General features: G+C 38.9%; 115 protein-coding genes and 1 riboswitch (2 of these 116 running past the window's edge). Of the genes, 39 read left to right on the top strand and 76 right to left on the bottom strand.

Going from position 1 to position 115,343, the window contains the following annotated elements; genetic code table 11:
• The 3 genes from argC to QE382_RS22050 all read right to left on the bottom strand — a co-directional run.
• Positions 1-444: the beginning of an N-acetyl-gamma-glutamyl-phosphate reductase gene (gene argC / locus QE382_RS22040; protein WP_307187794.1), read on the bottom strand. The gene continues 570 nt to the left of window position 1, outside the view; the window shows 444 of its 1,014 coding nt (coding positions 1-444); its start codon is at positions 442-444; the stop codon falls past the left edge of the window.
• A gap of 105 nt (positions 445-549) precedes the next feature.
• Positions 550-1,734: an argininosuccinate synthase gene (gene argG, locus QE382_RS22045; protein WP_307187795.1), complete on the bottom strand. Its 1,185-nt coding sequence runs from the start codon at positions 1,732-1,734 to the stop codon at positions 550-552.
• A 181-nt stretch (positions 1,735-1,915) separates the two neighbouring features.
• Entirely contained in the window at positions 1,916-2,632 is a 717-nt protein-coding gene (locus QE382_RS22050) for a GNAT family N-acetyltransferase (RefSeq protein ID WP_209577775.1), read from the bottom strand.
• 575 nt (positions 2,633-3,207) lie between these two features.
• Between QE382_RS22050 and QE382_RS22055 the strand changes: the two genes are divergently transcribed.
• Positions 3,208-3,471 carry a hypothetical protein gene (locus QE382_RS22055; RefSeq protein ID WP_307187796.1) on the top strand — a complete coding sequence of 88 codons (264 nt, stop codon included), beginning with the start codon at positions 3,208-3,210 and terminating at the stop codon, positions 3,469-3,471.
• A gap of 24 nt (positions 3,472-3,495) precedes the next feature.
• Here the strand turns inward: QE382_RS22055 and QE382_RS22060 are convergent, their stop codons facing one another.
• Entirely contained in the window at positions 3,496-5,604 is a 2,109-nt protein-coding gene (locus QE382_RS22060; RefSeq protein ID WP_307187797.1) for a S9 family peptidase, read from the bottom strand.
• 323 nt (positions 5,605-5,927) lie between these two features.
• Between QE382_RS22060 and QE382_RS22065 the strand changes: the two genes are divergently transcribed.
• The 6 genes from QE382_RS22065 (at position 5,928) to QE382_RS22090 (ending at position 11,902) form a co-directional block, all read left to right on the top strand.
• The gene (locus QE382_RS22065; protein WP_307187798.1) at positions 5,928-7,553 is read left to right on the top strand and encodes a S8 family peptidase; all 1,626 of its coding nucleotides are present in this window, start codon (positions 5,928-5,930) and stop codon (positions 7,551-7,553) included.
• An 80-nt stretch (positions 7,554-7,633) separates the two neighbouring features.
• On the top strand, positions 7,634-7,825 hold the full coding sequence (locus tag QE382_RS22070) for a hypothetical protein (RefSeq protein WP_209577767.1): 192 nt from the start codon (positions 7,634-7,636) through the stop codon (positions 7,823-7,825).
• A gap of 165 nt (positions 7,826-7,990) precedes the next feature.
• Complete coding sequence (gene nth / locus QE382_RS22075) at positions 7,991-8,668, top strand: endonuclease III (RefSeq protein WP_307188051.1); 678 nt, start codon at positions 7,991-7,993, stop codon at positions 8,666-8,668.
• Positions 8,669-8,736: 68 nt separating this feature from the next.
• Positions 8,737-9,762, top strand: a complete 1,026-nt coding sequence (gene recA, locus QE382_RS22080; RefSeq protein ID WP_307187799.1) for a recombinase RecA — start codon at positions 8,737-8,739, stop codon at positions 9,760-9,762.
• A gap of 172 nt (positions 9,763-9,934) precedes the next feature.
• Complete coding sequence (locus QE382_RS22085; RefSeq protein WP_307187800.1) at positions 9,935-10,702, top strand: endonuclease/exonuclease/phosphatase family protein; 768 nt, start codon at positions 9,935-9,937, stop codon at positions 10,700-10,702.
• 18 nt (positions 10,703-10,720) lie between these two features.
• Entirely contained in the window at positions 10,721-11,902 is a 1,182-nt protein-coding gene (locus tag QE382_RS22090; RefSeq protein ID WP_307187801.1) for a metallophosphoesterase family protein, read from the top strand.
• Between the two features lie 57 nt (positions 11,903-11,959).
• Here QE382_RS22090 and pruA read toward each other — a convergent pair whose 3' ends face one another.
• The 6 genes from pruA to QE382_RS22120 form a co-directional block, all read right to left on the bottom strand.
• Positions 11,960-13,597, bottom strand: coding sequence for an L-glutamate gamma-semialdehyde dehydrogenase (pruA, locus tag QE382_RS22095; protein WP_307187802.1), 1,638 nt, complete (start codon positions 13,595-13,597; stop codon positions 11,960-11,962).
• A gap of 159 nt (positions 13,598-13,756) precedes the next feature.
• Entirely contained in the window at positions 13,757-14,410 is a 654-nt protein-coding gene (gene msrA / locus QE382_RS22100) for a peptide-methionine (S)-S-oxide reductase MsrA (RefSeq protein ID WP_293884678.1), read from the bottom strand.
• Positions 14,411-14,657: 247 nt separating this feature from the next.
• Positions 14,658-15,266, bottom strand: a complete 609-nt coding sequence (locus QE382_RS22105; protein ID WP_307187803.1) for a superoxide dismutase — start codon at positions 15,264-15,266, stop codon at positions 14,658-14,660.
• Positions 15,267-15,367: 101 nt separating this feature from the next.
• Entirely contained in the window at positions 15,368-15,835 is a 468-nt protein-coding gene (locus QE382_RS22110; protein WP_293884680.1) for a nucleoside deaminase, read from the bottom strand.
• A 9-nt stretch (positions 15,836-15,844) separates the two neighbouring features.
• A complete protein-coding gene (locus QE382_RS22115; RefSeq protein WP_307187804.1) occupies positions 15,845-16,186 on the bottom strand; it encodes a tRNA-binding protein in 342 nt (113 codons plus the stop codon).
• The gene (locus QE382_RS22120; RefSeq protein WP_307187805.1) at positions 16,183-16,392 is read right to left on the bottom strand and encodes a hypothetical protein; all 210 of its coding nucleotides are present in this window, start codon (positions 16,390-16,392) and stop codon (positions 16,183-16,185) included. Before QE382_RS22120 ends, QE382_RS22115 begins: the two co-directional genes overlap by 4 nt.
• An 87-nt stretch (positions 16,393-16,479) precedes the next feature.
• Here QE382_RS22120 and QE382_RS22125 point away from each other — a divergent pair, with 87 nt between their 5' ends.
• The 5 genes from QE382_RS22125 to QE382_RS22145 all read left to right on the top strand — a co-directional run bounded on the left by QE382_RS22125 (position 16,480) and on the right by QE382_RS22145 (position 24,718).
• Positions 16,480-17,076 carry a porin family protein gene (locus tag QE382_RS22125; RefSeq protein WP_294185934.1) on the top strand — a complete coding sequence of 199 codons (597 nt, stop codon included), beginning with the start codon at positions 16,480-16,482 and terminating at the stop codon, positions 17,074-17,076.
• 171 nt (positions 17,077-17,247) lie between these two features.
• Entirely contained in the window at positions 17,248-18,018 is a 771-nt protein-coding gene (locus QE382_RS22130) for a succinate dehydrogenase cytochrome b subunit (protein ID WP_209577750.1), read from the top strand.
• A gap of 57 nt (positions 18,019-18,075) precedes the next feature.
• On the top strand, positions 18,076-20,010 hold the full coding sequence (locus QE382_RS22135; RefSeq protein WP_307187806.1) for a fumarate reductase/succinate dehydrogenase flavoprotein subunit: 1,935 nt from the start codon (positions 18,076-18,078) through the stop codon (positions 20,008-20,010).
• Between the two features lie 14 nt (positions 20,011-20,024).
• A complete protein-coding gene (locus tag QE382_RS22140; protein ID WP_307187807.1) occupies positions 20,025-20,798 on the top strand; it encodes a succinate dehydrogenase/fumarate reductase iron-sulfur subunit in 774 nt (257 codons plus the stop codon).
• A gap of 164 nt (positions 20,799-20,962) precedes the next feature.
• Positions 20,963-24,718, top strand: coding sequence for an ATP-binding protein (locus QE382_RS22145; RefSeq protein WP_307187808.1), 3,756 nt, complete (start codon positions 20,963-20,965; stop codon positions 24,716-24,718).
• A 206-nt stretch (positions 24,719-24,924) separates the two neighbouring features.
• Here the strand turns inward: QE382_RS22145 and QE382_RS22150 are convergent, their stop codons facing one another.
• The 3 genes from QE382_RS22150 to QE382_RS22160 all read right to left on the bottom strand — a co-directional run bounded on the left by QE382_RS22150 (position 24,925) and on the right by QE382_RS22160 (position 27,888).
• The gene (locus QE382_RS22150) at positions 24,925-25,851 is read right to left on the bottom strand and encodes a DUF8428 domain-containing protein (protein WP_307187809.1); all 927 of its coding nucleotides are present in this window, start codon (positions 25,849-25,851) and stop codon (positions 24,925-24,927) included.
• A gap of 90 nt (positions 25,852-25,941) precedes the next feature.
• Positions 25,942-27,093, bottom strand: coding sequence for a GDP-mannose 4,6-dehydratase (gene gmd, locus QE382_RS22155; RefSeq protein ID WP_307187810.1), 1,152 nt, complete (start codon positions 27,091-27,093; stop codon positions 25,942-25,944).
• Between the two features lie 240 nt (positions 27,094-27,333).
• Positions 27,334-27,888: a lipocalin family protein gene (locus QE382_RS22160; RefSeq protein WP_294185947.1), complete on the bottom strand. Its 555-nt coding sequence runs from the start codon at positions 27,886-27,888 to the stop codon at positions 27,334-27,336.
• A 54-nt stretch (positions 27,889-27,942) separates the two neighbouring features.
• Between QE382_RS22160 and QE382_RS22165 the strand changes: the two genes are divergently transcribed.
• The 3 genes from QE382_RS22165 to QE382_RS22175 all read left to right on the top strand — a co-directional run bounded on the left by QE382_RS22165 (position 27,943) and on the right by QE382_RS22175 (position 29,987).
• Entirely contained in the window at positions 27,943-28,275 is a 333-nt protein-coding gene (locus tag QE382_RS22165; RefSeq protein WP_293884689.1) for a hypothetical protein, read from the top strand.
• Positions 28,276-28,363: 88 nt separating this feature from the next.
• Complete coding sequence (locus tag QE382_RS22170) at positions 28,364-29,278, top strand: lysylphosphatidylglycerol synthase transmembrane domain-containing protein (protein WP_307187811.1); 915 nt, start codon at positions 28,364-28,366, stop codon at positions 29,276-29,278.
• A 1-nt stretch (position 29,279) separates the two neighbouring features.
• The gene (locus tag QE382_RS22175; protein WP_307187812.1) at positions 29,280-29,987 is read left to right on the top strand and encodes an SDR family NAD(P)-dependent oxidoreductase; all 708 of its coding nucleotides are present in this window, start codon (positions 29,280-29,282) and stop codon (positions 29,985-29,987) included.
• 110 nt (positions 29,988-30,097) lie between these two features.
• Here the strand turns inward: QE382_RS22175 and QE382_RS22180 are convergent, their stop codons facing one another.
• Positions 30,098-31,471: an alpha/beta hydrolase family protein gene (locus QE382_RS22180; RefSeq protein ID WP_307187813.1), complete on the bottom strand. Its 1,374-nt coding sequence runs from the start codon at positions 31,469-31,471 to the stop codon at positions 30,098-30,100.
• A 256-nt stretch (positions 31,472-31,727) separates the two neighbouring features.
• Positions 31,728-32,006, bottom strand: a complete 279-nt coding sequence (locus tag QE382_RS22185; protein ID WP_307187814.1) for a DUF2089 family protein — start codon at positions 32,004-32,006, stop codon at positions 31,728-31,730.
• 123 nt (positions 32,007-32,129) lie between these two features.
• Between QE382_RS22185 and QE382_RS22190 the strand changes: the two genes are divergently transcribed.
• Entirely contained in the window at positions 32,130-32,864 is a 735-nt protein-coding gene (locus QE382_RS22190; RefSeq protein WP_209577729.1) for a lysophospholipid acyltransferase family protein, read from the top strand.
• Between the two features lie 6 nt (positions 32,865-32,870).
• On the opposite strand, the gene QE382_RS22195 is transcribed toward QE382_RS22190, so the two are convergent.
• A complete protein-coding gene (locus QE382_RS22195) occupies positions 32,871-34,001 on the bottom strand; it encodes a glycosyltransferase family 2 protein (protein ID WP_307187815.1) in 1,131 nt (376 codons plus the stop codon).
• A 14-nt stretch (positions 34,002-34,015) separates the two neighbouring features.
• Complete coding sequence (locus QE382_RS22200; protein WP_307187816.1) at positions 34,016-34,960, bottom strand: lysylphosphatidylglycerol synthase domain-containing protein; 945 nt, start codon at positions 34,958-34,960, stop codon at positions 34,016-34,018.
• A 100-nt stretch (positions 34,961-35,060) separates the two neighbouring features.
• Between QE382_RS22200 and ruvC the strand changes: the two genes are divergently transcribed.
• Entirely contained in the window at positions 35,061-35,627 is a 567-nt protein-coding gene (ruvC, locus tag QE382_RS22205; protein ID WP_307187817.1) for a crossover junction endodeoxyribonuclease RuvC, read from the top strand.
• Here the strand turns inward: ruvC and QE382_RS22210 are convergent, their stop codons facing one another.
• Positions 35,628-36,674, bottom strand: coding sequence for a hypothetical protein (locus tag QE382_RS22210; RefSeq protein ID WP_307187818.1), 1,047 nt, complete (start codon positions 36,672-36,674; stop codon positions 35,628-35,630). It lies immediately after the preceding gene.
• 385 nt (positions 36,675-37,059) lie between these two features.
• On the opposite strand from QE382_RS22210, the gene QE382_RS22215 reads away from it, so the two are divergent.
• A complete protein-coding gene (locus QE382_RS22215) occupies positions 37,060-37,533 on the top strand; it encodes an Lrp/AsnC ligand binding domain-containing protein (protein ID WP_046674894.1) in 474 nt (157 codons plus the stop codon).
• A 37-nt stretch (positions 37,534-37,570) separates the two neighbouring features.
• Here QE382_RS22215 and QE382_RS22220 read toward each other — a convergent pair whose 3' ends face one another.
• From QE382_RS22220 to rplC, 34 genes are all read right to left on the bottom strand, one after another.
• Positions 37,571-38,635, bottom strand: a complete 1,065-nt coding sequence (locus QE382_RS22220) for a M20 family metallo-hydrolase (protein WP_307187819.1) — start codon at positions 38,633-38,635, stop codon at positions 37,571-37,573.
• Entirely contained in the window at positions 38,625-39,431 is an 807-nt protein-coding gene (gene proC / locus QE382_RS22225; protein ID WP_293884701.1) for a pyrroline-5-carboxylate reductase, read from the bottom strand. Before proC ends, QE382_RS22220 begins: the two co-directional genes overlap by 11 nt.
• Positions 39,432-39,458: 27 nt before the next feature.
• Positions 39,459-40,256: an acetylglutamate kinase gene (gene argB, locus QE382_RS22230; RefSeq protein WP_209577723.1), complete on the bottom strand. Its 798-nt coding sequence runs from the start codon at positions 40,254-40,256 to the stop codon at positions 39,459-39,461.
• A 51-nt stretch (positions 40,257-40,307) separates the two neighbouring features.
• Positions 40,308-41,270, bottom strand: a complete 963-nt coding sequence (locus QE382_RS22235) for a Rossmann-fold NAD(P)-binding domain-containing protein (protein ID WP_307187820.1) — start codon at positions 41,268-41,270, stop codon at positions 40,308-40,310.
• 133 nt (positions 41,271-41,403) lie between these two features.
• On the bottom strand, positions 41,404-42,549 hold the full coding sequence (locus tag QE382_RS22240; protein ID WP_307187821.1) for an aspartate aminotransferase family protein: 1,146 nt from the start codon (positions 42,547-42,549) through the stop codon (positions 41,404-41,406).
• Between the two features lie 157 nt (positions 42,550-42,706).
• Positions 42,707-43,210, bottom strand: coding sequence for a 50S ribosomal protein L17 (rplQ, locus tag QE382_RS22245; protein ID WP_307187822.1), 504 nt, complete (start codon positions 43,208-43,210; stop codon positions 42,707-42,709).
• Positions 43,211-43,340: 130 nt separating this feature from the next.
• Entirely contained in the window at positions 43,341-44,333 is a 993-nt protein-coding gene (locus tag QE382_RS22250) for a DNA-directed RNA polymerase subunit alpha (protein ID WP_046674887.1), read from the bottom strand.
• A gap of 95 nt (positions 44,334-44,428) precedes the next feature.
• Positions 44,429-45,037: a 30S ribosomal protein S4 gene (gene rpsD / locus QE382_RS22255; protein WP_307187823.1), complete on the bottom strand. Its 609-nt coding sequence runs from the start codon at positions 45,035-45,037 to the stop codon at positions 44,429-44,431.
• A 60-nt stretch (positions 45,038-45,097) separates the two neighbouring features.
• Positions 45,098-45,487: a 30S ribosomal protein S11 gene (rpsK, locus tag QE382_RS22260; protein ID WP_046674885.1), complete on the bottom strand. Its 390-nt coding sequence runs from the start codon at positions 45,485-45,487 to the stop codon at positions 45,098-45,100.
• Positions 45,488-45,497: 10 nt separating this feature from the next.
• The gene (rpsM, locus tag QE382_RS22265; RefSeq protein ID WP_209577713.1) at positions 45,498-45,875 is read right to left on the bottom strand and encodes a 30S ribosomal protein S13; all 378 of its coding nucleotides are present in this window, start codon (positions 45,873-45,875) and stop codon (positions 45,498-45,500) included.
• A 30-nt stretch (positions 45,876-45,905) separates the two neighbouring features.
• Positions 45,906-46,022, bottom strand: a complete 117-nt coding sequence (ykgO, locus tag QE382_RS22270) for a type B 50S ribosomal protein L36 (protein WP_013665024.1) — start codon at positions 46,020-46,022, stop codon at positions 45,906-45,908.
• A gap of 45 nt (positions 46,023-46,067) precedes the next feature.
• On the bottom strand, positions 46,068-46,286 hold the full coding sequence (gene infA, locus QE382_RS22275; protein ID WP_002997456.1) for a translation initiation factor IF-1: 219 nt from the start codon (positions 46,284-46,286) through the stop codon (positions 46,068-46,070).
• Between the two features lie 74 nt (positions 46,287-46,360).
• On the bottom strand, positions 46,361-47,143 hold the full coding sequence (gene map, locus QE382_RS22280; RefSeq protein WP_209577710.1) for a type I methionyl aminopeptidase: 783 nt from the start codon (positions 47,141-47,143) through the stop codon (positions 46,361-46,363).
• Positions 47,144-47,152: 9 nt separating this feature from the next.
• Positions 47,153-48,490, bottom strand: coding sequence for a preprotein translocase subunit SecY (gene secY / locus QE382_RS22285; RefSeq protein WP_046674882.1), 1,338 nt, complete (start codon positions 48,488-48,490; stop codon positions 47,153-47,155).
• Positions 48,491-48,493: 3 nt separating this feature from the next.
• A complete protein-coding gene (gene rplO, locus QE382_RS22290) occupies positions 48,494-48,940 on the bottom strand; it encodes a 50S ribosomal protein L15 (protein ID WP_293952979.1) in 447 nt (148 codons plus the stop codon).
• A 119-nt stretch (positions 48,941-49,059) separates the two neighbouring features.
• On the bottom strand, positions 49,060-49,239 hold the full coding sequence (gene rpmD, locus QE382_RS22295; RefSeq protein WP_046674880.1) for a 50S ribosomal protein L30: 180 nt from the start codon (positions 49,237-49,239) through the stop codon (positions 49,060-49,062).
• A 5-nt stretch (positions 49,240-49,244) separates the two neighbouring features.
• Entirely contained in the window at positions 49,245-49,763 is a 519-nt protein-coding gene (gene rpsE, locus QE382_RS22300) for a 30S ribosomal protein S5 (RefSeq protein WP_209577706.1), read from the bottom strand.
• Positions 49,764-49,774: 11 nt separating this feature from the next.
• Positions 49,775-50,128: a 50S ribosomal protein L18 gene (gene rplR, locus QE382_RS22305; protein ID WP_209577704.1), complete on the bottom strand. Its 354-nt coding sequence runs from the start codon at positions 50,126-50,128 to the stop codon at positions 49,775-49,777.
• Between the two features lie 5 nt (positions 50,129-50,133).
• A complete protein-coding gene (rplF, locus tag QE382_RS22310) occupies positions 50,134-50,688 on the bottom strand; it encodes a 50S ribosomal protein L6 (RefSeq protein WP_070570404.1) in 555 nt (184 codons plus the stop codon).
• A 21-nt stretch (positions 50,689-50,709) separates the two neighbouring features.
• Positions 50,710-51,108 carry a 30S ribosomal protein S8 gene (rpsH, locus tag QE382_RS22315; RefSeq protein WP_046674876.1) on the bottom strand — a complete coding sequence of 133 codons (399 nt, stop codon included), beginning with the start codon at positions 51,106-51,108 and terminating at the stop codon, positions 50,710-50,712.
• A gap of 139 nt (positions 51,109-51,247) precedes the next feature.
• Positions 51,248-51,517, bottom strand: coding sequence for a 30S ribosomal protein S14 (gene rpsN, locus QE382_RS22320; RefSeq protein ID WP_209577701.1), 270 nt, complete (start codon positions 51,515-51,517; stop codon positions 51,248-51,250).
• Positions 51,510-52,079 (bottom strand): 50S ribosomal protein L5, encoded by a 570-nt coding sequence (rplE, locus tag QE382_RS22325; protein ID WP_046674875.1) that lies wholly within the window; start codon positions 52,077-52,079, stop codon positions 51,510-51,512. The genes rpsN and rplE overlap by 8 nt, the downstream gene beginning before the upstream one ends.
• Positions 52,079-52,423, bottom strand: coding sequence for a 50S ribosomal protein L24 (gene rplX / locus QE382_RS22330; RefSeq protein WP_070570406.1), 345 nt, complete (start codon positions 52,421-52,423; stop codon positions 52,079-52,081). Before rplX ends, rplE begins: the two co-directional genes overlap by 1 nt.
• Before the next feature lie 2 nt (positions 52,424-52,425).
• Entirely contained in the window at positions 52,426-52,794 is a 369-nt protein-coding gene (gene rplN, locus QE382_RS22335; protein ID WP_046674873.1) for a 50S ribosomal protein L14, read from the bottom strand.
• A 1-nt stretch (position 52,795) separates the two neighbouring features.
• Positions 52,796-53,050: a 30S ribosomal protein S17 gene (rpsQ, locus tag QE382_RS22340; protein WP_046674872.1), complete on the bottom strand. Its 255-nt coding sequence runs from the start codon at positions 53,048-53,050 to the stop codon at positions 52,796-52,798.
• A gap of 13 nt (positions 53,051-53,063) precedes the next feature.
• Positions 53,064-53,282, bottom strand: a complete 219-nt coding sequence (gene rpmC, locus QE382_RS22345) for a 50S ribosomal protein L29 (protein ID WP_153844935.1) — start codon at positions 53,280-53,282, stop codon at positions 53,064-53,066.
• 91 nt (positions 53,283-53,373) lie between these two features.
• Positions 53,374-53,796 carry a 50S ribosomal protein L16 gene (rplP, locus tag QE382_RS22350; protein ID WP_046674870.1) on the bottom strand — a complete coding sequence of 141 codons (423 nt, stop codon included), beginning with the start codon at positions 53,794-53,796 and terminating at the stop codon, positions 53,374-53,376.
• A 61-nt stretch (positions 53,797-53,857) separates the two neighbouring features.
• Positions 53,858-54,652 carry a 30S ribosomal protein S3 gene (gene rpsC, locus QE382_RS22355; protein WP_046674869.1) on the bottom strand — a complete coding sequence of 265 codons (795 nt, stop codon included), beginning with the start codon at positions 54,650-54,652 and terminating at the stop codon, positions 53,858-53,860.
• Positions 54,653-54,663: 11 nt separating this feature from the next.
• Positions 54,664-55,098 carry a 50S ribosomal protein L22 gene (rplV, locus tag QE382_RS22360; RefSeq protein ID WP_077438121.1) on the bottom strand — a complete coding sequence of 145 codons (435 nt, stop codon included), beginning with the start codon at positions 55,096-55,098 and terminating at the stop codon, positions 54,664-54,666.
• Positions 55,099-55,104: 6 nt separating this feature from the next.
• The gene (gene rpsS / locus QE382_RS22365) at positions 55,105-55,371 is read right to left on the bottom strand and encodes a 30S ribosomal protein S19 (RefSeq protein WP_002997495.1); all 267 of its coding nucleotides are present in this window, start codon (positions 55,369-55,371) and stop codon (positions 55,105-55,107) included.
• The gene (gene rplB, locus QE382_RS22370) at positions 55,371-56,198 is read right to left on the bottom strand and encodes a 50S ribosomal protein L2 (protein ID WP_293905562.1); all 828 of its coding nucleotides are present in this window, start codon (positions 56,196-56,198) and stop codon (positions 55,371-55,373) included. The genes rpsS and rplB overlap by 1 nt, the downstream gene beginning before the upstream one ends.
• Positions 56,199-56,204: 6 nt before the next feature.
• Positions 56,205-56,495, bottom strand: a complete 291-nt coding sequence (gene rplW, locus QE382_RS22375) for a 50S ribosomal protein L23 (RefSeq protein ID WP_046674866.1) — start codon at positions 56,493-56,495, stop codon at positions 56,205-56,207.
• 1 nt (position 56,496) lies between these two features.
• A complete protein-coding gene (rplD, locus tag QE382_RS22380) occupies positions 56,497-57,126 on the bottom strand; it encodes a 50S ribosomal protein L4 (protein WP_209577699.1) in 630 nt (209 codons plus the stop codon).
• Between the two features lie 5 nt (positions 57,127-57,131).
• Positions 57,132-57,749: a 50S ribosomal protein L3 gene (rplC, locus tag QE382_RS22385; RefSeq protein ID WP_046674864.1), complete on the bottom strand. Its 618-nt coding sequence runs from the start codon at positions 57,747-57,749 to the stop codon at positions 57,132-57,134.
• Positions 57,750-58,071: 322 nt separating this feature from the next.
• Between rplC and QE382_RS22390 the strand changes: the two genes are divergently transcribed.
• Positions 58,072-58,542, top strand: coding sequence for a DinB family protein (locus tag QE382_RS22390; protein ID WP_293887610.1), 471 nt, complete (start codon positions 58,072-58,074; stop codon positions 58,540-58,542).
• A 48-nt stretch (positions 58,543-58,590) separates the two neighbouring features.
• Here the strand turns inward: QE382_RS22390 and QE382_RS22395 are convergent, their stop codons facing one another.
• The 7 genes from QE382_RS22395 to QE382_RS22425 form a co-directional block, all read right to left on the bottom strand.
• Positions 58,591-59,601, bottom strand: a complete 1,011-nt coding sequence (locus QE382_RS22395; RefSeq protein ID WP_307187824.1) for a helix-turn-helix transcriptional regulator — start codon at positions 59,599-59,601, stop codon at positions 58,591-58,593.
• A gap of 220 nt (positions 59,602-59,821) precedes the next feature.
• On the bottom strand, positions 59,822-59,962 hold the full coding sequence (locus tag QE382_RS22400; RefSeq protein ID WP_307187825.1) for a hypothetical protein: 141 nt from the start codon (positions 59,960-59,962) through the stop codon (positions 59,822-59,824).
• A gap of 95 nt (positions 59,963-60,057) precedes the next feature.
• On the bottom strand, positions 60,058-60,441 hold the full coding sequence (locus QE382_RS22405; protein WP_307187826.1) for a hypothetical protein: 384 nt from the start codon (positions 60,439-60,441) through the stop codon (positions 60,058-60,060).
• Between the two features lie 254 nt (positions 60,442-60,695).
• A complete protein-coding gene (locus QE382_RS22410) occupies positions 60,696-61,970 on the bottom strand; it encodes a glycoside hydrolase family 88 protein (protein ID WP_307187827.1) in 1,275 nt (424 codons plus the stop codon).
• A gap of 43 nt (positions 61,971-62,013) precedes the next feature.
• A complete protein-coding gene (locus QE382_RS22415; protein WP_307187828.1) occupies positions 62,014-63,279 on the bottom strand; it encodes a DUF2264 domain-containing protein in 1,266 nt (421 codons plus the stop codon).
• Positions 63,280-63,399: 120 nt separating this feature from the next.
• Complete coding sequence (locus QE382_RS22420; RefSeq protein WP_307187829.1) at positions 63,400-65,088, bottom strand: RagB/SusD family nutrient uptake outer membrane protein; 1,689 nt, start codon at positions 65,086-65,088, stop codon at positions 63,400-63,402.
• Positions 65,089-65,101: 13 nt separating this feature from the next.
• Positions 65,102-68,227 (bottom strand): SusC/RagA family TonB-linked outer membrane protein, encoded by a 3,126-nt coding sequence (locus QE382_RS22425; RefSeq protein ID WP_307187830.1) that lies wholly within the window; start codon positions 68,225-68,227, stop codon positions 65,102-65,104.
• 136 nt (positions 68,228-68,363) lie between these two features.
• Between QE382_RS22425 and QE382_RS22430 the strand changes: the two genes are divergently transcribed.
• A complete protein-coding gene (locus QE382_RS22430) occupies positions 68,364-72,257 on the top strand; it encodes a hybrid sensor histidine kinase/response regulator transcription factor (protein ID WP_307187831.1) in 3,894 nt (1,297 codons plus the stop codon).
• Positions 72,258-72,356: 99 nt separating this feature from the next.
• On the opposite strand, the gene QE382_RS22435 is transcribed toward QE382_RS22430, so the two are convergent.
• A complete protein-coding gene (locus QE382_RS22435) occupies positions 72,357-73,604 on the bottom strand; it encodes a glycoside hydrolase family 88 protein (protein WP_307187832.1) in 1,248 nt (415 codons plus the stop codon).
• Between the two features lie 559 nt (positions 73,605-74,163).
• On the opposite strand from QE382_RS22435, the gene QE382_RS22440 reads away from it, so the two are divergent.
• The 3 genes from QE382_RS22440 to QE382_RS22450 all read left to right on the top strand — a co-directional run bounded on the left by QE382_RS22440 (position 74,164) and on the right by QE382_RS22450 (position 80,249).
• Positions 74,164-75,432: a Gfo/Idh/MocA family oxidoreductase gene (locus QE382_RS22440; RefSeq protein WP_307187833.1), complete on the top strand. Its 1,269-nt coding sequence runs from the start codon at positions 74,164-74,166 to the stop codon at positions 75,430-75,432.
• Between the two features lie 12 nt (positions 75,433-75,444).
• Entirely contained in the window at positions 75,445-78,846 is a 3,402-nt protein-coding gene (locus tag QE382_RS22445; RefSeq protein WP_307187834.1) for a DUF1080 domain-containing protein, read from the top strand.
• A 152-nt stretch (positions 78,847-78,998) separates the two neighbouring features.
• Positions 78,999-80,249, top strand: coding sequence for an ROK family transcriptional regulator (locus QE382_RS22450; protein WP_307187835.1), 1,251 nt, complete (start codon positions 78,999-79,001; stop codon positions 80,247-80,249).
• Here the strand turns inward: QE382_RS22450 and QE382_RS22455 are convergent.
• The 9 genes from QE382_RS22455 to QE382_RS22495 all read right to left on the bottom strand — a co-directional run bounded on the left by QE382_RS22455 (position 80,246) and on the right by QE382_RS22495 (position 88,862).
• A complete protein-coding gene (locus tag QE382_RS22455) occupies positions 80,246-80,605 on the bottom strand; it encodes a CoA-binding protein (protein WP_307187836.1) in 360 nt (119 codons plus the stop codon). The genes QE382_RS22450 and QE382_RS22455 overlap by 4 nt on opposite strands.
• Positions 80,606-80,647: 42 nt before the next feature.
• Positions 80,648-81,538, bottom strand: a complete 891-nt coding sequence (locus QE382_RS22460) for a serine hydrolase domain-containing protein (RefSeq protein ID WP_307187837.1) — start codon at positions 81,536-81,538, stop codon at positions 80,648-80,650.
• A complete protein-coding gene (locus QE382_RS22465) occupies positions 81,516-81,839 on the bottom strand; it encodes a hypothetical protein (RefSeq protein WP_307187838.1) in 324 nt (107 codons plus the stop codon). The genes QE382_RS22460 and QE382_RS22465 overlap by 23 nt, the downstream gene beginning before the upstream one ends.
• Positions 81,840-82,215: 376 nt before the next feature.
• A complete protein-coding gene (locus QE382_RS22470; protein WP_307187839.1) occupies positions 82,216-83,844 on the bottom strand; it encodes a dihydrolipoyl dehydrogenase family protein in 1,629 nt (542 codons plus the stop codon).
• Between the two features lie 29 nt (positions 83,845-83,873).
• A complete protein-coding gene (gene pdhA / locus QE382_RS22475; RefSeq protein WP_046674850.1) occupies positions 83,874-84,869 on the bottom strand; it encodes a pyruvate dehydrogenase (acetyl-transferring) E1 component subunit alpha in 996 nt (331 codons plus the stop codon).
• A gap of 243 nt (positions 84,870-85,112) precedes the next feature.
• Entirely contained in the window at positions 85,113-86,495 is a 1,383-nt protein-coding gene (gene hisS / locus QE382_RS22480) for a histidine--tRNA ligase (protein WP_307187840.1), read from the bottom strand.
• 24 nt (positions 86,496-86,519) lie between these two features.
• The gene (rnc, locus tag QE382_RS22485) at positions 86,520-87,260 is read right to left on the bottom strand and encodes a ribonuclease III (RefSeq protein WP_293887599.1); all 741 of its coding nucleotides are present in this window, start codon (positions 87,258-87,260) and stop codon (positions 86,520-86,522) included.
• An 84-nt stretch (positions 87,261-87,344) separates the two neighbouring features.
• On the bottom strand, positions 87,345-88,598 hold the full coding sequence (fabF, locus tag QE382_RS22490) for a beta-ketoacyl-ACP synthase II (RefSeq protein ID WP_209577662.1): 1,254 nt from the start codon (positions 88,596-88,598) through the stop codon (positions 87,345-87,347).
• Between the two features lie 27 nt (positions 88,599-88,625).
• Positions 88,626-88,862, bottom strand: a complete 237-nt coding sequence (locus QE382_RS22495; protein ID WP_028070665.1) for an acyl carrier protein — start codon at positions 88,860-88,862, stop codon at positions 88,626-88,628.
• 317 nt (positions 88,863-89,179) lie between these two features.
• Here QE382_RS22495 and QE382_RS22500 point away from each other — a divergent pair, with 317 nt between their 5' ends.
• On the top strand, positions 89,180-89,644 hold the full coding sequence (locus QE382_RS22500; RefSeq protein WP_307187841.1) for an IPExxxVDY family protein: 465 nt from the start codon (positions 89,180-89,182) through the stop codon (positions 89,642-89,644).
• A gap of 134 nt (positions 89,645-89,778) precedes the next feature.
• Positions 89,779-91,206 carry a pyruvate kinase gene (gene pyk, locus QE382_RS22505; protein WP_307187842.1) on the top strand — a complete coding sequence of 476 codons (1,428 nt, stop codon included), beginning with the start codon at positions 89,779-89,781 and terminating at the stop codon, positions 91,204-91,206.
• 44 nt (positions 91,207-91,250) lie between these two features.
• Here pyk and QE382_RS22510 read toward each other — a convergent pair whose 3' ends face one another.
• Positions 91,251-91,580, bottom strand: a complete 330-nt coding sequence (locus QE382_RS22510) for a hypothetical protein (RefSeq protein ID WP_307187843.1) — start codon at positions 91,578-91,580, stop codon at positions 91,251-91,253.
• 445 nt (positions 91,581-92,025) lie between these two features.
• Between QE382_RS22510 and QE382_RS22515 the strand changes: the two genes are divergently transcribed.
• From QE382_RS22515 to metE, 3 genes are all read left to right on the top strand, one after another.
• Entirely contained in the window at positions 92,026-93,858 is a 1,833-nt protein-coding gene (locus QE382_RS22515) for a sensor histidine kinase (RefSeq protein WP_307187844.1), read from the top strand.
• A gap of 101 nt (positions 93,859-93,959) precedes the next feature.
• Positions 93,960-94,649 carry a response regulator transcription factor gene (locus QE382_RS22520; protein ID WP_307187845.1) on the top strand — a complete coding sequence of 230 codons (690 nt, stop codon included), beginning with the start codon at positions 93,960-93,962 and terminating at the stop codon, positions 94,647-94,649.
• 183 nt (positions 94,650-94,832) lie between these two features.
• Positions 94,833-94,935: riboswitch (SAM riboswitch) on the top strand.
• Between the two features lie 77 nt (positions 94,936-95,012).
• Entirely contained in the window at positions 95,013-97,325 is a 2,313-nt protein-coding gene (gene metE, locus QE382_RS22525) for a 5-methyltetrahydropteroyltriglutamate--homocysteine S-methyltransferase (protein WP_370877888.1), read from the top strand.
• Positions 97,326-97,420: 95 nt separating this feature from the next.
• Here metE and QE382_RS22530 read toward each other — a convergent pair whose 3' ends face one another.
• Positions 97,421-97,951 carry a hypothetical protein gene (locus QE382_RS22530; protein ID WP_307187846.1) on the bottom strand — a complete coding sequence of 177 codons (531 nt, stop codon included), beginning with the start codon at positions 97,949-97,951 and terminating at the stop codon, positions 97,421-97,423.
• A gap of 420 nt (positions 97,952-98,371) precedes the next feature.
• On the opposite strand from QE382_RS22530, the gene QE382_RS22535 reads away from it, so the two are divergent.
• Entirely contained in the window at positions 98,372-98,743 is a 372-nt protein-coding gene (locus tag QE382_RS22535; protein WP_307187847.1) for a helix-turn-helix domain-containing protein, read from the top strand.
• A gap of 249 nt (positions 98,744-98,992) precedes the next feature.
• Here the strand turns inward: QE382_RS22535 and QE382_RS22540 are convergent, their stop codons facing one another.
• On the bottom strand, positions 98,993-99,358 hold the full coding sequence (locus QE382_RS22540; RefSeq protein ID WP_307187848.1) for a DUF2116 family Zn-ribbon domain-containing protein: 366 nt from the start codon (positions 99,356-99,358) through the stop codon (positions 98,993-98,995).
• 174 nt (positions 99,359-99,532) lie between these two features.
• Between QE382_RS22540 and QE382_RS22545 the strand changes: the two genes are divergently transcribed.
• Entirely contained in the window at positions 99,533-99,928 is a 396-nt protein-coding gene (locus tag QE382_RS22545) for a single-stranded DNA-binding protein (RefSeq protein ID WP_307187849.1), read from the top strand.
• Between the two features lie 111 nt (positions 99,929-100,039).
• Here QE382_RS22545 and QE382_RS22550 read toward each other — a convergent pair whose 3' ends face one another.
• A complete protein-coding gene (locus tag QE382_RS22550) occupies positions 100,040-100,699 on the bottom strand; it encodes a helix-turn-helix domain-containing protein (protein WP_307187850.1) in 660 nt (219 codons plus the stop codon).
• A 91-nt stretch (positions 100,700-100,790) separates the two neighbouring features.
• Between QE382_RS22550 and QE382_RS22555 the strand changes: the two genes are divergently transcribed.
• From QE382_RS22555 to QE382_RS22580, 6 genes are all read left to right on the top strand, one after another.
• Positions 100,791-101,180: a YbjN domain-containing protein gene (locus QE382_RS22555; RefSeq protein ID WP_209577641.1), complete on the top strand. Its 390-nt coding sequence runs from the start codon at positions 100,791-100,793 to the stop codon at positions 101,178-101,180.
• Between the two features lie 4 nt (positions 101,181-101,184).
• Complete coding sequence (locus QE382_RS22560) at positions 101,185-101,892, top strand: PspA/IM30 family protein (protein ID WP_307187851.1); 708 nt, start codon at positions 101,185-101,187, stop codon at positions 101,890-101,892.
• Entirely contained in the window at positions 101,879-102,073 is a 195-nt protein-coding gene (locus tag QE382_RS22565; protein ID WP_293882039.1) for a DUF4177 domain-containing protein, read from the top strand. Before QE382_RS22560 ends, QE382_RS22565 begins: the two co-directional genes overlap by 14 nt.
• Positions 102,074-102,085: 12 nt before the next feature.
• Positions 102,086-102,808, top strand: coding sequence for an OB-fold-containig protein (locus QE382_RS22570; protein WP_307187852.1), 723 nt, complete (start codon positions 102,086-102,088; stop codon positions 102,806-102,808).
• An 88-nt stretch (positions 102,809-102,896) separates the two neighbouring features.
• Positions 102,897-105,014 (top strand): flotillin family protein, encoded by a 2,118-nt coding sequence (locus tag QE382_RS22575; RefSeq protein WP_307187853.1) that lies wholly within the window; start codon positions 102,897-102,899, stop codon positions 105,012-105,014.
• Positions 105,015-105,117: 103 nt separating this feature from the next.
• A complete protein-coding gene (locus tag QE382_RS22580; protein WP_307187854.1) occupies positions 105,118-109,962 on the top strand; it encodes a DNA repair ATPase in 4,845 nt (1,614 codons plus the stop codon).
• Between the two features lie 253 nt (positions 109,963-110,215).
• Here QE382_RS22580 and QE382_RS22585 read toward each other — a convergent pair whose 3' ends face one another.
• Complete coding sequence (locus QE382_RS22585) at positions 110,216-111,181, bottom strand: hypothetical protein (RefSeq protein WP_307187855.1); 966 nt, start codon at positions 111,179-111,181, stop codon at positions 110,216-110,218.
• A 509-nt stretch (positions 111,182-111,690) separates the two neighbouring features.
• Between QE382_RS22585 and QE382_RS22590 the strand changes: the two genes are divergently transcribed.
• From QE382_RS22590 to QE382_RS22600, 3 genes are all read left to right on the top strand, one after another.
• A complete protein-coding gene (locus QE382_RS22590) occupies positions 111,691-111,897 on the top strand; it encodes a DUF2683 family protein (RefSeq protein ID WP_108636245.1) in 207 nt (68 codons plus the stop codon).
• Positions 111,888-112,160 carry a Txe/YoeB family addiction module toxin gene (locus QE382_RS22595; RefSeq protein WP_307187856.1) on the top strand — a complete coding sequence of 91 codons (273 nt, stop codon included), beginning with the start codon at positions 111,888-111,890 and terminating at the stop codon, positions 112,158-112,160. The genes QE382_RS22590 and QE382_RS22595 overlap by 10 nt, the downstream gene beginning before the upstream one ends.
• A gap of 287 nt (positions 112,161-112,447) precedes the next feature.
• Positions 112,448-112,543 carry a hypothetical protein gene (locus QE382_RS22600; RefSeq protein WP_307188054.1) on the top strand — a complete coding sequence of 32 codons (96 nt, stop codon included), beginning with the start codon at positions 112,448-112,450 and terminating at the stop codon, positions 112,541-112,543.
• Positions 112,544-112,768: 225 nt separating this feature from the next.
• On the opposite strand, the gene QE382_RS22605 is transcribed toward QE382_RS22600, so the two are convergent.
• Positions 112,769-114,475 (bottom strand): bifunctional alpha/beta hydrolase/class I SAM-dependent methyltransferase, encoded by a 1,707-nt coding sequence (locus tag QE382_RS22605; RefSeq protein WP_307187857.1) that lies wholly within the window; start codon positions 114,473-114,475, stop codon positions 112,769-112,771.
• A 107-nt stretch (positions 114,476-114,582) separates the two neighbouring features.
• Positions 114,583-115,343 carry the 3' portion of a phosphatase PAP2 family protein gene (locus tag QE382_RS22610; protein WP_307187858.1) on the bottom strand. 565 nt of this gene lie beyond the right edge of the window, so 761 of the gene's 1,326 nt are visible here — the last part of the coding sequence; its start codon lies off the right edge, out of view; it ends in the stop codon at positions 114,583-114,585.

Consider the following 115,343-nt stretch of genomic DNA (forward strand, 5'->3'; position numbering starts at 1 on the left):
AGCCAATGGCAATAAAGCCAGTTGTATATTTGTAGCAAAGCATCCTGGATTAGCAATATATTGAGCTGTTTTGATTGCTTCTTTGTTGAGTTCTGGAAGCCCGTATACAAATTGCTGTCCTTGATAAGCCGTATTCGCCCGGAGCCGGTAATCTTGTGAAAGATCGATCATCTTTACGGAAGCATCTATTTTATTTGCATCTAGGAATTTGCGTGCATCACCATGACCAACACATAAAAACAAGACATCAATATCGGAGTGAAAGTCCGCAGAGAAGGTCAATTCAGTATCACCAAATAAATCATTGTGAACATCATATAACTTATTTCCTGCATTGGAAGCACTATTGGCAAATACAATTTCCACCTCAGGATGATAAATCAACACACGTAATAACTCACCACCGGTATATCCTGCCGAACCAATTATTCCTACTTTTATCATTTTCTTGAATTTAGTATTTAGGTATGCATTATAAAATGTCGTGCAATGTATTTTTTCCAACAAAGTTTACCGTAGGAAAAAACACATTGCGTAAACAGAGGTTATTTACTTTTGATTGACTTTATGCCAAATAATCGTTTGATTTCCAAATATTTTGGAGAAACCTTTCACATCATCACCTGTATAGCCTTTGTTCATTTCACCGTAGCTACCAAATTTATTGGACATCAAATCATGCTCAGATTCGATACCAATAACGACAAAACGGTATGGATGAAGTTCAACGATCACGCGACCAGTCACAGTTTCTTGTGAGGATTGCAAAAATGCTTCAATATCGCGCATCACAGGATCGTGCATCTGTCCTTCGTGCATATAATTTCCGTAGAAGGCAGCGATTTGATCTTTCCAGGATAATTGCCATTTGGTTAAGGTATGCTTTTCCAGGGTGTGATGTGCCTTAATTAGAATCACTGAAGCTGCGGCTTCAAAACCTACACGTCCCTTGATACCGATGATTGTATCTCCGACATGAATATCACGACCGATACCATAAGGTTGAGCGATGGCCTGTAATTCTTGAATGACCTTAACAGAAGTCATTTTTTCACCATTTAAAGCAACTGGTTCACCCTTTTCAAAATCTATTGTAATTTGCTGTGGTTCTGAAGAAGTGACTGGAGTTGGCCAAGCCGATTCTGGCAAATATTGATTGGACGTCAATGTTTCTGCTCCACCAACAGAAGTACCCCAAAGGCCCTTATTGATCGAATATTTCGCTTTTTCAGCGGAATATTCAACTCCATGTTTGTTCAAATATTCTATTTCTGCTTCGCGGGACAATTGGAGATCGCGGATAGGCGTAATAATTTCAACCCCTGGGATTAACGTCTGGAAAATCATATCAAAACGCACCTGATCATTTCCTGCACCTGTAGATCCATGAGCAACACATTCAGCACCGATTTGCTTTGCATAATTTGCAATAGCAGTAGCCTGACATACGCGCTCTGCAGAAACTGACAATGGGTAAGTCGCATTCTTTAACACATTACCGAAGATCAAGTATTTAATAGTTTCGCGGTAATAGTCTGCTGTTTCGTCAATCGCCGTATGTGATTTTACACCTAATGCATAAGCACGTGCTTCAATATTCTTCAATTCTTCATCCGAAAAACCACCTGTATTTACAACGACCGAATGAACCTCTAAACCTAAATCTTGCGTAAGATAAATACAACAAAACGAAGTATCTAATCCTCCGCTGAATGCTAAAACTACTTTTTTCATTGAGATAAATTGTTTTTTTATTGTGGTGAAACTCTTCTAGCAACCTGCTCTAATTAAGCCTGAGGCGAACTGTTTCATCATTGTTCATTATTTATTTTCAATGGCTGCTAGGCCAGTTGACATACTATGTATGAAATTGCGGAAAACGATGTATGACATCAAATCGCTCCTATTAAACTTATCAAAATCCCTTTGCAACTTTGTTGTGCTTAGACAAATTGATAGACGCAAACTTGTTTGCTGATTTCCAGAACTTTGCCTGTATACGTTTTAACAACGATTGTTTTTGCGTAATTCTTTCCAAGCGTTCCTTCGCTTCATGCTTGCGCTGGATCTTCTCGCGCAATTCACGCTCTTTTTCTTCCGGATCCCAAAGCATGGCTGTGCACATGCAATTTTTACGGTCTTTACTCATCAGGATCTCGTAGTTGACACAACTCTGACAGCCTTTCCAGAATTCATCATCTGTAGTCAGTTCGGAATATGGAACCGGCTCATAACCTAATTCAGAATTGATTTTCATTACGGCGAATCCCGTTGTCAAGCCAAATATCTTTGCTTTGGGGTATTTTTCACGAGAAAGGTCAAAGACTCTTTTTTTAATTGCTTTGGCCAAACCTACTTTTCGGAATTCGGGATTGACAATCAGACCGGAGTTGGCAACATAGTCACCATGTCCCCATGTTTCTATATAACAAAAACCTGCCCATCGGCCATCTTTATGTAAAGCAATCACTGCTTTACCTTCATTCATTTTGTTGGCAACGTATTCTGGTTTACGACGCGCAATACCAGTGCCACGAGCCTTTGCAGACTCGAACATTTCGTCGCAAATAACCTCTGCATAATGTGCATGCTCAGGTTTAGCCGGGATAATTAAAAAATCTGATATAGTCATTGACTTACGACCCTAATAATAAAACAACAACTACCGCCGTGTTTTGTTGACTAAATAAATTAAAATAACGGATTCAAAACCATCGGACAATCATGGTCTTACTTGGAAAGATTCACTACCTCAAATCAAGCCCGAGGTAGTATGGGTCGTCGGAAGCGTAAAACAGGTATTTCTACGAAAATGAAAGCACAGAAGACCTTCTTCATAAACTTTTCAAAAGTTTGAGTACAAGAATAATCTTTCTTTTTGTGCTGTTTCATTTTTTATGATCTGTCAATTGTTTCTGACGATGCAAATGTATAAAAATATTTTTTTCTTTTCCACAATATTCTGATTGATTTTTTGCAAAAATTAAAAATTCAAAATCTCATGTAAAAACCATTATGTAAGCTTCATTTTCAAGCGATTAATCCACCACAATACGCACCTATACCGCACACATGGGCGATGTTAATTTGACAATAAAATACATAAAGGTTTAAGGCTTTATCAATTGAAATTGTTGTTTTCGCTATAGGTTCGTTATTTTTAGTCAAAAACGATACTTTTGTAAGGATCATTTAATGGAGAATAATATGTCACCGAGTTTAATTTTCTATATTATTTTTGCGGTACCTTACATTGTATTTATGTATTGGCTCGTTAAACAGGACAAGCATAAGTATGCCTGGGGAATAGCAATCATTACCGTCGTTGCCATATTGGCTATCTACGTGTCGCAGAAAGCCAGTAAAGTGGCCATGGACAATTATCAACAGCATCAGATCGATTCGAGAGAAATCGAACGGGAAGAGCGTTTACAAAAACAACAGGATAGTATTAATCATGCTCAACAATAAAAAAAGCGGTATTAACCGCTTTTTTTATTGTTCGTTTGCATAGTTTGGAATAATTCCTTCCAATTTTAAGAGAAAAGCATACTCCAATGCGATTTCCTTTAAATAGTCAAACCGACCAGAGGCTCCACCATGGCCATAATCCATATCTGCTTTCAATAGTAAAACCGCATCCCCAATTTTTGTTGCCCGCAGTTTGGCCACCCATTTAGCCGGTTCAAAATACTGCACCTGACTATCGTGTAGCCCGGTGGTAACAAGCAAATTTGGATACTCTTTCGGTTCAATATTCTCGTAAGGCGAATAGCTTTTCATATAAAAATAAGGCTCCTCCTCATTTGGATTACCCCATTCATCATATTCATTTGTCGTCAATGGTATAGTATCGTCCAGCATGGTATTCACAACATCCACAAAGGGAACCTGAGCTATAATGCCATGGTATTGCTCGGGTGCAATATTAGCAACTACCCCCATTAGCAGACCTCCAGCACTACCTCCTTGTGCATAGAGATGTTCCGGTGCACAATAATGCTGGTCAATCAAATATTGACCACAATCCACAAAATCATGAAAGGTATTCATCTTGTGCATCATTTTTCCAGCTTCATACCACTGACGCCCCATTTCTTCTCCACCTCTAATATGCGACAAGGCGTAGATAAATCCACGATCCAGTAAACTCAGTCTATTGCTCGAAAAAGTAGGATCCATCGAAGCTCCATAGGAGCCATAGGCATATTGCAATAAAGGAGCTGTGCCATCCCGTTTGGTTCCTTGTTTATAAACAATAGAGATGGGCACTTGAACACCATCTCTTGCTGTTGCAAAAACACGTTCGGTAATATATGCGGTTTGGTCATACCCTCCCAAAACCTCCTGTTGCTTCAATAATACTTTACGCTGTTCGGCCATATCATACTCGTAAACCGAGTTTGGCGTCACTAAAGAGGTATAACCATATCGCAGTTTCTGACTATTGTATTCCGCATTTATGGCAGGATATACCGTGTATGCAAGCTCTCCAAAATTCAAATAATGCTGTTGATGAGTGTTTAAATTATAAATCGCTAATTGAGTTAATCCATTTTTCCGTTCAGCAATTGCCAAGAAATCCTTAAATTCTTCGATATCGCTGATCAATACATCTGCTCGATGATCTATAAACATTTGCCAATATATACGCTCAGTGCGATCTAATGGACATTGCATGATTCGAAAATTAATCGCACCATCATTCGTTAGAATCAAAAACCGATCTTCCAATACAACAACCGAATAAAGAACATCGTGAATCCTAGGCTGAAAAACGCGAAATGCTGACTGCGGGAAATCCGCATTCAATAACCATATTTCTGAGGATAATGTTCCCTCCGAGTTGATAAAGATATATTTTCCATTTTTCGATTTACCAACTGTAATATAATTTGTGTTATCTTTTTCTTCATAAACAGCCACATCCGAAGCCGTATCACTTCCCAATGTATGCCGCATAATCTTTTCACTGAGTAACGTAATAGGGTTCTTTGCAGTATAAAAAAGGGTTAGGTTATCATTTCCCCAAATTGCCGCCCCCTCAGTATTCCTTATCTGATCGGGGAAAATTGCTCCAGTTTCCAGATCCTTCACATATATGGTATATTCTCTTCGGGAAACGGTATCTACACTAAAAGCGAGCAACCGATTATCCGGACTCACGGAAAATCCTTTTGCTGTGTAATACGCATGTCCCTGAGCAAGCTGGTCGACATCTAGCAATACTTGTTCTTCGGCATCGAGTGTCCCCTTTTTCCGACAGAATTTAAAATATTGTTTTCCCTCTTCTGTACGGCTATAGTAATAGTACCCATTTTTGTAATACGGCACCGACTCGTCTTTTTCTTTGATACGGGATTTAAGCTCATGAAATAGATCTTCCTGCAGGTCCGTAGTATCTTCGAGCATCAAGTTGGTATAAGAATTCTCTCTCTCCAGATAATCAATCACTTCTTGCGCTTTTTCTCCCTTTTTAAAGTAATCGATCATCCAGTAATAATCATCTTGAACAGTATCATTATGTACCTTTCTAATATGGGGATAAACAGCTGCTTTTGGGGCCATCACGTTAGGCCAATATATTTTTTTATGGTGTTGCATGCTCTTTTAATATGCTATATTGATGAACTCTTTTTAGGAAACGGCCTGTTCTACCGAAGTAAAACTGGATTTGTCCAGAAATAGGTTGAATTTAAGATATTTCTTGAACAGTTCGGTGTGAAGGAATAGATTATAATCACTTTTAATAAAAATTAACAGTTCAGAAGAGGCATTAGCATTATCTTTGCTATCCAACTACAGTCCAGCGTTGTTATACTTATATACGCAGGAAGAAAATTTAATATAAACAGAATAGCTTATTACGTGTCATAGCTTCATGGAAAAGAATGAGTGCAGACACTTTAATCAATACTTATTAGCATATGAATTTAAAGAAATCACTATATCTCATTACTTTAGGCGCTTTACCACTCTTTTCTTTTGGGCAGTCGGATACCATTCCAGCAAATTGGTTCAATTTGGATTATAAAACGGATGGGGTTATGGGAATCAGTACCGAAAAAACATATAAAACTTTGTTGAAAGGGAAAAAATCTATCCCAGTCATTGTTGCTGTACTGGATGGTGGGGTGGATATTCATCATGAAGATCTCAAAGATGTGCTGTGGATTAATACGAAAGATAGTCTCTCCAATGGTGAGGACAATGATAGCAATGGTTATATCAACGATAAATACGGCTGGAATTTTATTGGAAACGCTGATGGAAAGAATGTTCAGTTTGACAACTTGGAATTGACAAGGCTGCTTAAGGAATTGGATCAAAAATTTGCTAATATCACAGCTGCATCTGAGCTCAATGACGTAGGCCAAAAAGCCTTCGCCAACTATAGAAAGATGACTGCTGAATATAAAAATAAACTCGAAGAAGCGAAAATGGGACAGTTTTCATATGATGCGCTCAAACGCAACATAGATGCTGTTGTTCGTGAAATCGGCAAGAAACCCGAAGAGATCACGCAAGAAGATATAGACAATTTTAAAGCAACCTCGAGCACCCAACGAATTGCGCTTGGCTATGCAAAAGATGAAATACAAAATGGTGGTTTCGCTAAGTTTTTCAATGATATTACCGAAGGAGCTAAATATTTCAATAACCAGGTAGATTACCATTTAAATAAAACGTACAATTCCCGATCTATCGTTGGAGATGATTACGAAGATGCTTCGGAGCGGTATTATGGTAATGCTGATGTGAAAGGTCCAGACGCATTACATGGAAGCCATGTGGCGGGAATTATTGGCGCAAAACGTAATAACAATATTGGTATTAATGGAGTAGCAGACAATGTTAAGATACTCACCGTTAGACTTGTCCCCGATGGTGATGAACGCGATAAAGATGTGGCAAATGCGATTCGTTACGCAACAGACAACGGCGCAAAAGTAATTAATATGAGCTTCGGAAAGGGTTACGCCTATAATAAACAGACCGTAGATGATGCAATCAAATATGCTGAATCAAAAGATGTATTGATGATCCATGCTGCAGGTAATGACAGTGAAGATAACGATATTGAGCCTAATTTTCCGATGAAATATTATACTGATGCAAAAGGTGATACAACCGGTGTCGCCAATGCTTGGATCACAGTAGGTGCCACTAGCCTCCGCCTAGACAGCGAACTTCTCGCAGATTTCTCCAATTATGGCAAAAAAACTGTCGATGTATTTGCACCTGGTGTCCGCATCAATTCAACCATACCCGATTCGAAGTATAAAGAAGAACAGGGTACCAGTATGGCTGCTCCCGTTGTTGCTGGTTTAGCCGCAATGATCCGTTCTTATTATCCAACTTTGAGTGCTGTCGAAACCAAAAAGATTATTATGGAATCTGTAGAAAAGCCAGATCAGCTGGTAAAAGTGAAAGTTGGTGAAGGTGCAACAAAAACAGTTCGCTTAGCAGATATATCGGTCACTGGCGGTATTGCCAATGCCTACAATGCCATCATTAAAGCGGAGGAATATACCAACAGAAAGAAAAAATAAATATTTTCTCGTTTTTTATACCAAAACCATCTTTTGTCCGTTTAATTATTTAACTTACAGAGACAAAACACAACATGCTTATGGTAGAAAATTTTACCCAATCAGAAAACGAAGTTCAAAATTTGATCACCCAAAATGAAAAGGTAATGACAGACGAGGACATTGAAAATGAATTAAAACTTCAATTACCAAAAATGTTGCTTCATCCAAGCAAAAGATGTATTAAGAATATCCTCGCATATTCTAAACAACTGGAAAAAAGAAAAGCCTAATCGCGAGATTAGGCTTTTCTTTGTTAAACATACCTACCCAAGTATCATACGGTTGTAAACCAGCTACATTTTATTTTGCTCCTTGTAATTTAAAGATAAATTATTCCCCGTGTAATACGTTTCAAAATTTCTTTTTTGATGTAAATTTTGGCTAGTTTTGAAGCGATGTTAAAACAAGAACGATACAAGGCTTTCGTAGATTATTTCTCCAAAAATAGTCCTGATGCACAGACAGAACTCAATTATGGTAATGCATTTGAATTACTTGTTGCGGTTATTTTATCTGCCCAGTGCACAGATAAAAGAATCAATCAGGTCACGCCCAAATTGTTCGAGCGCTACCCCGATGCACATAGCTTGGCAGCTTCTAGCGTAGACGAAGTATTTAGCTATATACGATCGGTAAGCTATCCGAATAACAAAGCTAAACACCTAGTGGGCATGGCTAAAATGCTACTTGATCAGTTCGACAATAAGGTGCCGGAAAAAATTGAGGATCTTGTAAAACTTCCCGGCGTCGGTCGAAAAACTGCTAACGTCATTTCTTCTGTCGTCTACCATAATCCAGCTATGGCCGTAGATACCCATGTTTTTCGCGTAGCAAATCGTTTAGGCCTAACCTATCGCGCCACAACGCCGTTGGCCGTGGAAAAACAATTGGTAAAAAATTTGCCTAAAGATACCATTGCGATTGCGCATCACTGGTTAATCTTACATGGTCGATACATCTGTCTCGCCCGAAAACCGCGCTGTGAGAAATGCCCAATTACTTATATGTGTAAATATTTTGAAAAAAACCATCGTATCAAAAGTATTTCGGATGAGCCAGAAATAAAAAGCTAATTTTTTTAGTGAATAATACTTGGTTTATGATTTTTAATTTTTAATTTTGGGAAATATATACTAAAAATATGAGCAACACAGATAAACTAAAAGCGTTACAGCTGACGTTAGATAAATTAGAGAAGAACTTTGGAAAAGGTTCAATTATGAAATTAGGAGATACTGCTGTTGAGCCTATTGAGGCTATCTCTACAGGATCTCTTGGTTTGGATATCGCCTTAGGGATAGGTGGTGTACCAAAAGGCCGTATCATTGAAATCTATGGACCGGAATCTTCCGGTAAAACTACTTTAGCAACACACATTGTTGCCGAAGCACAGAAAAAAGGTGGTATTGCAGCTATCATCGATGCTGAACATGCTTTTGATAAATACTACGCTCAAAAATTAGGCGTAGATGTGGAGAACTTATTGATTTCTCAACCAGATAACGGCGAGCAAGGTTTAGAAATTGCGGATAATTTAATCCGTTCTGGAGCAATCGATGTTATTGTTATTGACTCTGTTGCAGCTTTGGTACCAAAAGGAGAAATTGAAGGTGAAATGGGTGACTCTAAGATGGGACTTCAAGCTCGTTTAATGTCCCAAGCTTTACGTAAACTGACGGGTACAATTTCAAAAACAAACTGCTGTTGTATTTTCATTAACCAGCTGCGTGAAAAAATTGGTGTAATGTTTGGGAACCCAGAAACGACAACTGGTGGTAATGCACTTAAATTCTATTCTTCTGTCCGTTTAGATATCCGTCGTACATCACAGATCAAAGATTCTGATGAAGTATCGGGTAACCGCGTAAAAGTAAAAATTGTAAAAAATAAAGTAGCCCCTCCATTCCGTATCGCAGAGTTTGATATCATTTTTGGTGAAGGTATCTCGAAGGTCGGTGAAATCATTGATTTGGGTGTTGAATACGGCATCATCAAAAAGGCAGGCTCTTGGTTTAGCTATGGTGACACGAAACTTGGGCAAGGCCGGGATGCTGTGAAATCCTTGTTATTCGACAACCCTGATTTAATGGATGAACTTGAGGGAAAAATCCGCGCCGAGGTAACAGGAGAAGATCCGATGCTTAACGTCGACGAAAACGAAGACTAGTTCCTGTAAAAATTAGTATAATGTAAGTAGCCATCCTGTTTAGGATGGCTATTTTTTTGCGAAAGTTCAAGAGTTTAGATGATTATTTTGTTACATGACTAAAGTTTTCAATTTGTACTCATGGATTTTATTATTTTTAGCAAGTCGAGCTAAAAACGCCTGACATCCAACAATGAATCGTAAACTAATTCTATTCCTTTTAATACTGCTAGGCACAGTATTTCATCTCCATGCACAAAAGATACGCATACTCTCATTTAACATCCACCATGGAAACCCACCCACTGAAAAAGAATCTATTATCAACCTTGATACAATTGCCAAAATTATTAAAAACTCAAAAGCCGACCTCGTAGGGCTTCAGGAAATCGATGTCAATCTCGGTAGATCATACTTTGAGAATCAAGCCAAAAAATTAGCCGAATTAACAGGTATGTACTATATATTTTCGAAAGGGATAGACCTGGATAACGGTGAATATGGCACCGCCATCTTGTCAAAAAATCCAATTGAACGTGTAGAAAGACACGTTCTACCTTCCCCTGTGAAAAGCGAAAAACGTAGTTTATCGGTGATCGAAGTCAGGATAAACAAAAGGAAAATCTTATTTGCAAATACACATCTTGACCTGAAAGACAAAAATAAAATCGAACAGGCAAAATTCATCACCGAGCGTTTCAAAAAGGAAAAGTTACCCACCATCCTAGTCGGTGATTTGAACTCCGAACCGAATGATCCAGCGATTATTGAACTTAGCAAAATATTCACAAAAAGCAGCATTGCTAACGGATTTACGTTTCCTCAAGATAAACCCACTACGGAAATCGACTATATCATGATCAATACAACATCTCCCGCAAAGTTCTCCAACCACCGTATTCTGGACGAACAATATGCAAGTGATCATCGGCCATTATATGTCGAGATAAACATTAAATAACCACTTGAAACCTTAAATATGAATTTTAACAGAAGAAAATTCTTAGAGTCTCTGGCTTTAGTTGGGATTACAATACCTACTATAAGCGTCGCGCAAGAAAAAAAAGCAAATGAGGCAGAAGGCGAATTCAATTTTGTCGTACCTGCCTATCTACAAAATCAAACAGAAACAGGCATCTGTGTTTTTACAATTTTGAACAAAAAAGCTTTTGCTTGGCTCGAGATACTCGACAATGGAGGAAATGTTCAAAGAAAGATCTACCAATCCGAAGATGGAATGATCAATGCCAATACTGACTTTTTTCATTTTACAATTGAAGACGCACCGCGTTCATTTCGTTATCGCATCAAAGCGAAGGAAGTGCAAAAATTCGATCCTTATAAAATCGTATACGGTAAAGAAATAGAAACCCCTATTTTCGAGGCCAAATTAGCCAAGAACAATCAAGAACAGATTCGCTGTCTTGTCTATAACGATGTACATGAGGAAAAAAGCAGTTATCGTGACCTTATTCCGCATCAAGATATTTCACCCTACGATTTTTTTATACTGAATGGTGATTCCTTTCATTATGTCACCAATCAGCAAGATATTACAGAGAAGCTATTAAAACCAATTGAGTTTTTTGCGACGAGTAAACCGTTCATTATGAACCGAGGGAACCACGAAACAAGAGGATCTTTCGCTCGCAATTTCAAACGGTATTTTGGTTATCCGTACAATAAATTTTATCAAGCTTTTAAAAGGGGTCCTATTTTCTGGATCATGCTGGACAGTGGCGAAGACAAGCCAGACAATCACGAGGTATATGCCGGAACAGTCGATTACGATAACTACAGAAAAGAACAGGCTAACTGGCTGGAGAAAGTACTGCTGTCCAAAGAAAAAAAGGCAGCCCAACATACGGTTGTGATCAGCCATATTCCAATTTTCCATTCGGATGACTGGCACGGCTCCTTGGATAACAGGGCATGTTTTCATCCCTTGTTTCAGAAATATAAAATTGATGCCATGATCTCTGGCCACACCCATCAATATGGCTACTATCCAGCAGATAAAGACCACAATTACCCTATTTTTATAGGTGGTGGTCCAAAGGCGGGGAAGAGAACAATCATTGATGTAACTGGCAACAACAAATCATTGGCTATACGGATGACCAGAGAAGACGGAACAGAATTGGGATTATTTACAAAATAGAAAAGGACGCTTCATTGCGCCCTTTTCTACTTTAACAAAGCTGTTATGATAGCTTCCTTATTCTCCCTTTTCCAAGAAAGGGTATCTATACTCTGTATCTGGATTAAATGTTTCTTTGATTGTACGAGGAGACACCCAACGAAGCAAATTGATCATTGATCCCGCTTTGTCATTTGTACCCGAGCCTCTAGCACCACCAAATGGTTGCTGACCTACGACAGCACCTGTACACTTATCATTGACGTAAAAGTTACCAGCGGCATGTCTCAATTTATCTGTCGCTAAATTAATAGCATAACGGTCTTGAGCAATAATTGAACCTGTCAGCGCATAAATTGAAGTCCTGTCAACGATATCTAATGTTTCTTCAAACTTAGCATCCTCATAAACATAGATGGTCAATACTGGTCCAAACAATTCTTCAACCATTGTTTCGTAATCAGGCTTTGCAGCTTCAATGATTGTTGGATGAATGAAATAGCCTTTAGATTTATCGTAAGTACCACCGACTACAATTTCTGCATCATTAGATTCTTTAGCTCTATCGATGTATTTTACCAATTTATCAAATGATTTCTCATCTATAACAGCATTGATAAAGTTTGTAAAATCCTCTGTTCCACCGATCGTAAATGACTTTACATCGTTCGTCATAGATTCTTTCAATGCTGGCCACAATGATTTAGGAATATAGGCGCGTGACGCTGCAGAACATTTTTGACCTTGGTATTCAAAGGCACCACGTACCAATGCCGTATTAGCAACTTTCAGATCTGCCGAAGGATGAACAACGATGAAATCCTTACCGCCTGTTTCACCTACGATACGTGGGTACGTTTTATAACGGTGGATATTGTTACCAATCGTTTTCCAGATATCCTGGAATACCCCTGTTGAACCTGTGAAGTGAATACCGGCAAAATCAGGATGTTGGAAAATCACATCACCTGCATCAGGACCAGAAACGTATACCAAGTTAATAACTCCATCGGGCAGTCCGGCTTCACGGAAGATTTTCATCAATACATTCGCAGAATAGATCTGTGTATTGGATGGTTTCCATACCACAACATTTCCCATCATAGCGACACATGAAGGTAAATTACCTGCAATAGCTGTAAAATTGAATGGCGTCAACGCAAATACGAAACCCTCCAAAGGACGTTGTTCCACACGATTCCAAACACCCTTTCCTGAAATAGGAGGTTGTTGCTTATAGATCTCAGTCATGTATTGCACATTAAAGCGCAAAAAGTCAGTGATCTCACATGCTGAGTCAATTTCTGCCTGATAGGGGTTTTTAGATTGGCCCAACATCGTTGCAGCATTCAGCTCATAACGGTATTTTCCTGAAATCAATTCTGCAGCTTTTAAGAATATCGCTGCACGATCTTCCCATGCAAGATTTTCCCAATCTTCTTTTGCGGCTAAAGCGGCATTTATTGCATCTGTTACGTGAGATTTATCACCTTGATTGTATTGACCTAAAATATGTTGATGGTCATGTGGAGGAGCTATTGTTACTTTTTTAGAAGTAGTGATTTCTTTACCGCCAATATACATTGGGATATCGATCTGTTTTGAACGTGCCTCATCAATTGCTGCTTTCAACAATTTGCGTTCTTTTGTTCCGACAGCGTAAGTATACACCGGTTCATTGGTAGGAACAGGAACTGTAAAAAATCCTTTAGACATATTACAAGTATTTATTATTCAATCAAAAACACTATTTATTAATCATGAAGTCTATCCAACCTATTATTTGGTATAAAAGAACATGATTTCAACTTATTGACTTGACACTAAATAGCGCTAATAGCGTAAAATTACCTTAAATATTATGAATACCCAAAGTTACTGTCCCTCTTTTACCACCTTGGAAAAGATACGTTTAAATTTTTCCAATTTCGGTTTAATGACCAATTGACAGTAAGGTTCCTTTCCATTTAAGCGGTAATAATCTTGATGATAGTCTTCTGCCGGATAAAATATCGTTGCCGGAACTACTTCGGTTACAATAGGTTTATTAAAAACCTTTTCTTTTTCCAAAGCCGAAAGATAATACCGGGTCTTGTCAAGCTGTTCTTTAGTATGCACAAATATAGCTGACCGATATTGCGTACCAACGTCGTTTCCTTGTCGATTAAGTTCAGTAGGATCGTGTGCTACAAAAAACGCCTCTAATAGCTTATCGTAACTGATCAGATTGGGATCAAAAATAATATGAGTTGCTTCGGCATGCCCGGTGCTCCCGCTACAAACTTGGGCATATGTCGGATTCTTGGTCCATCCTCCGGTATATCCTGACACAACATTTACAACACCTTTCAGTTCTTTAAATTGTGCTTCGGTACACCAAAAACAGCCCGCGGCAAATGTCGCTGTATCCAGCTTAGCCGCATTTTTTAATGGCAATTTAGAGAAGTCCTCTTGCTTGGTCTGCGGTTTCTGCCCCTGACAGGATGTAAAGGTAACAAGTGCCACAAAAATTATAAGAAAATTTTTCATATGCATAGTTGTCTATTTGTTTGTACACGCTAGATGTCGTACTAGTTTTATCAGCAATGCTGCACAAATCCAAATGATATGTAAAATAGACTCAGTTTACTGAAATAAATCTTCGCGATACCTTAGATACAAACAGCAAGTAGAGCGAACTGAAGATTCTTCATAGCCAATACCGCGGGAAACTTTCAGAAAAAAAGCGACAATAAATTGAATTGTCGCTTTTCTGATTTTATTATCAAATGAAGTTTTATTTTGATCCGGCATAGTTCTGCGCTACGGCATCCCAATTGATCACATTAAAAATTTCTTCCAGATACGCTGGACGCTTGTTTTGAAATTTCAAATAATAAGCGTGCTCCCAAACGTCAATACCTAGAATTGGTGTACCTTTCACTTCAGCAACATCCATCAATGGATTATCTTGATTTGGTGTAGAAGTTACCGCTAATTTTCCATCAGCATCAACGATTAACCAAGCCCAACCAGATCCAAAGCGAGTGGCACCAGCAGCTTGAAGTTGTTTTTTCAACTCATCAAATGAACCAAAAGTAGCATCGATTGCTTCAGCTAATTCACCCGTTGGAGCTCCGCCAGCGTTTGGACCCAGAACTTTCCAAAACAAAGAGTGGTTATAATGGCCACCGCCGTTGTTACGTACAGCTGCAGAATATTTACTTACATTTTTGATGATATCCAATAACGATAGATTCTCTGCGTCTGTGCCTGCGATTGCTTTATTTAAATTATCCACATAGGCCTGATGGTGTCTGTCATGGTGGATTTCCATTGTAGTCTTATCAATATGTGGTTCCAATGCGTCGGCTGCGTATGGTAACGCTTCTAATTCAAATGCCATATCTATTTTAATTTAAATGATTATTACTTTGTTTATATATACAAATATAACACAATATATAACGTTATGTTTTTATGCGTTACAATAAATTCAATATCTCACTACCGTTTTTGACGAAAAAATGATTTTACTAAATCAGCGCATTCTGCTTGCAAAACACCGTGTGAAATTACCGTTTTGGGATGCAATATTTTATCATGAAAATGTGAATAACCGCGCTTTTCGTCTTTTGCTCCATACACTATTTTCCCGATATGTGTCCAATAAGCTGCTCCAGCACACATAATACAAGGCTCTATGGTGACATATAAAGTACATTCATCCAGGTATTTACCACCAAGATAATTTGCAGCTGCTGTAAATGCCTGCATCTCTGCGTGAGCTGTCACATCATTCAATCGTTGTGTCAAATTATGCCCCCTCCCTATTACACGCCCGCGATGAACAATAACTGCTCCAATAGGCACTTCTCCCTCTTCATATGCCATCTTTGCTTCGTTCAATGCCATACGCATAAAAGATTCATCACTATCGATCAGTTGTGTTCCTTCAAAATCTAGAAATGTCATGACACAAACTTAGCTAAGTTTAGATCCATTTGGTAATTTTTTATCAACAGAAGTCAAAATAATATCCCCATTTTCATCTGGAAAACCGGTCACCAAGCATTCCGAAAAAAAATTAGCGATCTGTTTTTTGGGGAAATTCACGACTGCAACGACTTGTTTTCCGATCAGTTCTTCTTTGCTGTAGTGTACCGTAATCTGGGCACTGCTTTGCAGTATACCTATCTTATCACCAAAATCGAGTTTCAATTGATAGGCCGGTTTCTTCGCTTTTGGAAAATCCTGCGCATCCAAAATTGTTGCTACCCTTAAATCCACCTTCTCAAAATCGCTCCAGCTAATGGTATTACTCATAATCTATTGCTACTGATATCCTGAATCTCTTTACCTATTGTAAATAAAATATAGGAAGGCTTCCGCCGCAAACGCAAAGACAACCTAGTGATCAACTTATCTTCTTCTCCTGCTTGAAAAGCTAAATCTTCGTCACTTAAATGATTGTACTTGCGACGGAGTTTTTCTTTGGCTACTTGCCATTGTTCTTCGTTAATTTTCAGCATAACTAAGATTTAGGTATAAAATTTGTATATCTTTACTGAACTGTAAAAGTTTCTTTAAAGATACAATATATACATAAATAAAAGATTATGAAAAAGATTTTACCAGCATTACTTTTGATTTGTGGTAGCGTAGCAACGGCACAGGCGCAGCTTCTGCCTGGATTTGAGGTGGGTGTTAAGGGAGGGTTAAACTTCTCAAAGCTTAAAAGCGATGGCAAATATTTCAATTCTGACACGAAAGCTGGCTACCAAGCGGGCCTTTATGGCCGTGTTGGTGTATTAGGTTTCCATATTCAGCCTGAGGTTTATTTAACAGGTAAAAACACAAAAGTAACCAATCAAAATGGTGAATCTACAGATGTTAAGTTTACTACAGTAGATGTTCCCGTATTATTGGGTAAGCGTTTTGGTTTAGGGCCGATTGGCGCTCGAATCCAGACGGGTCCAATATTCTCATTTAAAGTAGACGACAAACAAGATAAGGTTTTTGATCAATTAAATCCCAACAACTATAAAAAGAGTGGTACCTCATGGGCATTTGGTGTAGGCGCTGATGTTTCCAGTTTGCGTGTAGATCTCCGTTATGAAATGGGTTTAAATAAAGTCAACAATGAGAGCCAGGCAAATCCAAAAATCAACATGTGGAGTATTGGCTTAGGCTATAGATTATTCAGTATTCTATAGCAGGTTAAGCTGCGTTTCTATACCGTTCGAAAGTCCGTTTTTATTCAAAACGGACTTTTTATTTCAATAAACTTTAGAACCGTTCTAAATTGTTGCTTTTTCTTGTCAAAATGGTATCATATTTAATAGCAAATAGTAGATTTGCCTAATTAAAATTAAATTACAAGGATAATGAGTAAATCAAAGCCAGTTTTCAGTTCTTCGATTGGGAAGAAGCTAATCATGAGCTTAACAGGAATCTTCCTATGTTTATTCCTAGTTGTTCACTTGGTTGGTAACTTGCAATTATTTAAAGATGATGCGGGTCTAGCGTTCAACAAGTACGCCTATTTTATGACTCACTTTACACCAATCAAAGTTGTTTCTTACTTATTGTATGCTTCGGTAATTGTTCACGTCATCTATGCTATTACATTGTCGATGAAAAACAAGGCCGCCCGTCCTATTGGTTATGCCAAATATGATGGCCAAGCAAACAGCAAGTGGAATTCACGCAACATGGGTATCTTAGGTACTGTCATTTTAGTATTCTTAGCGACACACATGTCTAATTTTTGGTGGAAGTTTCACAATGATGAAGTACCGTACATCGAATACCGTACTGATTTGGCAACTGGGCAAACCACAGCGAGAGAACTTCAAGCATCTGAATTCCATGACTACCAAGAAACGGTAGAAAACAATGTTCAAATCGTAAAGGCAAGAGATTTGTACAAGCAAGTTGACTTTGCTTTCAAAAATGTTGCATTGGTAGCTTTGTATGTGATTGCAATGGCAGCTTTGGCGTTCCACTTAATTCATGGTTTTCAATCTGCATTCCAAACTTTAGGTTTTAACCACAGAAGATATATTGGAATTGTCAGAGCAATCGGTGTTTGGGTATTTGGGGTATTAATTCCAATTGGCTTTGCAATAATGCCGTTGTTTTTCTTCTTTAAATAATTCAGAATCTTTTAAGATAAAGCTCCGGCTCTATCGATCAATATAAAATTAAGAGATATGTTAGATTCAAAAGTACCAGCGGGCCCATTAGCCCAAAAGTGGTCAAATCATAAATTTAATCTGAAGCTGGTTAACCCTGCTAACAAACGTAAATTTACAGTTATTGTTGTTGGTACAGGACTTGCTGGTGCATCTGCAGCAGCGTCGTTAGCCGAGTTAGGATACAATGTAATTACATTCTGTTATCAAGATTCACCACGTCGTGCACACTCTATTGCGGCGCAAGGTGGTATCAATGCAGCAAAGAGTTACCAAAATGACGGTGACTCTGTTTTCCGTTTATTCTACGACACCATCAAAGGTGGTGACTACCGCTCACGTGAAGCCAACGTTTACCGTTTGGCAGAGGTATCTGTTAATATCATCGACCAATGTGTCGCTCAAGGTGTTCCATTTGCACGTGAATATGGAGGTTTATTAGATAACCGATCTTTCGGTGGTGCACAGGTAAGCCGTACGTTCTATGCCCGTGGTCAAACGGGACAACAGTTATTGTTAGGTGCTTATTCAGCGTTGAATCGCCAGATAAAAAAAGGAAAAGTAAAATCTTATACGCGTCATGAGATGTTAGACCTTGTTATGATCGATGGTCATGCGAAAGGTATTGTAACACGTGACTTGGTTTCAGGTAAGATAGAAACGCATGCTGCACATGCAGTATTGATGTGTACTGGTGGTTATGGAAACGTATTTTTCTTGTCTACAAATGCAATGGGTTGTAACGTTACAGCTGCTTGGAGAGCACACAAACGTGGCGCTTACTTCGCTAACCCTTGTTATACACAAATTCACCCAACTTGTATCCCGGTAACAGGAGATCACCAATCTAAATTGACATTGATGTCAGAGTCTTTACGTAATGATGGCCGTGTATGGGTTCCTAAAACTCAAGAAATGGCTGAAAGATTGCGTAAAGGTGAGATCAAAGCCAATGACATCAAAGAAGACGACAGAGATTATTTCTTGGAGCGTAAATACCCATCATTCGGTAACTTGGTACCACGCGACGTGGCCTCTCGTAATGCAAAAGAGGCTGTTGATGATGGTCGTGGTGTTGGTAAAACTGGTTTCGCTGTATTCTTGGATTTTAAAGAAGCTATTGGTCGTCTAGGCGAGGATGCTGTACGTGCTAAATACGGTAATTTATTTGACATGTACTACCAAATCACGGATGAGAACCCTTACAAACAGCCAATGCGTATCTACCCAGCTGTTCACTATACAATGGGTGGCGTTTGGGTTGATTACAACTTGATGACTACAATCCCAGGTTTGTATGCATTGGGTGAATGTAACTTCTCTGACCACGGTGCAAACCGCTTAGGTGCTTCGGCATTGATGCAAGGTCTTGCCGATGGTTATTTCGTCATTCCTTACACTGTGGGTGATTACCTAGCTAAATTAGGTTCATTCGCACCAGTAGATCACAACCACCCGGCTTTCGAGGCTACCCGCAAGGAGGTTGAAGATAAAATCAACAAATTGTTATCTTTAAACGGTACTGAAACTGTTGATGATATCCACAAAAAACTAGGTCTCATTATGTGGGAATACTGTGGTATGGCTCGTACTGCTGAGGGCTTAAAAAAAGCACAAGGTTTGATCCAAGAGTTGAAAAAAGAATTCTGGACGAATGTGAGAGTGCTTGGAGAAAATGAAGAATTAAATCTTTCGTTAGAAAAAGCTGGCCGCGTAGCTGACTTCTTAGAATTGGGCGAATTGATGGTTGTGGATGCTTTACAACGCGAAGAATCTTGTGGTGGTCACTTCCGTTTAGAAAGCCAAACTGAAGAAGGTGAAGCAAAACGTAACGATGATGAATTCGCCTATGTGTCTGCTTGGGAATATAAAGGAGACAATGTACCTGAGGAATTACACAAGGAAGACTTGGTATTCGAGAACGTTCAGTTAACACAAAGAAGTTATAAATAAGAAGGAAAATTATCATGGCACAACATATGAATTTAACGCTGAAAGTTTGGCGTCAAAAAAATGATAAAGATAAAGGTCAATTTGTAACTTATCAGGCAAACAATATCGCTGATGATATGTCTTTCTTAGAGATGCTTGATATTGTCAATGAAGAATTGACTCGTAAAGGGGAAGATCCTGTATATTTCGATCACGACTGTCGTGAAGGTATCTGCGGGATGTGTTCATTAGTAATCAACGGTCGCCCTCACGGTCCTAAAGAAGGTACCACAACATGTCAATTGCACATGCGTAGCTTCCACGATGGACAGACTATCGTGATTGAACCTTGGAGAGCTGCTGCATTTCCTGTATTGAAAGACCTTGCGACAGACCGTACGGCTTTTGACCGCATTCAACAAGCGGGTGGATATGTAAATATTAATACAGGTGGTGTTCCTGATGCCAATGTTATTCCGATTCCTAAACGTATTGCTGACGAAGCATTTGAATCGGCTACATGTATCGGTTGTGGTGCTTGTGTTGCAGCATGTAAAAATGCTTCTGCAATGTTATTTGTGTCTGCAAAAGTATCTCAATTTGCCTTATTACCTCAAGGCCAAACGGAACGTTACGAACGTGCACAGGCAATGGTTGATCAAATGGATGCTGAAGGTTTCGGTAACTGTACCAACACAGGTGCTTGCGAAGCAGAATGTCCCGTAGGAATCAAATTAACAAACATTGCTCGTCTAAACCGCGAGTATTTGACTGCTAAAATATTCAGACAAGAAGAGCCACACGTTTAATTGGCCTATTAAAAATTCTTCATGTTTTTGCTAGCATCAACAGCTACTCAGAGATAATGAAGGTTCTTATAGCCCATTAAAACAGGTAATTCAGAACAATAATATAAAAGTCCTTGTCCTAAGAAAGCAAGGACTTTTTTTTATATTTACAATAATGTAAATTGATGAACGTGAATTCTGGTATAAAAATTCGACTACTCTTACTTATCTTAACGCTATGCTTTATAGGAACAGCTATCACCATCAAAGAATCTGTTACCAATAAGGAAATATTAGACATTGATACAAAATCACTCAATAACTATATCGCTCAACAAGAGAAAAAAGTCGACCGTATTTTTAACGATTCTCTTTTGCTCAAAACTTTCAAAAACTACGATCAGTATCCTATCGCAGTTTATCAGGCCTTTGAGAAGTTCAAAACCAATGAAAATGTCTATCTATTTCTTTTTAAGGATCATGAGCCGAAGATGTGGAGCACGCATCTATTTGTACCTATTACTGATCAGGGATTTCCTGAAAAAGCCAATTTTGTCCAAGATGATAACCGCTCCTACGTCGTTAGAAAGAAAACAATTGGCAATATCAGTATACTTGCCTATATTATTGTAAAAGGATATACCAATAACAACAATCTCTATTTAAGCAGTTCACTGCGGAGAAACTTCTTCGACTCCAGAAATATCGATATTGCATCTTATACAGATACGGTAGCCATTAAAAACATTTACAGTAAAGAGGGATCTTACCTATTTTCTGTTAAGCTCAAAGACGGAGAACATGAAAATACTTATACAATTTTGCAATTTTTCTGCTGGCTACTTGCTTTAATTGCGTGGTTGATCTTCTTCAATAGTCTTTGCCTTCATATGGCCAAAACAGGCAGGGCGTGGTGGTCTATACTATTGCTGTTGGCGATATTTAGTTTGGTCAAGTTCGCTGATCTTAAATGGAATTTGCTATCTGAAAATGCAACATTTTCAATTTTCGATTCGCGCAACTATGCCTATAATCATTTTTTTCCGAATATATGGTCGGTCATGTCCACCACAATTTTAATATTTTGGCTCATTCTATTTATCTATTCAATTCGCAAAGAGCTTAATTTTGACAAAATAAAAAACATCGGGTTCTTTAGAGTGCCCATAGCCATCGGATTTATTCTGAGCATATACCTATCGTTCGGGCTATTATACGATATCGCCGGAACGTTAATCACGCACTCCAACAATATTTATTTTGATTTTACAAAACTGGTCGATTTACATTTCTTAAGTTGGGTCGATCTTGGCATTGTCGGCATAGGTATTTTGGCCTTAAATATCTACATTGACCTTGTGCTTTTTTTCCTTAAAAAATTAGAGCTGAAGCCAACGCAGTTACTCAACATTCAACTGGCATGTGTCATCTTTGTCATTTTGATCATTTCCTTTTATATAGAAAAAAATAGCCTGGTCAACTTACTACTCGCGTTAATTATCCTTATTAAATCATTCGGTGAGAAGTATTTCAATCGGCATATACTCACAAATTATATCGCGGTACTGATACTGTGGGCAATCATAAGTGCTATTACGCACGCTCGTTTCTACCAGGAAAGGAACTTGATTGACATGAAGATCTTGTTGGGCAACCTACAGTCCGAAGATGATGTGAATGCCGTGTCATTATTCTCGGATATTGAAAGTAGTCTAGCAAACGATCAAGAATTAAAGCATCTATTTAATATCAGTCTACCCTACACAAACACAGAGGGCATCAACGACTTCATTAAGAAAAAATACTTCAGCGGCTATCTCTCCAAGTACGAATTCAAGGCCTATTATTATGATCAGAACAATAAGCCCCTCAATGCGGCAAGCCAGAATAAGCTCAATGAGTATCGGGAAAAAGTGATCAATCAGTCGATAAAAGTAACTCAAAACTTCTATCGTGCCAGCGGAGAACTCGGTACACATGAATACTTTTCTATCATTCCCGTGTCGATTGACCCAAATAGAATCGTCAACGTTATTATCAATCTCTCCAATAAAGATTTCAGTTACACGGTCCCTTATCCCGAAATTCTGACCGATATGCGGATCAACAACTCACAGTATTATAATAAAGGAGATTACTCGATAGCTCTTTATAAAGCAGGTTCTCTAATAACACAATTTGGGAAATACACCTATGAAAACAATTTAAGAGGTCTCAAAGGTTCTCCTGGAGAATATATTGAGATTCTAGACAAAGATGCATACCTGCACATGGCCTACATCGCCAATAAATTTTCAACCTATGTTATCAGTAAACAAAAACCTTCTTTTTGGGACTATTTAGCGACGACATCTTTTCTATTCCTGGTGTTCTTTATGATTTTCATGCTTTACCACTTCATAAAATCACTCTATATTTTTCTTAAAAACACCAAGCTTACTTTCCGAAATTTAAAGTATCAGTTCTACAGAATTGTGAATAGGATACAATATTCTACACGTATTCAAACATCTATTATCTCCTCCGTTATACTCGCTATTCTTATTTCAGGTGTAATTTCTTATATCAGTATCAATAAACAACTTTATAACAACAATAAAACAAGTAAAGAGCGTTTCATAATCGAACTTGGCAAACGGATGGAAAATATGCTGACCTATACGGATGAAATTTCCACCGAAACTCAACTCATCAGCATTCTAAAGACATTGTCCGAAACAATTTCCAAGGACTTCAATCTTTATTCCAAATCAGGCAGATTGCTGTATAGTTCACAGCGTAGAATTTACGATTTAGAGCTTTTCTCTACATTCATCAATCCCGCTGCACTGAAGAATCTATCGATATTGAAAAAGTCGGAGACGATCGAAGATGAGCGAATAGGTACTTTTCAATTTGAGACCAGCTATGCCACCATCAGGGACAAGAATTACAATACCCTAGCTTACATCGGCATACCGAACTTCTCCCTTCAAAAAGAAGAAAATATCAATAAAAATCTTCTTTTAAATACGATAGTAAATATTTATTCGCTGATCATCATTGGCTTTGGGTTTTATGCCACGTTTGTTGCCAACAGTGTCACCAATCCACTGAGCATCATCAGCAAGAAAATTTCACAGCTACGCTTAGGACAGCCCAATGAGCCATTATTTTGGCAGCGAAATGATGAAATAGGTACATTGATCAAAGAATACAACCTCATGATCATAAAACTTGAGGACTATGCCAATAAAATAAAAGATACGGAGCGGGAATCCACCTGGCGTGAGATGGCTCAGCAGATAGCGCATGAAATTAAAAATCCATTGACACCAATGAAATTGGGTATTCAGCAATTACGCAGGTCTTACAAAGATGATGATCCTAAATTTCCAGATAGATTTAATAAATTCTCTATTTCATTTATCGAACAAATCGATGCTCTGACACATATTGCATCCGAATTTTCGCATTTTGCAAAATTTCCAAATACCATAATGGAGAATATTAATATTGTTGAAAAAATAACAAAGTCTATTTCGTTATACAATAATACCCCAAGTGTAAGTATCCGTCTCATCAATAACGCTGATCAAAAAACATTGATTGTAAAAGCTGATGGTAATGAACTCTTGCGGACGTTCAACAATTTAATAAAAAATGCTATTGAAGGTGGTTATGGCCGAAAAAACATGAAAATCGAAATTTCCATTGAACGTTATTCGGATAATTTTGTTAAAATAGATGTCAAAGACAATGGATATGGAATTCCGAAGGAAATGCAGGATAAAATTTTCCAGATAAATTTCACTACAAAAAGTTCGGGAAATGGTTTGGGATTGGTACTTGTTAAGAAAACAATCGAAGCAAGTAACGGTCAGATCTATTTTGAGACCGTAGAAGGCGAAGGCACAACATTTCATATCCTGCTCCCCTTACAACAGGCAGAATCTTATTAGTGATTAGCAACAACATAGATAAGAGAAATTGGAAAAACCAACTATATAGAGCTTATAGCTTAATATTGATGGTATGTAATACGTTAAAGCTACTTGATAGCCATGCCCTTATTATTTACGGATTGATATAGTAAGAATTTGTACATCACCAAAAAAGCTCTTTACAAATCATGTAAAGAGCTTTTAATTTATTTGTTTATCTACCTTTAACGCAACACAATCGTAGATCGTCCCATGATTGCATTATCTTCATATAACAATACCGTATAAGCACCCTTAGAAAATCCCTGTTCTGCTGCCCAGTAAATGATATAATCTTCACCCTTATTGGTAAACAAAATATTATGCTTAAATGTATACTGTAATTTCTCGCCATGTACATAGAAAATATTATCGTCCTGCACGACTAGATTTCCTTGTGGATCGATAATTCTAACATATATATCACGTTCTCCATTTTTTGCTAAAGGATTATCAGCAATGGTAAAACTGACTTTTAACTTATCAATTTTCTTCGCACGTTCCTCAACCAATTCCTTTCCATTTTTTTTGACTTCAAGTCCATTTATACTAATGCTTGAAACTTTCAGGGCAGAAGCTGTTGCAACCTTCTCTTTCAATTCAGAGTTTGAAGTAACCAATGAAGTAATTTGCTTATCCTTTTCGACTACAGATTCATTCAGGTTAAGATTTTGTTTGGATAAAATTTGATTTTCCTGAATAAGCCTTTGAACGTTTATACGATAGGTATCAACCTGCTTTTTAAGCTGATCGATCTTAAGCTGCGCTTCATCAATATCTTTGGGAGTAATACTTTTATTTTCGAGCTTCTTACGAAGCACCGCAATCTCCATTCTGGAATCCTGTTTTTGCAGCGTCATCTCTGGAGTCAATTGCACATTCTCTACATCGATTTTATCCAATTCAGCTTCAATACGATCTATCTGCACCTGAAGATTCTCTTTTTCTACTGTAAGCGTATAAACCTTTTCACCGTTGGTTTTAAACTTAACGTAAAAATATATATTTGTTGCAAGTAATGCCGCTATCGCAATGATAAAGAAGTAAATTTTCGAAGAATCTTTCTTTTTTTCTTCTTCTTTCTTACTCGAAACAACGTCTGAATTTATCATAATATACTGTCATATTCATAGTATAGACCTATACCATCGAATGTTTAAACAAAAATTATTCCAGTTTTATTTTCTACTACAGATTGTAACTTATTCAAAATAATTTAAAGTTTCAAATCCACCTTTTTTCAGGTATTCTTCCTTTCTCATCAAGTGAAGATCAGATTGTACCATATCTGTTACCAGCATTTGGAGATCATATTTTGGCGTCCATCCGAGTTTTGTATTTGCTTTTGTCGGATCACCAATAAGTAGGTCCACTTCAGTGGGCCTATAATATGCAGGATCAACTTTGACAACAGTCTGACCGAATTTAATCACTGACTGATCGATATTTAACTGTAGCAAACGCTCTTCATCAATATCAATAATAACCCCCTTCTCTTGTTCTCCTTTTCCACTAAATTCAATCTCAATACCCAATTCAGCAAAAGCCATCCGTACAAACTCTCTAACGGTAGTGGTCACACCTGTGGCTATTACAAAATCTTCCGGTGTTTCCTGTTGAAGAATTAACCACATCGCTTCCACATAATCCTTCGCATGCCCCCAGTCGCGTTGCGCGGACAGGTTACCGAGGTATAGCTTATCCTGGAGTCCAAGAGCAATCTTTGCAACTGCTCTGGTGATTTTACGTGTAACGAAGGTTTCTCCCCTTACAGGGCTCTCATGATTGAACAAAATACCGTTACAGGCATACATCTTATAAGCTTCGCGGTAATTTACAGTAATCCAATAACCATACATCTTGGCTACAGCATAAGGACTTCGGGGATAAAAAGGTGTTGTTTCGCTTTGTGGAACCGCTTGCACCAAACCATAAAGCTCAGAAGTAGACGCCTGATAAATCCGGGTTTTCTCAATCATTCCCAATAGCCTCACCGCTTCAAGAATACGTAATGTACCGATACCATCTGCATTTGCCGTATATTCTGGGGTGTCAAAACTAACTTTTACGTGAGACTGCGCAGCAAGATTGTAGATCTCATCCGGTTGCGTTTCTTGTATAATACGAATTAAATTGGTTGAATCAGTCAAATCGCCAAAATGCAAAGTAAAATTTCTATTGTCAAGATGAGGATCTTGATAAAGATGGTCAATACGATCTGTATTAAATAAAGAACTTCGACGTTTTAAGCCGTGTACTTTGTACCCCTTTTTTAATAAGAATTCTGCTAGATAGGCACCATCTTGTCCTGTTATACCCGTTATTAAAGCAGTTTTGGTGTGTTGTTCAGCCATGTTTCTCTCTAGATTATGCAATACCTGATGAATCACCAGGTATTTGTCCCATCATCATATCTACGATAAGCGTATCCGTCCACAAGATTCTAAGCATACACTGCGTCAAAATATTGTGACTCCCCCCAGCTATGGCGTAATAATCATAATGAATTGGGAATGTAAAAGTATTAAATTTTAAACAAAAAAAGCCATAGGAAATCCTATAGCTTAATGTTTTTCTACTTTTATCGTTTGCGGTTAATTAGCGCGCGTGAAATTAAAGACTAAATACGCCTCTCCATTAGCAACGGTCAATGGCATGCGCATAACTAATTTATTTCCATCCGAATAAGATAAATCTAAACGATAACCTGTCGTTACGTTCTTCGCTTTGTCGCCTGCATAGATTTTTTTAAACTGAAACTGAGGTTCCCCCAGACCTTTTCCAGGATTATAGATCGACCAAAAAATCTCACGTGATGCACCTGGAGCGCACAGAGTTCCCTGAGCATTAAAGGTAATTGAGCCCTTCCCATTTCCAATAAAATTCCATGTACTGCCTACAAAACATTCTGCAGGGGCTTCTTCAAAAACACTTTTAATTGTGAATGAAGATGGCAAATTTTCTCTATCGATTGTATTCAATGTCCAAGTTCCTTTAACGGCAGATTTCCAATCAGAAGCGCTTGGACCAGAAGCTGCACTCGTATTGGAAGAAGGATTTCCAGTTGATGTACCTTGCTTTTGTGCTCCACAAGAAAATAAGGTCACGGTAGCAAAAACAGTTGCTAATGATAAAACGAATCGATTCATATGTATAAATTTTAATTTCAAATTGTATTTTTGGAGTAAATTAATTCACAAATCATGAAGATTACAGCCAAAAATCATACCATAAGCAAAATAATAGCAAAGACGCTCTTGCGGTTATTCGTCATTTTATTGGCCTTTGCTACTTATCCGCTATTTTTAGGACAGGAAGCAAAAAGCAAATTGGATCAGATAAGCCTTGCATTTACGAATAAGATAGCACTTGTAGCGCCTATTTTATTATTTTGCATCATCATTGGATTAATGATTGCTGTACTCAAGCACAAATATAACAGAATTGACCTAAATTGGCTATTTTCGCTCGCGACTATCTTTGGTATTTTGTATTTGATATTATTGTATTCAAGAATTTACCCAACGATTGCTTAAGCAAAATTGCACATCTCCGCAAAGTTTCTAACTTTGGATTCGCCAAATCGCTAATCATAGCCGAGGAGGATTGGACGTATAACTTTATATGGATAGAAGAAAAGGGCTTAAAATAGCCAAAAATATAGCAAAGATTGTTGTTACGGCGGGCGCCTTATATTGGGTATTCAGCAAGGTATCGTTAAAAGACCTAAAAGAAGCCATCATCCATTCCAACCCACTTTACCTATTCTTTGCTCTAGTCGCGTATAGTATCTCTATTTTTATTTCCTCTTCACGTTTATTGACGTTTTTAAAAGCAATCGGCCTGGATATTACCGAAAAATATAACTTAAAACTGTATCAACTTGGTCTATTTTATAACCTTATTCTACCTGGTGGTGTTGGCGGAGACGGGTACAAGATATTCTTCCTCAGGAAACGATTTAATATTAAAGGAAGAAAATTATTTACGGCTCTATTTTTAGACAGGTTAAGTGGTTTATGGGCATTATGCCTTATCATCGCAGCACTGGTTACCTATATGCCACAGCTGGGAATTCCAAACTATCTGACCATTATTTTATTTACTTTAGGGAGCATTCTCTATTATTTTATCGTCACCAAGTTCTTTAAAGAATACAAATCAACATTCTTAAGAGCTCATTTAAAAGCCATCGGCGTACAGTCGATGCAAGTGATCGCAGCAATCCTCATTCTTTACGCTTTAGGTTTTAGCGGTAAATTCTCCCCTTACCTGTTTTTATTTCTGGCCTCTTCGCTTGTTTCAATCATCCCCTTTTCCGTTGGAGGTTTAGGCATGCGCGAACTTGTAATTATGTGGGGAGCGGGTATCTTTCATGTCGACTCACACAATGCGGTTTTAATCACATTGTTATTTTATATTATTTCTGCTCTCGTTGCGCTTTCGGGCATTTATTATATCTTCCATCCCAAAGCCATCGGAGAAGATAAATTGCCTACGGTCGAAGAAGTTGAACAAAGTCAAAAACTAGAAGAATAACATGGCAAATATTATTATTACAGGAGCCAGCAGTGGTGTTGGGTTTGAAGCGGTACTGGATTTGACCTCTAAAAAGGACAACAATGTAATTGCATTGGCCAGATCAGCGGACAAACTAAGAAAGCTTCACGAAATTGCAGGCCAACTCAATTTTGATGGCGGAGCGTTGTATCCAGCCCAATTTGATATTGTCTACGACGACTATGCTACGTTAGTGCCCTTCATTCAGTCAAAATTTGATAAGGTTGATATTTTGATCAACAATGCGGGTGCACTCATCTATAAGCCATTTATGGAAACTGATGGACAAGATTTTGCTGAAATGTTACAGACCAATGTAATGGGGCACGTTAATATGATACAGCATGTTGTTCCCATGATGCATGCAGGATCACATATTGTAAATATCAGCAGCATGGGCGGTTTTCAGGGATCAATGAAGTTTTCTGGTCTTTCGGCATATTCAGCCAGCAAAGGGGCATTATCGGTGCTGACAGAGTGTTTGGCTGAAGAGTTTAAGGAAAAGGGTATTAAGGTTAATTGTTTAGCATTGGGATCTTCTCAGACTGAAATGTTTGAAGCCGCTTTTCCCGGCGTTGAAGCCGGCACGTTGGCCTTCGAAATGGGACGCTATATTGCGGAGTTCGCTCAAAATGGACACCGCTATTTTAATGGAAAGATACTTCCTGTAGCAAATACAACACCTTAAGACGAATACGATCGGAGAGAATTTAAATGTATATAAAAGACAAAAAAGGTAATTTAACAAGCTATTAAATTACCTTTTTTTTAAGTGAAAACTAAGAGTATAGACATTACCTACATTGTCTTCATCTTGAGCCACTTCGTTAAATCATCCATCAGTTGCTCATTAAAACTTTCCGAATTCTCAAAGTATTCTTCGATTTTACCTGTTTGCGTATTTTGAAAAAGGTGGTTTAAGTTTGGATAATCTTTAATTGTCACATCTGTTGTATTTAAGTGCAGACGCTGAAGGCTATAAATATTTTCATTTGCAGGTACCTGAACATCTTTCCCGCCAAAAGAAGCAAAAATAGGTACTTTCAGCTGCTTTAGATAATAAGCCGGATCAATTCTGAGAAAAGTCCTAAACCAGGGACTCATCATCGGACTGAGTTTGATTCTCATATCGGGAGTCAGTGGATTGTTGTTATTTTGATGAATAAGTTCCTTTTCCAAAGTTTCAGCCAAAACCTTTGGTGGTTCATCCTTCATTAAAATAGTATATAATTTTCTGTTGTTTGCTTTATTGATGGCTAATGCTGCTTCCGACAAGCCACCCGCCTTTCCTAAAGCATAACTCTGTAAGATTAATAGTGAGTCTCCTTTTAACACCGGTCCAGATAGAAGTGCAATATACTTTACATTATCATTCTCGGATGCGACTATTTCGGCAATTAAAGCACCCTCGCTATGCCCAATTATCCCAATTTTTTCAACGTCAACAATGTTTTTTTTGCTCAAAAAATCTACTGCGGCGTTTGCATCAGAAGCAAAATCGATCGTTGTCGCTAAATTCACTTCTCCTTTCGATCCTCCGATTTCACGGTCATCATAACGCAGTACCGCAAAACCATTTTTAGTAAGATGGTCAGCGAGAACCTTAAATGGTCGGTGGCCAAACATCTCAGAATCTCTATTCTGTTGTCCGCTACCATTGACCAATACTACTGCAGGAAATGGCCCCTTACCCTTTGGATAGGTTAATGATCCAGTTAAAAATGAATTACCTTTGTTATTTTTAAATGACACGTCCTCTTCCATATAATTATAGGGAGGAAAAACATCCTGCTTACGAGACAGTCCACTCTGTTCATTTTCGCTCCTAACCAGAATCATCGCAGATTCAAAAGTTCCCTGCTTCATGCCGCCCTTCATCACATCTTTGTCCCGATCCAAAAAACCAGCATAAGCTAAACCGATATTTTTCACATCCATCCAAATAGAATCGTGTTGGATCCGTATTTGGCTTATTGCAAATTTTTGTGAAGTTTGCATTGGACTTTCAAAGGTTCCATTCCAGTTTCCCGTGCTATCTTGCTGTAGATTGAATACCAGTAGCAACTTCTGCCCCGAAACACTTACCTCGCCCTTCCATGAACCATCAAATGTCTGTGCATGGGAACATGAAAAATGGAAATAAATGATAAATAGGTACAAAATTTTTCTCATTGTCATTTTTTACTAAAAATAAAACTGTATACATAGATCCAGTATAAAATATAATGCCACAAATAATATACTGATCCCAATCTTCTTATTATTAACGGCTACATTCATGCCCTTGACCAATAAATAGAACTGATAAAACAGCATTAATAAACTAATGATTCCAAACATACCGAAAAAGAGCATCTCTGTTTTATCAACTCCCTCCAATGTATGATCGCCTTTTTGAACGCTCTCTACCTTTAATAGGTGAGTTTGTCTAGGTCGTTGTACTAGCAATAGATTTCAATTTATAGATCAGATCATCGAGAATATTACGGACTGTCGGATAGGATTTTCCCATCTGACTGGCCATTTCTTTTAAACTTCCCGAGTGCTTCAAAAAGTTCATGACAAATTCCTGTTCCTCGACAGTGAGCTGCATGAGTAAGGGTAATGAAAATTTACCCACAACCTCAGTCTCACAGGCGTCACACACCAGCTTAGAGACCGTCAACTTCGCTTCACAACAGGGACAATCAATTGGTATTTTTTTCATTAAATAATATGTATATTAACATTATTAAAGATAACATTAATAATATTAAAACAAAACACTATAAAATCAATATCTTTCAAAAACCGTTGCTTAATGATATATTTGTATCATCAAATAACGTTTATGAAGAAGTTTTTAGGCTATTTCCTATCTATAATATTTTGGTTCTGTTTTGGTTTATCCTTGATTATTTTTCACCCCATACAGTGGCTATGTTTGAAGCTAGGGGGATACAATGCCCATAAAAAGAGTGTAGATCTATTAAATGCCTGTCTTGTCGCTTCTTATTACACGCTATTTAACCGCGTGACATTTATCGACAATAAAAATATTCCAACAGGACAGCCCATTGTGTTTGTAGCCAATCACCAAAGTACGTTTGACATCCCCCCAATGATCTATTTCTTACGTAGATTTCATGGGAAGTTTATTTCTAAAATAGAACTTGCTAGTGGTATACCGAGTATCTCGTTTAACTTGAAACATGGTGGCGCCGCAAATATCGATCGCAATGACCCCAAACAGTCTATTGCCGAGATACTGAAACTCGCCAACAATATGAAAACCAAAAACTGGTCGGCGTTTATTTTTCCGGAAGGAACGCGATCAAAAACGGGGAAAATGAAGGCCTTCCATGTGGGTGGAATTGCCACATTATTAAAGAAAAATCCAAATGCACTCGTTGTGCCAGTTGCCATCACGGGGTCCTACGAAATGGTACAATATGGGATGTACCCACTGACACCGTTTCTCCATATGACGTGGGAGGTACTCAATCCCTTAGATACGGAAGGTAAAACAATTGAGGAGATCGTAAAATCAGCTGAAGAAGCCATAAGAGTGAGGGTCGAAAAATAGAAAAAATTATTTGACCTGCCGACCTTTCCAGTCATACTTCCCAACATTACCTAATATGCCGATATAAGTTAGGTAAAAGATATGCGCTAAGCTCAGTAAAGGAAGATACCATAAGAGTTCCTTTCTGCTGGCGAATACAGTTAAAGGCCGAATAAAAAGCAATTCGACGATCATTTTTAATAGCAATGCAAATAGTACGACCCAGGCAACGAAAGTTACGCCAAAAAGAGCGAGAACCAAAGCAACTAAAATCAATACATTAAAAAACCAAATGGAAATTCCAAGGGCAATCACACCCTTATTTTTATATTTGGTACTTTTTGAAGCCCAGCGTCGGCGCTGACTGATAAATGACTTTAAATCTGGTTTGGCATCCGTATAAACAATAGCATCTTTTGATTTGCAAAACGTTATTTTTTCAGGATACTGTTCTGCGACTTTATGTAAGAAAAGTTCATCATCTCCCGAGGCAAGCTCATCAATTCCTTTAAATCCGCCCATTTGTTCAAAAATATCTTTGCGATATGCCAGATTTGCCCCATTACAAGTTGTTGGTTTCTTATTTCCAATACCAGCAGCGCCAAGGCCTATCAAGTAAAGAAATTCTAAGGTCTGGAGTCGTTCAAAAAAAACTTTTTCTTCTGAATACACTACCGGAGAAGACTGTAAATAGGCATTTTCTTTTTCGAATGTACCTACGACCGTTGCTAACCAATTTGGTCCCATACGGCAGTCTGCGTCAGTGGTTATAATAATATCGCCCTTACAGCATGCTATGGCCTTTGAAATTGCCAGTTTTTTGTATGAATTCAAACGTCCATTTTCATTCAATTGAATTAGCCTCACCCCCTTTCCAGCGTATTTCTTCACAATCAATGACGTATTATCGTCTGAATGGTCGTCAATAATAATAAGTTCCAAGAGTGCTGCAGGATAATCCTGGGCCAATATGCAGTCGATGGTACGGCCTATATTGAGCTCTTCATTCCGCGCAGCTATAATCACAGAAATCGCTTTTGTTGGCTGAATAAGATTGCTGGGTACTGGGATTAAGAACCAGCCTCTACACATCCATAAAACCAGAATTGCGTAAACGCAGGCAAAACTGATCAATAAATAGTTAAGTATTTGTATCACCGAAAAAATTAATCTTAAAAACCAAAAATAGAACCAAATACTGCCGGAAGAATCAAATTCACAAACCAAATACAGGAAACAATAGCCATAACAGCTATTTCCTGTGTCGTGATATAACTATATAGATTACTTGCTACAAAACTTCTTACACTGAAATCAAAAATATCCAATGTTGGCAATGCCGCTTGGACAAAAAACAGGATAAAAATCATCAGAATCATGGATAACAGCGGCAGTTCAGGCAATGTAAGCTTCATCAAGATGATATATTGAGATGTAAAAATGATAAACCGTGCTAAGGAATTTAAAAGAACAATACTGAGTTCAGACATTGAATAATGCTCTAATACTTCAAAAAAAGGCTTAATGCGGGACAGAAACTTAATTTTGCCGACCAATAGATCAATCCATTTTACGTTAAAATATAATATGACAAATCCAGCTGCATAGATAATAGCGAGCAGCCATACGCCGAATTGTACCGATAAAGGGGGCAAAAGAAATTTACAGACAAACCAAGCAATACTCAGTGCGCCTGCAACGCTTGTCAAAACCAATTGAGCAAATAATCCTACTCCCATCGCCACAGCTCCCTTAGCCCTATGCTGAGGTTGTAGAAAAAGTACCCTCCCACCATACTCTCCAATCCTGTTAGGTGTAAAAATAGCCCATGAAAGTCCGCAAAAAACAGACTGAAAGGCCCTCCAAAAAGAAATATGTTCCAGTTTAGATGCGAGGTATCGCCATTTTACTACCTCAAGCAACCAATTGACAAGCATTAATACGACGATCAGGACAAGGGTCCATGCAACAGAATGTTGTTCCAATCCGGCAATTAGTGTCTTAAACTTCTCAATATTGCTTTTATCAGATACTTTCACGACAATATACCAGGTCGCTAAGGCGAACACCAATATCTTCAATAAAAGACTGACGTATTTTTTTTGTATTCCAGTCAACTTTTGATAATTAGAGAGCAATGTTACTAAATTTTAGCCAAATGATTAAGTTTTGTCGAAGGCAATCCACGAATAAAAGGCAAAATTTGTATTATTGCATATGCAGAAGGAAAAGGCGAAAGAAAGAATAATTTTAGGAATCGATCCCGGAACAGTCGTCCTCGGGTATGGTATCATCAAAGAAGTGGGCAATAATATATCACTGATTTCCATGGGTGTGATTAAAATGGGCCATTTGGATGACCAGGCACTAAAACTACAACGTATTTTCAAAAAAACATCTGCTTTGATGCAAGAATATAATCCTGACTGTGTAGCACTGGAATCACCGTTTTATGGCAAAAACATACAGGTGATGCTTAAGTTAGGACGAGCACAGGGTGTTGCCATGGCGGCAGCGCTTGCACAAGATATTCCGATTTTTGAATATTCCCCAAGAAAGATAAAACAGTCTGTTACAGGGAATGGAAATGCCACGAAGGAGCAGGTTTCTGCGATGTTAAAGAATCTATTGAAATTTGAAGAAACCCCTCAGTTTTTAGATGCTACCGACGGCTTGGCAATTGCTGTGTGCCATTCTTTTCAAAAGAATGCTTTATCTGGCAGCAGTAAATCCTACTCAGGATGGTCCTCCTTCATCAAAGATAATAAGGATCGAGTCAAATAGCTACATCTGCACCTGGCGAATCACATTTTTTACGTTTAGCTCGACGATATCGGTCATCGTTTTACATTTGAGGTAGGAATTATTCTGATAGAATTCCGCATAGCCCTCGCGCAGCTGTTTAATATTTTCTAAAGTGGAAAGTACCTGCGTCTGCGACGCATCCCTCAAATCAGCAATTCGGTGTCTTTCGCTTCGAACCCGATGTACAATGGAAGAACGCTCCTCTTGCTGATATTGTAATACTGTCTTTTCATTCAAATGTTCCATGGCCAGCTTAACATAGGGAAGGTTTTCCTTAAAAAATTGAGGCATATAAACCTTTGGATTCCCCTCATAAAACTGTTGGTCGAAATCAATAGCTCTAATTCGAAATTGAAAATCATCAAAATCAGGCGTAATCTGCATGACGAAATTATAGGCTCGCATATCACCCAATAGGGTAATAATACATCTCTCATTAAATTTTACAAATTCTTTGGAAATTCTGGTCAAATTATAATCCGGAGAAAACATCCGTGTTTTTGAAAATGTATCTCCAGGGATTCCGACAATATGTTCTTCGACCAGCGTATCGTGGTCTACCATGTAATTTACCTGATTGGGAGACAATATTTCTTCCAGCTCCAATCCATATATTCTCGACGCGTCGGCCTGTTTGATGTAAAAATAATCGTAAACATCATTTAAACGATTTACGATCCGTATACGAAAGGGTTTCGTATTACCAAAGCCGCAATATTCTACACGATCAATATATTTATGTTGTACTATGCGCGTATTACCCGATGCTTTCAATTTTGCATAAATTACCTTCAGCCCGTCATACAATTGATCCATAAAGTAGTGTGGATATAGTGGAGTCTCCCAAAAGGTGTCGTTGCCAAATTTATCCATGACAGGTACTGTTTCCGTGAAATTCAGAAGATCCTTATATCCTATTGGCAGCTTTTCATCTCGCTGATATAGCTTAAGATATTTATGAAGTCCCTCACCAACTTCAAAAATTGGTTTCTTCTTCGAAATATTTACGTCTTGAACTTCTTCCATCTCCTTTTCCTATTTATTTTATTTACCCTACCAAAATATGGCGCTCAAATTTTTTAATGATCATACGATAAAACAAATTCATCAAATTTTTAGTACAGTAAATTGATATTTTTTGATTATACGCAATATATACTTAAATAATCTACTCCGATATTGCTATCGTCCATGATAGCAATTACTTATCTTACAACAAAATCCGCGCAAAAATAAGGATAACCACTTTCGATCAAAAACATATAACATTATCAATATCAATTCGTGTTTTTTATTAAATTTACATCTATAAACCGAAAATTCTTAGTAATTTTGAAATAAATTTAATTATTTTAGCTATTGGTCCGATTCTGATGCAACGGCCAGTTAATGAACACAAAACCCATTGTTAATGGAAAATCAATATGCAAACTATGATCTAGACAATTTGGATATCCAAATCTTGTCTATTCTAATGAACGATGCCTCTATTCCTTATACCGAAATAGCAAAAAAGCTAATCGTATCGGGTGGTACAATTCACGTTAGAATGAAGAAGATGGAAGAACTAGGTATCATTAGAGGATCAAATCTGATTATCAATCCTCAAAAAGTCGGGTTTGATATTACGGCTTTTTTGGGTATCTATCTTGAAAAAGGTTCACAATATGCAGATGCAGTAGATAAATTGAAAGAAATCAAAGAAGTGGTCGAATTACATTATTGTACTGGCCAATACAGTATTTTTGCAAAAATAATCTGTAGAGATACAGTGCACCTAAGAAAAGTACTGAATGAAGATATTCAATCTGTGCCTGGAATCCAACGGACAGAGACCATTATCTCTCTCGAAGAGAGCATAAAACGTCAAATCAGCTTGGTGTAGTATAAAAAAAGCTTCCGTCAAAAGATGGAAGCTTTTTTTATACTATCTTTTCTAACATACCGATATAGAGATCTATTCCTGCCCTAATCTCGTCAATATAAATAAATTCATCCGCCATGTGCGAGCGTGCGCTATCGCCAGGTCCTAATTTCAAAGAGGGAACAGGGATAAGAGCCTGATCACTCATCGTCGGTGAGCCATACACTTTACGTCCCAGTGCAATACCCGCTTTAACGATTGGATGGGTGTCAGAAATCGAAGAAGACTTCAGACGCGTAGACCGCGCTGTGACCTCTGATTTTACATGAGACTTGATAATATCCAACGTCTCTTCATTCGAATAAGCATCTGTGGTTCTGACATCGACAACAAAGTTACAAGTAGCTGGTACAACGTTATGTTGCGATCCCGCCTGAATTACTGTCACCGACATCTTAATGGGACCTAAGGTTGGCGAAGTTCTTTCAAATGTATAATTTTGAAACCATTCAATATCCCTGATCGCTTTGTAGATTGCATTATCGCCCTCATCACGTGCGGCATGTCCAGCCGTCCCTAATGCTGTACAATCCAACACCATCAGTCCTTTTTCTGCAATTGCCAAATCCAATAAGGTTGGTTCACCCACAATAGCAAAATCAATAGGACCAATTTCATCCAAAACAGATTCTATACCATTCTTACCTGAGATCTCTTCTTCGGCACTGGCGACAATACAGAAGTTATACTTCAAGTCCGTCTGCTGGTAAAAATATAAAAATGTAGCGATCAATGATACCAAACAGCCTCCAGCATCGTTACTCCCCAATCCGTACAATTTACCTTCCTCTACAGTCGCTGCCAAAGGATCTCTTGTATAACCTGTATTCGGTTTTACTGTATCGTGATGGGAGTTTAGTAATATCGTAGGTTTATTGCTATCATAATGAGCGTTATACACCCATATATTATTGCCTTTTCGCTGTGTTTTGATATCACGCTGCTGAAAGAAGCGATCAATTAAATCCGCTGTGAACTCTTCCTCTTTACTTAAAGACGATAGTCCAATTAATTGTTTTAAAAGGGCCAGAGCATCTTTAAATAAGCCCTGTTTATCCTTCATGGTATAATCCTCCTGCTTTATCCGCAGACAGTTTAATTCCTTTTATAAAAGCAGAACTAAAGCCGTTATGTTCCATCTCATTTAGTCCCGCAATTGTACAGCCCTTTGGTGACGTTACTTTATCAATCTCTCCTTCTGGGTGAGCATTGGTATGCAATAACAAATCAGCAGCGCCTTTTGCTGTTTGAACTGCCATTTTTAATGCGTCATGCGCATGAAATCCAATTTCAACTCCGCCTTGCGACGCCGCACGAATAGCACGAAGAAAGAAAGCGATACCGCACGCACATAATGCCGTTGCCGATGTCATGAGATCTTCATTAATGACAACCACTGAACCCACCGATTCAAACATATTTTCAACCTCTTTCAAGCTATCGTCCGAAGCATTGTCACTGGCGATACAGGTCATTGATTGACCTATTGCTATTGCCGTATTTGGCATCGCCCGTATTACCGTAGCATCCTCACCCAACTCTGCTTTTAAATCAGCACAGGAAACTCCCGATACAATGGATACAAAAATTTGATTTGTCTTTTCAATGACTGGGGCTACTTCGAGCAGTACCTTTTTAAGCTGTTGCGGTAAGATAGCAAAGACGACAATATCAGCCCCCTGTACTGCGGTTTTATTATCATTGCTTACCGAAAAGCCACGGCTCGCTTCTTCGGCCAAAGCGTTCAGATTTCTCCGTGTCAATGTAATATCAGCAGCATGCGCAAATTCACTTTTTACAAGTCCCTTTGCCAATGAAAGACCGATATTACCACTTCCAATAATGGTAACTTTTTTCATAGCGATCGTTAGGTTTAGGTTAGATTTTTATTTTAATGTCAAACAGGTACCAAACTGCCCTTGCTGGAATAAATGCAAATTATTAGCATTTCCAATATAGACCTCTTGAACACCTTTATTTATAGCATTGAATGCATTTTGCAGCTTAGGAATCATTCCTTCATGAACGACACCGGATTCCTTCAGCTGTTCAAACTCTTCAGACTTGATGGTTGGGATGACAGAATTCTCATCTGTTACATCACGTAAAACACCATTTTTTTCAAAACAGTAAACGAGAGACGTTTCATACAACGAAGCCAAAGACACCGCCAACGAGGAGGCGATGGTATCCGCGTTGGTATTAAGCAATTGACCAAGGCCGTTGTGTGTAATCGCTGAAAATACAGGAACAAACCCAGCTTCTAGAAATTTCTTAATCGCAAGGGTGTTTACAGAGTCATGGAGCAAATCACCCACAAAACCGTAATCGATATCCTTAACGGGACGCTTTATAGCTTTTATAACATCACCATCGGCTCCTGTTAATCCAACAGCATCACATTTCAAATTTTGTAATTTTGCAACGATAGTCTTGTTAGTCAATCCAGCATATACCATCGTTACCACACGTAGCATCTCGTCATTTGTGACACGACGTCCCTCAATCATTTGGGCTTCAATCCCCAATTCATTGGCTAAACGAGTCGCAATTTTACCCCCGCCGTGGACAAGAATCTTCTTTCCTGACAATGCGGAAAACTTTTCTAAAAAAGAATCCAATTGGTGCTCATCATCAATAATATTGCCACCAATTTTAATTATATTTAATACACTATTAGCCATTACGCAACTTTTCCCAATAAAAATAGTTTTTCAATAATCAATAGGACTGGATTATACCAAATCCTCTAACATACGTTTCAAAACAACCTGAGCAGCCCATACACGGTTGCTAGCCTCTTTAATCACAAGTGAATTTGGCCCATCCAAAATCTCAGATGATAACTCCAGATCTCTTCTTACAGGCAGACAATGCATGACTTTAGCGTCATTCGTCAAACTTAGCTTCTTATTATCCATCATCCAATTATCTTCCACACCGTATACCTCACCATATTCCTGATAAGAAGACCAATTTTTTACATAAACAAAATCAGCATTATTTAAACTTTCCTCGAGATTATTTGATATTGTTGCACCAGCAGTAAACTCGTCACTTAACTCGTATCCCATAGGCTGAGCTATTGTGAAATCGACCAATCCTTCTTCTTGTGCTTTACACATCCACTCTGCAAAAGAATTAGGTACTGCCTGAGGTAAAGCCTTAACGTGGGGAGCCCAAGCTAATACTACCTTTGGTTTTTCAACTTTCTTGTACTCCGTGATGGTAATCATGTCCGTCAAACTCTGTAGCGGATGACGTGTTGCGCTCTCTAAGGAAACAACAGGAACGCCACAGTACTTCATGAATTTGTTAAAGAGGTCTTCGCTATAATCTTCTTCGCGATCTTTCAGTTTTGGAAACGACCGTAGTCCCAAGATATCACAATATTCACCCATTACAGCTGCGGCCTCACGAATATGTTCAACAGTTGTCCCGTTCATCACAACACCATCCTGTGTCTCAAGAGCCCAGCCGTCTTTATCCATATTCATGACCATGACATTCATCCCCAAATTCATCGCCGCTTTTTGTGTGCTTAAACGCGTACGTAAACTCGGATTCAAAAAAACAAGTCCCAACGTCTTATGCTGACCAAGTTCTTGATGATCATAGGGTGCAGCCTTCAAAACCAACGCTTCTTGAACAACGTCAGCTATACTAGGTACATCCTTAACAGAGAAAAATCTTTTCATCTATATTTATTTATTCGAGTGCACTTCAACGGACAATATTTAGACACGTCACACTCAGTATATATTTAAACTAATACAACACAATAAAATCTGCTCAGGCTAATACCATCATGGATTAAACCCAGCGACAGTCTTATGCAACCGTTACTGCACTGATCTGCTTCTTCAATGCTACTAAAAATTGATCAGCATGCTCCTTCGTAATATTCAAAGCAGGCAGCAAGCGAATGACAAAAGGCTTAGCTTCTCCAGTAAATATACGATTCTTTAACAAGAGATCTTTCTTTACATGAGCCAAAGATTCCGGCAATTCTATACCGATCATTAATCCTCGACCTCTTACTTCGATAATCTCCTCAATCTGTTTAAGTTCATCAATAAGATATTGTCCCACCTGAGCAGCATTTTCCATAAGCTTCTCTTGTTGGATAACCTCCAATACAGCCAATGCAGCTGCGCAGGCCATATGATTTCCTCCAAATGTAGTTCCTAAACTGCCATAAATAGCCTCAAATTTCGGTGAAATACTAATTGCGCCAATAGGGAAACCATTTCCCATACCCTTTGCCATGGTATAAATATCTGCATCGACTCCGGAGTAGTCTTGCGCATAAAACAAGCCAGTTCTTCCATACCCACATTGTACTTCGTCGGCAATAAACACAGCGTTATATTCGTTACAAAGAGATCGGATCATTTGAAGGAAGGAGACTGAGGCTTCTCTGATCCCTCCTACGCCTTGAATACTTTCAATAATTACAGACGAAATTTCATTGCCATATGATTCAAAGGCGGCCTTTAAAGCTTCTTCGTCATTGAAAGGAAGAAAGAGAACGTTGTCTGTCTCATTAACCGGCGCCACGATACTGGGATTGTCTGTAGCTGCCACTGCAAGTGACGTTCTGCCATGAAAAGCTTTTGAAAACGCGATAACCTTTTTCCGTTTGTTATAAAAAGAAGCTAGCTTAAGCGCATTTTCGTTTGCTTCCGCCCCCGAATTACAAAGGAATAGATCATAATCAACCTTACCGGAAACTTCCCCTAGTAATCGGGCAAGTTCACGCTGAATTGGAATTTCAACAGAGTTTGAATAGAAGCCAATACGGTTCAATTGTTCTGTGATACGTTGTACATAATGTGGGTGCGTATGTCCGATCGATATCACTGCGTGGCCACCATACAAGTCCAAGTAAGCATTTCCTTCGGCATCCCACACCGTCGATCCATTAGCCTTTACAATGTTAATGGGATTAATGGGATAAACATTAAATGGTTTCATCTTAATGAATTATAGATTGATAAACGAAATAGCTAGTAATAGAAAAAGCTATCAGATTTTAGCAATACAAATATATTAGTTATAACGGTAGGAATGGTTATAAAATAAAAAAAGTCCCCTTAAAAAGAGGACTTTTTTATGCTATATCAGAAGAAGACTATTCTCCGTCAACTTTTTCTTCACCTTCTACCTCAGGTTTAACTTCTGCAGGAGCTTCAGTCTCGGCAGCAGCAGCTTTCTTAGCACCACCACGACGGCGAGTAGCTTTTTTCTCAGAAGCAGCAGCTTTTTTACCGTAGATTTCGTTGTAATCAACTAACTCGATGAAAGCCATTTCTGCATTATCACCTAAACGGTTTTCCATTTTGATGATACGTGTATAACCACCTGGACGATTAGCCACTTTTTCAGATACTTCGCGGAATAAGATAGAAACTGCATCTTTATCTTTCAAGTAAGCGAATACTGTACGACGAGAGTGAGTCGTATCATTTTTAGATTTAGTAATCAAAGGCTCAACATACGTACGCAACGCTTTTGCTTTAGCCAAAGTCGTTGTAATACGTTTGTGTTTGATCAATGACGTCGCCATGTTAGCCAACATTGCTTTTCTATGGCTATCCGTACGGCCTAAGTGATTTACTTTTTTTCCGTGTCTCATTTTGGATTTTATTAAACTATATATACCGTTCTTGCATTCCCTAAATTACGACACATTCAATGGTTAATATTCCATCAAATTCAGCCATTAGCACAAGAGGAATTATATATAGTGGTCGCTTATTAAATTATTATTCTTCGTCTAATTTGTATTTTGCCAAGTTCATTCCGAATGACAAACCTTTCGATTTCACCAGTTCTTGAATTTCACTTAACGATTTTTTACCGAAGTTTCTGAATTTCAACATATCAGCTACGTCGTAAGTAACCAACTCAGCTAATGTGCGAATATCAGCAGCTTTCAAGCAGTTCAATGCACGCACAGAGAGATCAAGATCTACTAACTCTGTTTTCAAGATCTTACGCATGTGTAAGATTTCTTCATCAACAACTTTAGTTTCTTCTTTTGTTTGAGATTCAAGAAGCATATTCTCATCAGAGAATAAAATAAAATGTTGAATTAAGATCTTAGCAGCCTCTTTCAGCGCCTCTTCAGGGTGAATTGAGCCATCAGTAGAGATATCCAACAATAATTTCTCGTAGTCAGTTTTTTGCTCTACACGGTAATTCTCAATGGTATATTTAACATTCTTGATCGGAGTAAAGATCGAATCGATTGCGATAACACCTACTGGCGCATCAACGACTTTATTCTCATCAGCATTTACGTATCCACGACCTTTGGCAATACTCAATTCCAATTCAATTGTCACTGAATTATCCATGTTACAGATTACCATGTCAGGGTTTAAAACCGTAAAGTTATTAGAGAATTTGGTGATATCACCAGCTAAGAACTGTTCTTGACCATTGATTACTACAAATACCTTTTCGTTGTCGCCAATCTCACCTGTTTTTTTGAAACGGATTTGTTTCAAGTTCAAGATAATTTCAGTTACGTCTTCAACGACACCTTTTATCGTTGAAAATTCGTGCGAAACGCCAGAAAACCTTATCGACGTAATTGCATATCCTTCTAAAGAGGACAATAGAATACGGCGCAAAGCATTACCAATGGTTACACCAAAACCAGGCTCCAATGGACGAAATTCAAACGTACCATCAAAATCCGTAGATTTTTGCATGATAACTTTATCCGGTCTTTGAAATGCTAAAATTGCCATTTATTTTCTTTTAATTTTTTATTTGTAATAATAATAGTAATACAATAGAAGATGCATACCCCAAAATTGGACTATGCATTCTTCTATTTTATTTATTATTTAGAGTATAACTCAACGATTAAGTTCTCTTTAATGTTTTCAGGAATATCAGCTCTTTCTGGATAGCTTAAGAAAGTACCTGTCAATTCCTTCGCATTCCACTCTAACCAAGAAAATTTATTTACAGTACGACCTGCAACTGAATTTGTAATGGCCTCAAGGGATTGAGAACGTTCACGAACTGCTACAACGTCACCAGGACGTAAGCTATATGATGGAATGTTAACAACTTCACCGTTAACAGTAATGTGTTTATGAGATACCAACTGACGAGCAGCGGCACGGGAAGTAGCAATACCTAAACGGTAAACTACGTTGTCCAAGCGAGCTTCAAGTAATTTCAAGAAGATCTCACCTGTAATACCTTGTTTAGAGGAAGCTTTAGCAAATAGATTAGCGAACTGACGCTCCAATACACCATAAGTGTATTTCGCTTTTTGTTTTTCCAACAACTGAATAGCATATTCAGATTGTTTACCTCTGCGTTTAGAAGCTCCATGTTGTCCAGGAGGGTAATTTTTCTTTTCTAACGCTTTATCCGGGCCGAAGATCGGCTCTCTAAATTTACGGGCAATTTTGGACTTAGGTCCTGTATATCTAGCCATTTTTTTTTACAATTAAAGTATCTATCAGCCTATAGCCAATGAATCTTATCTTTAAATTAATTAAACTCTTCTACGTTTTGGAGGACGACAACCGTTGTGAGGAAGCGGAGTGATATCTTTAATAGTAGTCACATCAATTCCCACAGTTTGTAATGTTCTGATAGCAGATTCACGACCAGCACCAGGACCTTTTACAAACACTTCAACTTTACGTAGACCCAAGTCGTGTGCAACTTTTCCACAGTCTTGTGCAGCTTGACCAGCAGCATATGGCGTGTTCTTTTTAGAACCACGGAAACCCATTTTACCAGCACTAGACCAAGAAATAGTTTGACCTTGATTATTCGTCAAAGTTACAATGATATTGTTAAACGTTGCGTTAATGTGAGCCTGACCTACAGGTTCGATAACAACGATACGCTTTTTTGCAGCTTTTTTAGTTTTAGCCATTTCTTATTTATTATTTAGTAGCTTTTTTCTTGTTTGCAACTGTCTTACGTTTACCTTTACGAGTACGTGAGTTGTTTTTAGTACGTTGACCACGAACTGGTAAATGTTTACGGTGACGCAATCCGCGGTAACAACCGATATCCATTAAACGTTTGATGTTTAATTGAACTTCGGAACGCAATGCTCCCTCAACTTTCAATTCGTCGTTAATGATAGTACGAATTGCTGCCAATTGGTCATCATTCCATTCTTGTACCTTCACATCTTCGCTGATACCAGCCTTTTCCAAGATATATTCAGCTCTTGTACGACCGATACCAAAAATATAGGTAAGGCCGATCACACCTCTTTTGTTTTTAGGTAAATCAATACCTGCTATCCTTGCCATATAATATTAAGCTATTATTTTTTTAATGAATTAACCCTGACGTTGTTTAAACTTAGGATTCTTTTTGTTGATTACAAAAACTTTACCTTTACGACGGATGATCTTACAGTCCGCGCTACGTTTTTTTATTGATGCTCTTACTTTCATGATATTTATTTTTTCAAAAGCTTGCACTAATACAAGGGCTTACGGCTATTTATAGCGATAAGTAATCCTTCCTTTAGTCAAATCATACGGAGACATTTCCAATTTAACTTTATCACCAGGTAAAATTTTGATATAGTGCATGCGCATTTTACCAGAAATATGGGCAATGATTTCATGTCCATTTTCCAACTCTACCCTAAACATAGCATTAGAAAGTGCCTCTCTAATTATACCGTCTTGTTCTATTGAGGCTTGTTTAGCCATATATTCTCGATTAAATTTAATTTAAAAGCCTGCGAACAGGAGTGCAAAGATAAATAAAAATAATTGAAAACCAATTACTTTTTACCCAAAACTTTCTCAACATGTTCGAATGTCAGCAACACATCCGGTTCTCCCTTACGGATTGCAACCATCTGTTCAAAGTGCGCTGATAATTTTCCATCCACTGTACTTACTGTCCAACCATCGTCCCAAAAACGAACACCAGCACGCCCTGCGTTGATCATCGGTTCGATACAAATGACCAAACCTTCTTCCAGTTTTGGGCCAGCACCTCGTTTTCCATAATTAGGAACCTCAGGTTTTTCGTGTAAATGGTAACCTACACCATGCCCGACCAGTTCCCGCACAATTCCGAATCCGAATTTGCTCACATATTCCTGGACAGCCGAAGAAATATCTCCGACACGCTTACCAGCAACCGCCTGCTCAACCCCTTTGTACAATGATTCCTTTGTTACATCCAACAACAGTTGTGCTTCCTCAGATATTTCACCTACACCAAAGGTATAAGCAGAATCACTGATAAAACCGTTCAAATTAACACCGCCATCAACTGAAACAAGATCTCCATCTTTAATTTCGTAATCGCTGGGAAAACCGTGTACAATTTGATCGTTGACAGATATACACAAAGAATATGGAAATCCCTGATAATTTAAGAACGCTGGCGTCCCTCCGTTATCATGAATATACTCATAAGCTAATTTATCAAGAGATATAGTCTTTACCCCTGGCTTAATCACTTTTGCGATTTCACCAAGCAATTGCGAAAGAACATCTGCTGACTTTCGCAATTGCTCTATATCTTCTGCTGACTTATAAAATACTTTAGACATCTAAAGAAATTAAATTGCCGAATGATCCATTCCCTCAACAGACGCAGCCGAACGGCCTTTAATACGACCTGTTTTCATTAATCCATCGTAATGACGCATCAACAAATGAGATTCAATCTGTTGCAAAGTATCCAACACCACACCTACTAAAATCAATAAAGACGTACCTCCATAGAAGTGCGCAAATTGATTATTAATACCAAACAAACTTGCAATAGCAGGAAGAATAGCAATGATCGCTAAGAAAATCGCGCCAGGAAATGTAATATTTGATATTACGCGGTCTATAAAATTACTCGTCTCTAATCCCGGTTTAATACCCGGAACAAAACCTCCATTCTTCTTCATGTCGTCCGACATCTGTTGAGGATTCACCATGATTGCTGTATAGAAAAACGTAAAGGCGATAATTAACACCGCAAATGTTACGTTATACGCTACAGAAGTATAGTTACTCAACGAAGTCAAAAACTCTGACTGAAGATTTGGGAAGAACTGCCCCAAACTCATCGGCACAAACATAATCGCCTGCGCAAAAATGATAGGCATTACACCTGCAGCATTTACCTTTAAAGGAATATACTGACGTACCCCACCGACTTGCTTGTTTCCAACAATTTTCTTCGCATATTGCACAGGAATCTTACGAACTCCTTGTACGATTAAGATCGTAAAGATCACAACGAAGAACAATGCCACAAATTCAAGCAACAATGGAATTGGACCACCACCACCTTTCGCCATTCTCGAAACCCATTCCGCAGTGATACCACTTGGCAATTGAGCGATAATACCAGTCATGATGATCAAAGAAATACCATTACCGATACCTTTATCTGTAATTTTTTCCCCTAACCACATCACAAATAAAGTACCGCCTGTCAAAACTATGGCAGTCAGAATAGTGAACAATGGATCTGCAATTGTCTTAGCACTTGGCTCGATCTGAGTACGCACATAGGCAAAAGCTTGAAGCAAAGTAATCCCTAAAGTTAAATAGCGAGTAATTTGGTTCATTTTTTGACGACCACTTTCCCCTTCTTTCTGCATCTTTTGGAAGTAAGGAACCGCGATGCCCAACAATTGAACAACAATGGATGCCGAAATATATGGCATTACCCCTAAAGCAAAGATAGCTGAACGGGAGAATGACCCACCCGCAAACATATCCAGTAAGCCTAATAAACCCTCTTTCTGACCAGAAGCCAGCGCATGAGGATTTACACCTGGTAATACCACGTGACATCCAATACGGTAAATCAAAAGAAAAAGTAAGGTATTTAGAATACGCGTACGTAAATCATCGATTTTCCAAATATTGGTTAAGGTTGTGATTAGTTTCTTCATTTATTAAATTTTAACGATAGAACCGCCTGCAGCTTCAATAGCTTTCTGAGCAGAAGCAGTAAACGCGTGCGCTGTTACTTCAACTTTAGCTTTCAACTCACCGCGACCCAAGATTTTAACTTTGTCATTTTTAGACACTAAACCATGAGTTTTCAACGTATCGAAATCTACAGCTGTTAAATTGTATTTTTCGATCAACGTTTGCAAAGTATCCAAGTTTACCCCATTATACTCTACGCGGTTGATGTTTTTGAAACCAAATTTAGGCACACGACGTTGCAAAGGCATTTGACCACCTTCGAAACCGATTTTCGTAGAGTGACCTGAACGAGAACCAGCACCTTTGTGACCACGTGTTGAAGTACCACCACGACCAGAACCAGTACCACGGCCAATACGTTTGCTACTTTTTACTGCACCTTTTGCAGGTTTTAAATTACTTAAGTTCATTTTTAAACTAAATTGTGCTAGCCCTTCGCTCTCACTAAACAGGTACTAGCGATTAAAAAATAATGATTATTAATAACAAGTAATGGAAGAAGTCCAAAGACCTCTTCCATATGCTAATATTAAATAGTTTCGATAGCTACTAAATGGTTTACTTTACGTACCATTCCAATAATTGATGGAGTAGCTTCAACTTCTACTGAGTGGTTGATTCTTTTCAAACCCAATGCCTCAATAGTTTTCTTTTGGCGCTCGCTTCTGTCGATAACGCTCTTTATCTGGGTGATTTTGATTTTTGCCATGATAATTAACCGTTAAATACTTTGTTCAAATCGACACCGCGGTGTTGTGCTACTGTATATGCATCACGCATATCTGATAAAGCTGCTACAGTTGCTTTTACCACGTTGTGTGGGTTAGAAGAACCTAATGATTTAGCCAATACATCTTTGATACCAGCAGACTCCAATACTGCGCGCATTGCACCACCAGCCAAAACTCCTGTACCACCTACTGCTGGTTTAATCAAAACTGAACCACCAGAATATTTACCATATTGTGCGTGAGGAACAGTACCTTTGATAATAGGAACTTTTACCAAGTTTTTCTTTGCGTCATCGATACCTTTAGTGATTGCTTCAGTTACTTCTTTAGCTTTACCTAAACCATAACCAACAATACCGTTTTCATCACCTACTACAACAATTGCAGAGAAGCTGAAAGTACGACCACCTTTAGTAACTTTTGCTACACGTTGGATACTTACTAAGCGATCTTTTAATTCAATTTCGCTTGATTTTACTCTTTTTATATTGCTTAATGCCATTTTTTCTATGATTAAAAGTCTAAACCGCCTTCGCGAGCACCTTCAGCCAAAGATTTGATACGGCCATGGTATAAGTACCCATTACGGTCAAAAACTACTTTATTAATACCTGCTGCTACTGCTTTTTCAGCAACCAATTTACCGACAGCTTTAGACTGTTCCACTTTGTTACCTGATGCAGCAAATTCTTTTGATAAGCTAGATGCAGCAACTAATGTTTTACCTGCATTGTCATCGATGATTTGCGCATAGATACCTTTGTTACTTCTAAAAACCGATAAACGTGGACGTTCAGACGTTCCAGCAAGGTTTTTTCTGATTCCTTTTTTGATTCTCTCTCTACGAGATGCTTTTTGTCCTGCCATGATTATTATTTTTTAGCTGATTTACCTGCTTTTCTTCTCAATACTTCACCTGCAAACTTCACACCTTTTCCTTTGTAAGGCTCTGGTTTACGGAAGCCACGGATTTTAGCCGCTACTTGTCCGATCAATTGTTTATCGGCACACTCTAAAGTGATTGTAGGGTTTTTACCTTTATCAGCAGTAGTTGATACTTTAACCTCTTTTGGCAATACAAAAACAATCTGGTGAGAGAAACCTAAAGTTAATTCTAATACATTACCAGTACTTGAAGCACGGTAACCTACACCGACTAACTCTTGCGTAGTTTTGTAACCTTCAGTCACACCGTGAACCATGTTAGCCAACAGGGAACGGTATAGACCGTGTAATGCTTTGTGTTTCTTTTGATCAGTTGGACGTGTTACAACGATATTGCCTTCTTCTTGAGCAATCGTGATGTCACGGTCAACTTGTTGTGTTAATTCGCCTTTAGGACCTTTTACTGAAACTAAGTTTTTGTCCGAAATAGTAACAGTTACCCCAGCAGGGATAGCGATAGGCGCTTTTCCAATTCTTGACATTTCTTTGTGCTTTTACCTAGATTAATAAACGTAACATAAAACTTCACCACCAACATTTTGAAGTCTAGCTTCTTTATCTGTCATTACACCTTTAGATGTTGACAAGATAGCAATACCTAAACCATTCAAAACACGGGGCATAGTATCAACGCTTGCATACTTTCTTAAACCAGGTTTACTCACACGTGTCAACGTACGAATAGCCGGAATTTTGCTAATTGGGTTATATTTCAATGCGATTTTGATCGTACCCTGTACGCCATTCTCATCGAATTTGTAATTAGCAATGTAACCTTTATCAAAAAGAACTTTTGTGATTTCTTTTTTTAGGTTCGATGCAGGAATTTCAACAACCCTGTGGTTGGCCTTGATGGCATTCCTTACTCGTGTAAGGTAATCCGCAATTGGATCTGTAGTCATTATATATGAAAATTTGTGACAGCGGTTTCCCTCCCAACCGTTGGTATGGGACCTTCTATCTGTTAAACGATTTTAAAATGCAAAAAACCCGGCAATCCTAAATGGAATTGCCCGGGCAAAATTAAGTATTTTTTTTTAATTACCAAGAAGCTTTTTTCACCCCTGGGATTTTGCCATCCAAAGCCATCTCACGGAATGTTACACGAGAGATACCGAATTGACGCATATATCCTTTAGGACGGCCAGTCAATTTACAACGATTGTGTAAACGTACTGGAGAAGCATTTTTAGGTAATTTATCTAATGCAGCGTAATCGCCAGCAGCTTTTAATTCTGCACGTTTTGCTGCATATTTAGCTACCAATTTAGCGCGTTTTACTTCGCGTGCTTTTAATCCTTCTTTAGCCATTGTTATTAGTATTTTGATTTTTAAATGGTAAACCGAATTGTTTCAACAATTCTAAAGCTTCAACATCATTTTGAGCAGAAGTCACGAAAGTGATATCCATACCTTGGATCTTGTTGATTTTGTCAATGTTGATCTCAGGAAAAATGATCTGTTCAGTGATACCTAAGTTGTAGTTACCACGTCCGTCAAAGCCTTTATCGTTGATACCGCGGAAGTCACGAATACGTGGAAGCGATACGGCTACCAAACGATCCAAGAACTCAAACATATTGTTGTCACGCAAAGTAACACGTGCCCCTACAGGCATACCTTTACGTAATTTAAAGTTTGAAATATCTTTTTTCGATTTTGTAGCGACAGCTTGTTGACCTGTAATTAAAGTCAACTCAGCGATAGCATTATCGATTAATTTTTTGTCAGCTGTTGCAGCTCCTACGCCTTGTGAAACAACGATTTTCTCAAGTTTAGGAACTTGCATAATACTTTTATACTGAAATTTTTCTTGAAGTGCTTTACGGATTTCCTCCGCATATTTCACTTTTAATCTTGGTACGTAAGTCATTATTTAATTTCCTCCCCTGATTTTTTAGCGTAACGAACTAATTTACCATCTGCGTTTAACTTACGACCTACACGTGTAGTTGCACCTGTTTTAGGATCGATAACAGCTAAATTAGAGATGTGAATACCAGCTTCCTTCTCAATGATACCACCATTAGGATTAGCTGCACTTGGTTTAGTGTGTTTTTTTACGATGTTAGCGCCCTCAACGATAGCTCTATTTTTATCCACTAAAACAGTTAATACTTTTCCTTGAACACCTTTAGAGTTACCAGCGATAACTTTCACTAAATCACCTTTTTTAATTTTGATTTTGTGCGTAGTTGTTTTTGTTTTCTGTGCCATAATTATAAAACCTCCGGTGCTAATGATACAATTTTCATGAACTGTTTCTCACGCAACTCTCTAGCCACAGGGCCAAAGATACGTGTACCACGTGGTTCATCATTATTATTTAATAATACAGCGGCGTTGTCATCGAAACGGATATATGAACCATCTTTACGACGGATTTCCTTTTTCGTTCTAACGACTACTGCTTTAGAAACGGAACCTTTTTTCACGTTTCCTGAAGGCATAGCGCTTTTCACCGATACAACAATCTTATCTCCGATTGATGCATAACGCTTGCGCGTACCGCCCAATACACGGATTACTAAAACTTGTTTAGCACCGCTATTGTCAGCTACATTAAGTCTTGATTCTTGTTGTACCATGTTATTTAGCTCTTTCTATAATTTCAACTAATCTCCAGTTTTTTGTTTTACTCAGCGGACGAGTTTCCATAATTAATACCGTATCGCCGATACCGCAGGTATTAGTTTCGTCATGAGCTTTAAATTTAGTAGTTTTTTTAACGAACTTACCATAGATCGGGTGTTTCACTTTACGCTCTACTGATACCACGATAGATTTGTCCATCTTGTTGCTAACTACTAAGCCGATTCTTGTTTTTCTTAAATTTCTTTCCATTTCGACTTTAAATTTATGCCTCAGAGGCTGTTTCATTTTTAGCTGCAGCTTTGCGTGCACTGATCTCTGTACTGATACGAGCGATAGTTCTGCGTGCTGCTTTGATCACGTTAGGGTTCTCAATAGCTGAAACAGCATGTGCAAATTTCAATTTTGTAAGGGCTGTTTTCTCTTCTACAAGACGAGCTTTTAAGTCCTCATTAGATAATTCTAAAATTTCTGAATTTTTCATGTTTTTTCAGTTGTTATTTGGGTTATCATCGGTTTATATATAGCGTTAGGGGTAACGGCCCTAACGCTTAAATGATGACATTACCAAGATTTTATGCTTCAACGTAGTCTCTACGAATCACAAACTTAGTTTGAACCGGAAGTTTTTGAGCGGCAAGGCGTAAAGCTTCTTTGGCAATTTCCAAAGGCACACCTTCTGCTTCAAATAACATACGGCCTGGGCGTACTACTGCTACCCAGTATTCTGGAGCACCCTTACCTTTACCCATACGTACCTCTGCAGGTTTTTTCGTAACCGGTTTGTCAGGGAAAATACGAATCCAAACTTGACCTTCACGTTTCATATAACGTGTAACCGCAATACGAGCTGCCTCGATTTGACGACTAGTGATCCATGCTTGCTCCATTGTTTTGATACCGAAAGAACCGAAAGCTAACTCCGCTCCACGAGAAGCGTTACCTTTCATGCGGCCTTTCTGCATCTTTCTGAACTTCGTTCTTTTTGGCTGTAACATGTTCGTATACTTTTTAAATCTGCTTCTTCAGCAGGTTTTTGTTGTAATCTAAATAAAACTATTAATCTTTTTTCGGACCACGGTTGCTTCCACCACGGTTGTTTCCACCACGGTTATTTCCACCGCGACCACCTTTGTTATTACGGTTGTCACGACGTTCGCCACCACCTTCGTGGTTGCCACGTGATTTTACACCAGATGCTTGACCAATGTTTGGAGATAAGTCACGTTTACCGTAAACCTCACCTTTACAGATCCAAACTTTGATACCAATTTTACCGTATGTAGTCAATGCTTCAGCTAAAGCGTAGTCGATATCAGCACGCAATGTGTGTAAAGGAGTTCTTCCTTCTTTGTATTGTTCAGTACGCGCCATTTCAGCACCACCTAAACGACCAGAACACATGATTTTGATACCTTCTGCACCCATACGCATGGTAGAAGCGATTGAAGTTTTCATTGCACGACGGAATGAAATACGTGCCTCTAATTGTTTAGCGACACCTTCTGCTACTAACTTAGCATCTAACTCAGGGCGTTTGATCTCGAAAATGTTGATTTGAACATCCTTTTTAGTCAGTTTCTTCAACTCTTCTTTGATCTTGTCAACTTCTTGACCACCTTTTCCGATAACGATACCTGGACGAGCAGTGTGAATTGTAACAGTGATACGTTTTAACGTTCTTTCGATAACAACTTTAGCTACACCACCTTTTGCGATACGAACAGAAAGATATTTTCTGATTTTTTCGTCTTCAACTAATTTATCGGAATAGTTTTTACCTCCGAACCAGTTAGAATCCCAACCTTTGATGATTCCTAATCTGCTACCTATTGGATTTGCTTTTTGTCCCATTTCTCAATAAATTAGTTTTGTTCAACGTTTAATTTGCTATCAACTACCAACGTAACGTGATTTGAACGTTTACGAACTCTGTATCCGCGACCTTGAGGAGCCGGACGTAATCTTTTCAATTGACGACCACCACCTACTGATACTTCTTTTACAATTAGTTCGCTTTCTTCCACTGATTTACCTTCGTTTTTGGCTTCCCAGTTTTTGATTGCAGATAATAATAATTTTTCTACACGAGCAGCAGCTTCTTTACTTGAGTGTTTTAAAATGTATAATGCATTTTCAACACGTTGACCACGAATTAGATCTACCACTAAGCGCATCTTACGAGGCGAAGTCGGGCAGTTCAATAATTTGGCATCCGAAGCTCCTCCTTGTTGAGCTTTCTCTTGCTCTTTACGTTGTCTAATTAAGACAGACTTTTTAAGTTTTTTTGTTGCTTCCATTACCTATTATTTTTTCTTTTCTGCGTGGCCTCTGAATGTACGCGTAGGCGCGAATTCACCAAGCTTGTGACCTACCATATTCTCTGTTACATAAACAGGGATAAATTTATTCCCGTTGTGCACTGCGAAGGTATGGCCAACAAAATCAGGTGAAATCATTGATCTACGAGACCATGTTTTGATAACTGACTTTTTGTTAGTTTCATTCATAGAAAGAACTTTTCTTTCTAAGTTGTGATCGATATAAGGACCTTTTTTAATTGAACGAGCCATTATTTTTTCCTTCTCTCAATGATGTAACGATTCGATGTTTTCTTCTTGTAACGTGTTTTGAAGCCTTTAGCTAATACACCTGTACGTGAGCGTGGGTGACCTCCTGAAGTACGGCCTTCACCACCACCCATCGGGTGATCTACTGGGTTCATCGCAACACCACGAACTCTTGGACGACGACCTAACCAACGTTTGCGACCTGCTTTACCTAACACTTGGTTAGATCTTTCATGGTTCGATACTGAACCAATTGTAGCAACACAAGTCAATAAGATCATGCGTGTTTCGCTCGAAGGCAATTTGATGATGGCATATTTACCATCACGAGCAGACAATTGAGCATAAGTACCAGCCGAACGAGCAATTGAACCACCTTGACCAGGATTTAATTCAATGTTGTGGATGATAGAACCCAATGGAATGTTTGCTAATGGTAATGTATTACCAACTTCTGGGGCAACTTTATCACCTGCAATTACAGTTTGACCAACTTCTAAACCAGCTGGAGCAAGGATGTAACGTTTTTCACCATCAGCGTAATGCAATAAGGCAATACGAGCCGTACGATTTGGGTCGTACTCGATAGTAGCTACTTTTGCAGGGATATCTTTTTTATCGCGTTTGAAATCAATTAATCGGTATACTTTTTTATGTCCCCCACCGAGATAACGCATAGTCATTTTACCGGAGTTATTACGACCGCCTGATTTCTTGTTGATTTTAACTACTAACGATTTTTCAGGAACGTTTGTAGTAACATCAGAGTAGTCTGCGCCTACTCTAAAACGAGTACCAGGGGTTACCGGTTTGAATCTTTTAACTGCCATTTTTTATTATATAGTACTGTAAAAGTCAATAGTTTCGCCGTCTTTAATCGTAATGACAGCCTTTTTATACTTAGGAGCTCTACCAGATACGAAACCTGCTTTTGTGTAACGGCTTTTTGCTTTACCAGCTACTACTGCAGTGTTTACAGCAAGAACTGTAACACCAAACATAGCCTCTACAGCTGCTTTGATCTGGATTTTGTTTGCTCTGTGATCTACTTTGAAAGCGTAACGGTTTAATTTTTCCGTTAACAAAGAAGCTTTCTCAGTCAAGATAGGTTTTTTAATAATTTCCATATTACTTAGCTAATGCTTCCTCCAAAGATTTAACAGAATCTGTAGTCAACAATAATTTTGTTGCGTTCAATACATCATATGTATTTAAATCAGATGCAACAATAACTTTTGCTTTTTTCAAGTTTCTGCTTGATTTATAAACAATTTCATCGTAAGCTGGCAATACCAACAATGTTTTCTCATCAGCTACGTTCAACGCATCGATTAAAGCAACATAGTTTTTAGTTTTGATAGCATCGAATTTCACTTCGTCCAATACCACAATGTTATTATCTTTTGCTTTGTAAGACAACGCTGATTTACGTGCTACTTGTTTCAATTTTTTATTCAATTTGAACGAGTAGTCACGAGGTTGAGGACCGAATACACGACCACCACCATTAAACAATGGAGATTTGATAGAACCCGCACGAGCACCACCAGTACCTTTTTGTTTGTGTAATTTACGAGTAGAACCCGCGATTTCGTTACGTTGTTTAGATTTGTGAGTTCCTTGGCGTTGGTTCGCTAAGTATTGTTTCACATCCAAATAGATCGCATGATCGTTAGGCTCTAACCCAAATACCGACTCAGGAAGTTGCACCTTGGCACCTGTTTCTTTACCTGATAAATTTAAAACTTTAACTTCCATCTCTACTATTTGTCTACGATTACATAAGAACCTTTAGCTCCTGGAATGGAACCACTAACAACGATAAGGTTTTGCTCAGCGTAAACTTTCAACACCTGTAAGTTTTGAACTTTAACTCTGTCACCACCTGTACGACCTGCCATGCGCATACCTTTGAATACGCGTGAAGGCCATGATGAAGCACCTAATGAACCTGGAGCACGTAATCTGTTGTGCTGACCGTGAGTCGCACCACCTACACCACCAAATCCATGACGTTTCATGACACCTTGGAAACCTTTACCTTTTGAAGTACCGACTACATCTACGTACTCACCTTCTTCAAAAAGAGTAACGTCAACTACGTCACCAAGTTGTTTTGCATCTGGGAAAGTTTTAAACTCTACCAACTTACGCTTAGGCGTTGTATTTGCTTTCGCAAAGTGCCCTTTCAAAGGAGCTGTCGTGTTTTTCTCCTTAGCCTCGTCGAAACCAAGTTGAATTGCCGAGTAGCCATCCTTTTCTTCCGTACGTATCTGCGTAACCACGCACGGCCCGGCCTGAATCACTGTACAAGGAATATTTTTCCCATCAGCGTTAAACAGGCTCGTCATTCCTACTTTTTTTCCAATAATACCTGACATGTTGTAAATTAATTAATTAAAAGTCCTTCGAAGCAGTAGGGCTTCGCTCAAGACATACTTTCCCCTTTAAGGGATTGCAAAGTTACAAACATTTTTATAACTGTCAAATAATTAATGAATTATTTTTTTTATTTTATCCTATAACACGAAACGTCCTTACCCCTTCTCCTACCAGCGAGAAGCACGATGTTCGAAGAAAGAGAAATAAAAAAAATGAGTTTGAAAATTTATACTGCCATACAGTTGTCATTGGACCACCTAAATTTGTGGCATATTACAACGCAAGAGGCGATGTAAATTTTTAAATTTTAAATACGAAAAAATGAGTACAGCGATCATTTCGAAACAAGAATTACTTGAACACTGGTTGGGCCATAGAAAACTGACCCGCCAAACTATTGAAAAATTTCCCGAAGAAGAATTGTTCCATTATAAAGTAGAAGGCATGCGAACTTTTGCGGATATGCTGAAAGAATTATTGGCACTTGCCGTCCCCGGCCTACAGGAGATCGTAGATAATAAAAGTGGTGAGCTAAACGAAAATCTAAGCTATTCAACCAAAGCGCAGCTTTTACAAGCCTGGGACGAGGCTACTCCAATACTCATCGATCTATTTAACAAGATACCGGAGGAACGCTTTGCTGAAGAATTTAACTTGTTTGGACAATACAAATCGCCAGTCGTCCACAGCATTCTTTATTTTATAGATAATGAAATCCATCACCGCGGGCAGGGATTTGTCTACCTACGCATGCTTGGCATTCAACCACCGTTTTTTTGGGAAAGGGGATAATTTCGGGCAAACCCGACAAGAATACTTGCGTGGACTCAACAGAAAGAACTAGCAAGTATTCTTGCCCTCTTCAATACAGCTGAAGCCTGCCTGCACCTTTTCTTGACTAAGCTGTTCTAATGCTGATGACAGCAATCGTTTTACCACTCCTTTCAACGACTCGGGCTCGATAATATTTCCTTTGTCAGCAAACATCAAATACCAACGCGCAAACCCACTTTCCATATTTACACATTCGAAATGCATTTCAACATAATCGTCAGCAATCACTTCCTGCTGGAAGCCGAAATAATGACGGTCCCATTCCATATACCTTGCCATTTCTTTATCCACCCGTACCACGACTTTAGTTGTCGGATCTTCATGTCGTTTGTTGAGAAAGAAAGATAGCTCAGGATGTTCTTTCCCAAAATCATCTGTAAGCATTCGGATATTATTTATACGGTCCAACCGAAATTGTCTATAATCCTTTCGTAGTTTACAGAATGCAAGGATATACCAGAATTTGCTTTCCACAAAGATACCGACAGCTTCAATTTCTCTTCTTTCAGGACTTTTATCCGAAGGCTTGGTGTAATAAATTTCTACGCACTTTTTTGCAGCGATACTTTCGATCAATATGTTGGTGCCATGCGTTAGTTTTTCGTTGAACTGATGTCGCCCACCCCGGACAAGAAATTTATCTCCGACTAGGGCGACTTGCTCTTTTTCGTTGCCTCTCAGTATCGCCTTCATTTTAAGCAATGCTGTGGCAAAATGATTGGCAAGATTCCGATCCGTATATTTTTCAACCAGTTTCTCCGCTGCGACAAAACTTAATGCTTCTTCTTTTGTAAATTGCAAGGGTGGCATTTTATACCCCTCCACTAAAGAGTATCCGCTTCCGGCTTCGCCATAGATTGGAACTCCAGCCTGCATCAAAGAGCGGATATCACGGTAAATCGTACGCTGGCTCACTTCATAGCGTTCTGCCAAAGCTCCCGCTGTCACAACAGGTTTGGCCTGTAGATGCATATAAATAGCGAGTATACGATCAAATCTTTTCTGGATATCCGTCATTGGGATAAAGGTACGAGTTATTCTATTTTCTTTAGCGAATATAAAGATATGTTTTACAGGTATAGAGTGCTTAATACTTTTTCAATCCATCACTCAAATCTCGCACAAATTCGCTTAAATTAACAACCAACCCAGCCGTGGAATCGATATCTCTGACCTTCATCTATATAGTCGCCGTCTCATTGACATCTGTATTAAATCTGAAGCAGGCACCCTACTTTTAGTTAACCAATCCAATAAAGAAGAAGTTGCTAAAGGGGATGAGTTCCTGCTGCGCAATTGGAGCTACTACGGGTTGATCGAAAAAATCAAATACAAGGCCAGCATGGCTGGCATAAGTGTTATCGTTGAATAATTTCAAAAATGGCAAAGCTTTACATCATAAAGCCTTGCCATTAAACTTATCTTTAAGCATAACACTTTTCTAATCCACCTTATGGATTCCGTCGAAAACAACTATATAACCCCACAATAAATGGAATTCGAAAAGTCGTCTTTGAGTGTATCCCATACACCTACATAAACATGGCAATCGAACGCTTTCTTGCTTATCCCCTCAACTTCAAATGAGCAGGAACCCTGATTTACATTGGCAATAGATATTTCCAACCGCGACTCGCCCTCTATGTCTATCAATCCCACATTGATTTTATATCTACTACTTCTATATTCATCTCCTACAGTCCAGCTAAGATCAATCCGATCACCATCCAAACTTACTTGACAGTTAGCTAATGGGGTAAGCGGACCTGAAAACAGGAGAAGTTTTTCAGGATTCACAAAAGGCTTATTATCTTCACCTAATTCAAGAGTTTCTTTAAAGATGTGGCGCTGCGCCAATTGGAAAGCTCCTACACGACTTCCTGTTGTCGCGAGTGATTGATAACCAAACTCTAGAATTACTTTATTGGCGCCAGCAAACTTACCTGCAACAGGGATAATACCTCTGTTAACCCCTTATAAATCCCTTGTCAATATAGAAATTGGTATTAAATAGGTATTTATTTGTGCGGAACGGATGGCTGCACGGGACAAGTATTTCACTTTTTCCACAGAATATTAATAACTTTGTTGAAAACTCAAGAATCCTCTCGTCAGGGTTTGATAACCTTCTCTCCACGGAGCAATCGGTCATATCGCACCAATGCCTCTACATAATAGTAATCCGCATAGGTTAACGGAACATCAACTTCTGTTTTATGCGGGATAGAACCGACACTATGTTTTAAAATATACCCTCCAGATTCTTTGAAATCTGCTTTATAAGGTTTAGCAGAAAGCGACCGCAGCATTTGTTCAGCCTTTGAGATATACAGCTGGCTTTCACTACCTGTTGTGTATTGTGCCAGTTCCAACAAAGCCGAAGCGGTCACCGAAGCGGTCGATACATCACGAAGCTCTTTCTGACTATAATATTTACTATCCGGAGTAAGCTTGTTCTGATCCATATCCCAATAAGGTATGAGATCTTTTGGAAGATTGGGATGATTCAGGTAAAACTGTGCAATATGCCGCGCTTGCTCCAAATATTTCTTGTCGCCAGTCTCCCGGTACATCATCGTATAACCATAAAGCCCCCAGGATTGCCCTCTGGCCCATGCAGACTCATCAAAAGCTCCTTGCGCAGTCTTTCTCGAAATAATACTTCCATCTTTTGGATTGTAGTCTACGACATGGTAGGAACTATAATCCTTTCGGTAATGGCTGACCATCGTTGTATTGGCATGCTGCACTGCAATATCACGATAACGCTGATCACCTGTCATCTTGGAAACTTCCGTCAGAAATTCCAGATTCATCATATTGTCGATGATCACCGGATAGGTCCAAGGCTGGCCATCCCAGTTTTTTCCACCGTCCCATGAACGAATCGTTTTCGTTGTTTCATGGAAACGTGTTGCCAACGACGCTGCTCCAGTACTTAAAATTTCTTTATAGGACGCCGAATCACCGGTCAAGCGCAATGCGTTCCCAAAGCTACAATACAACATGAAGCCCAAATCATGTGTTCCTTTGTTATATTTTTCTTTTTCCAGTTGCTTCAATTTACTTTTGGCTTCCGTCAAAAGTTTCTCATCCTTTGTATATTCATATAGATAAAGCACTGTACCGGGATAAAAGCCAGAACACCACCAGCTCGAACCCCAATTTACATAGTTGCCCTCTTTATAGGTTGTAGGCATATCCGATTCACCGATCGATGCTGCGAGGTAGGCGATTTGTTTGTGTGCATCTTCTAAATTGGAGCGGACAAATTCTTTGTCGAGCCCCAATTTTGCTTTCCCCAGGTTCCGCTGACTGGAACAGGAAATTCCCTGCATTCCTAGCCCAATTATCAAAGCTCCCGTAATATAGTGTTGTATCTTCATTTCATCCAGTCCTTAATCTTTTGCTTTTTATTCTTTTTTCGTTTTAATAATTTACATAATAGTCTTTGGGAAATTGCTCTGCCTTCCAGCATTTTTGGGAAGTCCATGGTTGTGGAGCACAGGTCCAGAACTCATCCTCTGCCGGTAACCCCAAGGGCAAAAATGATAGGGAGGCCACATACATTGAACCTGCATTTGTATAGTAATCTGCGAGATTGGATTGTTTATCACCTACCACGCCCATACGCAGCCATCCCGAGGGCGCAAAGGTTTTGTCAATATAAATATGACGAAGTATCGTGGTTAATGCAGCCCTGACCTGTCCTTTCGAAATGTCTTCCGGCAACTTATTTTCCAAAGCAACTGTTGCCAGCGGCTGGAATGCGGCATTTTTGTACGTTGATGAACGCCCCACGACAACATAATGGCCTTCTGGGGAAATCATGCGTTCCAAATGATGCGCATAACGCTGCATCCGTTTGTATGCCCGCTCATACATTTCCTTGTATTTTCCACCTGCAGGGATATTATGACGCAGCGACTCCACCTGCATACAATGGATCACATAACCGTTGTAGTGGTCAAAACTAAAATGGTCACCATCACTATACCAGCCATCTCCAACATACCATTCCTGATCAAATTTATTAACCGCATAATCGATTTTTTCCCGTACACATTCCTCTCCTATGCTGTAAAGAAACGTTTCTGTCATTGCGGCAAACAGCAGCCAATTGCTCTCATTGGGTTTGATCTTGCGTAGCAGTTTGAATTCTTCGACGACTTTTTTTTTAGTCACTTGGTTTAAAGGTTGCCATAAAGCGTTTGGGGCCCGCAAAAAAGCCTGCGCAAGATGCGCTGCATCCACAAGGGTCTGAGAGGAAGGTCCTCGCCAAGTAAAATAATCCGGAGATTCGGGGTCTACCCCATATTGTATACCGAGCAGCGCCTGTGCTCTCAATTTTTTTCGCAGTTTCCCTTCCTCAGTTAGGTCATCCGGTAGGGCCAACCAAGGTGCCATTCCGGCCAACAAGCGCCCGAAGGCTTCCAGATATCCCACTCCGGGATCCCTGCTATCAAAAGTCGGACTTACCTCCATCGGCATATTTTTACGCCATTGCTGTTTACTGATATTGCTTAATATTGGAGCTGCCATCTGATGTAGGATAGATACCCAATAAGCCCTATCATTTTCAATAAAATTTCTTTTTCCGTCTAACGTGCTTGTTTTTGCTTCCATTGGTAAAGACGCCGTTAATGCGCCTACTCCAGCTCCGCCTAACAATTTTAATAAGGATCTTCTCTTCATCGATAAGGGTTTATAAATTAAAAATATCTCTTGTACATAAACATACTAGCCAAAGTAAACCAATCGCTCCAGCAAACGACTGCATGAGCGATTGATAACAACTTTTTCACACTACATCGTTTATTTCCACTCAGGATTTTGTTCCAAATTCGGATTTAGACCGAGTTCAGTAATCGGCAAAGGCCATAGATAGTCTCGCGCTGGATCAAATTTTCGAGTTGCTGCAGTCTGAGCAATAACATATCCCTCGGGAGTGAGTTTAACAGAGGGCTTTTCTGCATATTCATTTTCAAAATACTGAATACCCAATGTAGGCAACGGCAGTACCTTCTCTGCTATTTTCCACCGGATTATATCCCAATAGCGATGTTCTCCCTCAAGTGCAAACTCGACTCTTCGCTCTCTACGGATCTCCTCTAACATATTCATCTGATGATCGGAAACAAATTTATTAGTCAGCTTAGGCATGCCTGCTCGTTCACGAACTAGGTTTAATGATCTATTAAGATCACTATCTGAAATATTTCCATCCAATTCATACACGGCTTCCGCATAGGACAATAGTACCTCTGCATAACGAATGACTTTGTGTTCGGTGAAGCTTATTTGCTCCCTCCAATCTACCGCATTAAAATATTTAAAAGTTTTATACCCTGTTTGCGTGAACGAAAACATAGGTTGATAATTGGCTCCATTAATATAAAGATCACCCCTTTTAAAAACCGTCATTGCCAAACGAGGGTCTCTATTTTCAAATTCTGTCAATGTACTTACACTAGGCTTAAAATAAGGAGATCTATTTGCGCCCTCTCTCGGCAAGCCATCTACATATAGATAAGCATCCACCAAATAACGCGTAGGGGTAATAGCTCCCTGTTCTAGATTTCGGCTATAGTTATGTGTTGAAATCTTGTCCGTCATATCCTTGCCATACAATCTTGGTAAAATATTCTCTTTGTTGGCATATCCGTTTGCCTCTTTTTGGAACAAATAATAATAACTCTTTGCAGGGTCAGCTGAGTAATTAAAGAGCTTAAAATAACCCGTAGAAATCATATCATTTGCTACATTCTTTGCTATTGTAAGATGCTTTTTGGAATCCCCAATCTTATGGTATTTTTCAAAAGTTCCTTCAAAAAGTGCTAGTCTTACTTTTAGTGCTTGCGCAACACTTTTATTAATTCTACCATAATCCGTAGATTTTGTATCTTTAGCATCCGGTAAATTTTGTATGGCATAATCGAGATCCTCATAGATCAAATTAACAACCTCCTCACGTGTACCTCTCGGAGCCTGCAAAAGTTCATTCCCCAACCCCATTGTACGTGTTATAATTGGCATCCCACCAAATCTTTTTAGCAATTCACCATAAGCATAAGCGCGAAAGAAACGTGCCTCTGCACTATACTTGTTGATAATACTTGGATCCAAGCTCATTTGCTGTGCTTTTTCCAATACGGTATTAGCAGCACGTATCAGCTGATAGTTCCCTGTATAGTCTCCCGCACTACTTGGCACCAAACGAGAACCGTCACTTATTGAATTGTTACCTGTAGATCTTGAATCATCGGACCAATTTGCTGCATTATTCTCTCCTATTCCTGGTAAAAATGTATATAGATAATTCGCGCCCATGAGTAAATGCGACTCCGTTTTCCAAAAAGAAGCATCAGTTACTTGTGTTTCATCAAACTTATTATCCAAATCTTTCATACATGAAGAGAAGACAACACTGGCTGACGCAATTAGCACCCCCAATTTAGCAACTCTCTTGACAAGAATTTCTGATTTCTTTATTTGTATTTTCATAACTTTCTTCGGTTTAAAATGTGATATTTACGCCCGCTGTAAATGAGCGAAAGAACGGATATCCAAAGGCCTGACCGTTGGGAGTTTCAGGATCATAGTACGGGTTCCATGATTTTTTGAATTCAAATAAATCTTCCCCGGAGAAAAAGACTCGTAAGAGATCTATCTTTGCCTTGGTAGTTAAGGTTTTAGGTAATGTATACCCCAACTGAATATTTTTCATCCTAGCATAAGCACCATTTACTACCCACTTATCCGATATTCTTGTATTACTTCCTCCTCCCATCACAGGGCGAGGAAACATTGCATTTGGATTCTCAGGCGTCCAATAATCTTTGTGTATCGCCCAGGCTTGACGCCAGCTTTCGGTATAAGGAAGTGTCAAGGTCGATGGTAATAAAAACTCTCTTTTACCAACTCCTTGAATAAATGCACTAAAATCAAATCCTTTGTAATCAAAAGCTAGGTTCAGACCAAATGAATAGCGTGGATTTTGTGTACCAAGATAAACCAAATCACCAGGGTCATCTAAGTTACCTTTACCCGAGGAAATAATATTATCACCATTGATATCCACATAACGAATATCGCCGGGACCAAGAGTTGGATTCTGATGGTTTACCTTATTATTTGCTATTTCCTCTGCACTTTGGAAATAACCGTCAGTACGATAGCCAAAGATTGAATTTTTAGCATAGCCCTCCAAGAGGGAAACTAGTCCACCACTCACATTTCTTCTGTTCAGGAATGATATAACCTTATTATTGTTATCTGATATATTTGCTGCTACCGAATAGTTAAGATCCTGTCCAATTTTATCTCTCCAACTTAGACTCAATTCCCATCCCCATGACTTAAAGTCACCAATATTTGTACTAGGACTTCCTATTCCAAATACTCCCGGTTGCGTCACAGTTCCATAAGTACCTTTTGTCTGACGCCAGAAATAGGAAAATGAACCTTCCAATTTTCTATTCAACATCGCAAAATCCAATCCCACATCCGTGTTAGTCACCTTTTCCCAGGTCCGCAATGGCGATGCAGCGCTCCCAATCCAATAATAGGTATTACGAACATTATTAAATGGATAAGCATCCCCCTTAGAAAGCGAATTGATATAATCGTAGTTGTTTGCACGTGGATTATCACTATTTGGATCATTCGCTTGTTTACCCCAAGCTGCCCGGAGTTTCAACTCATCAAATATTTTAGATGCTTCACCAAACCAAGATTCGTTATTTATACGCCAACCTGCAGAAACACCGGGCAATGTAATCCAACGATTCGCAGGTGACAGTCTAGAACTTCCTTCTCTATTTAAGGTTCCTTGTACGATATATCTTTTATCGAAAACATATTGCGCCGTTCCAAAGAAAGAAATCAATGTATTTGTCTGTATATTATCATTAACTGATGTATTATTTTTATCGCCCGCTTGCCTTAATGCTAAAACATCATTAGTTGGCAAATTGGCTGCTGATGCAACAATATAATCATAACGATAATCGTCATAACGGTATCCTCCACGTGCTAAAATTTCATGTTTATCACTGAACGTACGATTATATTCTCCAACTGCTTGCCAGTTATTTGTCAAAGCTTGCCCCCGTCCTTTAAGAATTTGATTCAAACTGAAGTTGTTACCACCTGCCCAGCCCGATTGTCCTGTCAGATTATACATCGGGACAGGTAAACGCGTATTGTTGTCATTATCAATCAATATCCTTGGACTATATAATAGACGTAATTTTAGTCCCTCCGTAAAGATGTCTTTAACGCCCAATTCAAAACTACCACCGATCTCGTGAACCACATTATTATTACGTCCTCCCTCTTTCAATAACGCAACAGTTTCGCCCCCAGCACTCCCTGCTGCATATTTCGTATCGCCGCTTTCGGGAAGATATATAGGACTAATACTTCTCGACGAAACAATATTATAGATCAATCCATAATCATTACTCGCCCCCAAAACACTCGAATTTCTTTCCGATCTGCTATAGATAATTTTGGAATCCAAGCTGAACATCTTTGACAATTCCCTATGATAATTAAAACGTCCATTCAGTTTTTTATAATCGTCAGGGCCATATCTAAAAATACCCTTGTCACTTACATAACCCAATGAAAACAAATAATTATCCTTATCAGTACTACCCGATATTGAGAGATTCTGGTTTAAACGCGTAGCCTTATCCTTTAATAAGATTTTAGGATAATTGTAATTACCAAAATATTGATAGGCTGTTGGATTTGTAGGATTTACTCTATAGTATTGATTAGGATCTTTCATCAAAGCAATTAATTCATCACTCCAATCTGGAGACTGCCCTGCATTGATACGCGCGAGATTTTGCATTTCTGCTTCTTCCCAGCTATTAATCCGTTCTGGGAATAACCCCATCTTTTTTGCAGTCCACATCCCTTGGTAATTCACTTTTAATTTCCCTTGCCCAGATTTTGTAGTTACCAAAACCACACCGGCCGCCCCTCTTGATCCATAAATTGCTGTAGCGGACGCATCTTTTAAGATGGATATGTTAGCGATATCATCAGGATTTGTATACGTCAATGATCCAGGAACGCCATCAATTAGCACTAAAGGACTCGATCCCCCTGTCGATAAATCACCCCTGATATTAACAGAAAACCCCTCGCTTCCGGGCTGTCCCCCAGATCTAGTTACAACAAGCCCTGGTGCAGCCCCTTGCATGGCCGACATCACATTGGAAATAGGACGAGATTCTAAAGTCTTTTGATCGATCGTAGAAACTGAACTTGTTAAATTAGATTTCTTCTGTGTTCCATATCCCACAACAATAACCTCATCAATGACCGATCTTGCACCGTCCATACTTACATTGACAACATTGCGTCCATTAACAGTAACTTCTTGGCTTTGGTAGCCGATATAGGAAACGACAAGTGTCGCCCTGGAACTCACCGACAATGAATAGGTACCAGTAGCATTTGTCGAAGTAGAAACACTTCCACCCTTCTCCCGAATCGTTACACCTGCTAAAGGTGCTCCTTGACTGTCTGTAATCCGCCCCGTAATCGAAATTTTCTGCTGTGCCATACTCGCACCCACAGTAAACATCATCATAGCAGACAGTCCAACTTTGTAAAACTTTGCCATACTTTAGGAAATTAGTTTTATAATAAAAATTGGTTGTTTAATAAGCCAAAGATGAGTCTATGAGCAAATTAAGGCGGGGAAAATTCATAAATATTTAGGGGTAAAATCTTAAATTTGATCCAAAGACCCCATAACCATGAACATACTGCCTATTTTATCGCGACAATTTCTGCTGTTATTATCTATCATTTCCCTTTGTTATGCTCAGGATCTTAAGTTTGAAACGCTAAGCCAGGATAATGTATTGGATAAACAGGCGGTGTTAACAATTGCGCAGGATAAAATGGGTAAACTTTGGTTTGGCGGCGGCCCCAACCTATTTGTATATGACTCCCAGCATATCAGCAATATTTTAGTACAGGATACCGTCTTTAAAAAAGTAGATTATATTAATAAGATTGCCATCAATGCAAAGAATCATCTCTTCATCGCAACTGCAACTCAATTATTCATTTTCGACATCGGCAAACGTAAAGCTGTATTGAAACAAGGAAAACCTTTTCAGGAAAAAATTGTCGTCACCGACATCCAGTTTTTATCAGACCAAATATTTCTATGCACAAACAAGGGACTTTATCAAGCAATCCCGACCGCCGGGACCTACAATCTCAAAAAAATTCTGGACCGTCCCTGTGTACAATCCATTATTCAAACCAGCCCCACGGCATATATAATAGCAAGTTACAAGGGCATTGAATCTTTTTCTCTGCAAAATGATCAGATCTCCACTATCCGGGATCTAATGCTACCCCCGCTCCCCTTAAGAGAACGTATTTTCAGTACCCTATATCTTCATCAAAATATGCTTTGGGTTGGGACAAAATTGCATGGAATATTCCAATTTAACTTCACGGATAAAACATGGAATAATATAAACGAAACCAATAGTAATCTATTGAGCAATAACGTCCGGAAAATTGTGCCGGCAAAAAATGGTGAACTACTGATTGGCAGCTTAAAGGGACTCTCGATCTTTAATGGATCGGCACAGTTCGTAAACTATAAACATAATACTTCCGTCAAAAACTCATTGAGCCAAAATTCGATCTATGATATCTTTATCGATCGGCAACAAATCACTTGGATAGGAACCTATTTTGGAGGAATAAATGCTATTTACCCCGATCTTATCCCCATACAACATTATTCCACCCGTTCGCTTTCTGGTCTTCGACTTAATAGCGATATTGCCGGCAGTTTCGCAGAATCAGAAAACGCGTATTGGATCGGAACGGAGGAAGAAGGAATCAACAAAATTGACAAGCGAACAGGCGCTACCTCTCCATTATCACAATTGACGCAGTCGAATCTGATTAAGGACTTATTCACAAAAGATAACAAAATCTACGCAGCACAATATGGTGGCGGTTATTCCATTATCGATGCCCAATCTGGAAATGCGCAACACTTTTATCTGGAAAAAGATCGCCTAAATCTCAAAAACAACATCTACAGTATTTACGTCGATCCTGCGCGTCGTATTTACCTCGGAACCAATAAAGGACTCTATACCGTGGACCCAGGGAAACAGCCGCAATATAATCCCGGTTTAAAGACAGCTACAATCGATGATATACAAGCTGATGCTAAACAGTACATTTATTTCCTGAGCGGAGGTTCGCTTTTTCGAAGCAAACCTAATGACTCAAACATAAGCGCGATACAACAATTGGATACATTGACGGTAGGAGGATTTTATGTTCATTCGAATGGGGATATCTGGTTAACATCCAACCAGTATTTATATCAATTTGATCAGAATAATCACTTAACCAAGGTATGTTACTTTCCAAACAACGCACTAGGTTGGCCCATCTATGTAAACAATAAGGTATGGGTTACCAGTAAAGATGGTCTCATATGCTTTAATCCAAAGACAAAACATAGCTATCTGCTCAATCAATATGATGGTTTACCGGTTAAAAATCTTCTTGGAGCTAAGATCTTTGCCAGCAAAACAGGAACATTATTCGTCACCACACTCAACGGTGCAATTTCCCTAGATACTCGAAAAATAACCTTCAATCAAAACATCCCCAATGTCCTCTTTCGAAATATCTTCCTCGAAGAGACTCCACTAAACTACGGAAGGATTCAGAAAACGGAAGATCCAAACAGTTATCAGCTCAGCCTCCGACACGATGAAAACTTTCTTACTATTAATTTCTCAGGTTCTAATTTTATAAAACCGCAAAAGAATAGGTATCGATACAAGCTCGACGGTTTTGACAAGGATTGGATTGAAACAAGTAATCCTTCAATACGATATACGAATGTTCCAGTAGGTATACATAGGCTGACCATATTCGCAAGTAACAATGATGGTATTTGGAGCAGTACACCGCTACGGATTAATATCGACATTCAACCTCCATTTTGGAGAACGTGGTGGGCCTATCTAATGTATGCCGGATTATTCGCTCTGGGCGTTCATTTGGTTATTAAGTTTGTTGTCGAAAGGAAGATGCTGATCAATTCGGAACGGGAGCAGGAAAAGAAAATAAAATTCTTTACACAGATATCTCACGAAATTCGTACTCCGCTGACTTTGATTACCGCTCCATTAGATGAAATTATATCAGAAACAGCTAATCTTAGCACTACCCAAAATAAGGTAAAAAGAATAAAAAAGAATGCCAACAAACTCCTAGGAGTCATCAACGAGTTACTGGATTTTAAAAAGTTCGACGACAAGCACTTTGTCCTGAAAAAAATGGACATCTCTTTTAGGGAATATATAGAAGACACCTTCTACCTATTAAATGATCTTGCCAAAGCAAAGCATCTCAACTATTATATAAGGCAGTTAGATTCTGTAGGCTTACAATCCATAGATACAATACAATTTGATAAAGTCATGTTCAACCTGCTGTCAAATGCGATCAAGTACACGCCTGAACAAGGCACGGTTTATCTGGATCTGGTCGATAACAACCACACAATAACTATTAACATCGCCGATAATGGAATCGGAATCGCAAGCGATAACCAATTCAAAATATTTGAAGAGTACTATCGCGAAGAACAAGCTCAAGATGCGATAGGCACTGGAATCGGACTTGCGTTAACCAAACATATTGTACAACAGCACAAGGGGGATATCTGTTGCCTTACACAGGACGATGAAAAAGGAAAATGGACTGTGTTTACCATAAATCTACCGAAAGATCTTGGACCCAAAGCAAATAATCACCTGGATACTCATCTCATAAAGACTCCTGCAAAGGAAATGAAAGACGTTAGCATACCAGCCCCAAGCATCCTTGATACCTCCTTGCAAAAAACTATTTTAATTGTTGAAGACAATAAAGAATTAATGGCAACAGTGGCGGGTCTGTTTCAAGATGCCTACACGATCATTACAGCTCACAATGGTGAAGAGGCCCTTTCTAGGGCATTGGAATATGTCCCCGATCTGATTATTTCGGATCTGATGATGCCTTATATGGATGGTGCTCAACTGTGCGAAGCCATTAAAAAAAATATAATCACTAGCCATATCCCATTCATCCTGTTGACCGCAGTTACCGATAGCAACGCGCAGACTTTAGCATTGGAAAACGGCGCAAATATCTATTTGACAAAGCCTTTTGGTAATAAACAACTCTTTCTTTCGGCCCAAAATCTCCTCGCTATAAGTCAGGCGAAAAGTAAGGAGTTTCAGGTCAAGACAACTACTTTCAACAATGAACTTGATGCACAATTCATTTCGTCCTTAAATCAATTGATTGAAGAAAATCTTCAATCGGACGGCTTTGACGTCAGTTTTATTGCTCGAACAATGGGAATGAGCGCGCCAATCCTCTATCGTAAGTTGAAGGCTATATCTAATTTGTCTCTCAATAACTATGTGAAAATGTACAGGCTAAACAAAGCGAAAGAATTACTGAATTCGGCCATGAATATCAGTGAGGTTGCTTACGCTGTGGGATTTTCCGATAGAAAATACTTCAGTAAGGAGTTTAAAAAACAGTTTGGACATAATCCTTCAGAACAAACAGCGAATTCCAGCCAGACCGCTAAATCTTAGCTATTTGTTCAATGTAGTTTATATCCTGTTCTTTTTCATCTATTCCGGTGTCGTTGAAACGAGTTCATCTCCCAAGAATTGCCTTATTTTTTTGATCGCTTATTTAGCAATCGATTTAATCATTGGTTCACCATCCAACAAACGTTGATACCGCACCAAAGCCTCCACATAATAATAATCTGCATAGGTCAATGGAACATCGATTTCCGAATTCAACGGTAGTGCCCCAACACTATGTTGCAAGATGTAACCACCGTTTTGACCATAAGGAGCGAGATAGGGTGCCTTCGAAAGGCTTCTAAGAATGGTTTCCGCCTTATTAAAATAATCCAACGCTTCATTTCCTTTTGTATATTGTGAGAGCTCCAATAATGCTGAAGCATATAATGCTGCCGCAGATACATCCCTTAGATCTCTGTTCGGATACATTTTATCCGACTTCGCAATTTTATCTTTATCAAAATCCCAATAAGGAACCAGATCAGCAGGCAGATTTGGGTTACTTAGTATGTATTTTGCGATTTGCTGTGCCTGCTTCAAAAATTCTTTCTTCTTTGTTTCACGATACATCATGGTATAACCGTATAGTGCCCATCCTTGGCCTCTTGCCCAGGCCGACTCATCAAATGCTCCTTGATGTGTCTTTTTTCCGATGGCCTTACCGGTCTTCTTATCATAATCGATCACATGGTAGGAACTATAATCTTTTCTGAAGTGGTTTTTCAAGGTTGTTTCAGCATGAGATACCGCAATATCATAGCATTTTTTATCTCCAGTCACCTTAGATACTTGTGTCAAAAACTCCAAATTCATCATATTATCAATGATTACCGGATATTGCCATGATCCATGATCCCAAGAACGTATTGTTTTGGTAATCGGGCTGTAGCGAGACGCCAAGGAATTGGCACCAGTGCTCAAAATGGGTATATACTTTAGCGTATCACCGGTAAGACGAAGCGCATTACCAAAACTACAGAAAAGCATAAAACCCAAATCATGTGTGCCTTTGTTGTTCTTTTCTTTCTCCAGATACGTCAATGCTTCTGTTGCTTTCTCCAATAATGCTTTTTCTTTGGTACCTTCATATAGATACAATAACGTCCCTGGATAGAAACCCGAGCACCACCAGCTCGAAGAAGAAAATACGTGTTCACCCTGCTCAAAGGTTTTCGGAAATTTTTCTGCAAAAGTTTCTGCCGCAAGAACCTTTATCTGATTCGCAGCAGCGTCCAACTGTTCCTGAATAAAGGCTTTGGACAAATTCGGTTTCACTGTTTGCGCCTGGACAATGGGACATATGCCCAATACGGCTAGTACCAGTACAAAATATTGCGTTAGTTTCATTATCTATTAGATTTTTAGTCTGTCAATGCCAGCGGATTAATTTGATCGCACCTAATTACCTTCTCCTTAACACAAATTGAAATTGATAACAAATCGTCGAAGCGCAATTTCTAGCTACATCCATGTGATTTTAAACATATTATACAATGCAAAAATTTGGTATCTTAAGTTCATCTTTTAGGATTTGCGATCAGAGTGACAATAAAGATGCTGCAATATTTTGCCAGAATCAAGCTCCTTTTACGAAAACGATTAACTATAATTGAAAAGTTACTGTACGATCACATTATCGCGGCAGTTTGCCATGATATTATAATGTAACAATTCGCAGACAAAAATAAAATCATAGGTATATGATTGCCTATTATATTAGAAAGAAAAGGATTTATAACCATTCTTTTATCATTTTTTAACAAAACATAAATAAACAATACGTAAAATTTTAGTTATCAGTTTACATTCATCAGTTTTTTGTCTATTTTTAAGACTAAATATCCAATGCGGTTAATTTTTAACAGCCTAATAGAGGATCAATTATACAACAACTAATCCAACCAAAATGAAAGAACAGAATTCATCAAGGCGTGATTTCATAAAAAAATCCGTGGTCGGTGCTGCGGCATTTTCTATTGTACCTCGCTTTGTACTCGGAGGACAGGGATATCTTGCTCCGAGCGACCATCTAACCAAAGGTGTCATTGGTGTCGGCAATATGGGCCGTGGACACTTTGCCTATGCCGGAACTAAAACAGTAGCTATTTGTGATGTAGACAAAACCCATCTGGCGGCAGCACAAGCAGACTTAGGCGGTGGTGTGAAGGAATACCATGACTTTAGGGAGTTGATTAAATCTCCAGAAGTAGATATCGTACATATTGCTACTCCCCCACATTGGCACGGATTGATGTCTATTGAAGCGGCAAAAGCAGGTAAAGATATCTGGTGTGAAAAACCGATGACCCGAACTATTGGTGAAGGTAAAAAAGTGAAAGAAGCCATCGCTCAGCACGGCAATATCTTTCGTCTAAATACCTGGTTTCGTTTCAAGGACGACTTTTATGGAATGAATGTTCCCGTAAGCAAAATCAAAAAATTAGTCGATACAGGCATGTTGGGTTGGCCATTGAAAGTCACGATAAGCAAGCATACGGGTTTTGACTGGAAATTCTATTGGGTAGGAAAGGAAAATTTACCAGAGGAAAAGGCTCCAGCAGAACTTGACTACGATTTTTGGTTAGGTCCAGCGCCATACAAACCTTACAACAAGCACCGTGTACACACGACCTTTAGGGGATATTGGGATTATGATGGCGGTGGCCTTGGAGATATGGGACAACATTATATGGATCCTGTTCAATACTTTTTAGGTAAAGACAATGAAAGTCCCATTACTGTCGATGTTGATGCTCCGCAACAACATCCGGATGCTGTGGGTACATGGCGACGCATTACATTTACTTATGCCGATGGTTGTCAGATCATTCTAGACGGCGATGCAAAGGATGAAAAGGCAGCCTATATCGAGGGACCAAAAGGTAAATTATATCGAGGATTTCAATCTGATATACCCGATTTGGAACGAAAGCTTGCACAATACCCTGAACCTGCACCACAGATTGTCGACTTCCTGGAATCTGTACGCACTAGAGAAAAGTTTGCACTGAATGAAATCAATGGACATCGTTCTTGTACTTTGGTCAACATGGGATTAGCAGCATTGCGACTAAACAGATCATTAAAATATGACTCCCAAAATGAGCTATTTATTGATGATGACGCCGCAAATAGATTGATTCACCAACCAATGAGAGGCCCTTGGTCTATTTAAAAAGATATCCCAATGAAAAGAATATTCAATTCGCTGACTGTATTGCTTCTTATTTCTAGTGCAACTTACGCTCAGCAACCACAAAATAGAACGACTGCGACCAAAATAGCAGACGTATTGGCACAGCAGCCTGCCGAAGAAAAAGAAAAATTTTTGCTTGCCATGCATGAGCTGGAAGGCTTCTCTGCTGACGATGTCGTCACTTTCCTTAAGGGACTTAAAGCACCGGGAAGCAATAACGCTCCGATAGAATTTGCAGCAAACAGCTATTCATTCTATGTAAATCAACCCGGTAAAGAACAGCAAAAAAGAGTTTTTGTTGAAGGTTTGGCAAAATCCATCTCGCAATTGAGTGAACCAACAAATCAGGTCTTTGCCCTACGCCTGTTACGTCAATGCGCCGATAATACAGCTATACCAGCTGTCGCTAATTGTTTGACAAACGATTATCTTGCCGATGCAGCAGCGAGAACGCTGGTATCTATTCGTACCCCTGAATCGACAGCAGCCTTAGAAAAAGCTTTAGCTGCGTCAACGACAGAGAAAACTGCTATTGCCTTAGTTACCGCACTCGGAGATTTAAAGGATATAAATGCGGAAAATGCTATTTTGGAATTGACCAAAAAATATAATTCGGACGGTTTTCAACGGACAGCATTAATCGCATTGAGCAAAATAGGTGGCACAGCTTCCGAATCGCTATTCCAGGAAAGACTCACTGCTGCAGGTTACAGTTACGACAAATTTGATGCGGTTGGACTTGGTATAGACTATGCCCAAGCGTTGATCGACAATAAACACGACCAAGATGCGGTTAAGTTTCTGAACAAATTTTTCCAGGAATCCCAAAAAGCCAAATCAATCAACGGTCAAATTGCATCGCTTAAATTATTGACGACTATTGACCCAGCGAAACAACAAAAGAACTTATTAGCAGCAGTTAAGAGCGATAATGGTGCTTACCGTAACATTGCTTTACAATTACTCGGAAAATACGGAAAGGGCAGTGACGCAAAAAGCTTGCTTGCTTTAGCGAGCAAAAGTACACCAGAAGTTCAAGAAAGTGTATTGAACTACTTAGCCCACAATGGTTCGGCAAGCAGCTTAAAACTAATCCAGGCTTTAGTAAATAAAACACAGTCTCCAGTAACTAAATTAGCTGGATTAAGTGCTCTAAATACACTATCACAGGGAAAAGAAACCAATACTTTAATCCAGGCGCTCAACACAGATCAACAGTTCAACAATTCGGTAAAAGCGTTGATCCTATCATCTAAAGATGCAAATGTTGTTACCGATGTCAACAATGCGCTTGCTACGGTAGATGACGACAAAAAGATTCAATTGCTGGATATTTTAAGTAAACGTTCCAACAATGCATCATCCAAAGCTGTATTAGCAATAAAGAGTGCAAATCCTGCTGTCGAAGAAGCGATCAACAAAGCACTTCCCAATGTTGCCCAGGAATCGGATTTAGAAGAACTATTCAATAGGCTAAACAATACAACAGATAATAAATCTGCCGTTCTATTGCAACGTGCCCTAGTCAACGTGATTCAGTCAAGCACAAATTCAAAAGGATTAACAGAAAAACTGGCAGCTAATATAGCGAAATCAGCAGCGCCTAATACCGCTAAATATTTCCCCATTTTTGCTGGGCTTGGTGACGCACAGTCATTGCAAGCTGTAACTGCATACCTTAACAATAATAATACAAGTCTACGGTCAGCAGCAATTGAATCGTTAGCTGGCTGGTCTTCCTCCAACGCACTTCCAGAATTGGTATCGCTTTCTCGAACAGAAAAAGACGATAATCTTTTCAATACAGTATACAGAGGATTGATCAAATCAATCTCTTCATCTTCAAATACACCTGAACAGAAAACCTTATTGTTGCGAGATGCATTCAGTGTCGCCAAAACAGCAGAACAGAAAAAAGCTGCGCTATCGGCATTGCAACCAACAGGAACATACCAGTCTTTCGTTTTCGCAGCTGACCTGATGAACGATCCCCAACTTACTGGAACAGCAACTAATGTCGCGATGAACATTGCAATGGACAATAAATTCTACGGTAAGAAGGTTAGAGAAGTTTTGGAACAGGTCATCGGTAAATTGTCCGGTAGCGAAAGTGGATATCTCAAAGAAGCTGTTGTTCGTTATCTCGCTGAAATGCCCATCAAAGAGGGGTACGTTTCGATGTTCAATGGTAAAGACCTCAGTGGCTGGAAAGGATTGGTCGCCGACCCAATCAAACGCAGTAAGATGAACGAGAAAACTTTAGTGACAGCACAAGCTAAAGCGGACGATATCATGCGTAAAGGCTGGACAGTAGCCAATGGTCAAATTGTATTCAGCGGAAAAGGTGACAATCTAGCAACCGTAAAACAATATGGTGACTTCGAAATGCTGGTAGACTGGAAACTGGAGAACTATGGTGGAATAGAGGGTGATGCTGGTATTTACTTGAGAGGTACTCCTCAAGTACAGATTTGGGATATCGCCAATACAAGAGTCGGTGCCCAAGTTGGCTCCGGTGGATTATATAACAACCAAAAAAATGAAAGCAAACCATTGAAGGTCTCCGACAACGCTACCGGCGAATGGAATACGTTTAAAATCAAAATGCTAGACGATAAAGTCACGGTTTGGTTAAATGGACAATTAGTAACCGATAACATTCCTCTTGAAAACTATTGGGATAGAAACCAATCCATTTTCCCTACCGAACAAATTGAGTTACAAGCGCATGGTTCAGTTGTTTATTATAGAGATCTTTTTATCAAGGAATTCCCAAGAAAGCAAATCTTTAAGTTGAGCGATCAAGAGAAAAAAGACGGGTTTGAAATACTTTTTGATGGAACAAACCTCGACAAGTGGACAGAAAACCAAGCTTACGTGATCAATGACGAAGGTTATATCTGGGTGTATCCAAATGCAAAATTTGGTGGAAACCTCTACACAAAAGAGGAATATGCAGACTTCATTTATCGTTTCGACTTCAAATTGACTCCGGGTGCCAACAATGGGGTGGGAATACGGGCTCCTCTGGAGGGAGACGCCGCATATGAAGCCATGGAGATCCAGGTGCTGGATGATGATGCAGATGTCTATAAAGACTTGAAGCAATATCAGTATAATGGTTCTATTTATGGCGTTGTTCCTGCTAAAAAAGGCTATTTAAAACCTGTTGGGGAGTGGAACGCTGAAGAAATAACCGTGAAAGGTAATCGCATCAAAGTTACCCTCAATGGTACTGTCATTGTGGATGCAGATATCGCAGAGGCAAGTAAAAATGGTACCTTGGACGGAAAACAACATCCTGGACTTAAACGGACCTCTGGTCATATCGGATTCTTGGGGCACGGTACTGAAGTATTCTTCAAAGACATTCGGATAAAAAAACTCAAATAGTATAGATGTATAAGTAGAAGGGGGGATAAGGTATCTTATCCCCTTTTTGCTAAATAGCCAACTTACTTACCGATTAAGAAAATAACCAAATGATTCCAAAACTTTTGCTAAATTAAAGCCCTGAGGATTCTATTTCAAAAATATGATGTTTTATGACTAAAGCCGTAAATTTACTGATTAACAAAAAATTGGAGAGTAAACCTGAAAAGAAAAATCTGTTCAATAAACTCTCCATTATAAAATTAATAGCCGAATTAGGATCTGTATCGGTAAATGACATTGTTAAAAACCTTTATTTAAGCTTGCCCACAGTGAATAGCTTAATCGCAGAATTACTGGAAGATGATTTTATACGTCAATTTGATAAAGGTGAATCTATTGGTGGGCGCAAACCTAATTTATATAAATTACGCGATGGATTGTTTCAGGTACTTTCGATTGAGCTCCAACGTTTCTCCATCACTATGAGTATAATGGACAACAACCAGAACATTATTGCTGAAACTGTTGAGCTGGATAATGAACTATCCCGCAATGGAGAAAATCTAGCCGCTATCACACAAATCGTTGATCAATATCTTATCGATAAATCAGTTGATATCGAGAACCTAACAGGTATTATCATTGGTATGCCTGGGCTGATCAACGCTGAAGAAGGTACCAACGAGACATTTTTACATGACGACAATCAATCCATAACAAATTATTTTGAGCACATATATAAAAAACCGGTCTTCATTCTGAATGATGTTAAAGGAGCGGCATACGCTGAACTGAAATTTGGTTTGGCAAAAAACACAAAAAACAGTTTAATTATCCTAATGGACTGGGGAATAGGTTTAGGAATCGTGTCCAATGGTGAAGTTTATCTTGGCCGGGATGGTTACTCGGGTGAAGTGGGACATATGCCCTTTATCGATAATGGCGAACTATGCTACTGTGGGAAAAGAGGTTGTTTGGAAACCGTAGCTTCCGGAATTGCTTTAGTCAACAATGCTAAACAGGAAATCCAGAAAGGAGAGCTGACTAAATTAAATGAGTTGCAACCCGATGAATTACAACATTTAACACCAACGCATATTATTGAAGCCGCAAACAAAGGCGATCAATTTGCAATCAATCAGATTTCCAAACTGGGCACAAATCTTGGAAAAGCATTTGCATCACTGATCCAACTACTCAATCCGGAATTGATCGTACTAGGTGGAAAAATTGCAAAAGCAAATGAACTGATCACTATTCCGATACAACAGGCTATTAATTCGTATACCATGGCAATATTGAAAGAACACTGTGAAATAAAAGTTTCCAGTTTGAATCTTGACAGCAATACTGTGGGCCTTACAAACTATTTTATCACAAAGTACTTATCAGTTGAACTACTTCGAAAATCCAAAATTTAAAATTGTCCTGTACTCAATAAGACCAGGGTACAGGCTCTTTCAGTTTTAATACCATGCTCCATGGCGAGCTGCTCTAATTCAGGATTCTCTGCACCCGGGTTAAATATAATCCGTTTCGGTTTCGTTGCCAAAATATAGTCATAATATTCTTTCTGATTATGTTCACTGACGTACATCGTCACAGTATCGATATCGGAATAGACATTGCCTTTCTTTTCAATAGAAACTCCAGCTGCTTCACCCCCACTCAGACCAATATTAACAATATCATGTCCATGCCTATGCAGCATATTAGCGGCTTTATTGGAATAACGAGAAGGATTGCTACTAGCACCCAAAATCAAAGTTTTTTTCATTTTTATATCCGTTTATATCACCTATTGATCGCGCCCAAAAACTTACTCATCAATGATAAAATCCCCGTGACTACTATAGGCATTTTTACGCAATACCGGCATTCCCAAGATTTTATAAAGCTCGTCTAATTTAACCAAACTTCCATTAGTCATATTAGAAAGCAGAACAATGACAATATTTCTTTTTAGATCTCTTACGTAAATATGTCTAAAACCGTGCCACCAACCTGTATGGTATACGATATGATCATTAGCATGTTCAAACGTACGCCAGCCATAACCATAGCTAAAAATCCCCTTTTTCGCATCAGGATATCCGCTATATGCCGAATCTAATGTGGACTGTTTTAACAGCTTTCCATCCCTCAAAGCGAGGTCAAAGCGATAAAGATCACGAACGGTACTATAGATTCCCTTATCACCAAGTGGTCCATCCTGAAAATTTTGTACAACGGATCTCCTCCATATCTTATCGTGTCCGATAACGTTTGTAGGTATCTTATCATATACAGCCTTTGAAAGTGCAGCCGTATTTGTCATCCCGGCAACATTAAACACACTATCTTTCATATAAGTAGCAAAGTCTTGCTTTGATACCTTCTCTATGATAGCCCCTAAGACCATAAAGTTCGAGTTATTATAAAAAAAACGTCCCCCGGGCGCACCATAACGATTCGGCTTAAACTCGGTCAGCATTTTCATTACATCCTGATTAGTCATCCCCTTCTTACGATCAGGCCAGTGTTTTTCTGAAAAGTATACGTAATTAGGTAATCCCGAACGATGAGTCAATAACATTTTTATTGTAATGCCTGGATATGGAAAATCAGGATAGAAGTCATTGATCGTTTGATCGAGGCGCAACTTTCCAGCCTCCACCAACTTTAAAGTCCCGACGGCTGTCAGCGGCTTAGAAACGGGAAGCCAACTCAAATTTGTCGTCAATTTTTAGACTATCCCGTTTTAGATAATTAGCCCAGCCGAATGTATTTTGATATAAAATTTTTCCATCTTTGGCAATAAGAACATTTCCGTTGAAGGCAGCTTTTGAATGAAGATTCTTCATAAAAGCATCAATTTTCAAATCTGCATTATTGGCATTATAAACCAATCTTGTACTATCCACTTTTGCCTGCGCTATTGCTGCTTCTTTCTGTTTTTTCTCTTTTGAATTACAGGCAACTGTAGATGCCAACAAAAGAGCGACCATTCCCTTTAAAAAAAATAATTTCACTATATAATGTCTCCCGGATTCTTGTATTATTTGTATTGTATATTAATAAATATCACCCATTTCTCTTCTATTAAATGATATAAAAATATCGAAGTTCGTAATCGAAGATCAAGTGTATCGATAATAATGCTAAAATGAAGATTTTAGTATAAAAAAACGAATTTTTTCCTCACTATATTGTTATTCATCTTTTATGTTACCTAATCTACTGACTACGTCATTCCTTTAAAAAAAAATCAGGCCTAATTAGGTGTAACGTACGGATGGAATTGTCAATATAAACGGCCAGCTTTTCACTTTCACGAGCTCAGACTAATTTAAGAAACAAAAAAAGCCACTTTATTGCTAAAGTGGCTTTCATTCCTTCGTTAAAGGATTATGCTAACAATCTCACTGGATTTTCCACCAGAGATTTCAATGTCTGTAAAAATGCAGCTCCAGTTGCGCCATCTACCACACGGTGATCACAGCCCAATGTTACTTTCATTACATTGCCTGGAACTACTGCGCCATTTTTAACAACAGGAACAGCCTGAATTGCTCCAACAGAAAGGATTGCACCATCTGGAGAGTTTATGATGGAAGTAAATTCATCAATTCCGAACATCCCTAGGTTGGAAACTGTAAATGTAGATCCTTCCCAATCTGCAGGTTGTAGTTTTTTAGCTTTCGCTTTTTGCGCGAAGTCTTTCACCTCTGCAGAGATATGCGATAATGATTTTCCATCAGCAAAACGCACAACAGGAACTAATAAACCATCTTCAACAGCCATTGCAACACCAATGTTGGTATGCTCATTGAAACGGATTTTATCGCCTTGCCATGAAGAGTTTACAGCAGGATGTTTTTTCAAGGCAACAGCTACAGCTTTTACAACGATATCATTGAAAGAAACTTTTACTGGAGCAACTTCATTGATCTGGGCACGAGCAGCCATAGCATTATCCATGTCTATAGATACTGTCAAATAGAAGTGCGGTGCGGTAAACAAGGACTCAGCCAAACGACGCGCAATAGTTTTACGCATTTGGTTAACTGGTTTTTCCGTGTAACGTTCTTCCCCCACATACGTAGGTAAAGTAATCGCTTTTGCTTCTGCAGGAGCAGCTGCGGATTTTGTCTCTACAGGTTGTGCAGCAGCAGGAACGAATGACTCAACGTCTTTCTTCACAATACGGCCACCATCTGCAGACCCCTTAATATCACTTAAGTTGATCCCTTTTTCTTGCGCAATTTTACGTGCTAAAGGTGAAGCTTTCACACGAGAATCATCGTTGCTAACGGCCGGAGCTGCAGGAGATGATGCAGTTGAAGTAGCATCAGCTTTAGGAGTTTCAGTCGTTTCGGCCTTTGGCGCATCAGATTTTTGATTCAACAACGGAGTAATGTCAGTTCCAGCAGGACCAACGATTGCTATAATGTCGTTAACCTTTGCAGCTTCTCCAGCTTCAAGACCGACATATAACAAGGTACCATCCGCATAGGCAGTAACTTCCATCGTAGCTTTATCCGTTTCTACATCTGCAATCGCATCGTCAGATTTGATCGTATCGCCAACTTTGAAGTTCCATTGCGCAATAACACCTTCTTTCATGGTATCACTCAACAACGGCATTGTGATCACGGTACATCCTAATTCCTCAGGAGTTACTGTACTTGCCGAAGATGCTGGAGCAGAAACTTCTTCTTCTTTTTTGTCTTCAGTTTTTTCTGCTGCTTTCTCAGCTTCAGGAGCATCTCCACTCAACAGCGCTTGAAAATCTTCTCCTGGTTCGCCCAAAACTGCTATAACAGCGTCAATAGCTACTGCTTCGCCTTCTTTAGGACCAATATATAAAAGAGTTCCTTCTTGGTAAGACTCAAAGTCCATCGTAGCTTTATCTGTTTCAATCTCCGCTACTAAATCACCAGAATTTACTTTATCACCAACTTTTTTGTGCCATTTCGCGATGACCCCTTCGGTCATTGTATCGCTCATTTTCGGCATTCTTACTACTTCAGCCATTCTTTATTATATTATCAAGTTAAAGAGTATTAATCTAAAATAAATGGATAGTCTTGTTGTACATATACATCTTTGTACAATTCATCTGCAGTTGGATAAGGAGATTCCTCTGCAAATTTCACCGACTCCTCAACGACCTTTTTCACATCAGCCTCAACTTCTGCAAACCAAGCGTCGTCTGCATAGTTGTTTTCTAAAATAGCATGTTTAGTCGACAACAATGGGTCACGGTCTTTATACGCTTCTAGTTCTTCTTTCGTACGATATTTAGCTGGATCAGACATGGAGTGTCCTTTGTAACGGTATGTACGAATTTCTAGGAATGTTGGACCTTCACCTGCACGAGCACGTTGAACAGCTTCGTCCATCGCATTGTGTACAGCAACAACATCCATTCCATCAACCGGAGCAGAAGGCATATCGAAACCTAAGCCCATTTTGTAAATATCCTGCATGTTCGTTGTACGTTGTACAGACGTCCCCATGGCATAACCATTGTTTTCACACACGAAGATAACAGGGAGTTTCCACAACATCGCCATGTTCAATGTCTCATTGAATGCACCTTGACGCACAGCTCCATCACCCATATAACAGATATTTACATTATCTGTACCAAGATATTTCTCAGCAAATGCTATACCAGCACCTAAAGGAATCTGACCACCAACAATACCATGGCCACCCATGAATTTATGCTCCTTGGAGAAGAAGTGCATGGAGCCTCCTTTACCTTTGGAACAACCTGTGATCTTTCCATATAATTCAGCCATACAAGCATTGGCAGAAACGCCTTTAGCCAAAGCGTGGGCGTGATCACGATAAGCAGTGATTAAAGAATCTTCAGGCTTAATAACCGACATCGTTCCAGCGACAACTGCTTCTTGTCCTATGTACAAGTGACAGAAACCACGAATCTTTTGCTGTCCGTAAAGTTGACCTGCTTTTTCTTCAAACTTACGCATAAGTAACATCGACTTATACCACTCCAAATATGTCTCTTTTGTTATAGGTGTTGAACTCATTTCAAAGTTTTGATTTTCTTACTATTCTAGACTACAAATCTAATAATTTTGGACGAATTTCCTTGTTCAAAAATCAATTTTATTTCTACTTTAAGACACTTCTAAGACATTTGATTTAAAGTATATAGCATTTGATTACAAATAAATGAACGGCACAACCAAATAAATCAAAAACTTATGAAAATAAAAAAGCTAAACGACTTAATAATCATTTGGCTTAATCTATTCTATACAAACTGTTCGTTATCGAAGTTTTTGGATCAGCTCACTTTCAGTAACCTTTATTTGCTCACCACTTTCCATGTCCTTTAAAGACAATTGCCCCGAGGCAGCCTCTTCTTCCCCTACCAATAACACATAAGGAATTCCTTTACCATCCGCATACCCCATTTGTTTTTTCAATTTTACAGGAGTAGCATAAAGTTCCGAAGCAATATTTTCTTGACGAAGTTTGTTCAGTAAGCGAAGTGTATACACTTCGAGTTGCTTATCAAAATTAATAATAAGAAGTTTTGTGGTTTCTGCTCTTCCGGTTGGATAAAGATTCAATTCTTCAAGTACATCATAAATTCGGTCAGCACCAAAAGAAACCCCGACTCCAGTCAACCCCTTCAGTCCAAACATCCCTGTGAGATCATCATAACGACCGCCTCCACCGATGCTTCCCATGGCAACCTCATTCGTCTTGACCTCAAAAATACAGCCCGTATAATAATTTAGACCACGAGCCAATGTAATATCCAGATCTATGATTTGATTAAGCAATTTTTCTTCAGCACCTAATTTACCGACATACTCAAACACTTCCTCAATCTCGGCAATACCATTCAAACCGATGGCAGAAGTGGCTAAAATCGCTTTTAAGGAAGACAGTTTCTCTTTATTCGAGCCTTCCAATAAAATGATCGGTTTCAAAATAGCAAGATCCTCTTCCGTAAAGCCTCTCTCAACCAATTCTTTGTTGACACCATCCAAGCCGATTTTATCCAATTTGTCGATCGCTACAGTCATATCGACAATCAACTCTGGCTTTCCGATAATTTCGGCAATACCTGATAGAATTTTTCGGTTGTTGATTTTAATAGTAAAGTCTTTCAGTCCAAAACGCTCGAAGGCTTCTTGATAAATCAAAATGAACTCCGCTTCATTTAATAAACTTTCAGATCCAACCACATCCACATCACATTGATAAAACTCACGATATCTTCCGCGCTGTGGACGATCAGCACGCCATACGGGTTGTACCTGGAACCGCTTAAATGGTAAAGCAATATCATTCTGGTGCATTACGACGTAACGCGCGAAAGGCACAGTAAGGTCATATCTTAGCGCTTTCTCTGAAATATGTGGAATGAGTTTATTGGAATTTTTATCTTGAAGCAGGCTGTCTGGCGCCTTTGCCATGTAATCACCCGAATTAAGAATTTTAAAGATCAGCTTATCACCCTCATCTCCATATTTACCGGTAAGTGTGGTTAAATTTTCAAATGAAGGGGTCTGTATTTCACTATAGCCATATTTTTTGAATACCGTTTTTAATGTATCGAAAATATAGTTGCGTTTGATCATTTCGGAAGGCGAAAAATCACGCGTTCCTTTTGCCAAAGAAGGTTTTACTACTGCCATATTTGGCAAAGTTAATAAAATCCTTTATTCTACTTCTAGAATTTTAAGGAATTCACAGGCTTTCTCCGCAGCTGATTTCTCTGCAGATTTTTTATTAAAATCGCGACCTAGTCCGCATACGACACCATCAACAACGGCTTCAATACTAAACATTTTAGAAGATTCCCCCTGCGGATTGTCTGTCTGTTGAAATACAATCTCTTTCCCCGTATGCTGACACCATTCAATCAACCTACTTTTAAAGTTTGTTTCAGTCTGTTCTAATAGAAGAATATCAACATGCGGCTTAATGATTCTATTCAGCAGAAAGCTTTTGGTAAAGACATAGCCTTTATCAAGATAAACGGCTCCTATTAATGCTTCGAAAGCATCGCCCAGTAACGACCCTTGTTTATTAGGAAAACTGATCATTCGTGCATCGAACTGAATCAGTTCATTAAATCCTAATTTTCGGGACAGCTGATTCAGATTTGCTCTACTGACAATCTTCGAGCGCATTTCGGTCAAGAAACCTTCATCTTTATAAGGATATTTCTTAAATAACAATTCGGCGACAACCGAACCCAAAACAGCATCACCTAAGAATTCCAAACGTTCGTTGCTATTCTTTGCGCCCTCTTTAATTGTAATAGCCACAGACTTATGTCTGAAAGCCATTTTGTACAAGTGTACATTTCCGGGAACAAATCCAAGCAGGTTTTTTAGTTTTCTAACGTATTCCCGCTCCGGCGAAATATATAATTTATATATCCTAGCAAAAGGCATCTCTTCTAAAAATAAGGCGACAAGTCCTAATTAAAGAACCTGTCGCTAGCTCATATTATCAAACCATGTTTGAAGGATCAAACATTAAGCTTTATATTTTTTCACAATAACGGTAGCATTATGCCCTCCGAAACCAAATGTGTTACTCAATGCTGCGTTAACAGTTCGTTTTTGCGCTTTATTGAATGTAAAATTCAATTTATTATCAATTTCTGGATCATCTGTAAAGTGATTGATTGTCGGTGGGACAATATCATTTTGGACAGCAAGAATAGAAGCAATAGTTTCTATCGCTCCTGCAGCTCCCAAAAGGTGCCCAGTCATTGATTTAGTTGAACTGATATTCAGTTTATATGCATGTTCACCGAACAGATCGACAATAGCCTTAGTTTCACTAATATCGCCAACAGGCGTAGAGGTTCCGTGAACATTGATATAATCAATATCTGAAAAATCCATCTCTGCATCGTTGACTGCCATTGTCATGGCTAGCTTAGCACCCAAACCTTCAGGATGCGAGGCCGTGATATGATGTGCATCAGCACTCATTCCACCACCAGCAATCTCTGCATAGATTTTAGCTCCACGTGCCAAAGCATGCTCTAAGCTTTCCAAAATCAAAGCACCTGAACCTTCACCAGAAACAAAACCATCTCTATCTTTATCAAAAGGACGCGAAGCTGTTTTTGGATCGTCATTCCGAGTTGACAAAGCGTGCATTGCATTAAATCCACCAATTCCAGCTTCATTAACTGTTGCTTCTGATCCACCCGTAACAATCACATCAGCTTTCCCCATACGAATATAGTTGAAAGCATCTATCATTGCATTGGTAGCTGACGCACAGGCCGATACTGCAGAAAAGTTAGGACCACGAAGGCCATGACGCATAGAAATATGTCCTGGAGCAATATCAACGAGCATCTTAGGAATGAAGAAAGGATTGAAACGCGGGGTTCCATCTCCTTTTGCAAAATTTGCAACTTCTTCAGTAAAGGTTGTTAAGCCCCCAATTCCTGAACCCCAAATTACCCCGATACGGTTTGTATCAAGTTTTTCAAAATCTAAGCCAGCATCCTTAATTGCCTCATCGGTTGACGCAATTGCATACTGTACAAAAGGATCGACTTTACGAGCTTCCTTACGATCCATAAAATCATGTGGATCAAACCCCTTTACCTCACACGCAAACTGAGTTTTGAATTTTGACGCATCAAAATGCGTAATAGGAGCAGCCCCGCTTACACCATTTATTAAAGCCTCCCAGTAAGCTGAGACGGTATTACCAATTGGTGTAAGGGCGCCTAATCCTGTTACTACTACTCTTTTAAGCTCCATTTATTACGATTAGCCTAATTAAATTAGTTAGTTAACGTTTTTTTCTAAATAAGCGATTGCTTGACCAACAGTACCAATAGTTTCTGCTTGATCATCAGGAATAGCAACGTTGAATTCTTTTTCAAACTCCATGATCAACTCAACAGTGTCAAGTGAATCAGCACCTAAATCATTAGTGAATGAAGCTTCTGGTGTTACTTCGTTTTCGTCAACACCTAATTTTTCAACGATAATTGCTTTTACTCTTGAAGCGATATCTGACATGATTTTATAGTTTAATTGTTTAATAAATCTGTGCAAAGAAAAATAAATTTCATCAAAATTCAAACCTAAAATGATATTTAGATGAAAGTCACCATGTTAGGCGACCGAACTTATTCGCGTCTTATACTAGCTAACCCACTCTATATTAACTTAGTTCAAGTATAACAAAAAATATTTTGTATTCCAAACGCTCAGCTAATTAACTCAAATTTTACACAAAAAGTATATTCCAACCTTAAAATTATTAGTACCTTCGCTATAAAAGGTAGATAAATTTAAGCATTAAAGTGGTCAATAAGTTAGTAACACGATTAGATATGGACATGGAAGAAGAGTTGGATTTCACCCTACTCGCCATCACCTGCCCGTTGAAAGATTACCGACTCTGTCACTTCATCAACAAGGAGACTAATCTCAATTTTTCCAGAGGAAAGGAAAGCAAATACGATCATGATGGACGACAAAAAAATAAATCCGAAGAGGAACTAGAATATCATATTGTTTATGATCCAAAGAAAAAAAACAACTACCACTTCACTGCTTTTCATTATCTTGTACCCGACGCTGACACAGAATATTTCCTGATCAACAATAAGAGCATCGAAGGAACTTATTTAATTCCTGAAAACCCGCACTTTGATTTTTTTATCATTATCAAAAACTTCATCTGCGAAGAAGATGTAGCGCATATGATCAAAAGGATCAGCAAATTACCCGAAGTCGTCATCGCAAAAGAAATATCACCAAAAATATTGAAATCTAAAGAAAATCTCATATTTTAGCAAACTGTAGGTTAGTGTAGCAAATACACTCCCGTTTAGATCTAAATTAATTCGATTTAGTTTTGACAAAACACAACAACATAGCTCGCTATTTGTTGTGATTAATGAAGAACATTTAAAATACAAAATAACAGATGGAAAAAGTTCAAAAAAGGACTAAAATTGTCGCAACATTAGGCCCTGCCTCGGCAGACAAACAAGTTTTGACCAACATGATTGCCAAAGGGGTTGATGTGTGTCGGTTGAATTTCTCTCATGGCAGCCAGGCAGATCACCTTAAGGTAATCGAAACTATAAATGCAATAAATAATGAAACAGGATTCAATGTTGCCATCTTAGCTGATTTACAAGGTCCGAAAATTCGGATCGGAAAAATGAAAGAAGGTGGAGCTGTTCTGGTGAACGGTTCAAAAGTTGAAATCACCACACAAGAACTTATCGGAGACGAAAACAGAATCTACATTACATACGAAAACTTTCCAAACGATGTTGAAGCCAACGAAATCATTTTACTTGACGACGGAAAACTTCAACTTCGTGTTTTAGAGACTAATCATAAGGATACAGTTACTTGTGAAGTCGTACACGGTGGTGTCCTTACTTCACGTAAAGGTGTTAATTTACCAAATACAAAAGTATCTATTCCTTCATTGACAGAGGAAGATTTAGATAACCTGAACTTTGCTTTAGACCATGGCGCTGACTGGATAGCTATGTCATTCGTACGCTCGGCTGAAGACATTGCGCAATGTAAAAAAATCATAGCGGCAAAAGGAAGTCATGCGCGCATAATCGCAAAAATTGAAAAGCCTGAAGCGATCGAAAATATTGATGCAATTATCGAAGCAACAGATGCTGTTATGGTTGCTCGGGGAGATCTAGGTGTTGAACTTCCCATGGAAGAAGTACCAGGACTTCAGAAGATTATTGTACAAAAATGTAGAGATCTTTCTAAACCAGTAATCATTGCAACACAGATGTTGGAAAGCATGATCACCACACCTCGTCCTACACGTGCTGAAGTAAATGACGTCGCCAACTCTGTGTTAGATGGGGCTGACGCAGTTATGTTAAGTGGAGAAACATCTGTAGGTGAATTCCCTGAAATTGTGATCGAAACAATGAGCAAAATCATTATTCACGTGGAACAAACTTCTTATCCTTATTATAATGAGAAAGTTAGTGAAATCCACGATGGCACACTAATTCCTGATGCTATCTGTGCTTCCTCCGTCTATCTTGCTCAAAAAACAAATGCCTCAGCAATTGCAGTACTGACCTCATCTGGAGCGACAGCGTTTGAAATTACAAGTTATAGACCAAATGTAGATATCTTAGTTTTCACAGGAACACAAAAACTTTTGAAACAATTAAGCCTACTTTGGGGTGTAAAAACCTTTATCTATGACAAGTTTGAAAGCACGGATGGTTCTATCCATGATGTCAACAAGTTTATTGTAAAAAACAACTATGTTAAACCCGGTTCAATTATTATCAATACGGCTTCTACACCGTTAATTGAAAAGGGTAAAACAAATACTATCCGTGTTTCTCAGTTATAGGAAACATAGGATTAAGCCAAAAAAATAGCGTTCTACATAGAACGCTATTTTTTTTGTCTGTTTTGATATAAGGAATCAATCCTTAATTTAAACCTCTCCATCTTTAGTGAATCGCTTATTCGTTTAAGTGGAAGATCAGCCGCTTCCCGACCTGCTTTAGGCATCCTTTCTGTCCCGGGCATCGGAGCTAGGCTGTCCATACGCCTTAATTTCTTAACGGGCATGCGATACTTTTCACCTGCCGAATCCAATTTAAGAATAGGCATTTTTGCTTCTTTTTCCTGAATTAAAGGAATCTGTGGACTTACCCTAACCTGCCCCAAAGCGACGGTTCCGACCGAAGCCAATGTCAGTAATAATACGTAAATTTTCATTTGTATATCGTTATTTAATAGTATTTAAATGCATATAAGTATAAGCAAACGTAAACATTCCGCTTATTCAGTCCTGATTATTATAGATTGCATTCAACAATATAGCTCACAACTACTCATGAATTTACTAGCTAGTTCACTCATCAGTCAAGCTACCTGGCATTAATTAAAAATCGACTACTATGGCCAGATTCACGGCATACCTCATCACTATGCACTAATTTACAAACAACAACACCTATATTTAAACAGCTTGCTGTTAAACATTGTTAAAACAGCTTCAAAACACATCAGCATCTTTATATTTGTAACAATTTAGAAAATGAGCTGTTCATCATGGGACTATCAGAAATTGGTCTCAAGATAAATATGCAAATGGAAACACACGATACGCTATAAACTTTGTGATAAAGTAAAAATCATATTTATTTAATCCTCTAATCAAATGAAGAAAAATAGCATTGTATTAATCATTGGACTGATGTCATTGGCCCTTATCGGCGTCTTGGCTATGCAATTCTATTTTTTAAGAGATTCTTATCGTCAAAAATCCCAATTGTTTGATGAATCCGTCAATGCTGCGATAACAGCTGTTGCAGGAAAATTGGAACGCCGGGAAGTTGTTGACTTTGCTAAAGTTCAACAAGAACGAAATCTTGAAAAATCCAAACAAGAACAGGCAAAACAAAGACTTTTGGCCGAACAACTCGAAATACAATATAGAATTGAAGAGCTAAAGAACAAGCAGCATATTATTTTCTCCAACTTCAAAGAGCAAGAAGATCAATTACGTGCGTTATATCCTAATGTCATTGAAATCAAAAATTCATTTTACGAGACATATATCAAAAGACCAGAGTACCAGAAATATATCAAATTTTCTGTTTCAAATGAGCTTACCGATGACAATCTCGTACAAGCCTTCATCATGCTCAACGCATCAAAGGTAGATGATCAGGTGAGCGGAAAAGATGATAGTACGCGCTTTGTTATTCCTTTACTTGATGGCCTGGTTGATCAGCAAACCAAATTCAGGGTAGCCACCTTACCTCCGAGAGAGAATGCGAAACTTACAAAAACAATCGCTGATTTAGAAAAAAGACTGGATGTGCTTAATAAAAAGAACTCTTGGTCGGGGTTTAACGTTTACGATTCTGTTGCCATGTTGGGGGGTAAAAAGGCTGACTATATAGAAGATGTCGCTATTGGAATGGAATTGGCTAAACGCCCATTGAAAGATCGTCTGAATATTATCATCGTTCAAGAGCTTATCAAGGAGGAATTGGCTCAACGCGACATTAGAGCGCCATTTAATATCGAAATATGGAGCACAAACAATATTTTACTCAATAATATCCTTAACGAAGCGGCTTTAAAAAATCCTTCAAATACAACACGGTACTCCACTGCTCTCTTTAAAGGCGACATTGGTGCTGCACCAGGCAAATTAACGATTTATTTTCCAGACAAAAAGGCGATTATCGCAGATAATATGGGTTATCTCCTTTTGCCTATGCTTGCACTACTTTTTTTATTGGTAGGGTGTTTTGCATACACGCTGATTATCATCTTTAGACAAAAGAAAGTTTCGGAGATGAAAACAGATTTTATCAACAATATGACACATGAGTTTAAGACGCCAGTTGCGACTATCATGATTGCTAGTGAATCGCTTAAGGACCCGGATATCAATGCCGATCATAAACGCGTTCAAAAATTAGCCAATATCATCTACGACGAGAATGTTAGGTTAGGGAATCACATCGAACGTGTACTTGATTTAGCTCGACTAGAAAAAGAAACCTTAAAACTAGATCAGGTAGATGTTCATATTAACGATCTTATTTCAGCGGTTACAGACAGTATGCAGCTGAGAATGCAAAATATTGGCGGAAAATTCACTATTGATCTGGCAGCCACTAAGGATATTGTCGTTGGTGACGAACTGCACTTCTCAAACGTATTTTATAACCTATTGGATAATGCAATTAAATACAATAAAGGAGACTTACATGTGAATATACAATCAAAAAACGTCGGTGATAGTATTGTGGTCACTATAGCTGATAACGGTATCGGTATGAGCCGAGATCACCTTCAAAAGATTTTTGACCAGTTTTACCGGATACCTACGGGGAATGTCCACAATGTAAAAGGGTTTGGTCTCGGTCTAAGTTATGTACAAGATATTTTGAGGAGACTGAACGGAAAAATTACGGTTAAAAGCGAAAAAGATAAGGGCACGACCTTTGAAGTAATTTTGCCTACAAAAAAATAAAAGGTTCCTTTTTTGTATATTTCCTCTGTAAAAGAATTTCAAAGGTAGAGGAAGCTGATTTATCAGCATCAAGGGAATTCGTTAAAATTAAAGTATTCATTATGCAAAAGATATTATTAGCAGAAGACGATCCTAATTTGGGGGATCTTTTAAAAGACTATCTCGAATTAAAGGGAAAATTTGACGTCACACTATGTACAGATGGTGATGAAGCAATATCCCAATTCAAGAAAAATAACTATGACCTCTGCATCTTCGATGTGATGATGCCTAAGAAAGACGGCTTCTCAGTTGGACGTGAAATCAGAAAAACAAACAATACTGTTCCAATAATCTTTGCCACAGCAAAAAGCATGATGGAAGATAAAACTGAAGCTTTTGAACTTGGAGGAGATGATTATATTACCAAGCCGTTTCGGGTTGAGGAATTGTTACTTCGCATCAATGCCCTGCTAAAACGCAGTGTTCGGGATAAAGAAGAAGAGGTAGTTGCAGACAAATTTGAAATTGGCGATTATTTCTTTGATTACACAAGTCAGCAGATTTCCTATAAAGGGCAGATGCAGAAACTATCGACTAAAGAAGCTGAACTATTACGCCTGCTCTGCCTAAAGAAAAATGATGTATTGACAAGAGAGGAGGCCTTATTAAAGATATGGCATGATGACAACTATTTTACTGGTAGAAGTATGGATGTCTTTCTCAGTAAACTTCGAAAATACCTGAAAGAGGATAGTAAAGTTGAGATTGTAAATGTACATGGCAAAGGTTACAAACTTTTGGTAAGCTAAAAACACAGGGAATGAGTCAATCGATCATTCCCATTTTTTATCTGTCACGCAATGAATTATGAAATAAAATAGTAATTCGATGAGAAGAAGAGAAAAAAAGCATCTCGTTCTTAGTAGAATATAAAAAATAGGTATACTTTCATAAAAAATTTGCATTTTTAAAATAATTACGTACCTTAGCATCGCTTATAGAGAAAGGCAGAGGGAATAGACCCGATGAAGCCTTAGCAACCTGTCCCTTGACAAGGTGCTAAATTCTACCCATTGTATATGGGAATGATAAGCCGAAGTCACCAAATTCTAGTGTGTCCTTCTCTCTCTAGCAAGAAATATAGTTGAAAAAAAATATTAAAAACATTCATTATGTTATTGACTAACAATTTAGGTTACCCTCGTGTGGGCGCGTTCCGCGAATTGAAAAAAGCCAATGAGGCCTATTGGGCTAAAAAATCTTCTGTTGAGGAATTATTGGATACCGCAAAAAAAATACGTGAAGGCAATTGGAAAACACAAAAAGATGCTGGAATAGATTTGATCCCTTCCAATGATTTCTCCTTTTACGATCAAGTATTGGATTTAACCCTTACGGTTGGTGCAATTCCTGCCCGTTACCATTCCTTATTGAATAAAGTAGACAACAATTACAGTTTAGATCTATATTTCGCTATGGCTCGTGGTTTCCAGCAGGAAGGAATCGACGTGACTGCAATGGAAATGACCAAGTGGTTAGATACCAACTACCACTACATGGTACCAGAATTTACAAAAGATCAAGAATTTAAATTGACTTCTGAAAAATTCTTAAACGAATACAATGAAGCAAAATCATTGGGCATTGACACTAAACCAGTTTTGCTTGGTCCGATCACTTACCTATTGATCGGTAAAGAAAAAGAAGCTGGCTTCGACCGTATCGATTTATTGGATAAACTTGTGCCTGTATACGAGCAAATATTGGCTAAACTAGCTGATGCTGGTGCACAGTATGTCCAGATTGATGAGCCTTTCTTAGCATTGGATCTAGATGCTAAAGTAAAAGCTTTATATCAACCTACTTTCGAAAAATTAGCTGCAGCAGCAAAAAATATCAAATTAATCGCAACGACTTACTTCGAAGCTTTAAAAGACAACGAAGATATCGCAGTTAACTTACCTATCCATGCTTTACATTTGGATCTGGTACGCGGTGAAAACCAATTGGATACGGTATTGGCTAAAGTTCCAGCTTCATTAACATTATCTTTAGGTATTGTTGAAGGCCGTAACATCTGGAAAAATGATTACGAAAAATCATTGGTTAAAATCAAACAGGCTGTTGATGCATTAGGAAAAGACCGTGTTTGGGTGGCTCCATCTTCATCATTGTTGCATGTTCCTTTTGACCTAGATAATGAGCATAATGAACAATCATTACCTGCTGAAGTAAAGAATTGGTTAGCATTTGCTAAACAAAAATTAGCTGAGGTAAAAGACTTAGCTGTATTGGCAGAAGGCGAAGTTGATGCGGAAACAGCGAAACGTTTTAAAGCGAACAAAGCTGCTGCTGAAAGCCGTCGCACTTCTCCATTAATTCACAAACCTGAAGTTAAAACACGTACAAGCAATATCACTGATGAGGATGCAAAACGCTCTTCAGCATTTGCAGACCGTAAAGCGGCGCAACAAGCGAAGTTCAACTTGCCGGCATTCCCGACCACCACTATCGGTTCATTTCCACAAACGAAAGATGTTCGTAAATGGAGAGCAGACCTGAAAAAGGGTGCTATTACGCAGGCAGAATACGATAAAGCAATCGCAGAAGAAACAGAAAACACCATCCGTCTTCAAGAGCAATTGGATATCGACGTATTAGTACATGGCGAATTCGAACGTAATGACATGGTTGAATACTTCGGTGAACAATTGGCTGGTTACGCATTCACACAAAATGGCTGGGTACAATCTTACGGTTCACGTTGTGTAAAACCTCCGATTATCTATGGTGACGTATACCGTCCTGAAGATATGACTGTACGTTGGTCTTCATATGCACAATCATTGACAAATCGTCCGGTTAAAGGTATGTTGACTGGTCCTGTAACAATCTTACAATGGTCTTTCGTACGTAACGATCAACCGCGCTCAACAACGACTTACCAAATTGCATTGGCGATCTTGGATGAAGTACAAGCCTTGGAAAAAGCAGGTATCAAAATCATACAAATCGATGAACCAGCTATCCGTGAAGGATTACCGTTACGTAAAGCTGATCAAAAAGATTACTTGAACTGGGCAGTACGTGCTTTCCGTGTCTCTTCATCAAATGTTGAAGACGATACACAGATTCACACACACATGTGTTATTCTGAGTTCAATAATGTGATCGAAGATATCGCTGCAATGGATGCCGATGTTATCACGATTGAGACTTCACGTTCTCAAATGAAATTATTGAATGCTTTCGCCGGTGATTTCAAATATCCAAATGATATTGGTCCAGGTGTTTATGACATTCACTCACCACGTGTTCCAAGCAAAGATGAGATGGTAGATCTATTGCGCAAAGCAAAAGCTGTAGTTCCAGCAGAACAACTTTGGGTTAACCCTGACTGTGGTTTGAAAACTCGTGCTTGGCCAGAAACCAAAGCGGCTTTAGAGTCTATGGTTGAGGCTGCGAAAATCTTAAGAGCAGAATAATTCTTACACTATATTGATAAAGCCCTAGCTGAAATTTCAGCTAGGGCTTTTTTATTGTATTTATATTAATATAAATTTGTAGCCAGATCGTGGGTCTACTTATGAGCAGTATTACTTTCTTTCTTACTATTTTTCCCACTTCCTTTACTAATTTCCTGTTTTCCTTTAATCCGCTCCTCAATAGACTTCAGACTTGACGAAAAATCGAGGTCAACATTTTCAAGTTTAGCCTTTTTTAACGCCTTCAACGCCTTTTTGTATTTTCTCATTTTTTCAAATAGAAGTGCTTTCTTGATCCAGATTCCTGTCAAGGGCATGGCCGGAAGTGTCAAAGCAAATTTGATCGTCTTTTTTGCAGCTTCATATTCCCCCATATCAATCAATGTCTGAATGAAATAAGGATATACTTCCAGTGCCTGAACATTATGCACCAAAGCTTCCTGGAAATACCTTTTTGCCTGCTCATAGTCCAATAGCTGTTCGGCATGAACTCTTCCCATCAAACACAGCGCCATTGTATTGGACTCATCATAGGATAGCGCATAGGATAAGGATTCCATGGTCTCCTCCAAATACATCGGATAGTTATCCAGCGCCTGAAGGACATATTTATTTACTAAATTCATAAAATTTTCTAAAACATAACATTCATATCCAGCTTTCACGATAACGTTGAAAGTAACTGGATTTTTAAAACTCCTGAATAAGCTAAGCATATTGGAAAAGTGGACTATTATTTCGAGCGCCACGTTTTAGCCAATATCAACCTAGGTTACTTAACGTATTAAGAAGAAGATTAGGAAAGGGCCGTATTCCGAAGAATATTCCCGAGAATCTTCTCTGTGGACGAAGCGGGATTTTCTAATATTGCAAACATATTCTTCCGTTTTTATTAATTACGCTATTGAATTGCAAAGATTCAAAATATTTACCAAATTCCAAAAACTTTTGATTATTAATCTGTTATATTATTCAGCACGATATTGGCATATTATTGTCGCATCAATTTCACTAAAATTCAACGACTATTTCCCCATCTTTGAACTATGGAAAGTCAATCAGCTAATCAATTCATCAAACTAGCAAGAAAACGTAAGGGACTAACGCAGCAGGAACTCGCCGATCAAGCGGGGGTATCGCTAAGAACAGTGCAACGCATAGAAAAAGGCACGGAAGAAATTAGTGGATTTAGTCTCAAACAGATCAGTCAAATTTTGGAAATACCATTAGAACAACTCATTATGCCAAATGTAAATCAAATCAGTATCGACAACAATCAAACAGGCAGTATTAAAGCGCTATATTTAGCATCGCTCACCTTTTTGGTCAATCCATTATTAGGGCTATTGGTCCCAGCAATTATGGGTTATACGAAACAAAACAAAGACGCCTTATACAGTAAGCACCTAAAAAAATAATTACAATACATGCTGTTGGACTATTTTTTCTAGGAAGTTTCATCGGCTATATTATTATTGCAGATTTTTTTAAAATTGCACTACCGTCTTTTTTAAGCGATATCTTCAATAGTGCCTATTTTTTACTCATCCCAGTATGCTATTACATATTGATTCTAACGTTTACTATTTTTAATTATATCGCAATAAGAAAAGCCAAGCTCAGTTCTGCAAGCTAAACCAATACAAATGAACATGTTGCGATCGACATCACAGCGGTTTCTTTTGAACAATCAATACCCAATCATTCTCCAACAAAAGATAGCCTGTTTCGTAAATAAAGCTATAGGTCTGCCCCTTGTTATTGGAAAAAGTATGTGTATGAAACTTAAAATCAAATCCCAACCGCTTTAACTTTTCCCGTTGGATCTTCACCATGCCCTCCCCGTTCAACGTATCTAACAATATCCGGCGGTTTTTTCGCAGGATATTATTCACGTTACGCACCAAATTGGTTTGGTCGCTATTCAATTTATTATTATAGGCATTCCGACAAGCATCATCACAAAATCGCTTGTCAGAACGGCCACGTATACTCTTGCCACATTCAAGGCAAGCTCTCTCAACAGAACTCATAGAAAATTACTAAACGACAACAAACGGTTACAATCGACTACAGTCGAATACAAATGGTAAACAGACGAATAAGATGTTTATCCCTTCTCATCTTTGCTCTAGATCATTCGGTGTCAAAAGCCAATGAACATCAACTAAAATAAGAATTATTAAAAACATTTAAAAATTAGACACATGAGTACATTACGTAACAAAGTACAGTTAGTGGGTCATCTTGGAAATGATCCGATCATCAAAACAACTTCCACAGGTACAAATTATTCCATATTACGTCTCGCCACTAATGATCTATTTAAGAACAAAGCCGGAGAATGGGTCGAGGAAGTCCAGTGGCATACACTCGTGGTATGGGGCAATCAAAATACGACCATAGAAAAGAAATGCCAACGCGGAACGAAGCTCATGGTTGAAGGTAAACTTACCTATCGTAACTATGAGAATGCAGAAGGATTAAAACAATATGTCACTGAAATTAAAGTGGATAGTTTCATGATTTTATCAGACCCTAACAGTGCTAAGGAAGAACCTGCTAACCTTGATGGTGAAAATGAAGATGATCTACCCTTCTGATAAAAGAAAAAAGGTAGGACGAGATGTTAGTCCTACCTTAAACTACATGTCCATTGTTTATACACCTGTTTTATACGGTAAACCACCTTAGCGTCTAGAGACTTACTTTTATCAGATACGCTCATATTTACCGTATAACTTCCAAAAATATCCTTTTTCAGTCAATACAAAATCAACTTTCTTCCAAGCATTTAGAACCAGATTAATTTCCTTATCCGCTAAACTATATTTCCCAATAAAAAATTCCTGAGTGGAGAAGTATAAACCAAAAGCGTTGTCCAGGGTATGCAAACTTTCGAGATCGACCTCTTCGAAAAACAAAATTACATGCGAGCCCACTACGAAATCGCTCGGCGCGGGAATAGCATCCGAAAATTCGATAGCTATAAATCTATTGCGACTTTGCAAAGGAAATTCAATGATCGGAAGTTCGTTGAATTTTGAGAAATGAGCGCTCGCTTCAAGAACAACTTCCCTTTCCAAAAAAGGGATTTGCAAAAACCTCTTATTCCCGATCACCGGTACATTAGCTTGAAAATAATCATTGAAATTGAGAATTTCATTGACAGAAAGATTCCTTTCAATGAGGTGCTGCACAGGAATGCCAAAATAATTTGCAATTTTTAGAACTATTTCAATTTTCGGCTCTGCACGCATTTCTTCGTAAGAAGAAATATTCCCTCTAGTAAGATTAAAAACATCCCCGAAAGCCTGTTGGCTCATTCCTTTCACTTTTCTTAATTTCTTAATGTTGTTTCCTACGTGACTCATTTTAAAAAAAAATTGAATTATTTTTGCAAAATATTTTTGCATTTTATTATCTTTATGCAAAGAATATGTGCAATATATAAAAAACTTGATTATGTACTTCTCAAAAATTGAAAATTATATCGCCAATATTGGTTATACCATTACTCATAAGGATAAAAAAGAGGGGGTTTTTGTCATCGAAAATGAAGATGATGGAATTCGTAACCTCATCGTAGGCGTTGCACAACCCATCGTTATTTTTGAGCAATACCTTTTTACCATAAGCAATGAGAACATCGATATGTTCAAATCATTATTGATAAAAAATAGAGATATTATCCACGGCGGTTTTGCATTGACGGAAGACGGCACCAAAGTTATATTTCGATATACGTTACAAATACATAATCTCGACCAGAATGAGTTTGATGCTGCCATCAATTCGCTGAGTCTTTTAATGAGTGAATATTATAATCAGTTAATAAGTTTTTCAAAATTATAGAATAATGAATATTTTTAAGAGAATTTTCAGAATCGGTCAAGCAGAGATTCACGCAGTCGTGGATAAAATGGAAGACCCTATCAAGATGACGGAACAAGGTATCCGTGAGATGAAAGAAGACCTAGAGCAATCGTTGGAAGCTTACGCAAAAGTAAAAGCGTTAGCTATACGTACGCAAAATAATTGTGAGAAGAAAAAAGAAGAGGCTAATGAATTTGAAAACAAAGCTATTCTATTACTGCAAAAAGCACAAAAGGGAGAGCTGACAACAGAAAAGGCAGAAGGTTTGGCAAAAGAGGCATTACTTCTGAAAAAACAGTTACTAATCGAAGCTGGAGAGTTAGAAAAGCAAGCAGTGATTCATCAAAGTTCAGCAGACGAGCTCCACAAAAATGTAGATATTCTAAAATTCAACATATCGAAGTGGGAAAGTGAACTTTCAACTTTAAAAGCACGTGTCAAAGTTTCCAATGCAGCCAAAATGGTCAACAAACAGCTCGCTAATATCGATTCTAACAGTACAATTTCCATGTTGGAGCGCATGAAAGAAAAGGTCGAAGAAGATGAAGCCTTGGCCAAAGCACATGGTGAAATCGCAACGAGCAACAAAAGCAAGATAGATGAGATCAATGAGAACCTCGGTGGTTCTAACTCCGTCAACAATGAATTGGAAGAGTTAAAACGAAAATTAAATGGCGATGCGGAGATTTGAGTATAAAACAGTCAAAATCGAGCCCAAAGGTTTCTGGGGAACCAAATTGGATCCAGACAAAATCGACGAGATCCTGAATGATCTAGGTAATCAGGGCTGGGAATTAGTTGCGATGCAAGACTTGGAGGTCAATGGTCACTCTTGGTCGTTTCATTACACGTTCAAACGAGAAAGAATTTAAAAGAAAAATACGATGACAGAATTAATCAATATCTTATTTAATCCATTATCTAATGGAATTATGACAGTACTAACAGGCCTGTCTGTAGTGTATTGGTTATTTATGTTTCTGATGGGTGACGGAGTGAATTTATTTGATGCAGATGCAGATGTGGATTTACACCCTACCCCCGACGTCAGCGACGTAGATGGTTCACATGATATTGATGCCGACGGGTCCGATCACCCACACCAGCATACAAACTCCTATACACATTCCGAACCGGGCTTTTTTGCGAAAGCCATGGATTATATCAACGTTGGTAAAGTACCGATTATGCTTATTGTAACCATGTTTAAGTTCATTGGCTGGGTGATCACCATTGTATCCTCATTATTTATTGATGTCGCTTCCTGGGGGATAAAATCTGTATTGATCCTAATTCCTGTTTTCATCGTTACGTTTTTCTTTATGCATTTTCTGACCAAACCTTTAGCAAGAATGTTCAAGAATATTGGCTACAATGGCGAAGAAAGCCATGATTTCCTTGGTCGCATGGGCAAAATGCGCGCAAGCATTGAAGGTAAAAAAATTGGTTCTGCTGAATTTATCATCCAGCAGGATCCAATTCGTCTCAATGTCGTGAGCCATAATGGCGAAAAGATTGGTTATGGGGATGATATCATTATCGTGGACGAATCCAAGGACAAGAAATATTATTATGTCACTAAGGAAATCACCATAGACAATATTTAAAATTGATGCGCAAAACAGAATCGCCTTGTCAACCATAAGCTTGCGCAAGCAAAATCTAAATACTAAAATCTAAATAAATACTAATCATATGCTATATCAACCTCTTTTATTTTTAAGCGGCTTAAACGGAATTATATTGCTGATTGTCGGTTTAGCTGTCTTTTTAATCTTTGCTTTTTTTGTTGTACTAAGTGCCTTCTATAAAAAAATTCCGCAAGGAAAGGCGATTGTCAGGACAGGTGTCGGCGGCACGAAAGTTGCCTTCAACAAGGGTATGTACGTGGTCCCTGTTTTCCACAAGATGGAGATCATGGACATCTCCATCAAAAAAATTGAGATTGCCCGTATGCAAGGCGAAGGACTAATCTGTAAAGACAATATCCGTGCTGATATTAAGGTGGCCTTTTTTGTCCGTGTCAACAAAAATGTGGACGATGTGATCAATGTTGCCCAGAATCTGGGTTGTGACCGTGCCAGCGAACCAGAAACTTTAAAAAGCATTTTTGAATCCAAATTTTCTGAAGCACTCAAGACTGTAGGTAAGAAATTTGATTTCATCGAATTGTATGAAGCCCGTCGTGAGTTTCGCGATGAAATCCTCGACATCATTGGCACAGACCTGAACGGTTATATCCTTGATGACTGTGCAATTGACTATCTGGAGCAGACAGATATCGAACATTTAAATCCCAGCAATATCCTGGATAGTGAAGGTATCAAGAAGATTACCGAGCTGACTGCAAAACAAAATATCAACGCCAACTTTATCCGTCGAGATGAAGAGAAACTGATCAAAAAGCAGAACGTTGAAGCGCGCGAAGCGATTTTAGAATTGGATCGTCAGCTTGCTGAAAAAGAAGAAAAGCAAAAGCGTGAAATTGATAATATCAAAGCCCGTGAAGAAGCGGAGATCGCAAAAGTACGTGAAGAAGAGCGCCTAAAATATGAAAGCGTCCGCATTTCGACCGAAGAGCAATTGGCCGTCCAAGAAGAAAATAAGCTGCGTCAGATTATCATTGCCGAGAAAAACAAACAACGTACAGATGCTGTGGAAGCCGAACGCGTAGAGAAAGACCGCGCATTGGAACAGACCGAACGGGAGCGTATTGTTACCTTGGCCCAGATTGACAAAGAGCGTTCGATTGAGACCGAAAAGAAAAGCATCCAAGGAGTCATCAAAGAGCGTGTCCAATTGGAAAAAGGCGTTATCGAAGAGCAACAAGGTGTTAGAGATATTGAAGTATTCCGTGAAGTAGAGCGTAAGAAACAAGCAGGTGTTATCGCGGCATCACAAGAAGCGGAAGAGAAATTAATTTCTACAGTCAAAGCCGCTGAAGCAGCAAAAATTGCGGCAGAACAAGAAGCTGAGAAAAAAGTGATCGACGCTGAAGCTGCACGTAAGATCGCAGAAAAACGTGCACAGGAATTATTGATTGATGCAGAAGCGAAAAAAGAAGCATCACTCAAAGAGGCCGAAAGCCGTAAGATTATCGCAGAAGCACAAGCGAAAGAAGAAGCCGCATTAGGTTTGTCAGAAGCCGAAGTAATGGTTGCAAAAGCGGAAGCCGAAGAAAAACAAGGTACAGTAGAAGCCACCGTCATTGAGAAGAAAGCGGAAGCGATGCGCAAAGAAGGTTTAGCACAGGCAGAAGTTGTACGCGAAAAAGCACTTGCCGAAGCGAAAGGTATCGAAGAGAAAGCCGAGGCCATGAAAAAACTGGACGGTGTAGGTAAAGACCACGAAGAGTTCAAATTACAGTTACAGAAAGAACGTGACATCGAACTTGCACAGATCAACATCCAAAAAGATATTGCACAAGCACAGGCAGGTGTATTGTCCGAAGCGCTTAAAACAGCGAAGATTGACATCGTCGGCGGTGAAACCATGTTCTTCGAAAACATTGTACGTCAGGTGTCAAATTCAAAAGGTTTTGACCATCTGATCGACAATTCGAAACATGCGACTGATATCAAGAATTCACTATTGGGCCCAGACGGAAAAGGTGACCTTGCTGAAAAAGTACGCGGACTCGCAGATAAATATGGGATCTCATCCAATGATATCAAGAACTTAACAGTTTCTGCGGCGTTGATCAAATTGCAACAGGCAGCCACAGATGCCGAAAGCGGTGAAGATGAAGGTTTTATCAACTCCTTATTTGGACTAGCAAAAAACTTAGGCATTTCCAATAAGAAGCTGTCTTAACACATGTTAAGCCAACACATACTGCGTGTAAGATAAGCGAAAACTTCTCTTACGCGCACTACATTGATTTTTTCACAGCAATACAGTAGAAACTGTCCATTTTATGCCAGAAGAAAACGTAATTAATCAGAACGATAGCCTTGACCAAGGTGCATATGAGATTATCCGAAAGCGACTTCTTACACAAAAAGAAGAACTAGCGACCAAGCTCCAGCAGCTGAATGAGGCCCGTAAAGAAGTGTTCAATTCAACGAGCTTTGTCCTCAAAGCCAATCAACGGATCACCACAGAAAACAACTGTGTTGCCCGCGGTATTCTGGCCTTGGATAATCAATGTATTTTTGGGTATAACGTGCATTTTGGACTGCGTACCGAGATCAAGCTGGAAGATGTTTTCAGTGTTTATGCATTTGAGAATAATCAATTTATTCCGCAGTCCCTCGACCTGATCAACGATCAAAATTTCATCTCAGATTATCAAAATCTATACAAATACTATAGGGACTCCATATTTTCCAAATTTCGTAGGACGGAGAACTATTTGTATATGATCTTTCAGACCAGCAAAAATCCCGCTGACCTTAAAGCATTCAAATGGCTAATCAAAGATGGTAAGCTCCAGTATCAGGATGACCGCAGCATCCACGAAGTCAAATTGCCCAACCAATTTGAATTTGACTGGACAAAAACCACGCTTGAAGACCGTCGGCTCGGTAAGCATCCCCATATATCCATTATGGATAAGATCTTTATCGAAGCAATCAATGGCGACATCACCTTCAAGATCGAAAACAACACAGACAGCGGCAAAGGGATCTATTCCGAAAAAGTGGTCAATGCAGACCAACAACTGGATGATGCCGATTATTACTATGCTGATCTTGGCAATCTTATCGCAGTTCGTATCAAGCCTTATCAGGAAGATTTTAGGGCCTTTGTCTATAACCAACGGACAAAGGAAGTCGTCAACCTCAAATCACTGAATGAATCAGCCATATTATTACCGGACAATCAAGGGATTGTTTTTTCCAATGGATACTATTTACAAAATGGCACACACAAGGTTTTTGACGCCCAATTTGAACAGGTATCGTTCCTCCGTAGGATAGCCTCCCCCAATGGTGAAGATTTTCTGTATATATTCTGTCAGGAGGAAACCAATACCTATATCCTACTGTCATATAACATCATCCAACAGCATGTCGAGACCCCGATTATCTGCAACGGATTTACCCTGTTCAAAGATGGTAGTTTAATTTATTTCCGTACCGAGGCGGAGGCCACCAGACATCATCAGGTGCAGATCTGGGAAACACCTTACATGACCGTGCTCAAAGAGAACGAACAGAAAAAAGATGACCCGATCTATAAGGTCGGAAATAAGCAGATCGTACAGGCGATGGCCGAGGCACAGGAAGTCATACAGCTCATCAACAAAGAGGACAGCTACGAAGGTTTATACGAAGATATCCTCAAAAAGTCCACTGTTTTATTGGATTCCTATTTTTGGATAAAGGATGACGCTTTATCAAATCTTGGCCAGCCATTAACACAGATCAAGGAAGTCGCCAATACCGCTATTGATGAGTTTGTCAAAGTACAGGCGCAACGCAAACATGCCGCAGAATTAAATATAGCAGCAGAAAAGAAGATGGAAGAACTCACCTTCTCCATCAATAGTACCGTTGTGGACAAACTCGATCAGCTCGTTCATCAATTGGCCGACTCCCGTCGCCTTCAGGGTGAAATCATCGACCTTAAAAATGTAAAATATATTGATACGGTCAGGATAGATAGTCTGTTGGAAAAATTGCAGAGCATCACCTCCGAACTGGCCGAAAAAACCATTGCTTTTCTCCTACGTGACGAGGCCCTGCTTCCTTACGAACAAAAGGTGGAACAGCAGAAGAAAAATGTGGAGGCCATAGTGAAGGTCTACGATGCCAAAGCGATTGAAGAAGCAAATTCGGCCATTTCAAGTGAACTGGAACTATTGATTGATATCCTCAATAGTCTAAAAATTGACGACTCCACGCAGACAACCAAAATCATTGAGAAGATTTCGGTTATTTTCTCCTCCTTAAATGAAGTCCGCGCACAGCTTACGCGAAAACTCAATTCATTAAAAAGTACGGAAGCAATAGCCGAATTTTCTGCACAGCTGACCCTGTTGGAGCAATCCGTGACCAACTACCTCGAACTGTCAACGACAACCGAAAAGGTAGACGAGTATTACACAAAAGTCATCGTTCAGCTGGAGGAGCTCGAAAGTAAGTTTTCTGAATTCGAAGATTTTGCCCTCAAGATCGCGGACAAACGTGATGAGGTGATCAAGGCTTTTAATTCACGCAGAGAACAAATCGTTGAACAGATCAACAAGCGTACGTCATCGCTCGAACAGATCGGTCTGCGTGTATTAAAGAACATTGAGAACAAATCCAAGACATTTGCAACACGGGAAGAGATCCTCAGCTTTTTTGCCTCGGACCTCATGATCGACAAGATCAGACAGTTGGTACAGGAGCTAAAAACACTACAGGATGTCTCAAAAGCAGAAAATCTTGAAAACCTATTAAAGAAATCACAGGAAGACGCTTTACGGGTTTTGCGCGATAAAAATGACCTCTTTGTGGACGGCCAAAATATCATCGCGCTGGGCAAGCATAAGTTTGCGGTCAACAACCAATCCCTTAGCCTTACCTTGCTACGCAGAAATGACGAACTGTATTTCCACCTGACTGGGACAAGTTTCTATCAAAAGGTGCAGGCCGAGGAAATCAACAGTTTTCAGGACATCTGGGATCAGGAACTTGTCTCTGAAAATAAGGAAGTCTATCGTGCAGAATACCTTGCATACAAAGCTTTCGTTGCGTCGAAAGGACAACAAAATTTTGATGCGCCGTTGTTTATTACACAGACCGTGGAGCAAAGTTATTCGGAAGGTTATGTCAAAGGAGTTCACAATGTGGATGCACTGTTGATTTATGACACTATCAAACAGCTGGATACCAAATTGGATCTGCTTCGCTACGATCCCCTATTGCGTACGATGGCTCAGCTATTTTGGCAATCCCTTTCAGATGATCAACGGACAAAGCAGCGGGCACTGATACATTCTACCTACACGATATTAAAAACGTTTCCAACTTCAAATCGTTACCAGTCTGTCATTGATGAACTGACCAAGTTATTCAATGCATGGGAGACACATTTGGATCGCTCCAGCATTCATGGTCCTGAGCTGGCTACTTACCTTTTTCAGACGTTTACGAGCTACAATACCTTTGTCGTCAGTGAACAGTCCGATGAACTGAAAAAGGCTTTTGTTCGATTGCTGGAATCCAAGAAAAGTTACAAGCTTTTTGAAGCGGATATTCAGAACGAACAATTTAGCTTGGTAGATCGCTTTTACCTGACCCTAAACTGGCTCAACTCCTTCGTTGATGAGCATCCGGAATGTCTTACACTACGCAAATATAGTGAAGAAGCAGCGATCATGTTGCTATATCCGACCCATGAATATCACCTGATCATCGCAAAGGACCAGGCGCATATCAGCGGATTAAAAGGCAATCATGCGATCCTGAACAATGGAGAAGAACATATCCAATATCATGAATTTTTAGCACGTCTCGCGCAATTCAGTGCGTATAATGTACCTCGTTTTGTGGCTTTCTCCACATTGAAAGAGCAGCTTGCGAAGTCCTATGCCAAAGAACTAAAGATCGGTGAGTTTGAGCCTAAAGTACTGACTTCCTTTGTACGTAATAAGCTGATCAACGAAGTTTACTTTCCATTGATCGGAAATAACCTAGCGAAACAGCTGGGAGCTGCAGGTGACAACAAGCGTACGGCCCGTATGGGCATGCTTCTGTTGATCTCGCCTCCGGGTTACGGTAAGACCACCTTAATGGAATATCTTGCCAAAACTATGGGTTTGCATTTTGTCAAAATCAATGGCCCAACCATTGGTCATTCGATTACATCCATTGACCCGATTGAAGCGAAAACATCCGGAGAACGGGAAGAGCTCAAAAAGATCAATCTTGCATTTGAGATGGCTGACAATGTCATGCTGTATTTGGACGATATCCAGCACTTAAATCCGGAGTTTTTACAGAAATTTATCTCTCTGGCCGATGGTCAACGTAAGATTGATGGTATTTTTGAGGGTGAGAGCAAGACCTATGACCTCCGTGGCAAGCGCTTTTGCATTGTGATGGCCGGAAACCCGTATACCGAGAGCGGCTCTAAGTTTCAGATTCCCGACATGCTTGCCAATCGGGCCGACGTGTACAACCTCGGCGATGTGATCGGTGATACCGAAGCATTATTCAACCTCAGTTTGATTGAAAATGCGGCGATTGAAAACAGTTACCTCGAGAAGATTGCAAGCAAGTCGTTTAATGACTTCTATGCCCTGGTCAACTATGCACAGTCTGTTATAGATCAATTGCCCAATTTAGAGGGAAACTATCTGAAACAGGATATTGATGACTTTATCGCTGTGCTACGGCATGTGCTAAAAATCAGAAATGTCGTGATCAAAGTGAATCAGAATTATATTCAGAGTGCAGCGATGCAGGATAATTACCGTACCGAACCGCCATTTAAAATGCAGGGATCGTATCGGAATATGAGCAAACTGGTTGCACAGGTGGTCCCTATGATGAATGAGCAAGAAATTGATCAGGTTCTCCTCGCACACTATGAGAGCGAATCGCAGACACTAACTGCGGACACTGAAAGTAACCTTTTAAAACTAAAAGAGCTTGCCGGACTACTGAACCCTGTCGAGCAGGAACGTTGGGAAGCCATCAAAGAAATCTTTCGCAAAAACAATAAACATGGAGGACTGGCCAAAGACGATAAAGTCTTCGGTCAGCTACTGGACTTCAATGAAAATCTGGAAGGTATCATTCAGGCAATCCGGGAGTATAAGAATTAAAATTTTCTACTGCTATCCCAGCTGACTTTTCTAGTCTGTTCAGCTGGGATAGCAGTGTTTTTGATACGATTACTATCAACTTTTTTAAGTTTTAGCTAATTTAGGCTGATTAATGATGATCTTTGATAGTATCAAATGATAGTATCATAATAATGAAACCACCGCATACTATTACAAATGAAACTTTAAAATTAATCACTCGCCTCAGGATATTTAGTATGATACTTTGTTTCCATAACTGTTTTAATTTCTATTATACCTTTTCCTCAGGATCAAATAATAAGACCATCTTCTGCTCGAACGCGATCTTAGCGATTTCAAATAAACGTTCAAGTTCTGTGAGGTAAGAAACGTAGTGTTCCATTCCGACTATTTCTCCATCATGAGCTTCCAAATAATCACTTCCAAAACTTAGATAAACATCTGTATTTTTACTTAGCTGCCCTCTTAGTTGCGGCAGCACTCTTGCAGCCATTTCTTCGAGTTCTTTGCATGATCTATTCAGACTCGGAATATCGAATGATAGAGCCCAGATGACCATACGGTAGATTTGTTTTAAGCATGACAAAAAAAGAGTAAAAACCAAATCTGAAACAACATCTCCTTCACAAAGCAGGGCCTTACATTTCTTAAAAAAATGTTCTGTTATCTCAACCTGATTATTGAATTTAGACGAAAAATTATTTTGAAATTTTTTTAGAGAATCCGCTTCCGGTTCCTCCAAACGATATGGGCTTCCCGAAAACACCAAAAATTTAGATCGACAGTGCGCAACATTGTAAAAGTATCCATCTTTCATTTCTGCTTCCCATTCATCTCCCGAATGAATATTAAACACAACAGTACGCTGTTTCATACACACAAGCTCAAGAATACCTTTTACGATCGGTTCGTTCCGATCTAAATCATATGCCCAGCCATCAAGTATCAAAATAATCTCTACATAGGGCTTAACTTGGTATTTTTCAATAGCAGGGTGTGGTATCAAGAAAATCCGATTTGGCTCCAATACAGCAACTATTAAATCCAATAATGGTTTTAACGTTGAATACTCGCGATCAAGTTGGAGCAATCCGCCTATCTCACGCATCCAACGTTCAAATTCACCACTTTGCTCTCCGGGATGGAGATAGATATGATTTGTGGTGATTCTCTGATTTTGGCTTTTATTAACAGACCCGTGATAAATAGTCCCTACACTTCCATGTATGTCATCCATAATTTTAAAAATTTATATTGGTTTATAATTTTCTCTCCTTCGTAATATCACTAAGCAGGCTTGTGCCATGAAGCAAGATGCTAACTATTATTTTATATTTCAAAACAAAAATAAGGATAATCTATACAATTGTAAAATTTTTAAATAAAATTCCGCAAGAACAATAAACACGGTGGACTGGCTAAAGATGATAAAGTATTCGGTCAGTTACTGGACTTCAATGAAAATTTGGAAGGTATTATTCAGGCAATTCGGGAGTATAAGAACTAAAACCACATACCCGATCACTCTCCATTGACTTGAATAGAGTCAATGAGAGAATTTGAACAGCAGAATATCATAAGGTAATTGACCTGTAAATTGTTAGCATGTTTTAAAACTAGTATCTTTGTAAGAATTTAACTCGCTGTAATTTTTTAATAAGTAGATCACGCTAGTTGAATAGCAGATTTATGCAAAGGATCTTTGGATAAATATTTAGCAGAAGAACGAACTTAAAGGATTTAATCATGGAAGCAATACTTTTACATCCGCAAAACAAAGAGCAACTTGAAGCAATCAAGGCAATTGCCAAAGCATTGAAAATGAAATTTGAGACTACCACTGTAGAAGGCAGTACCTATAATCCAGATTTTGTAAAAAAGATACAAAATGGCCGAGCTGATGTTAAGAACGGCAAAGGGACTAAAATCGGCATTGATGATCTATGGAAATAATTTATACTCCGCAAGCGGTAGAAGATTTAAAATTCTGGAAAAAATCAGGTAACAAAATAATCCAGAAGAAGATTCAAACTCTTATTCTTTCTATATTAGAAACACCATTTGAGGGTATAGGCAGACCAGAAGCGTTGAAATATGAATTATCCGGCTCGTGGTCACGAAGAATTGATCAGGAGCACAGACTTATCTATGAAGTATACGGAGAAAATGGAGAAACAATACTCGAAATACAGTCTCTTAAAGGCCATTATCTGTAGATAATAAACTCAGCGAAAATACTGGATGGAAGCAAAACTTATTAAAACTGAAGAAGATTATGCACAGGCTTTAGACCGCCTTGAAGTAATATTTGATGCTAAAATAGGTTCAAAAGAAGGAGATTAATTGGAAGTTTTGGGGCTTCTCATCGATAAATATGAGACCGAACATTTTCCTATTAATCTCCCTGATCCTGTTGAGGCCATCAAATTCAGAATGGAGCAGCTAAATTTTTACGCAGAATGATCTTGCTGATGTTCTTGGTCAAAAAAGCCGTGCAAGTGAAATATTAAATCGAAAGCGGAAACTCTCTCTTGAGATCATTAGAAAACTTCACGAAAAACTCAATATCCCTACAGATGTACTTATACAAGCATATTAGTAATTAATACTAGACTATAAGCTTTTCAATCTTTTGAGCTGATTTTTTGTTCTCTTCTCCGCTAAAGCTCTCTTCAAGATATTCTATTGTCTTTCTCCAGCTCGTTTAACATATTTGGAGTATATAGATATTACAACTACTTTTCGTAGATCTTTCGAGCTGAAAAGTGGAATAAAGTCTTTTTGTCAAACGGATTGAATCTGCATTTCCGAGCAGTGGAAGCGATTATCCCGCTTTCACTGCCCCCGAAGAAACGGTAAATATCCCATAATCGTCAATAAGCATCCGCTCCTTGTGCACTCCATTGTAAGCCATAATCCGATCCAATTCTTTCTGGGACCGTCGGCGCATGACCCAGTCTTTCTTCTGATGACTGTTCAGCACATAAGCGATCATTTTCAATTGTGGATGCCATGGCTGTCCGGTATAGACCAGATGGCTATTTTCCTCACAAATGGAAGTCGCGCCATGTACAGCCCTGCTCGCCATTTCATTGTTGCCAAACAACTCGAAAATACCGGAGATCACCACAATATTAGGGACAAAATCCAGTTTTGCGTAAGTCTCCGGATCAAAACAGTCATAATTACTGAAACGTATTCCTTCTAGCCCTTTCTTCTTGATGATTTTCTCCCCCACTGCGATATTTGACAACATAAACTCATTGATCACGATCTCCACTTCTGGGTATCTTTCTTTGATATCAAACAAATAATTTCCGGTACCGCCAGCAATATCCAGAATTTTTACAGGTCGGCCTGTAGACTTGACCTGCTCAATATTCTCTTCTAATAGACGTAATAGATGCTGTTTGCGTATACGGATTCCTTTCCATCCAATCGCCTCCAAGTATCCTTTATCGATAATTTTACCTAGTCCCAACCTACCCTTTGGCTCGTTGCGATAGACGTAATCCAACGAAATTCCCGAATCAAAACCAAACTGAAGCCCTAAGTTCATCCCATGACTCAACGATCCGATCTTCCCTAAAGTCCATTTCTGGAAAGCATAGTTTAGCTTCTCAGCCGCTGGCATAACTTTATGGTACAATTTCTCATATTCCTTTACCGAAAACTCGTCAGGCTCAAGCCCCTGTTCAGGCTTTTGCCTTGCGTAGGCTTTCGTTATAAAATCTTTTAAATAGGTATAAACTTTCTGTCTGTTGGATTCAAACAGGATACCATGATAAAAATTGCGCAGGGTAATAAATGTTTTCAGCTTCGAAGCGATGGACACGAAGAATTGCTTTTGCACTGAGTTTTTGACCACATAGTCCTTTTCAGCAGATAGCACAATCACAGGAATATCGATTGCGGCTGCATCGTCTACGATACGCTCACCGGCTTTCAACAGGTCAACCAATAAAGCGCCGTTAATGGATTTTGAGATTAAGGGATCAGAATCATAAGCCTGTTGTTGCTCAATGTCATGAGTCAGTACTTTCGCCTTTACATAGCTTTGGATAACGAGATCCTTTTTCAGCTTGGTTCCAAGTGCAATCATCTGGTTGGCTAATGGTACATACAGTTTAATCTCAAAGGCAGGGGCTAATAAAGCCATACCTGAGATTGGAGGGGCAAAATCATGTACCCAAGCACTTGCAATAACCCCGGCAATACTGTTGGCGATGACAAAGACGTCCTCGGTGTCAACTGCATATTCGGCACGCATATAGGCGACAAAACAATCCAGATCGCGCACATTATCCATGAATACTGACGATACGGGCACTTTAGTATGGCCATGGCCCCGCAAATCATATGCAAAGATGGAATAATCGGCAAACTGTGGATCGCTAGCCATCTCCTGCAGGCGTTCTGAATGTTCATGCCCGCGGTGCAATACAACCAAAGCTTTTTGCCCCTCTTGATAATTCCACACACGATATAGCAGTTCACCCTGATCGAAACTCTTAAAATAACCTGATTTCATCTTTTTATAATTTATCCCATCTATACAATGGCGTATGTAAGTATATAATTTCCGTATCTATTTAACTGTTGCAACTAAAAACAAAGATCAAGCCACCAATTTTTTGATCAGGATCGAACAGCGACTATAATTTTCATCAACAGGATCGCATGACCTCGCAGTACCATATGCCTATTGATCGACTTCACGTGATCTATAGCATTATTTAAGTCTAAAGATAAAAACTCACGCGTCATCAGAATAGCAAAAATCATACTTCTACTATATCCCATGGTACAATGAATGACCATATTCTCATGCTCATCCAAGTTCCGGTAAGCAGATAGCATAGCGTCTATGATCTCATGGGCATAATCCACATCGACCTCCGCAATATCCAGTAAAGGAAGAGAATAATATTTTCGCATGGCACCTAAGAGCCTTACCTCCTCCAGTTCCGCTGCGAGGTCAAAAACAACCAGATCGCGACTTAGTCCCAAGGCAACAAGCTCCGAATCACTTAATCTTGGTCCCACATAACAGCGCGGAAGTAACTCCATCAGCAGCGGATGATTTCTCTTTCTAAAAAAACGCCACATCATCCAGTAAGCAAATTGGTAAGGAGCATAAAATACTTTCTTTATCAGCGGTATTCGACCCTGATGATCCTTTAAAAACCCCGTATTATTGCGCAGGTAACTGTAACCTACCGCAAAGCAGACAAAAGCTATCCAAGCAAGAACAATCAAGGGAAAAACATATGCCTCGCAGAGGAGTGAGAGTAAGGTGAATATCCAGCCGATGAGGTAATAAGTATTCGCTATAGTCATCCTTTGTGCAGATTGTGCAGTGGCATTCGGGAAGAGGAGAAAAGTCAACTGAATCAGTA

This window comes from Sphingobacterium zeae, assembly GCF_030818895.1.
GTDB classification, from domain to species: domain Bacteria; phylum Bacteroidota; class Bacteroidia; order Sphingobacteriales; family Sphingobacteriaceae; genus Sphingobacterium; species Sphingobacterium zeae.

Bases quoted from the DNA above. Each gene is read 5' to 3' on its own strand.
- argG (WP_307187795.1), bottom strand. From the start codon at position 1,734: ATGAAAAAAGTAGTTTTAGCATTCAGCGGAGGATTAGATACTTCGTTT.
- QE382_RS22050 (WP_209577775.1), bottom strand. From the start codon at position 2,632: ATGACTATATCAGATTTTTTAATTATCCCGGCTAAACCTGAGCATGCA.
- QE382_RS22055 (WP_307187796.1), top strand. From the start codon at position 3,208: ATGTCACCGAGTTTAATTTTCTATATTATTTTTGCGGTACCTTACATT.
- QE382_RS22060 (WP_307187797.1), bottom strand. From the start codon at position 5,604: ATGCAACACCATAAAAAAATATATTGGCCTAACGTGATGGCCCCAAAA.
- QE382_RS22065 (WP_307187798.1), top strand. From the start codon at position 5,928: ATGAATTTAAAGAAATCACTATATCTCATTACTTTAGGCGCTTTACCA.
- QE382_RS22070 (WP_209577767.1), top strand. From the start codon at position 7,634: ATGGTAGAAAATTTTACCCAATCAGAAAACGAAGTTCAAAATTTGATC.
- nth (WP_307188051.1), top strand. From the start codon at position 7,991: ATGTTAAAACAAGAACGATACAAGGCTTTCGTAGATTATTTCTCCAAA.
- recA (WP_307187799.1), top strand. From the start codon at position 8,737: ATGAGCAACACAGATAAACTAAAAGCGTTACAGCTGACGTTAGATAAA.
- QE382_RS22085 (WP_307187800.1), top strand. From the start codon at position 9,935: ATGAATCGTAAACTAATTCTATTCCTTTTAATACTGCTAGGCACAGTA.
- QE382_RS22090 (WP_307187801.1), top strand. From the start codon at position 10,721: ATGAATTTTAACAGAAGAAAATTCTTAGAGTCTCTGGCTTTAGTTGGG.
- pruA (WP_307187802.1), bottom strand. From the start codon at position 13,597: ATGTCTAAAGGATTTTTTACAGTTCCTGTTCCTACCAATGAACCGGTG.
- msrA (WP_293884678.1), bottom strand. From the start codon at position 14,410: ATGAAAAATTTTCTTATAATTTTTGTGGCACTTGTTACCTTTACATCC.
- QE382_RS22105 (WP_307187803.1), bottom strand. From the start codon at position 15,266: ATGGCATTTGAATTAGAAGCGTTACCATACGCAGCCGACGCATTGGAA.
- QE382_RS22110 (WP_293884680.1), bottom strand. From the start codon at position 15,835: ATGACATTTCTAGATTTTGAAGGAACACAACTGATCGATAGTGATGAA.
- QE382_RS22115 (WP_307187804.1), bottom strand. From the start codon at position 16,186: ATGAGTAATACCATTAGCTGGAGCGATTTTGAGAAGGTGGATTTAAGG.
- QE382_RS22120 (WP_307187805.1), bottom strand. From the start codon at position 16,392: ATGCTGAAAATTAACGAAGAACAATGGCAAGTAGCCAAAGAAAAACTC.
- QE382_RS22125 (WP_294185934.1), top strand. From the start codon at position 16,480: ATGAAAAAGATTTTACCAGCATTACTTTTGATTTGTGGTAGCGTAGCA.
- QE382_RS22130 (WP_209577750.1), top strand. From the start codon at position 17,248: ATGAGTAAATCAAAGCCAGTTTTCAGTTCTTCGATTGGGAAGAAGCTA.
- QE382_RS22135 (WP_307187806.1), top strand. From the start codon at position 18,076: ATGTTAGATTCAAAAGTACCAGCGGGCCCATTAGCCCAAAAGTGGTCA.
- QE382_RS22140 (WP_307187807.1), top strand. From the start codon at position 20,025: ATGGCACAACATATGAATTTAACGCTGAAAGTTTGGCGTCAAAAAAAT.
- QE382_RS22145 (WP_307187808.1), top strand. From the start codon at position 20,963: ATGAACGTGAATTCTGGTATAAAAATTCGACTACTCTTACTTATCTTA.
- QE382_RS22150 (WP_307187809.1), bottom strand. From the start codon at position 25,851: ATGATAAATTCAGACGTTGTTTCGAGTAAGAAAGAAGAAGAAAAAAAG.
- gmd (WP_307187810.1), bottom strand. From the start codon at position 27,093: ATGGCTGAACAACACACCAAAACTGCTTTAATAACGGGTATAACAGGA.
- QE382_RS22160 (WP_294185947.1), bottom strand. From the start codon at position 27,888: ATGAATCGATTCGTTTTATCATTAGCAACTGTTTTTGCTACCGTGACC.
- QE382_RS22165 (WP_293884689.1), top strand. From the start codon at position 27,943: ATGAAGATTACAGCCAAAAATCATACCATAAGCAAAATAATAGCAAAG.
- QE382_RS22170 (WP_307187811.1), top strand. From the start codon at position 28,364: ATGGATAGAAGAAAAGGGCTTAAAATAGCCAAAAATATAGCAAAGATT.
- QE382_RS22175 (WP_307187812.1), top strand. From the start codon at position 29,280: ATGGCAAATATTATTATTACAGGAGCCAGCAGTGGTGTTGGGTTTGAA.
- QE382_RS22180 (WP_307187813.1), bottom strand. From the start codon at position 31,471: ATGAGAAAAATTTTGTACCTATTTATCATTTATTTCCATTTTTCATGT.
- QE382_RS22185 (WP_307187814.1), bottom strand. From the start codon at position 32,006: ATGAAAAAAATACCAATTGATTGTCCCTGTTGTGAAGCGAAGTTGACG.
- QE382_RS22190 (WP_209577729.1), top strand. From the start codon at position 32,130: ATGAAGAAGTTTTTAGGCTATTTCCTATCTATAATATTTTGGTTCTGT.
- ruvC (WP_307187817.1), top strand. From the start codon at position 35,061: ATGCAGAAGGAAAAGGCGAAAGAAAGAATAATTTTAGGAATCGATCCC.
- QE382_RS22210 (WP_307187818.1), bottom strand. From the start codon at position 36,674: ATGGAAGAAGTTCAAGACGTAAATATTTCGAAGAAGAAACCAATTTTT.
- QE382_RS22215 (WP_046674894.1), top strand. From the start codon at position 37,060: ATGGAAAATCAATATGCAAACTATGATCTAGACAATTTGGATATCCAA.
- QE382_RS22220 (WP_307187819.1), bottom strand. From the start codon at position 38,635: ATGAAGGATAAACAGGGCTTATTTAAAGATGCTCTGGCCCTTTTAAAA.
- proC (WP_293884701.1), bottom strand. From the start codon at position 39,431: ATGAAAAAAGTTACCATTATTGGAAGTGGTAATATCGGTCTTTCATTG.
- argB (WP_209577723.1), bottom strand. From the start codon at position 40,256: ATGGCTAATAGTGTATTAAATATAATTAAAATTGGTGGCAATATTATT.
- QE382_RS22235 (WP_307187820.1), bottom strand. From the start codon at position 41,270: ATGAAAAGATTTTTCTCTGTTAAGGATGTACCTAGTATAGCTGACGTT.
- QE382_RS22240 (WP_307187821.1), bottom strand. From the start codon at position 42,549: ATGAAACCATTTAATGTTTATCCCATTAATCCCATTAACATTGTAAAG.
- rplQ (WP_307187822.1), bottom strand. From the start codon at position 43,210: ATGAGACACGGAAAAAAAGTAAATCACTTAGGCCGTACGGATAGCCAT.
- QE382_RS22250 (WP_046674887.1), bottom strand. From the start codon at position 44,333: ATGGCAATTTTAGCATTTCAAAGACCGGATAAAGTTATCATGCAAAAA.
- rpsD (WP_307187823.1), bottom strand. From the start codon at position 45,037: ATGGCTAGATATACAGGACCTAAGTCCAAAATTGCCCGTAAATTTAGA.
- rpsK (WP_046674885.1), bottom strand. From the start codon at position 45,487: ATGGCTAAAACTAAAAAAGCTGCAAAAAAGCGTATCGTTGTTATCGAA.
- rpsM (WP_209577713.1), bottom strand. From the start codon at position 45,875: ATGGCAAGGATAGCAGGTATTGATTTACCTAAAAACAAAAGAGGTGTG.
- ykgO (WP_013665024.1), bottom strand. From the start codon at position 46,022: ATGAAAGTAAGAGCATCAATAAAAAAACGTAGCGCGGACTGTAAGATC.
- infA (WP_002997456.1), bottom strand. From the start codon at position 46,286: ATGGCTAAACAAGCCTCAATAGAACAAGACGGTATAATTAGAGAGGCA.
- map (WP_209577710.1), bottom strand. From the start codon at position 47,143: ATGTCTAAAGTATTTTATAAGTCAGCAGAAGATATAGAGCAATTGCGA.
- secY (WP_046674882.1), bottom strand. From the start codon at position 48,490: ATGAAGAAACTAATCACAACCTTAACCAATATTTGGAAAATCGATGAT.
- rplO (WP_293952979.1), bottom strand. From the start codon at position 48,940: ATGAACTTAAGTAATTTAAAACCTGCAAAAGGTGCAGTAAAAAGTAGC.
- rpmD (WP_046674880.1), bottom strand. From the start codon at position 49,239: ATGGCAAAAATCAAAATCACCCAGATAAAGAGCGTTATCGACAGAAGC.
- rpsE (WP_209577706.1), bottom strand. From the start codon at position 49,763: ATGGCATTAAGCAATATAAAAAGAGTAAAATCAAGCGAAATTGAATTA.
- rplR (WP_209577704.1), bottom strand. From the start codon at position 50,128: ATGGCAGGACAAAAAGCATCTCGTAGAGAGAGAATCAAAAAAGGAATC.
- rplF (WP_070570404.1), bottom strand. From the start codon at position 50,688: ATGTCAAGAATTGGAAAAGCGCCTATCGCTATCCCTGCTGGGGTAACT.
- rpsH (WP_046674876.1), bottom strand. From the start codon at position 51,108: ATGACTACAGATCCAATTGCGGATTACCTTACACGAGTAAGGAATGCC.
- rpsN (WP_209577701.1), bottom strand. From the start codon at position 51,517: ATGGCTAAAGAAGGATTAAAAGCACGCGAAGTAAAACGCGCTAAATTG.
- rplE (WP_046674875.1), bottom strand. From the start codon at position 52,079: ATGACTTACGTACCAAGATTAAAAGTGAAATATGCGGAGGAAATCCGT.
- rplX (WP_070570406.1), bottom strand. From the start codon at position 52,423: ATGGCACAGAAAACAAAAACAACTACGCACAAAATCAAAATTAAAAAA.
- rplN (WP_046674873.1), bottom strand. From the start codon at position 52,794: ATGGTACAACAAGAATCAAGACTTAATGTAGCTGACAATAGCGGTGCT.
- rpsQ (WP_046674872.1), bottom strand. From the start codon at position 53,050: ATGGAAAGAAATTTAAGAAAAACAAGAATCGGCTTAGTAGTTAGCAAC.
- rpmC (WP_153844935.1), bottom strand. From the start codon at position 53,282: ATGAAAAATTCAGAAATTTTAGAATTATCTAATGAGGACTTAAAAGCT.
- rplP (WP_046674870.1), bottom strand. From the start codon at position 53,796: ATGTTACAGCCAAAAAGAACGAAGTTCAGAAAGATGCAGAAAGGCCGC.
- rpsC (WP_046674869.1), bottom strand. From the start codon at position 54,652: ATGGGACAAAAAGCAAATCCAATAGGTAGCAGATTAGGAATCATCAAA.
- rplV (WP_077438121.1), bottom strand. From the start codon at position 55,098: ATGGAAGCAACAAAAAAACTTAAAAAGTCTGTCTTAATTAGACAACGT.
- rpsS (WP_002997495.1), bottom strand. From the start codon at position 55,371: ATGGCTCGTTCAATTAAAAAAGGTCCTTATATCGATCACAACTTAGAA.
- rplB (WP_293905562.1), bottom strand. From the start codon at position 56,198: ATGGCAGTTAAAAGATTCAAACCGGTAACCCCTGGTACTCGTTTTAGA.
- rplW (WP_046674866.1), bottom strand. From the start codon at position 56,495: ATGGAAATTATTAAAAAACCTATCTTGACTGAGAAAGCTTCTTTGTTA.
- rplD (WP_209577699.1), bottom strand. From the start codon at position 57,126: ATGGAAGTTAAAGTTTTAAATTTATCAGGTAAAGAAACAGGTGCCAAG.
- rplC (WP_046674864.1), bottom strand. From the start codon at position 57,749: ATGTCAGGTATTATTGGAAAAAAAGTAGGAATGACGAGCCTGTTTAAC.
- QE382_RS22390 (WP_293887610.1), top strand. From the start codon at position 58,072: ATGAGTACAGCGATCATTTCGAAACAAGAATTACTTGAACACTGGTTG.
- QE382_RS22395 (WP_307187824.1), bottom strand. From the start codon at position 59,601: ATGACGGATATCCAGAAAAGATTTGATCGTATACTCGCTATTTATATG.
- QE382_RS22410 (WP_307187827.1), bottom strand. From the start codon at position 61,970: ATGAAGATACAACACTATATTACGGGAGCTTTGATAATTGGGCTAGGA.
- QE382_RS22415 (WP_307187828.1), bottom strand. From the start codon at position 63,279: ATGAAGAGAAGATCCTTATTAAAATTGTTAGGCGGAGCTGGAGTAGGC.
- QE382_RS22420 (WP_307187829.1), bottom strand. From the start codon at position 65,088: ATGAAAATACAAATAAAGAAATCAGAAATTCTTGTCAAGAGAGTTGCT.
- QE382_RS22425 (WP_307187830.1), bottom strand. From the start codon at position 68,227: ATGGCAAAGTTTTACAAAGTTGGACTGTCTGCTATGATGATGTTTACT.
- QE382_RS22430 (WP_307187831.1), top strand. From the start codon at position 68,364: ATGAACATACTGCCTATTTTATCGCGACAATTTCTGCTGTTATTATCT.
- QE382_RS22435 (WP_307187832.1), bottom strand. From the start codon at position 73,604: ATGAAACTAACGCAATATTTTGTACTGGTACTAGCCGTATTGGGCATA.
- QE382_RS22440 (WP_307187833.1), top strand. From the start codon at position 74,164: ATGAAAGAACAGAATTCATCAAGGCGTGATTTCATAAAAAAATCCGTG.
- QE382_RS22445 (WP_307187834.1), top strand. From the start codon at position 75,445: ATGAAAAGAATATTCAATTCGCTGACTGTATTGCTTCTTATTTCTAGT.
- QE382_RS22450 (WP_307187835.1), top strand. From the start codon at position 78,999: ATGACTAAAGCCGTAAATTTACTGATTAACAAAAAATTGGAGAGTAAA.
- QE382_RS22455 (WP_307187836.1), bottom strand. From the start codon at position 80,605: ATGAAAAAAACTTTGATTTTGGGTGCTAGTAGCAATCCTTCTCGTTAT.
- QE382_RS22470 (WP_307187839.1), bottom strand. From the start codon at position 83,844: ATGGCTGAAGTAGTAAGAATGCCGAAAATGAGCGATACAATGACCGAA.
- pdhA (WP_046674850.1), bottom strand. From the start codon at position 84,869: ATGAGTTCAACACCTATAACAAAAGAGACATATTTGGAGTGGTATAAG.
- hisS (WP_307187840.1), bottom strand. From the start codon at position 86,495: ATGGCAGTAGTAAAACCTTCTTTGGCAAAAGGAACGCGTGATTTTTCG.
- rnc (WP_293887599.1), bottom strand. From the start codon at position 87,260: ATGCCTTTTGCTAGGATATATAAATTATATATTTCGCCGGAGCGGGAA.
- fabF (WP_209577662.1), bottom strand. From the start codon at position 88,598: ATGGAGCTTAAAAGAGTAGTAGTAACAGGATTAGGCGCCCTTACACCA.
- QE382_RS22495 (WP_028070665.1), bottom strand. From the start codon at position 88,862: ATGTCAGATATCGCTTCAAGAGTAAAAGCAATTATCGTTGAAAAATTA.
- QE382_RS22500 (WP_307187841.1), top strand. From the start codon at position 89,180: ATGGACATGGAAGAAGAGTTGGATTTCACCCTACTCGCCATCACCTGC.
- pyk (WP_307187842.1), top strand. From the start codon at position 89,779: ATGGAAAAAGTTCAAAAAAGGACTAAAATTGTCGCAACATTAGGCCCT.
- QE382_RS22510 (WP_307187843.1), bottom strand. From the start codon at position 91,580: ATGAAAATTTACGTATTATTACTGACATTGGCTTCGGTCGGAACCGTC.
- QE382_RS22515 (WP_307187844.1), top strand. From the start codon at position 92,026: ATGAAGAAAAATAGCATTGTATTAATCATTGGACTGATGTCATTGGCC.
- QE382_RS22520 (WP_307187845.1), top strand. From the start codon at position 93,960: ATGCAAAAGATATTATTAGCAGAAGACGATCCTAATTTGGGGGATCTT.
- metE (WP_370877888.1), top strand. From the start codon at position 95,013: ATGTTATTGACTAACAATTTAGGTTACCCTCGTGTGGGCGCGTTCCGC.
- QE382_RS22530 (WP_307187846.1), bottom strand. From the start codon at position 97,951: ATGAATTTAGTAAATAAATATGTCCTTCAGGCGCTGGATAACTATCCG.
- QE382_RS22535 (WP_307187847.1), top strand. From the start codon at position 98,372: ATGGAAAGTCAATCAGCTAATCAATTCATCAAACTAGCAAGAAAACGT.
- QE382_RS22540 (WP_307187848.1), bottom strand. From the start codon at position 99,358: ATGAGTTCTGTTGAGAGAGCTTGCCTTGAATGTGGCAAGAGTATACGT.
- QE382_RS22545 (WP_307187849.1), top strand. From the start codon at position 99,533: ATGAGTACATTACGTAACAAAGTACAGTTAGTGGGTCATCTTGGAAAT.
- QE382_RS22550 (WP_307187850.1), bottom strand. From the start codon at position 100,699: ATGAGTCACGTAGGAAACAACATTAAGAAATTAAGAAAAGTGAAAGGA.
- QE382_RS22555 (WP_209577641.1), top strand. From the start codon at position 100,791: ATGTACTTCTCAAAAATTGAAAATTATATCGCCAATATTGGTTATACC.
- QE382_RS22560 (WP_307187851.1), top strand. From the start codon at position 101,185: ATGAATATTTTTAAGAGAATTTTCAGAATCGGTCAAGCAGAGATTCAC.
- QE382_RS22565 (WP_293882039.1), top strand. From the start codon at position 101,879: ATGCGGAGATTTGAGTATAAAACAGTCAAAATCGAGCCCAAAGGTTTC.
- QE382_RS22570 (WP_307187852.1), top strand. From the start codon at position 102,086: ATGACAGAATTAATCAATATCTTATTTAATCCATTATCTAATGGAATT.
- QE382_RS22575 (WP_307187853.1), top strand. From the start codon at position 102,897: ATGCTATATCAACCTCTTTTATTTTTAAGCGGCTTAAACGGAATTATA.
- QE382_RS22580 (WP_307187854.1), top strand. From the start codon at position 105,118: ATGCCAGAAGAAAACGTAATTAATCAGAACGATAGCCTTGACCAAGGT.
- QE382_RS22585 (WP_307187855.1), bottom strand. From the start codon at position 111,181: ATGGATGACATACATGGAAGTGTAGGGACTATTTATCACGGGTCTGTT.
- QE382_RS22590 (WP_108636245.1), top strand. From the start codon at position 111,691: ATGGAAGCAATACTTTTACATCCGCAAAACAAAGAGCAACTTGAAGCA.
- QE382_RS22595 (WP_307187856.1), top strand. From the start codon at position 111,888: ATGGAAATAATTTATACTCCGCAAGCGGTAGAAGATTTAAAATTCTGG.
- QE382_RS22605 (WP_307187857.1), bottom strand. From the start codon at position 114,475: ATGAAATCAGGTTATTTTAAGAGTTTCGATCAGGGTGAACTGCTATAT.